Origin of the sequence: Streptomyces endophyticus, from assembly GCF_035798155.1 — a bacterium.
GTDB classification, from domain to species: Bacteria; Actinomycetota; Actinomycetes; order Streptomycetales; family Streptomycetaceae; genus Streptomyces; species Streptomyces endophyticus.
Window position 1 is genome coordinate 1 of the sequence record NZ_JAOZYC010000131.1, and the last position, 89,277, is coordinate 89,277.

The 89,277-nt window shown below is 71.6% G+C and carries 78 protein-coding genes and 2 pseudogenes; 36 read left to right on the forward strand and 44 right to left on the reverse strand.

Annotated features, from left to right (window positions below):
* The 5 genes from OKJ99_RS22480 to OKJ99_RS22500 all read right to left on the reverse strand — a co-directional run.
* Positions 1-378, reverse strand: a 378-nt coding sequence (locus OKJ99_RS22480) for an AfsR/SARP family transcriptional regulator (protein ID WP_456115195.1), incomplete at its 3' end; no start/stop codon positions are given.
* Between the two features lie 9 nt (positions 379-387).
* Positions 388-1,827, reverse strand: a complete 1,440-nt coding sequence (locus OKJ99_RS22485) for an MFS transporter (RefSeq protein WP_326019072.1) — start codon at positions 1,825-1,827, stop codon at positions 388-390.
* Positions 1,824-3,044 (reverse strand): M20 metallopeptidase family protein, encoded by a 1,221-nt coding sequence (locus OKJ99_RS22490; protein ID WP_326019074.1) that lies wholly within the window; start codon positions 3,042-3,044, stop codon positions 1,824-1,826. The genes OKJ99_RS22485 and OKJ99_RS22490 overlap by 4 nt, the downstream gene beginning before the upstream one ends.
* Positions 3,045-3,110: 66 nt before the next feature.
* The gene (locus tag OKJ99_RS22495; protein ID WP_326019076.1) at positions 3,111-4,310 is read right to left on the reverse strand and encodes an acyl-CoA dehydrogenase family protein; all 1,200 of its coding nucleotides are present in this window, start codon (positions 4,308-4,310) and stop codon (positions 3,111-3,113) included.
* Between the two features lie 12 nt (positions 4,311-4,322).
* Positions 4,323-5,873: an acyl-CoA synthetase gene (locus tag OKJ99_RS22500; RefSeq protein ID WP_326019078.1), complete on the reverse strand. Its 1,551-nt coding sequence runs from the start codon at positions 5,871-5,873 to the stop codon at positions 4,323-4,325.
* Positions 5,874-6,017: 144 nt separating this feature from the next.
* On the opposite strand from OKJ99_RS22500, the gene OKJ99_RS22505 reads away from it, so the two are divergent.
* Positions 6,018-6,641 carry a TetR/AcrR family transcriptional regulator gene (locus OKJ99_RS22505; RefSeq protein WP_326019080.1) on the forward strand — a complete coding sequence of 208 codons (624 nt, stop codon included), beginning with the start codon at positions 6,018-6,020 and terminating at the stop codon, positions 6,639-6,641.
* Positions 6,642-6,657: 16 nt separating this feature from the next.
* Here OKJ99_RS22505 and OKJ99_RS22510 read toward each other — a convergent pair whose 3' ends face one another.
* Genes OKJ99_RS22510 through glgA form a run of 3 tightly spaced genes read right to left on the reverse strand, consistent with a single transcriptional unit; the run spans position 6,658 to position 9,474 of the window.
* Positions 6,658-7,032 (reverse strand): hypothetical protein, encoded by a 375-nt coding sequence (locus OKJ99_RS22510; RefSeq protein WP_326019082.1) that lies wholly within the window; start codon positions 7,030-7,032, stop codon positions 6,658-6,660.
* Positions 7,033-7,081: 49 nt separating this feature from the next.
* Positions 7,082-8,299 carry a glucose-1-phosphate adenylyltransferase gene (gene glgC / locus OKJ99_RS22515; protein WP_326019084.1) on the reverse strand — a complete coding sequence of 406 codons (1,218 nt, stop codon included), beginning with the start codon at positions 8,297-8,299 and terminating at the stop codon, positions 7,082-7,084.
* Positions 8,300-8,316: 17 nt separating this feature from the next.
* Positions 8,317-9,474 carry a glycogen synthase gene (gene glgA / locus OKJ99_RS22520; RefSeq protein ID WP_326019210.1) on the reverse strand — a complete coding sequence of 386 codons (1,158 nt, stop codon included), beginning with the start codon at positions 9,472-9,474 and terminating at the stop codon, positions 8,317-8,319.
* 301 nt (positions 9,475-9,775) lie between these two features.
* Between glgA and OKJ99_RS22525 the strand changes: the two genes are divergently transcribed.
* Positions 9,776-10,783, forward strand: coding sequence for a DMT family transporter (locus tag OKJ99_RS22525; protein ID WP_326019086.1), 1,008 nt, complete (start codon positions 9,776-9,778; stop codon positions 10,781-10,783).
* Positions 10,784-10,825: 42 nt separating this feature from the next.
* Here OKJ99_RS22525 and OKJ99_RS22530 read toward each other — a convergent pair whose 3' ends face one another.
* Both OKJ99_RS22530 and OKJ99_RS22535 read right to left on the reverse strand, forming a co-directional pair.
* Positions 10,826-11,938 carry a transglycosylase family protein gene (locus OKJ99_RS22530; RefSeq protein WP_326019087.1) on the reverse strand — a complete coding sequence of 371 codons (1,113 nt, stop codon included), beginning with the start codon at positions 11,936-11,938 and terminating at the stop codon, positions 10,826-10,828.
* Positions 11,939-12,036: 98 nt separating this feature from the next.
* Positions 12,037-13,008 (reverse strand): acetylxylan esterase, encoded by a 972-nt coding sequence (locus OKJ99_RS22535; protein WP_326019089.1) that lies wholly within the window; start codon positions 13,006-13,008, stop codon positions 12,037-12,039.
* A 146-nt stretch (positions 13,009-13,154) separates the two neighbouring features.
* Here OKJ99_RS22535 and gndA point away from each other — a divergent pair, with 146 nt between their 5' ends.
* Positions 13,155-14,594 (forward strand): NADP-dependent phosphogluconate dehydrogenase, encoded by a 1,440-nt coding sequence (gene gndA, locus OKJ99_RS22540; protein ID WP_326019091.1) that lies wholly within the window; start codon positions 13,155-13,157, stop codon positions 14,592-14,594.
* 6 nt (positions 14,595-14,600) lie between these two features.
* On the opposite strand, the gene OKJ99_RS22545 is transcribed toward gndA, so the two are convergent.
* The 6 genes and pseudogenes from OKJ99_RS22545 to OKJ99_RS22570 all read right to left on the reverse strand — a co-directional run bounded on the left by OKJ99_RS22545 (position 14,601) and on the right by OKJ99_RS22570 (position 17,563).
* Complete coding sequence (locus OKJ99_RS22545) at positions 14,601-14,810, reverse strand: hypothetical protein (protein WP_326019093.1); 210 nt, start codon at positions 14,808-14,810, stop codon at positions 14,601-14,603.
* Between the two features lie 91 nt (positions 14,811-14,901).
* Entirely contained in the window at positions 14,902-15,339 is a 438-nt protein-coding gene (locus OKJ99_RS22550; protein WP_326019095.1) for a nitroreductase family deazaflavin-dependent oxidoreductase, read from the reverse strand.
* A gap of 54 nt (positions 15,340-15,393) precedes the next feature.
* Positions 15,394-16,044 (reverse strand): aspartate/glutamate racemase family protein, encoded by a 651-nt coding sequence (locus OKJ99_RS22555; protein ID WP_326019097.1) that lies wholly within the window; start codon positions 16,042-16,044, stop codon positions 15,394-15,396.
* Between the two features lie 44 nt (positions 16,045-16,088).
* Positions 16,089-16,433: a GNAT family N-acetyltransferase gene (locus tag OKJ99_RS22560; protein ID WP_326019098.1), complete on the reverse strand. Its 345-nt coding sequence runs from the start codon at positions 16,431-16,433 to the stop codon at positions 16,089-16,091.
* A gap of 68 nt (positions 16,434-16,501) precedes the next feature.
* Positions 16,502-16,603: pseudogene (locus OKJ99_RS22565) on the reverse strand (aspartate 1-decarboxylase); the annotation flags it as partial.
* A gap of 27 nt (positions 16,604-16,630) precedes the next feature.
* A complete protein-coding gene (locus OKJ99_RS22570) occupies positions 16,631-17,563 on the reverse strand; it encodes a LysR substrate-binding domain-containing protein (protein ID WP_326019100.1) in 933 nt (310 codons plus the stop codon).
* A gap of 132 nt (positions 17,564-17,695) precedes the next feature.
* Here OKJ99_RS22570 and OKJ99_RS22575 point away from each other — a divergent pair, with 132 nt between their 5' ends.
* The 4 genes from OKJ99_RS22575 to OKJ99_RS22590 all read left to right on the forward strand — a co-directional run bounded on the left by OKJ99_RS22575 (position 17,696) and on the right by OKJ99_RS22590 (position 22,405).
* Positions 17,696-18,295, forward strand: coding sequence for a hypothetical protein (locus OKJ99_RS22575; RefSeq protein WP_326019102.1), 600 nt, complete (start codon positions 17,696-17,698; stop codon positions 18,293-18,295).
* A 10-nt stretch (positions 18,296-18,305) separates the two neighbouring features.
* Complete coding sequence (locus tag OKJ99_RS22580) at positions 18,306-19,697, forward strand: MFS transporter (protein WP_326019104.1); 1,392 nt, start codon at positions 18,306-18,308, stop codon at positions 19,695-19,697.
* 209 nt (positions 19,698-19,906) lie between these two features.
* Positions 19,907-21,142: a hypothetical protein gene (locus tag OKJ99_RS22585; protein WP_326019106.1), complete on the forward strand. Its 1,236-nt coding sequence runs from the start codon at positions 19,907-19,909 to the stop codon at positions 21,140-21,142.
* A gap of 69 nt (positions 21,143-21,211) precedes the next feature.
* Complete coding sequence (locus tag OKJ99_RS22590; protein ID WP_326019108.1) at positions 21,212-22,405, forward strand: FAD-dependent monooxygenase; 1,194 nt, start codon at positions 21,212-21,214, stop codon at positions 22,403-22,405.
* Between the two features lie 232 nt (positions 22,406-22,637).
* Here the strand turns inward: OKJ99_RS22590 and OKJ99_RS22595 are convergent, their stop codons facing one another.
* Together OKJ99_RS22595 and OKJ99_RS22600 are read right to left on the reverse strand one after the other, a co-directional pair.
* Positions 22,638-25,400, reverse strand: coding sequence for a helix-turn-helix transcriptional regulator (locus OKJ99_RS22595; protein ID WP_326019110.1), 2,763 nt, complete (start codon positions 25,398-25,400; stop codon positions 22,638-22,640).
* Positions 25,401-25,511: 111 nt separating this feature from the next.
* The gene (locus OKJ99_RS22600) at positions 25,512-27,401 is read right to left on the reverse strand and encodes an ABC transporter ATP-binding protein (RefSeq protein ID WP_326019112.1); all 1,890 of its coding nucleotides are present in this window, start codon (positions 27,399-27,401) and stop codon (positions 25,512-25,514) included.
* A 156-nt stretch (positions 27,402-27,557) separates the two neighbouring features.
* On the opposite strand from OKJ99_RS22600, the gene OKJ99_RS22605 reads away from it, so the two are divergent.
* A complete protein-coding gene (locus tag OKJ99_RS22605; protein ID WP_326019114.1) occupies positions 27,558-29,840 on the forward strand; it encodes a glycoside hydrolase family 3 N-terminal domain-containing protein in 2,283 nt (760 codons plus the stop codon).
* Positions 29,841-29,854: 14 nt separating this feature from the next.
* A complete protein-coding gene (locus tag OKJ99_RS22610; protein ID WP_326019116.1) occupies positions 29,855-30,634 on the forward strand; it encodes a crotonase/enoyl-CoA hydratase family protein in 780 nt (259 codons plus the stop codon).
* A gap of 18 nt (positions 30,635-30,652) precedes the next feature.
* Here the strand turns inward: OKJ99_RS22610 and OKJ99_RS22615 are convergent, their stop codons facing one another.
* Positions 30,653-31,522: a GNAT family N-acetyltransferase gene (locus tag OKJ99_RS22615; RefSeq protein ID WP_326019118.1), complete on the reverse strand. Its 870-nt coding sequence runs from the start codon at positions 31,520-31,522 to the stop codon at positions 30,653-30,655.
* A 136-nt stretch (positions 31,523-31,658) separates the two neighbouring features.
* On the opposite strand from OKJ99_RS22615, the pseudogene OKJ99_RS22620 reads away from it, so the two are divergent.
* Positions 31,659-32,481, forward strand: a pseudogene (locus OKJ99_RS22620) (SAM-dependent methyltransferase).
* 134 nt (positions 32,482-32,615) lie between these two features.
* Positions 32,616-32,792 (forward strand): hypothetical protein, encoded by a 177-nt coding sequence (locus OKJ99_RS22625; protein ID WP_326019120.1) that lies wholly within the window; start codon positions 32,616-32,618, stop codon positions 32,790-32,792.
* Between the two features lie 224 nt (positions 32,793-33,016).
* Here the strand turns inward: OKJ99_RS22625 and OKJ99_RS22630 are convergent, their stop codons facing one another.
* Both OKJ99_RS22630 and OKJ99_RS22635 read right to left on the reverse strand, forming a co-directional pair.
* Positions 33,017-33,700 carry a hypothetical protein gene (locus OKJ99_RS22630; protein ID WP_326019122.1) on the reverse strand — a complete coding sequence of 228 codons (684 nt, stop codon included), beginning with the start codon at positions 33,698-33,700 and terminating at the stop codon, positions 33,017-33,019.
* Positions 33,701-33,820: 120 nt separating this feature from the next.
* Positions 33,821-34,141, reverse strand: coding sequence for a hypothetical protein (locus tag OKJ99_RS22635; protein ID WP_326019124.1), 321 nt, complete (start codon positions 34,139-34,141; stop codon positions 33,821-33,823).
* Between the two features lie 711 nt (positions 34,142-34,852).
* On the opposite strand from OKJ99_RS22635, the gene OKJ99_RS22640 reads away from it, so the two are divergent.
* Positions 34,853-35,254: a DUF5958 family protein gene (locus OKJ99_RS22640; protein WP_326019126.1), complete on the forward strand. Its 402-nt coding sequence runs from the start codon at positions 34,853-34,855 to the stop codon at positions 35,252-35,254.
* A 428-nt stretch (positions 35,255-35,682) separates the two neighbouring features.
* Here OKJ99_RS22640 and OKJ99_RS22645 read toward each other — a convergent pair whose 3' ends face one another.
* Entirely contained in the window at positions 35,683-36,594 is a 912-nt protein-coding gene (locus tag OKJ99_RS22645) for a YceI family protein (RefSeq protein WP_326019127.1), read from the reverse strand.
* Positions 36,595-36,873: 279 nt separating this feature from the next.
* On the opposite strand from OKJ99_RS22645, the gene OKJ99_RS22650 reads away from it, so the two are divergent.
* The 5 genes from OKJ99_RS22650 (at position 36,874) to OKJ99_RS22670 (ending at position 42,613) form a co-directional block, all read left to right on the forward strand.
* A complete protein-coding gene (locus OKJ99_RS22650) occupies positions 36,874-38,091 on the forward strand; it encodes a hypothetical protein (protein ID WP_326019129.1) in 1,218 nt (405 codons plus the stop codon).
* Positions 38,088-39,257: a hypothetical protein gene (locus tag OKJ99_RS22655; protein WP_326019131.1), complete on the forward strand. Its 1,170-nt coding sequence runs from the start codon at positions 38,088-38,090 to the stop codon at positions 39,255-39,257. The genes OKJ99_RS22650 and OKJ99_RS22655 overlap by 4 nt, the downstream gene beginning before the upstream one ends.
* A 137-nt stretch (positions 39,258-39,394) precedes the next feature.
* Positions 39,395-40,546: an ROK family protein gene (locus OKJ99_RS22660; protein WP_326019133.1), complete on the forward strand. Its 1,152-nt coding sequence runs from the start codon at positions 39,395-39,397 to the stop codon at positions 40,544-40,546.
* A 25-nt stretch (positions 40,547-40,571) separates the two neighbouring features.
* Positions 40,572-41,588 carry a Gfo/Idh/MocA family protein gene (locus OKJ99_RS22665; protein WP_326019135.1) on the forward strand — a complete coding sequence of 339 codons (1,017 nt, stop codon included), beginning with the start codon at positions 40,572-40,574 and terminating at the stop codon, positions 41,586-41,588.
* A complete protein-coding gene (locus OKJ99_RS22670; RefSeq protein WP_326019137.1) occupies positions 41,585-42,613 on the forward strand; it encodes a Gfo/Idh/MocA family protein in 1,029 nt (342 codons plus the stop codon). The genes OKJ99_RS22665 and OKJ99_RS22670 overlap by 4 nt, the downstream gene beginning before the upstream one ends.
* Here the strand turns inward: OKJ99_RS22670 and OKJ99_RS22675 are convergent.
* Complete coding sequence (locus OKJ99_RS22675) at positions 42,610-43,218, reverse strand: TetR/AcrR family transcriptional regulator (protein WP_326019139.1); 609 nt, start codon at positions 43,216-43,218, stop codon at positions 42,610-42,612. The two genes, OKJ99_RS22670 and OKJ99_RS22675, sit on opposite strands and share 4 nt — an antisense overlap.
* Positions 43,219-43,325: 107 nt before the next feature.
* Between OKJ99_RS22675 and OKJ99_RS22680 the strand changes: the two genes are divergently transcribed.
* Positions 43,326-44,270 (forward strand): alpha/beta fold hydrolase, encoded by a 945-nt coding sequence (locus OKJ99_RS22680; RefSeq protein WP_326019141.1) that lies wholly within the window; start codon positions 43,326-43,328, stop codon positions 44,268-44,270.
* An 8-nt stretch (positions 44,271-44,278) separates the two neighbouring features.
* Here OKJ99_RS22680 and OKJ99_RS22685 read toward each other — a convergent pair whose 3' ends face one another.
* On the reverse strand, positions 44,279-45,349 hold the full coding sequence (locus OKJ99_RS22685; RefSeq protein WP_326019143.1) for an isopenicillin N synthase family dioxygenase: 1,071 nt from the start codon (positions 45,347-45,349) through the stop codon (positions 44,279-44,281).
* A gap of 342 nt (positions 45,350-45,691) precedes the next feature.
* On the opposite strand from OKJ99_RS22685, the gene OKJ99_RS22690 reads away from it, so the two are divergent.
* Positions 45,692-46,783 (forward strand): mechanosensitive ion channel family protein, encoded by a 1,092-nt coding sequence (locus OKJ99_RS22690; protein WP_326019145.1) that lies wholly within the window; start codon positions 45,692-45,694, stop codon positions 46,781-46,783.
* A gap of 6 nt (positions 46,784-46,789) precedes the next feature.
* Here OKJ99_RS22690 and OKJ99_RS22695 read toward each other — a convergent pair whose 3' ends face one another.
* The gene (locus OKJ99_RS22695; RefSeq protein ID WP_326019147.1) at positions 46,790-47,683 is read right to left on the reverse strand and encodes an aminoglycoside phosphotransferase family protein; all 894 of its coding nucleotides are present in this window, start codon (positions 47,681-47,683) and stop codon (positions 46,790-46,792) included.
* Positions 47,684-47,804: 121 nt separating this feature from the next.
* Positions 47,805-49,910: a phosphocholine-specific phospholipase C gene (locus OKJ99_RS22700; protein WP_326019149.1), complete on the reverse strand. Its 2,106-nt coding sequence runs from the start codon at positions 49,908-49,910 to the stop codon at positions 47,805-47,807.
* A 168-nt stretch (positions 49,911-50,078) separates the two neighbouring features.
* Here OKJ99_RS22700 and OKJ99_RS22705 point away from each other — a divergent pair, with 168 nt between their 5' ends.
* Together OKJ99_RS22705 and OKJ99_RS22710 are read left to right on the forward strand one after the other, a co-directional pair.
* Positions 50,079-50,828, forward strand: a complete 750-nt coding sequence (locus tag OKJ99_RS22705) for a DeoR/GlpR family DNA-binding transcription regulator (RefSeq protein WP_326019151.1) — start codon at positions 50,079-50,081, stop codon at positions 50,826-50,828.
* On the forward strand, positions 50,825-52,168 hold the full coding sequence (locus OKJ99_RS22710; protein WP_326019153.1) for a 6-phospho-beta-glucosidase: 1,344 nt from the start codon (positions 50,825-50,827) through the stop codon (positions 52,166-52,168). The genes OKJ99_RS22705 and OKJ99_RS22710 overlap by 4 nt, the downstream gene beginning before the upstream one ends.
* Here OKJ99_RS22710 and OKJ99_RS22715 read toward each other — a convergent pair.
* The 7 genes from OKJ99_RS22715 to OKJ99_RS22745 form a co-directional block, all read right to left on the reverse strand.
* On the reverse strand, positions 52,156-53,544 hold the full coding sequence (locus OKJ99_RS22715) for an amino acid permease (RefSeq protein ID WP_407700745.1): 1,389 nt from the start codon (positions 53,542-53,544) through the stop codon (positions 52,156-52,158). The two genes, OKJ99_RS22710 and OKJ99_RS22715, sit on opposite strands and share 13 nt — an antisense overlap.
* 128 nt (positions 53,545-53,672) lie before the next feature.
* On the reverse strand, positions 53,673-54,674 hold the full coding sequence (locus OKJ99_RS22720; RefSeq protein WP_326019158.1) for a proline racemase family protein: 1,002 nt from the start codon (positions 54,672-54,674) through the stop codon (positions 53,673-53,675).
* Positions 54,674-55,621, reverse strand: a complete 948-nt coding sequence (locus tag OKJ99_RS22725; RefSeq protein ID WP_326019160.1) for a dihydrodipicolinate synthase family protein — start codon at positions 55,619-55,621, stop codon at positions 54,674-54,676. The genes OKJ99_RS22720 and OKJ99_RS22725 overlap by 1 nt, the downstream gene beginning before the upstream one ends.
* A complete protein-coding gene (locus OKJ99_RS22730; RefSeq protein WP_326019162.1) occupies positions 55,618-57,111 on the reverse strand; it encodes an FAD/NAD(P)-binding oxidoreductase in 1,494 nt (497 codons plus the stop codon). Before OKJ99_RS22730 ends, OKJ99_RS22725 begins: the two co-directional genes overlap by 4 nt.
* A gap of 79 nt (positions 57,112-57,190) precedes the next feature.
* On the reverse strand, positions 57,191-57,508 hold the full coding sequence (locus OKJ99_RS22735; protein ID WP_326019164.1) for a (2Fe-2S)-binding protein: 318 nt from the start codon (positions 57,506-57,508) through the stop codon (positions 57,191-57,193).
* Positions 57,505-58,698, reverse strand: a complete 1,194-nt coding sequence (locus OKJ99_RS22740; protein ID WP_326019166.1) for an NAD(P)/FAD-dependent oxidoreductase — start codon at positions 58,696-58,698, stop codon at positions 57,505-57,507. Before OKJ99_RS22740 ends, OKJ99_RS22735 begins: the two co-directional genes overlap by 4 nt.
* 103 nt (positions 58,699-58,801) lie before the next feature.
* Positions 58,802-59,422: a helix-turn-helix domain-containing protein gene (locus OKJ99_RS22745; protein WP_326019167.1), complete on the reverse strand. Its 621-nt coding sequence runs from the start codon at positions 59,420-59,422 to the stop codon at positions 58,802-58,804.
* A 160-nt stretch (positions 59,423-59,582) separates the two neighbouring features.
* Between OKJ99_RS22745 and OKJ99_RS22750 the strand changes: the two genes are divergently transcribed.
* The 4 genes from OKJ99_RS22750 to OKJ99_RS22765 all read left to right on the forward strand — a co-directional run bounded on the left by OKJ99_RS22750 (position 59,583) and on the right by OKJ99_RS22765 (position 64,818).
* Positions 59,583-61,502: a glycoside hydrolase family 127 protein gene (locus OKJ99_RS22750; protein ID WP_326019169.1), complete on the forward strand. Its 1,920-nt coding sequence runs from the start codon at positions 59,583-59,585 to the stop codon at positions 61,500-61,502.
* 97 nt (positions 61,503-61,599) lie between these two features.
* Positions 61,600-61,800, forward strand: a complete 201-nt coding sequence (locus OKJ99_RS22755) for an ABC transporter ATP-binding protein (protein ID WP_407700744.1) — start codon at positions 61,600-61,602, stop codon at positions 61,798-61,800.
* A complete protein-coding gene (locus OKJ99_RS22760) occupies positions 61,797-63,239 on the forward strand; it encodes an aminopeptidase P family protein (protein WP_326019171.1) in 1,443 nt (480 codons plus the stop codon). The genes OKJ99_RS22755 and OKJ99_RS22760 overlap by 4 nt, the downstream gene beginning before the upstream one ends.
* 163 nt (positions 63,240-63,402) lie before the next feature.
* Positions 63,403-64,818: an MFS transporter gene (locus OKJ99_RS22765; RefSeq protein WP_326019173.1), complete on the forward strand. Its 1,416-nt coding sequence runs from the start codon at positions 63,403-63,405 to the stop codon at positions 64,816-64,818.
* 59 nt (positions 64,819-64,877) lie between these two features.
* Here the strand turns inward: OKJ99_RS22765 and OKJ99_RS22770 are convergent, their stop codons facing one another.
* Together OKJ99_RS22770 and OKJ99_RS22775 are read right to left on the reverse strand one after the other, a co-directional pair.
* Positions 64,878-66,437, reverse strand: a complete 1,560-nt coding sequence (locus OKJ99_RS22770) for a serine/threonine-protein kinase (RefSeq protein WP_326019175.1) — start codon at positions 66,435-66,437, stop codon at positions 64,878-64,880.
* A 155-nt stretch (positions 66,438-66,592) separates the two neighbouring features.
* Positions 66,593-67,186 (reverse strand): PAS domain-containing protein, encoded by a 594-nt coding sequence (locus OKJ99_RS22775; protein WP_326019212.1) that lies wholly within the window; start codon positions 67,184-67,186, stop codon positions 66,593-66,595.
* Positions 67,187-67,427: 241 nt separating this feature from the next.
* Here OKJ99_RS22775 and OKJ99_RS22780 point away from each other — a divergent pair, with 241 nt between their 5' ends.
* Positions 67,428-70,616, forward strand: coding sequence for a cytochrome P450 (locus OKJ99_RS22780; RefSeq protein ID WP_326019177.1), 3,189 nt, complete (start codon positions 67,428-67,430; stop codon positions 70,614-70,616).
* A gap of 28 nt (positions 70,617-70,644) precedes the next feature.
* On the opposite strand, the gene OKJ99_RS22785 is transcribed toward OKJ99_RS22780, so the two are convergent.
* The 3 genes from OKJ99_RS22785 to OKJ99_RS22795 are packed head-to-tail and all read right to left on the reverse strand — an operon-like array spanning position 70,645 to position 73,440.
* Positions 70,645-71,703: an ABC transporter substrate-binding protein gene (locus OKJ99_RS22785; protein ID WP_326019214.1), complete on the reverse strand. Its 1,059-nt coding sequence runs from the start codon at positions 71,701-71,703 to the stop codon at positions 70,645-70,647.
* Positions 71,704-71,750: 47 nt separating this feature from the next.
* On the reverse strand, positions 71,751-72,614 hold the full coding sequence (locus OKJ99_RS22790) for an ABC transporter permease (RefSeq protein WP_326019178.1): 864 nt from the start codon (positions 72,612-72,614) through the stop codon (positions 71,751-71,753).
* Positions 72,604-73,440: an ABC transporter ATP-binding protein gene (locus OKJ99_RS22795; protein WP_326019180.1), complete on the reverse strand. Its 837-nt coding sequence runs from the start codon at positions 73,438-73,440 to the stop codon at positions 72,604-72,606. The genes OKJ99_RS22790 and OKJ99_RS22795 overlap by 11 nt, the downstream gene beginning before the upstream one ends.
* 222 nt (positions 73,441-73,662) lie before the next feature.
* On the opposite strand from OKJ99_RS22795, the gene OKJ99_RS22800 reads away from it, so the two are divergent.
* A complete protein-coding gene (locus tag OKJ99_RS22800) occupies positions 73,663-75,297 on the forward strand; it encodes a sensor histidine kinase (RefSeq protein WP_326019215.1) in 1,635 nt (544 codons plus the stop codon).
* On the forward strand, positions 75,294-75,992 hold the full coding sequence (locus tag OKJ99_RS22805) for a response regulator (RefSeq protein ID WP_326019182.1): 699 nt from the start codon (positions 75,294-75,296) through the stop codon (positions 75,990-75,992). Before OKJ99_RS22800 ends, OKJ99_RS22805 begins: the two co-directional genes overlap by 4 nt.
* Positions 75,993-75,994: 2 nt before the next feature.
* Here the strand turns inward: OKJ99_RS22805 and OKJ99_RS22810 are convergent, their stop codons facing one another.
* Together OKJ99_RS22810 and OKJ99_RS22815 are read right to left on the reverse strand one after the other, a co-directional pair.
* A complete protein-coding gene (locus tag OKJ99_RS22810; protein WP_326019184.1) occupies positions 75,995-76,906 on the reverse strand; it encodes an SDR family oxidoreductase in 912 nt (303 codons plus the stop codon).
* Positions 76,903-77,547 carry a TetR/AcrR family transcriptional regulator gene (locus tag OKJ99_RS22815; RefSeq protein WP_326019186.1) on the reverse strand — a complete coding sequence of 215 codons (645 nt, stop codon included), beginning with the start codon at positions 77,545-77,547 and terminating at the stop codon, positions 76,903-76,905. Before OKJ99_RS22815 ends, OKJ99_RS22810 begins: the two co-directional genes overlap by 4 nt.
* Positions 77,548-77,656: 109 nt before the next feature.
* Between OKJ99_RS22815 and OKJ99_RS22820 the strand changes: the two genes are divergently transcribed.
* Positions 77,657-78,508 (forward strand): DUF3626 domain-containing protein, encoded by an 852-nt coding sequence (locus OKJ99_RS22820; protein ID WP_326019188.1) that lies wholly within the window; start codon positions 77,657-77,659, stop codon positions 78,506-78,508.
* Between the two features lie 92 nt (positions 78,509-78,600).
* Here OKJ99_RS22820 and OKJ99_RS22825 read toward each other — a convergent pair whose 3' ends face one another.
* The gene (locus tag OKJ99_RS22825; RefSeq protein ID WP_326019190.1) at positions 78,601-79,215 is read right to left on the reverse strand and encodes a TetR family transcriptional regulator C-terminal domain-containing protein; all 615 of its coding nucleotides are present in this window, start codon (positions 79,213-79,215) and stop codon (positions 78,601-78,603) included.
* A 143-nt stretch (positions 79,216-79,358) separates the two neighbouring features.
* Between OKJ99_RS22825 and OKJ99_RS22830 the strand changes: the two genes are divergently transcribed.
* The 7 genes from OKJ99_RS22830 (at position 79,359) to OKJ99_RS22860 (ending at position 87,205) form a co-directional block, all read left to right on the forward strand.
* The gene (locus OKJ99_RS22830) at positions 79,359-80,762 is read left to right on the forward strand and encodes a purine-cytosine permease family protein (RefSeq protein WP_326019192.1); all 1,404 of its coding nucleotides are present in this window, start codon (positions 79,359-79,361) and stop codon (positions 80,760-80,762) included.
* A gap of 54 nt (positions 80,763-80,816) precedes the next feature.
* A complete protein-coding gene (locus OKJ99_RS22835) occupies positions 80,817-82,508 on the forward strand; it encodes an amidohydrolase (protein WP_326019194.1) in 1,692 nt (563 codons plus the stop codon).
* A gap of 206 nt (positions 82,509-82,714) precedes the next feature.
* Positions 82,715-83,347, forward strand: a complete 633-nt coding sequence (locus OKJ99_RS22840) for a hypothetical protein (RefSeq protein ID WP_326019196.1) — start codon at positions 82,715-82,717, stop codon at positions 83,345-83,347.
* Positions 83,344-84,675: a copper resistance CopC/CopD family protein gene (locus OKJ99_RS22845; RefSeq protein WP_326019198.1), complete on the forward strand. Its 1,332-nt coding sequence runs from the start codon at positions 83,344-83,346 to the stop codon at positions 84,673-84,675. Before OKJ99_RS22840 ends, OKJ99_RS22845 begins: the two co-directional genes overlap by 4 nt.
* Before the next feature lie 66 nt (positions 84,676-84,741).
* Positions 84,742-85,839 carry a cupredoxin domain-containing protein gene (locus OKJ99_RS22850; RefSeq protein ID WP_326019200.1) on the forward strand — a complete coding sequence of 366 codons (1,098 nt, stop codon included), beginning with the start codon at positions 84,742-84,744 and terminating at the stop codon, positions 85,837-85,839.
* Between the two features lie 143 nt (positions 85,840-85,982).
* A complete protein-coding gene (locus tag OKJ99_RS22855; RefSeq protein ID WP_326019202.1) occupies positions 85,983-86,507 on the forward strand; it encodes a hypothetical protein in 525 nt (174 codons plus the stop codon).
* Positions 86,495-87,205, forward strand: coding sequence for a cupredoxin domain-containing protein (locus tag OKJ99_RS22860; RefSeq protein WP_326019203.1), 711 nt, complete (start codon positions 86,495-86,497; stop codon positions 87,203-87,205). Before OKJ99_RS22855 ends, OKJ99_RS22860 begins: the two co-directional genes overlap by 13 nt.
* Here OKJ99_RS22860 and thiD read toward each other — a convergent pair whose 3' ends face one another.
* From thiD to OKJ99_RS22875, 3 genes are all read right to left on the reverse strand, one after another.
* On the reverse strand, positions 87,206-88,027 hold the full coding sequence (thiD, locus tag OKJ99_RS22865; protein ID WP_326019205.1) for a bifunctional hydroxymethylpyrimidine kinase/phosphomethylpyrimidine kinase: 822 nt from the start codon (positions 88,025-88,027) through the stop codon (positions 87,206-87,208).
* Entirely contained in the window at positions 88,024-88,758 is a 735-nt protein-coding gene (gene thiE, locus OKJ99_RS22870; protein ID WP_326019206.1) for a thiamine phosphate synthase, read from the reverse strand. Before thiE ends, thiD begins: the two co-directional genes overlap by 4 nt.
* On the reverse strand, positions 88,755-89,277 hold a 523-nt coding region (locus OKJ99_RS22875; protein ID WP_326019208.1), incomplete at its 5' end, for a hydroxyethylthiazole kinase. The genes thiE and OKJ99_RS22875, both read right to left, overlap by 4 nt.

Consider the following 89,277-nt stretch of genomic DNA (forward strand, 5'->3'; position numbering starts at 1 on the left):
CAGGGCGCGCCCGGCCTCGGCCGCGGCCAGCGCCCCTGCGTGGTCCCCGGCCCCGGCCCGCTCCGCGCACACGGCGGCGTACCGCAGCAGCGCGGAGCTGTCGACCTGGTCCTCGGTGAGGCCGAGCCGGTAGCCGGTCGGCGTGCTCGCGATGACGTCGGCGCCCAGCTGGGCCCGCGCCCGCGCGACGAGTACCTGCACCGCCTTGCCCGGGCGCTGCGGCAGGTCCTCCGGCCACAGCCCGGCCACGAGCCGCTCCGTGCTGCATCCGGTGCGCGGCTCGCTCGCGAGGAGGGCGAGCAGGCCGCGCAGCCGGGGCGCGGTCACCTCCTGCCCGCGGTGGGCGACGCGGGGCAGCAGGGTCAGGTCGGGGCTCATCCGTGCAGGTTAGCCAAGGGCGTGCTGCGCGTCGGCAGGGGCGGGGCTCGTGGGCCGGGGCCGGCGGGCGAGCAGTTGGGCGCCCACCGCCAGCACGCAGAGCACGGCGGCGATCGCCCAGATGGACACGTATGCGGTGAGCGTCGGGGTGCCCGTGCCCGCCAGGACCAAGGAACCGAGGACGACGCCGAACACGGCACCGCCGACGCTGCCGCCGAGTGTCTTGAAGTTGTTGTACACGGCGGTGGCACTCGCCGTACGGTCCGCCGCGCTGCTCTCCACGATCACGGTGGGCAGTCCGCCGAGCGCGAGGCCGACGCCGAAGCCCACCAGGGCGTTGGCGACGGTGAACGGGACCAGGCCCGTGTGCAGCGCGATCAGCCCGCCGTATCCGCAGGTGAGCAGCGTGAACGCGAGCAGGAGGAGGCGACGGTAGCCGATGCGTCCCGCGAGGTTCGCGCACAGAGAGGAGCCGAGGAACGCCATGAGGTGCGGAATGACGCCGCACAGGCTGATCTGCCAGGCCGCGAGGCCGAACCCGTAGCCCGCCTCGTCGGGCGACGTGGCCATGAAGCTGACCGCCACGGTCTGTCCGCCCAGCAGGACGGCACCGAGCACGAACCCGGAGGCGTAGTAGGGGGCGCTCGCCCGGCGGCCGAGGGCGCGCACGTCCACCAGGGCATCGGGGCTGCGGAGTTGGAGGCGGGTCCACATGTACAGCAGGGCCACCGCCAGGGCGAGACCGCCGAGTGTGGGCGCCGACGCCCAGCCCCAGGTGGAGCCGCGGGAGACCGTGCCGAGCAGCAGGACCAGGGCCACGGCCAGCAGGGCCGCCCCCGGCCAGTCCATCCGGCCGCTCGCCCGGGTGCGGGACTCGGGGATCGCCATGAACGACAGCGCGACGCACGCGACGGCCAGCGCGGCGAGGGCGAACAGGGTGGGGCGCAGTTCGCCGAGAAGCGCGAGCAGGGGGCCGGCCAGCGCGTGCCCGAGGACGGAGCCGAGGGTGAGCGCGCCGACCAGGAGGCCGACCGCCCGGCGTCCGCCGTCGACGCTGAGCCGGTCGCGCACCAGGCCGATCTCCAGCGGCAGCAGCGCGGCGAGCGGGCCCATCAGGGCGCGGCCGAGCAGCAGCACGGCGAGGTTGGGCGCGCAGGCCACGAGCAGGGTGCCGACGGCGATCGTGCCGAGCGCGATCCGGATCATGCGGCGGTGTCCGTACAGGTCGCCGAGGCGGCCGAGGGCCGGGACGCTGACGGCCGCGGCCAGATACTGCACCGAGGTGATCCACTGGGCCTGTCCCGTGCCGATGCCCTGCCAGTGCTGGATCTCGGGGACCAGGGGCACTGCGGCGCCCTGGAGGAAGCCGCTGATCAGCTCGAAGGCGATGAGCAGGCCGACCACGGCGCGCACATCGCCGCGCGCCGGGGGTGCGGTGGGCGCGCTCATGCGGCGGTTCCCCGTGCGAGGCGGCCCTCGGCGAGCGCAGCGAGCAGCGCGGCCTGGCGCGGCAGCACGCGGTCGTCGAAGACGGCGCGCGGCGAGTGGTTCACGGCCGCGCTCGCCGGGTCGGCGCCCTCGGGGGCGGCGCCGACGAGCAGCATCGCGCCGGGCACGCGCTGGAGGACGAAGGCGAAGTCCTCCGAGCCGTTGGCCGGCTTGGGCGACTCGTGGACCTGCTCGGCGCCGAACAGCTCGCGGGCGGTGTCGAGCGCGAAGGCGGTCTCGTCTGGCTCGTTGACGGTGACCGGGTACTGCACGGTGTACGTCACCTCGGCCTCGATGCCGTGCGCCTCCGCGATGCCGCGCACCAGTCGGGGCAGGCCCTCGACGAGGCGGGCGTGGACCGGCTCGGAGTAGCTGCGCACGGTGGCCTCGAACGTCGCGGTGTCGGGGATGACGTTCTGCTTCGTGCCCGCGTGGAAGGTGCCGACGGTGACGACGGCCGGGTCGAAGATGTCGAAGCGGCGGGTCACCCAGGTCTGGATCGCGGTGACGATCTCGCAGGCCACGGGTATCGGGTCCTTGGCGCCGTGCGGGGTCGAGCCGTGGCCGCCCCGGCCGCGCACGGTGACGCTCAGCACGTCGGAGGCGGAGGTGACGGTGCCGGCCCGGCTGGAGACCATGCCGCCGGGCAGCCGGTCGGCGGCGACGTGCAGCGCGTACGCCGCGTCGAGGGGTTTTCCGGCCGCGTCCAGGAGCCCTTCGTCGATCATCACGCGGGCGCCGCCGAAGCCCTCCTCGCCGGGCTGGAACATGAACACGACGTCACCGTTGAGGTGTTCGCGGCGTTCGGCCAACAGCCGTGCGGCGCCGACGAGTCCGGCGGTGTGCAGGTCGTGGCCGCAGGCGTGCATCGCTCCTGGCAGTTCGGAGGCGTAGTCGACGCCACTGTTCTCGGTGATGGGCAGGGCGTCCATGTCACCGCGCAGCAGGACCGCGCCGCCGGGCCTGCCGCCGCGCAGGACGGCGGTGACCGAGCTGAGGTCCTTGCCGGTGGTGATCTCCAGGGGCAGTCCGTCGAGGGCGGCGAGGACCTTTTCCTGGGTGCGGGGAAGGTGGAGGCCGATCTCGGGTTCGCGATGCAGGTCCCGGCGCAGCGCGACGAGTTCGGGGTGCAGGTCGTGGGCGCGCTCGGGGTACGAGGGTGCGGTGGTGTGCGGCATGCGGAAGAAACCTCCTGGTGGGGAGAGCACAGCGGAACGTTCGGTGGCGCCGTGGTGCCGCGCCCGTCAGCCCGGCATCAGCAGTTGCCGGGCGATCCCGTTCTTCTGGATCTCGGACGAGCCGGTGAGCACGCGGAACATGCGCAGCTTGCGGAAGATGGACTCGACCTCGGCGCCGCGCACGAGGCCCGCCTTGCCGTGGATCTGCACGGCCTCGTCGGCGATCCGGAAGGCGTTCTCGGCGACGAACAGCTTGCACATAAAGGCTTCCGTGCGCGGTTCCCTGCCCTCGTCGAGGTCGGCGAGCGCGTCGTACGTCATGCTGCGGGCCGCGTAGTACGAGGTGGCCATGTCGGCGAGCTTGTGCTGGATCGACTGGAGCGCGCCGAGCGGTGCGCCGAAGACCTGCCGGGTGCGGGCGAAGTCGACGGTGAGGGCGAGGGCGCGGCGGGCCTGGCCGAGGACGGTCGGGCAGTGCAGCAGCCGGTTGGTGGTGACGCGGCCGAGGCCGATGCGCAGTCCGTCGCCGACCTTTCCGAGCAACTGCCCTGCTTCCACACGGCAGTTGTCGAGCACGATGTCGCTCTCGATGTGCTCGCCGGACATCGGTGTCTCGCCGGGCAGCACCGTGCAGCCGGGGGAATCGAGGTCGACGAGGAACGCGGAGAACACCGGCTTGGCGTCCTCGGGCGCGTCCGGCTCGGGCGCCATCCGCGCGATGAGCACGGAGAAGTCGGCGAACGGCCCGGCGGAGGAGAACACCTTGTGTCCGGTGATCCGCCAGCCGTCCCCTTCGGGTGTGGCGAGGGTGCTCATGGCGCGTACGTCGGACCCGGCTTCGGTCTCGGTGAGCGAGAAGCAGCAGGCCCGCTCGCCACGGATGACCGGCTTCAGATACGTCTCGATCTGGTGGTCGGTGGCGTACTGGAGGATCGGCCCGGCGCGCAGCGGGCCGCCCATGTCGCCGAGGACGCTGTGCTGGAGGATCCGTCCGGAGGCGCCCACCTCCTCCTTCAGGGCGGCGAGTTCGGTGTACGTGAGGTCCTGGCCGCCGTGCTCCTTCGGCAGGTGGATGCCGTAGAAGCCGAGTTCGCGGCTGCGCCGCCAGACGGGTTCGAGCTGGGCGCGGGTGCAGCCGCTCTCCGGCGCGAGGCCCAACCCGGTCTCGTAGTCGGCGAGTTCGCCGTCGAGGAACTCGCGAAGGCGACCGACCAGGTCCTGGAGCCGCGGGTTGTCGTCGTACGTGGGGGTGAGGGTGAAGGTCATGGCGGTCTCCTGTCAGAGGACGCGGCGCTCGGCGCCGGTCCAGTGGCGCGCGCGGACGGCGCGGCGGTCGATCTTCCCGTTGCGGTTGACGGGCAGCGCGTCCACGAACTCCACGGACCGCGGCTTCTTCACGCGGGCGAGGCGTTCGGCGCAGAAGCCGACGATCTCGTCCTCGTCGACCTCGGCGCCGGGCCTGCGCACGACGACCGCCTTGACGGCCTCGCCCCACTTCTCGTCGGGGACTCCGACGACGCAGGCTTCCGCGAGCGCGGGGTGGGCGTACAGGACGGCCTCGACCTCGCTGCAGTACACGTTGTAGCCACCGGAGATGATCATGTCTTTCTTGCGGTCGACGATGAACAGGTAGCCGTCCTCGCGCAGATGGCCGAGGTCACCGGTGTGCACCCAGCCGTCCTTGAACGTCTCGGCGGACAGCTCGGGTTCGTGCCAGTACGCGGTGACGCAGTCCGGGCCGCGGGCGATCACCTCGCCGATGCTCCCGGCGGGCAGGGCGGTGCCCGCCTCGTCGACCACGCGTATCTCCGTGTCGAACACCGGCCGGCCGCAGGAGAGCAGCAGGTCGGGGTCGGTGGTGGTGCCGGCGAGGACGTCCTCGCGGGTGAGCACGGTGATGCCGCTGGTCGTCTCGACCTGCCCGTAGCCCTGCATGACGATCGGCCCGAACGCCGCGACGGCCTCGCGCAGCCGCTGCGGTGAGACGGGTGCGCCGCCGACGTGCAGGGAACGGAGGCTCGTCAGGTCGGCGGTGGCGGTCTTGGGGTGGGCGAGCAGCATCCCGAGCATGGTCGGGACCAGGAACGTCGCGGAGATCCGCTCGGCCTCGACGGTGGCGAGGAACAACTCGGCGTCCCAGCGCGGCAGGACGACGACGGTGGCGCCGGAGGCGAGCAGGGCGAGCAGCGGCATGCCGGGCGCGTGCGTGATGGGCCCTGCGGCGAGGTAGCACTCGGGCGCCGAGGGCGTGGAGTCCGAACTCATCATCCGTTTGCGCATGTTGGCGAGCCGGTTGCCGTGGGTCTGCACGGCGGCCTTCAGCTTTCCGGTGGAGCCGGAGGTGAAGTTGAGGACGGCGGCGTCGTGCTGGTCGACCTCGACGGCGACGACCTCCTCGCTTCCTTCGGCGAGCAACTCCCCGTAACCGAGCGCCTCTTGATTCCCGTAATCGACGAGAAGGCAGTCCACCGACGCGCGCTCCAGGGCGGCGCGGGCGGCTGCGATGCGCTCGCCGTCCACGAACAGGACGCGCACGTCGGCGTCGTCGAGGATGTGCGCGACCTCGTCGACGGAGAGCCGCGGACTGATCGGCACCCGCACGAGGCCGCTCTTGGACAGGGTCATCTCGGTCTCGACGGCCTGCGCGCAGTTGCCCGCGTACGTCGCGACCGCCTGTCCCGGGGCGAGTCCGCGCCCGATGAGCGCGGAGGCCAGGCGATTGGTGACCCGCTCCAGCTCCCCGTAGGTCAGCCGGCGTTCCCCGCAGATCAGGGCCTCGCGCTGCGGCCAGAAGGTACTGCTTCGAGTGATGTACGTGCCCAGGTTCAACGGACTGCTCCCACGCTCGACGGCTCAAATCATCATGGCGGCCAATAGTGGACAGAGTGTCTACAAACCTTCGGGGTGTCAATGATCCGGTGTACGCTTCCGGCACCGATCAGGGACCGACCTGGGACGCGAGAGGAGCCGGACATGCCGCCGGAAGCGGGCGATCGCCGAGTACGCCGCACCCGACGCCTGTTGCGCGACGCGCTGGTGTCGCTGTCCCTGGAGCGGGGCTACGCGACCGTGACCGTGGAGGACATCACGGAACGGGCCGACCTCGGCCGGGCCACCTTCTACAAGCACTACACGGACAAGGACGACCTGCTCGACCGCGTGGTGACCGACCTGCTCGACGAGTTGCAGGACCGACTGCGCCCGCTCGTCCAGGCCTCCGAGGTGGGCTTCACCGGCAAACCGGCGCTGGAGATCTTCCGGCACGCCGACGACGAGCGCGACGCCTACCGGATGATCCTGCGCGGCGAGGGCGACGGCCGGGCGCTGCGCCAGTTCACCCGGGCGCAGACGGAGGCGACGGCCGAGGTCTTCCGGGCACGCGCCGAGCACGAGGGCGTCACGCCCCGCATCAGCGTCGACGTCCTGGCCCGCGCCTGGGTCGGCGAACAACTCGCCGTACTGAGCTGGTGGTTGGAGGAGGACCCGCGCCCGATGCCGCCGGAGGATGCCACGCGCATGCTGCTCGACCTGTCACTGCGCGGCCGCTACTGGGCCAACGGCTTCGAGGGCGAACCACCGGTGCCGGACCCCGCGTGAGCGGGCCGGACCCGCTCTACGACTCCATACGGCGCCGCACGAAGACGGCGGCCGGCACGGCGCCGACCGTGCCCAGAGCGAGCCAGAACACCAGCCTGCCCACCGGCCCGTTGACCGTCCGCAGTTCCCCGTCGTCGTGCCGGCAGAACGAATCCGGCGGGAAGTAGCGCGAGACCGGGGTGCCGGCGCCATGACAAGGCGAGGTCTCCGGGAACAGGAACGGCTGCGCACGCTGCGAGAGCCACCAGCCGACGATCACCGTCAGCCACCCGGCGGCCAGGAACAACCACAGTAGCCAGGCCGGGACGTCCAAGCGGCGCCCGAGCACCCACAGGCCCAGCGACGGCCAGACGAACACACCGAGCAGCGCGGGCCACAACACCAGCAGCATGCGCCCAGTAGAGCACCCGTTCGCCGGCACGCCCAGCCCTGCCCGCCTCTCAGTGCACCGACTGCCCCTTCCCCAGCGCGATCACGCCCGCCTTCGACACGGTGTACAGCTCCGCGTCCCGGCTCGGGTTGACGCCGATGGTCGCGCCGACCGGGACCTCGACGTTCTTGTCGAGGACGGCGCCGCGCACCACCGCTCCCCTGCCGACCCGTACGTTGTCGTGCAGGACCGAGCCCTGGACGACCGCGCCGTCCTCGACCACGACGCCCGGTGAGAGCACGGAGCGGGTGACCTGGCCGCGGATGACGCAGCCGGGGCTGACGATCGACTCGGCCGCGATGCCGCCCGCGCAGAACTTGGCCGGCGGCAGCTGGCCCGGGTGCGTGTAGATCGGCCAGCGCCGGTTGTCGAGGTTGAAGACCGGGGTGTCCGAGATGAGGTCCATGTGGGCCTCGTAGTAGGCGTCGAGGGAGCCGACGTCGCGCCAGTAGCCGTGGTCGCGGTCCGTCTCCCCCGGCACGTGGTTGCCGTCGAAGTCGTAGAGCTGGGCGACGCCGCGCTCGGTGAGCATCGGCACGATCGAACCGCCCATGTCGTGCGCCGAGTCGGCGTCCTCGGCGTCGGTCTGGAGCGCGTCGACGAGGACCTTGGTGGTGAACAGGTAGTTGCCCATCGAAGCGAACACCTGGTTCGGGGTGCCGGGCAGCGGCGGCGGGTCGGTGGGCTTCTCCAGGAAGGCGTCGATGCGCGTGCCGTCGCGGGCCGGGGTGATGACCCCGAAGGACGAGGCCTCCTTGCGCGGCACCCGGATGCCCGCCACCGTGACGCCCGCGCCCGACTCGATGTGCTGGGCGAGCATCTGCCGCGGGTCCATCCGGTACACGTGGTCGGCGCCGAACACCGCGATGTAGTCGGGCTGTTCGTCGTGGACCAGGTTGAGGGACTGCAGGATCGCGTCGGCGCTGCCCGAGTACCAGCGCGGGCCGAGCCGCTGCTGGGCCGGGACCGGGGTGACGTAGTTGCCGAGCAGGCTCGACATCCGCCAGGTGGTCGTGACGTGCCGGTCCAGCGAGTGCGACTTGTACTGCGTCAGGACGCAGATGCGCAGGATGTCGCCGTTGACGAGGTTGGACAGGGCGAAGTCGACCAGGCGGTAGGTACCGCCGAAGGTCACCGCGGGCTTCGCCCGGTCCGCGGTGAGCGGCATCAGCCGCTTGCCCTCCCCACCTGCAAGTACGATCCCGAGCACCGAAGGTCCGCCGCGCATCCCAACCCCCCTGTGATTCACGTGCCGTTGAGGATCTCCTCGTACACGTCGACCGTGCGCCGGGCGATCGCGTCCCAGCCGAACTCCGCCGCCGCCCGCTCACGGCCCGCCTCGCCCATCGCCCGCGCCGCCCCGGGATCGGCGACGACCCGGTTCAGGGCCTCCGCGAGTCCCGCCTCGAAGCCCTCCGGGTCCGCGGCCGCGTACGGGACGAGCAGCCCCGTCTCGCCGTCCGCGACGACCTCGGGGATGCCGCCGACCTGTGAGGCGACGACCGCGGTGCCGCAGGCCATCGCCTCCAGGTTGACGATGCCGAGCGGTTCGTACACGGAGGGGCACACGAACACCGAGGCGTGCGTGAGCAGTTGGATGACCTCCGTGCGCGGCAGCATGGACGGGATCCAGCGCACCCCGTCGCGCGACGCCTTCAACTCGTCGACCAGCTCCCGGAATTCACGACCGATCTCCGGGGTGTCGGGCGCGCCCGCGCACAGGACGACCTGCACGTCCTTCGTCAACTGCTTCGCCGCGCGCAGCAGATGGGGCACGCCCTTCTGCCGCGTGATGCGGCCGACGAAGAGGATGTAGGGCCGCTGCGGGTCGATGTCGTAGCGGCGCAGCACGTCCGTGCCGGCGTCGGCGTGGTAGAGCGAGACGTCGATGCCGTTGTGCACGACGCGGACCTTCTTCGGCTCCAGGGCCGGATAGCAGGCGAGGATGTCCTTGCGCATCGCGTGCGACACGGCGATCACGCCGTCGGCGGCCTCGATCGCGGTCCGCTCCGCCCACGCCGACAGCGCGTAGCCGCCGCCGAGCTGCTCGGCCTTCCAGGGGCGCAGCGGCTCCAGGGAGTGGGCGGTCATCACGTGCGGAATCCCGAGGTGCAGCGCCGCCAGGTGCCCGGCCAGGTTCGTGTACCAGGTGTGGGAGTGGGCGATCTCGCGGCCTTCCAGGGCCGCGGCGATGGCCAGGTCCACGGAGAGCGTGCGCAGCGCGTCGTTCGCCCCGTCGAGCGCGGGCCAGGCCCGGTGCCGGCGCACGCCGTCGGCCGTTCCCTCGCCCCACGTGTGCACCTCGAGGTCGACGAGGGGGCGCAGCTCGCGCGCGAGGAACTCCACGTGCACTCCGGCACCGCCGTAGACATCCGGCGGGTACTCCCTGGTCAGCAGTCCCACACGCACGCGCGACTCCCGTGGTCGTCGATCGGCGACACTCGCTCTGGATCGCTGTGTTCGAAAGCGCACCTCATGGTCACCCATGGAGGGGCCCGTGCGGAAGAGCGCGGACGGCAACTGGGCCCGAGTCTCCCGCCGGTCCCTGGGGCACCCGCCCTGGGGATGAATCAGGATGCGGCCTACTCCAACGGGAGTAGGACCCAATGCGTGCTCAGGTCGGACGACACGGAGGGGCGAAAAGAGCCATCGTGGAGGGTATGAGAAGCGATCGTGCGCCACGCCGCACCCCCAGGGGCGCCACATGAGCGACCTGGTGCTTTCCGTGCTGCTCTCGCTCGTCTCCGCCGTCGCGTACGCGGGCGGGGCGATCGTGCAGGAGCGCGTGGCCGCGTCGTCGCCCAAGGCGGCGTACGCCCCGCTGCGCCGGCCCGCGTGGTGGGGCGCCGGCTGCCTGAACGGGCTGGGCGCGCTGCTGCACGTCGCGGCGCTCGCCTTCGGCCCGCTCAGCGTCGTACAGCCGCTGGGCGCCCTCACGATCGTGCTCGCGCTGCCGATGTCGGCGCTCCTCGTGGGCCGCAGGGCCGGGGCGACGGCCTGGCGCGGCGCGATCATGGCGACGGTCGGGCTCGCGGGGCTGCTCTCGCTGACCGGGTCCACGACCGAGCAGTCGCTGGACGGGGCGCAGCGCCTGGTCGTCGGTCTGATCACGGCGGGCGGCGTGCTGGCCCTGATGTCGACGGCCCGCGTGGCGCACCGGCACCCCGTGGTGCGCGCGGTGCTGCTCGCGGTGGCGGCCGGTGGCGCGTTCGGCATGGCGTCGGTGTTCACGAAGTCCGTGACCGAGAACTGGACCGGGCAGCCGCTGGAACAGCTCGCCACGCTCCTGTCGATCGCGGGCCTGGCCGTGACCGGGATGCTGCTGTCGCAGGCCTCCTACCGGGGCGCCGGGCTCGCCGCGCCCCTGGCGACCGCGACGGTCGTGAACCCGGTGGTCGCTGCCACGATCGGCATCACCATGTTCGGCGAATCGTTCCGGTACGGCACGATCGGCACGATGCTCGCGCTCGGCTGCGGCGTCGTGGCGGCGGGCGGCCTGATCCTGCTGACGACGGAGCGCATCGGGCGCGGCCGCCGGGCGGCCACGGTCGCGGGCGCCTCGGTCGTCGCGCACGGGGTGTCACCGGCGATCCCGCCGGTGGTGCCGGACAGCCCGGCCGGGCTCGACTCCGTGCCGCTGCCGCCGCGCGCGCCGAAGTCCCGGCAGGAGCCGCCGTGCGGGGGCTGGACGGCCGAGGACATCCGATCCTGACCCGAGGCCTCTGGGGCGTCTTTCGAGACACGCCCCAGCCGCTCAGATTCTGACGCCGCGGGCCCGCAGATACGCCAGCGGGTCCACGTCACTGCCGAAACCGGGCCCCGTCCGCACCTCGAAGTGCAGATGCGGGCCCGTGCTGTTGCCCGTGGAGCCGGAGCGGGCGATGCGCTGGCCCGCCACCACGCGCTGACCGCTCTTCACGCTCAGCGCCGACAGGTGTCCGTACTGGCTGTACTTTCCGTCAGCATGCCGGATCACCACTTCGTAGCCGTACGAGCCGCCCCAGCCGGCCGAGACGACGTGCCCGGCGGCGACGGCCTTCACGGACGTCCCGGTGGGCACCGCGAAGTCGACGCCCGTGTGGTACCCCTTCGACCAGGAGGATCCGGCGGCGCGGTAGGGGGTGCCGAGGGACGCGGCGACGGGGGCGGCGACGTGGTGCGTGGTGGCCTTCGCCGTGTCGGACTTCTTGGTGGCGGGCTTCTCGGCGGCGGGCTTCTCGGCGGCGGGCTTCGGGGCCTTCTTCGCGGGCTGCGCCTGCGTCTTGCCCTTCCCCGGCATCGCGAGGCGCTGCCCGGGGGTGATCAGGTCGGGGTCGGCGCCGATCGTGGCGCGGTTCGCCGCGTACAGTGCCCGCCAACCGCCCTTCACGGACCGCTCGGCGGCGATGCCGGAGAGGCTGTCCCCGCTGATGACGCGGTACATCTGGGCGCGTCCCGCCCGGGACTGCGGTGTCGCCTGCGGCCGCACGTCCGGCGTCGAGGTCGAGGTCGCGCGGGTGAGGCCCGCGCGCTGCGAGCACACCGGCCAGGCGCCGGGCCCCTGCCCCTTGAGCACCTTCTCCGCCACGGCGATCTGTTGGTCCCTGTCGGCGAGGTCGGCGCGCGGCGCGTAGGCGGTGCCGCCGTACGCGGCCCAGGTGGAGCGGGTGAACTGGAGCCCGCCGAAGAACCCGTTGCCGGTGTTGATGCTCCAGTTCCCGGAGGACTCGCACGCGGCGACCTTGTTCCACGTGTGCACGTCCGCGGCCTGTGCCGTGCCCGCGCCGATGATCGGGATGGCCATGCCCACGCCGCCCACGGTCACGCTGAGCGATGCCCGGTTCACCCGGCTCGGCTGATATCGCCGGTGCCGGCCGCGTAACGCCATGAATGCCCCCTCAGCCACAAGCAAGCCACACGTAGAAGCGGCAAATTAGCCGCTCCTCCGTAGGTGGACAAGAGTGCCCTGAGCCACTTTGGCGGGATTCAGACCCTCAAGTGACCAGGAATCCAACGAAGTTGCGCGGCCTGCTGGAAGGGGCCGCCGCCCTCGTGGTCGTTGAACGCGTACACCTCGATCGACTTCTCGGTGCCCGCCCAGTGGTTGTACGCGCCGAAGACCGTGGACGGCGGGCAGGTCAGGTCCTCCAGGGCGGCGGAGAACAGGGTCGGTGCCGTGGCGCGCGCCGCGAAGTTGATGCCGTCGAAGTAGGAGAGCGTGCGGAAGGCGCGCTCGTCCTCGCCGATGTGCGCCTTGAGGTAGAGGGCGATCTCGCGGTACGGGTGACGCTCGGTGAGCGTGGCCGCGCGCCGGAAGTCGCACAGGAACGGCACGTCAGGGGCGGCCGCCTTCAGGTCGGGCACGAGTCCTGCCACGGCGATCGTGATGCCGCCGCCCTGGCTGCCGCCGGTGACGGCGACCCGCGAGGCGTCCACGAGCGGGTGCGAGCGGGCCGCGTCGACGGCGCGCACGGCGTCCGTGTAGACGCGGCGGTAGTAGTACTCGTGCGGGTCCTGGATGCCGCGCGTCATGAAGCCCGGCTGCGACGGCGTGGAGCCGACCGGGTCGGGGGTGTCGCCGACGCTGCCGCCGCTGCCCTGCCCGCGCGTGTCCATCACGAAGTGCGCGAACCCGGCGGCCGCCCACTGCAGGTGGCTGTGCGGGAGGCCGCGGCCGCCGCCGTAGCCGATGTACTGGACGACGGCCGGAAGCGGCTCGTTCGTGCCTGCCGGAAGGACCAGCCAGCCCTTCACGGGATGCCCGCCGAAGCCCGCGTACGTAACGTCGAAGATGTCCACCGCCGTGTACGGGACGTCGACGGGCTCGAAGCGTGCGTCCAGATCGTGCTCCCTGGCCTCGGCCAGGGTCTTCTCCCAGAAGGTGTCGAAGTCGTCGGGGGCCGTCAACTCCGGCTGGTAAGTGCGCAACGCATCGAGTGACAGGTCGAAATGAGGCACGCACGGCTCCAAATTCGTAGAGAGTCCACGGTGTAGAGAATTCACGGTGGGGTCGGATCGCCAACCTAACCCGCCCCCCACCAGGAATGAACAAGATCTTTCATCTTCCGCATGCACAAGCAACAGAAGCGACAGGAGCGGCAGGCATGAGCGCTACAGCCCAGATCGGTGTCACAGGGCTCGCTGTGATGGGGCGCAATCTCGCCCGGAACTTCGCCCGCAACGGCTACACGGTCGCCCTCCACAACCGCACGGCGTCCCGCACGCACGCGCTGGTCTCGGAGTTCGGCGAGGAGGGCATCTTCGTGCCGACCGAGACGGCCGAGGAGTTCGTGGCCGCGCTCGAACGGCCGCGGCGCCTGGTCATCATGGTGAAGGCGGGCGACCCGACCGACGCGGTGATCAAGGAGTTCGCGCCCCTCATGGAGCCGGGCGACATGATCATCGATGGCGGCAACGCGCACTTCGCGGACACCCGGCGCCGCGAGAAGGAACTGCGCGAGCAGGGCATCCACTTCGTCGGCACGGGCGTCTCCGGCGGCGAGGAGGGCGCGCTGCACGGGCCGAGCATCATGCCCGGCGGCAGCGTCGAGTCGTACGCCTCGCTCGGCCCCATGCTGGAGAAGATCTCCGCCAAGGCGAAGGACGGCGCGCCCTGCGTGACGCACGTCGGCCCCGACGGGGCGGGCCACTTCGTGAAGATGGTGCACAACGGCATCGAGTACGCCGACATGCAACTCATCGGCGAGGCCTACCAGTTGCTGCGTGACGTGGCCGGGTACTCCCCCGCGCGGATCGCCGACATCTTCCGCAGGTGGAACACGGGCCGCCTCGACTCCTACCTGATCGAGATCACGGCCGAGGTCCTCTCGCACGTCGACGCGGCGACCGGGAAGCCCTTCGTGGACGTCGTCCAGGACCAGGCCGAGCAGAAGGGCACAGGACGCTGGACGGTGCAGATCGCGCTCGACCTGGGTGTGCCGGTGTCCGGCATCGCGGAGGCGGTGTTCGCGCGCTCCCTGTCCGGGCACGCGGAACTGCGCACCGCCTCACACGAGTTGGCGGGCCCCACGGCCGTCACGCTGGGCGAGTCGGAGGCCGCGGCCTTCGCGGACCGCGTCGAACAGGCCCTGTACGCCTCGAAGATCGTGTCGTACACCCAGGGCTTCCACGAGATCTCCGCGGGCAGCGAGACGTACGACTGGAACATCGACTCGGGCGCGGTGGCCCGGATCTGGCGCGGCGGCTGCATCATCCGCGCCGCGTTCCTCGACCGGATCACGGCGGCGTACGAGGCCGAGCCCGACCTGGTCTCGCTCCTGTCCGACAAGGGCTTCGCCGACGAGATCGCCGCGGCGCAGGACGACTGGCGCTCCGTCCTGGTCGCGGCGACCACGCAGGGTGTGCCCACGCCGGGCTTCGCGGCCGCGCTGGCCTACTACGACGCGCTGCGCGCCGAGCGCCTGCCGGCCGCGCTCACGCAGGGCCAGCGGGACTTCTTCGGCGCGCACACGTACCGCAGGGTCGACCGGGAGGGCTCGTTCCACACGCTGTGGGGCGGTGACCGCTCCGAGGTCGACGCGTAACGGCCGCTACGCGGGTGAGGGCTCGGGCTCCGGCGGGTGCGGATCGGGGTCCGGGTCCGGCAGCGGCGGCGTCGGGGACGGCGAGGGCCGCGGCGTGGGCTCGGGCACCGGCGTCGGGAACGGGTCCGGAATCGGGCCGGGGTCCGGCCGGTCCGGCCCGGGTCCTGGTCCGGGCGTGGGGGTCGGCGGGACGGGGTCGGGGAACGGCTGGGTCATCGTTGGTTCCTCCAACGGTTCGGAGGGGACCTTTCCACTGTCTCCCGGCTCGCGTGCCCACGCCCGCCGAGTCCACGCCTGCGGCCGGGTCTCAGCCGTCGGTGCGGCGCAGCCGTACGACGGGAATGTCGCGGCTCGTCTTCTTCTGGTACTCCGCGTACGGCGGGAACAGCTCCACCAGGGAGTCCCACACCCGCGCCTTGTCCTGCGGCGACAGGGTCTCGGCGCGGGCCGTGAACCGCTCGGTCCCCACGCGCAGCCGGACCTCCGGATTGGCCTGAAGGTTCAGGTACCACAGCGGGTGCTGGTCCGAGCCGCCGTACGAGGCCACGATCAGCTGGTCGTCACCGTCCGTGCCGTAGATCAGGACGGTGCGCCGCCACTGGCCGCTCTTGCGGCCCTCGTAGTCGAGGAGCAGGCACGGCGCGCCCTGCATGGTGGTGCCCTTGGTGCCGCCGGACTCCTCGTAGGTGCGGGCCTGCTCGGCGACCCAGCCGCTGGGGCTGACGACGACGTCGGTGTCGGTCATGTTCGGTCCCTCCTGGTTCCGGGGGTCCGGTGGCTCCGGACAACTCCCTTCAACCTAAGCCGTCTTGCCGCTCGCGCATTCCGAGGCGGCGGCATCCAGCCCGAGGCGCGGGCTGGAGAGCACGGGCAGGGTGGTGCGGGCCCGCTCGGCGGCGTCGGTCAGGGAGGCCTGGGCGAGGACGACGACATCGGCGTCGGTGATGCCGTCGACGGCCTCGGCGACGAGCGCGAGATATCCGTCCCGGTCACCCGCGAGGAAGCGGTCCCAGGCGCCCTCGACGAACACGGTCCGCACGTCCACCGCGCGCCCGGCCCGCGCGGCCTCCTCCTCGACCAGGTCGAGGGTCGGCCCGAAGGTGCTGCGCACTGTGGCGACCACGGCGATCTGCTCCCCCTCGGCGACCGCCCGCGCGGCCATCGGCCGGTCCACGCGCAGCACGAGCACACCGGCGTCCGCGGCGAGGCCCTCCGCGACGGCGCCGAGCGTGGAGCACGTGCACAGCACGGCGTCCGCACCGTCGGCGACGGCTGCCGCAAGCAGCGTACGAACCTCGTCGGTGACGGCCTCGGGCCCTTCGACGCCGGCCCGCACGAGCAGCTCCTCGCGTACGACGTGACGCAGTTCCAGGCCCGGGTGGTCGGCGTCGCGCAGGGCGTCGAAGACCGGCACGTGGACGAGCGAGGTGTGCACGAGCGTCAGGTTCATGGCCGGCACCCTACGCGCGGATGATCACCGCGCGTAGGGGTGTCTCACCACTTGTCGGGGTCGGCCTCGAGGGCTGCCTTCGCGGCGAGCAGCAGGTCGGTGGAGGCCTCGGGGGCCTCGCCCGGGTGTCGCTCGGCCCACCGGACGACGAACGGGCACAGCGGCGCCACGGCCACCGACTCGGCCGCGGCGATGCCGTACAGCTCGCGGGCGAGCGAGCCCGCGATCCCCTTGCCCTCGTGCTGCGGCTCCACGACGGTGTGCACCGCGACGAGCGCCCGCGTGGGTTCTTCCAGTACGAAGTACTGGATGTGGCCGACGACTTCGCCGCCCGAGCGGGCGCGCAGCAGCCCGTGCTCGCGGTCGTCGCGGATCTCGATGTCGCTCATGGACTTCTCCTGCCTCGTGGGCCGACCGGGTCTCAGCCCGCGGGTACCGCGTGCGGGCCGCGTGTCACCTCGGCGTCCTCGATCTGACGGTAACCGATGACGATCACGAGGTCGCCCGGGTGCACGAGGTGGGCGGCCGCCCCGTTGATCCCGATGACACCGGAGCCGTCCTGCGGGTCAAGGGCTGGTGAGCGAGTTTACAGCGGTGCGGTCGGCTGCCCGGCGGGCACGAGGCCCGAGGCCGATGCCTTGATCAGGTCGAGGGCCTGGGCCACCACCGGGTGCCGCGCCCCGCCCTTGCGGGTGGCGGCGAGGATGCGGCGGGCGGGGGCGGGTTCGCCGGAGAGGGGGATGCGGGCCACGGGCCATTCGGTGTCGATGCGGGCGAGGCGCGGCACCAGGATGACGCCCAGGCCGTGCGCCACCATCGCCGTGCCGGTGTCCCACTCGTCGGACTGGTGGCCCATGTCGGGCATGAACCCGGCGGCCATGCACGCCGTGACCAGCAGGTCGTGGTACGTGGTGCCCGGTGTGCCCACGATCCACGTCTCGCGGGCCGCGTCCGCGAGGACCACTCTCTTGCGTGCCGCCAGCGGATGGTCGGCCGGGACGACCAGGTCGAGCGGGTCGTCGAGGAGCGGCTGCTGTTCGAAGCGCTCGTCGGTCAGCGGCGGCGAGTCGGCCGTCACGACGACGAGGCCGAGGTCCGCCTCGCCCGTGAGCAGCAGCTCGAAGCAGCGCGCCGGCTCCGCCTCCACCAGGCGGACCCCGAGCTGCGGATGCCGCTCGCGCAGGGTCGCGGCGGTGGACGGCAGCAGGCGCGTGGCGGCCGTGGAGAAGCCGCAGAGTGTGAACGATCCGGTCTGCACGTCGGCCATCGCGGCGAGGTCGCTGCGCGCCCGCTCCCACTGCGCGTCCAGGACGGCCGCGTGGTGCAGCAGCGTACGAGCGGCGGCGGTCAGCTTGACGCCCCGGCCCGCGGGCTCCAGGAGCACCGCGCCGACCTGCTCGGCCAGCTGGCGCAGTTGATAGGAGACCGTCGACGGCTTGAGCCCCGTGGCCTCGGCGGCCGCGGTCACGCCTCCGTGCGCCTCGACCATCTGCAGCACCTTGAGCTTGGGATCGATCATTCGACCATCTTGCACGGTCACATGCAAGATCGTGTAATTGTGTCGATGAGTGAGGGGTGGCACTCTTCCCGGGTGTTGTCCAAGAGTCCTTCCCTGCGCCGGAATCGGGTCGTCCCGACGGGAATGCGCGCCATGTTCGTCATGGTCACGGCCGTCCGCTTTCTCTCCTGGGCCACGGCGAGCCTGTTCCTCGCGGTCGTTCCCGCCGTCCTGGCCATCTCGGGGCAGAGCGATCCGGCCGTCGTCATCGGTGTGCCGCTGTCCGTGCTCGTCTGCTCGGCGCTCGCGCAGCCGCTCGCCGCCGAACTCGGCGGCCGCTGCGCGCAGTTCGCCGGCCTCACCGCACTGCTGGTGAGCCTGTCCGTGCTGTCGCTGACGGCGGGAACGTCGACCTGGGCGACTCCGGTCGCCGCCGTGTTCGCCGGATTCGGCCATGGACTCGGCCGCGCGGGAGCGAGCGCCGCCGTCGGCGTGCGCACACCTTCCGCCGCCTACCTGGGCCTCGGTCTGCCGGCCCTCACCACGGCGCTGCTCGCGCCCGCGAGCTCCCCGGCGACCGCGACGGCCCTGGTGGCCTCGGCGCTCGCGCTGCTCGTCTTCCCGGCGACCGGCGCCGTCCTGGAGGTCGGCCGCACCGCACGCCGGCCCGGGCAGCACCTCCCCCACCCCATTCACTGGATCGACCCGAAGCCCCTGTGCGGGCGTCCCACCCGCAGTACCCCGCAATTCTGAGGAGTAGTACGTGCCAGCCGCGCACACCGTTTCCGAGCTTCCCGACACCCACGCGGGCCGGGCCCAGGAAACATTGGTCACCGACCCCAAGGTGACCAGGAGGGCCGTAGGCGCCGCAGCCATCGGAAACATCACCGAGTGGTTCGACTTCGGCGTCTTCGCCAATCTGACGCCGGTGCTCACCGCGGTGTTCTTCACCGGCGCGAGTCAGACCGTCGGCACGATCGGAACCCTCGGCCTGTTCGCGGTCGCCTTCCTGGTGCGCCCGATCGGCGGCATGTTCTTCGGCCCGCTCGGCGACCGGATCGGCCGCACCAAGGTGCTGTCGATCACGGTCATCATGATGGCCATCGGCACGTTCGTGATCGCCTTCATCCCCGGCTACGAGACGTGGGGCCCCGCCGCCCCGCTGCTGATGCTGCTCGCCCGCCTCGTGCAGGGCTTCTCGACCGGCGGCGAGTACGGCGGCGCGATGACGTTCATCGCCGAGTACGCCCCCGACAAGAAGCGCGGATTCCTCGGCAGCTGGCTGGAGTTCGGCACGCTGACGGGGTATCTCCTCGGCGGCGTCGCCGGTCTGGTCATCCAGCTGCCGGGCGTCATGTCCCACGAGGACCTGCTGTCCTGGGGCTGGCGCATCCCGTTCCTGATCTCCGGACCGATCGGCATCATCGGGCTCTACCTCCGCCTGAAGCTGGAGGACACCCCCGCGTTCAAGGCCGCCGTGGCCGAGCAGCAGGGCCGTGAGGGCAACCAGACCCTCAAGGAGATCCGCCGGGTCTTCACCGACCACTGGCGTCCGATGCTGATCTGCATGGGCCTGGTGCTCGTCTTCAACGTCACCAACTACATGCTCACGACGTACATGCTGGAGTACATCGACAAGTTCGCCCCGTCGGTGAGCGCCACCTGGGCGCAGCTCCTGGAGATCTCGGTCCTCGCCATCGGCATGGTGCTCATCACCTTCGTCGGCCGGCTCTCGGACCGCATCGGGCGCAAGCCGGTGCTGTACTTCGGCTGCGGCGCGCTGATCGTGCTCGGCGTTCCCTCCGTGCTGCTGATCCAGCAGAACACCCTGATGTCGGTCTTCCTCGGCCTGGGCCTGATGTCGCTGATGCTGCTCTGCTTCAACAGCACCATCCCGTCCACGCTCCCGGCGCTGTTCCCGACGGACATCCGCTACGGCGGTCTGTCGATCGCGTTCAACCTCTCTGTCTCGCTGTTCGGCGGCACGACCGCCGTCGTCAACGCCCTTCTGGTGCAGGCCACCGGCGACGTCAACGTGCCCGGCTACTACCTGATGGCGGCGGGCGCGATCGGCGCCGTGGCCGCCTACTTCGCGGCGGAGTCCGCGGGTCGGCCGCTGCCGGGTTCGGCGCCGGCGGTGGAGGCCCGCGCCTGAGACACGTCGTCACCCTGGGCCCCGGTCACATCTGTTGAGTCTTGTGTGACCGGGGTTTTGACGTTGTCCGGATGATGTCGCGGGGCTGTCACAGCGGCACAATTGCGCGCACCTACGTGCCTACGGTGTCGGTGCAGTGGACAGCGATCCCCCCACTCCCCCACACACAGAAACGGACAGTAGTGACTCGGCACACCACCTCTCGCCGCATGATCCTTGGCGTCACCGGCTCCGCCTTCCTCGCCGCCGCGTGCTCACCGTCGTCGAAGGATGCCAAGCCGTCCGGCGCGAAGGCCTCGCCGTCGAAGTCGGCCTCGGAGTCCGTCGAGGGCAAGGCCGCCGCGGGCAAGACCCCGAGCGGCGCGCCCGACGGCGCTCTCGGCGTGAACTTCAACGAGGACCCCGCGGGCCTCGGCGCCGCCCAACTGCAGGCACTCTCGGCCACCTGGGTACGCGGCTTCGTCCCCGTGACGCCGGGCGATCTCGACGGGGACGTCACGCAGCAGCGCGCCGTCAAGGCGCTCCTGACCGCGCACGGTGACGGCCGCAGGACGATCCTCTCGCTCAAGTTCCCCTATTCGCTGGGGCCCACGAAGGGCCCGCTCCCCGCGCCGGGCAGCGCCCAGTTGAAGGACCTGCTGGCCCTCGTGGACCGGGTGCTGGCCGCCGTGATCGGCAAGGTCGACATCCTCACGATCGGCAACGAGCCGTTCCTGGAGACACTGAACGAAGAGCGCGACAACACCCTGAACGTGTTCTACGAGAACCTGGCCCGCCACGTCATCGACTACCGCAAGCGGCACGGCGGCGCGAACTCCGGGACCAGCCTCTACATGGGCGCGCTCAACAACCTCGACGACCCGGCGGCCCGCACGCCCGCCACCGAGCGGTGGCTGCGGTTCGTCCACAAGACGCCCGAGCTCGCCGGCGTCGACATCCACCCGCACGTCACGTCGCTGCAGAGCGCCGCCAAGTACATCAACTACGTGGTGCCCACCCTGCGTCCGGACCAGAAGTTCCTCGCTACGGAGTTCTCCCTGGTGCAGTTCTGGAAGGGCCACATGCACGACCCGGTGTCCCCGACGTTCGCCAAGCGCTACAACGTGGACCCGGGCCGGAAGGTCTGGCAGGTGGTCGGGGACGCCATCGCGCAGCCGTTCCCGCAGGAGAAGTGGAACGACTTCATCTCCATGACCCAGTGGCTCGACACCCACAGGAACTACCTCACCGCACAGATGAAGGCGTTCCGCGACACCGGGAAACTGGCGGTGTCGACCTACGGAGGCATGCAGATCGCATCGATGGCCTCGGAGTGGGGCGCCGACAAGACGCCGTGGATCCTCAACCCCCTGTACGCCAACCGGACCGTGCGGCCGGGCGAGGACGGCACCCTCGGCCGCAGCGTCTGGTTCGACCAGTTCAAGGCCTTGCAGCAGAACACCTGACCGCCGGCCGCCCCGACGCGCCATGCTGAAGCCCGGCCGACGCACGCCACGCAGTCCGGGGAGACACCAGTGCGCGACAACCAGCAGTCAGGACCGCGGATCGCCATCGTGGGCGGCGGCATCGGAGGCATGGCGGCCGCCGCCTTCCTCCATCGCGCGGGGCTGGCCGTGACCGTCCACGAGCAGGCGTCCGCGCTCACCGAGGTCGGCGCGGGCCTGCTGCTCGCGCCCAACGCGGTGCGGCCGCTGCGCGCGCTGGGCGTGGCGGAATCCGCGCTGCGCCGGGCCGTCCCCCTCGACTGGGGCTGGGAGTTCAGGCGCTGGCAGGACGGCACCGTGCTGTCCGCGGAGCGTCTCGACGGGGTGTGCGAGCGCCTCTACGGGGAGCGCACGTACACCACGCACCGGGCCCATCTGCTCGACGCGCTCAGGTCGGCGGTGCCGGACGGGGCGGTGCGGCTCGGCGCGCGCTGCACGGCCGTCGAGCCGCACGCCGACGGGGTGCGTCTCGCCTTCGCCGACGGCACCCGCACGGATGCGGACCTGGTGATCGGCGCGGACGGCATGCACTCCCTCGTCCGCGAGACGGTCGCCGAGCCGGAGCGCCCCCGCTTCTCGGGCCTGTGCGCCTTCCGCACGGTGGTCCCCGCCGCGGCGGCCCCCGCCTTCGCCCTGCGCCGCGCGCAGACACTGTGGCTCGGCCCGGACCACCATCTCGTGCACTACCCGATCTCCTGCGGCGCGGCGGTCAACGTGGTCGCGTTCGCCCCGTCGACGGACGAGACGGCGGAGTCGTGGAGCGCGACGGCCACGGTCGAGGAATTCCACGCGGAGTTCGCCGGCTGGGACGACCGGGTGACCGCGCTCATCAACTCCGGCTCCGTTCCCGGCCGTTGGGCCCTCTACGACCGCCCGCCGCTGCCCTCGTGGACCAGCGGCCGCATGACCCTGCTCGGCGACGCGGCGCATCCCATGTTCCCGTTCTACGGCCAGGGCGCCGCGCAGGCGCTGGAGGACGCGGCGGTGCTGGCCCGCTGCCTCGCCACCAATGCTGACGACCCGGTCGGGGCCCTTGCCCGCTACGCGTCGGAGCGCATTCCACGCACCACCCGCCTCCAACAGGTGAGCCACGCCCGCGCCGAGGCCAACCATCTCCCGGACGGCCCGGCGCAGCGGGCCCGGGACGCGGCGCTCGGGGACGCGGATCCGTTGCTGCGCAGTGGGTGGATCTATGGGTACGACGCGTCGGCAGCCGCGGGGTGACCTGCGGCGTTTCCCCGTCTACACCGATCGTCGTAGGCCCCTGGCCCCCGATCCCAGGGTTTTCCCCGTGGCCCAGGGGTCCGGCCGGGTCCATCGTGGAGACACGAAAGCACACGGGGGCTTTCGACACGGGGGACCCGACGGGGGAACAACGGGGAACCCACGGGGGACACGGGGGACGGGGGGTGCCCGGTGCGGGCACCCCCACTGTCTGTGCGCGGCCCAGAGGGGATCACGGGTGTGCCGACTCACTGAGCAGGCGCACGAGTTGGGTCCGCCGGTGCACCCCGTCCAGCTTTCGGTAGATGTTGCCGAGGTGGAACTCGACCGTCTTGACGCTGAGGAAGAGCTGTTCCGCCGCTTCGTGGTTGGTGACACCGCGGCCGACCGCCAGGGCCACGCGGAGTTCTTGCGGGGTCAGGCCGTCCAGCGGAGTGGGGCCCGCGTCGACGCGGTCGCCACCCGCGGCGTGGAGTTCGGCGGCGGCGCGGCCCGCCCAGCCGGCCGCGCCGAGGCGCTCGAACGTGGTGAGGGCGCGCTGCAGCCGGCGCCGGGCCTCGCTGCGGCGGCCGAGGCGGCGCAGCAGCTCACCGCACGCGAAGTCGGTGCGGCCCCGCTCGAAGGGGGCCTGGATGTCGGCGAGTTCGGCGAGGGCCCGGTCCATGTGCCGCTCGACGTAGGCCGGTTCGAGCATGCCCCGGCAGCGGGCGGCCGCCGCGGCGGTGATGGGACGCCTGCCGCGGCCCGCCTCGTGGTCCAGGACCCGCAGCACCTCGTACGCCTCGTCGGTGCGGTGCAGATGGACGTAGGCCTCGGCGAGGTCGGCGGCCCAGGAGAGGTAGAGGCCGTCGCCGCGGCCGTTGGCGAGGGAGAAGGCGCGCACCTCTTCCAGGTGGGCTGCCGCTTCTTCGTAGTGCCCCAGGCCGAGTTCGAGGAGGCCGAGGGCGCCACGCGCGCGTGCCGCGTCCATGGGGAGTTCGGCGGCCGCGGCCAGGGAGCGGCACTGCGCCTCGTGGCTGCGGCAGTCCCCTTCACGCCCCAGAACCGCTTCCGTTCGGGCCTGGGCCGCCAGCGCGCGGCACACCTCGATGACGCGTCCCGTGTCCTCGCCGAGGCGGGCGGATTCGTCGGCGTGGGCGAGCGAGGCGTTCCACTCCCCGCGCCAGAACTCGACGACGGAGAGTGTGCCGAGGAGGTGGGCGAGGAGGCCAACTGTGCTGGACGAGCGGGCCGCGTGCACCGCGCGGTCGAGGAGCGCGTGGCCCAGGTCCAGTTCCTCCGTGGCCAGATAGCAGAGTCCGCCGACACCCTGGACCGGGTACGGGAAGGACAGGTCCGGTGCGGCCAGGGGCTTTTCGAGGTCGTGGAGCAGGGCGCGACCGTCCTCCGCGTTGCCGCCCAGGAGTTCGACCAGCGCGTGCAGGAGGCGTACCGGCAGGGCGGCCGCCGCGTCGCCGAAGGCGTCGGCGAGCTGCATCGACTCGGCGGAGGTGGCGCGGGCCGCCGTGAGGTCCCCGATGGCGAGTTCGGTGAGGGTGATGCCGCCGAGCATGACGGCGGCGAGCGCGGGGTCGACGCGGCGGGCCTCGTCGACGGCGGAGCGCAGCTGCTCGCGCGCGCGGGCGGGCCTGCCGCGCTGGATGTCCACGTAGCAGCGCAGTTGACGCAGGTCGAGGCGGGTGCGTTCGTGTGCGGCGTGGTCGAGTGCGCGGTCCAGGAGGTCGGCGGCCTCGTCCAGGGAGCCGGCGGCCTGGGCGGCGCGGGCGGCGGCGAGCAGGCGGCGCGCCTTGCCCTCGTCGTCGGGGGTGAAGCGGGCGGCGTGGGCGAACAGGCGTGCGGCGAGCGGGAAGGTGAGACTGGCGGGACCGCCGGACGCCGCCTTCGCGAGCGCGGCGGCGACCTCCTCGTCCGGGTCGGCGCCCGATTCGGACAGGTGCCAGGCGTAGCGTTCGAGCGCGGCGGGGGCGCGGGCGCCCTGCAGGGCCCGGGCGACGGTGCGGTGGGCGCGCCAGCGGCGGACGGCGGACGCGCCGTGGTAGACGCCGGAGCGGACGAGCGGGTGGCGGAAGACGTACGCGCCCTCTTCGACCGTCATCAGGCCGGCCCGCTCGGCCGGTTCCAGGTCGGCGTAGGTCAACTCGTGGGCGCGCAGCACCCGTTCGGTCCCGGCGAGCGGGCGGGGGCCGAGGACCGCGAGCAGCAGCATGGCGTCGCGGGTGGGGTCGGGCAGCCGGGTGATGGCGCTGTGGAAGGTGCGGGCGAGGATGTCGCCGATGGGCAGCGGGGCGCCGCTGTCGGGGCGGTGGCCGCCGTGGGCGAGCAGGGCGGGGAGCTCGACGAGGGCGAGCGGGTTGCCGCGGGCCTCGGACAGGAGCCACTGGATGTCGTGCGGCGGCAGCGGCTCGGCGGCCTCCTCGACGACGAGTTCGCGCGCCGCCCCGGCGTCGAGCCCCTGGAGGCTGAGGGACTCCACGGGCGCGAGACGGGACGCGGTCTCGTCGTTGTCGCGGGTGGCGAAGAGGGCGACCACGCCCTCGCGGCCCAGGCGGCGGGTCGCGAAGGCGAGGGCGTCAAGGGAGTACGGGTCGAGCCACTGGGCGTCGTCGACGACGACGAGGACCGGCCCGGACTCGCTGATCGCGCCCAGCAGGCTGAGCGTTCCCGCGGCGACCGCGAACCGGTCCTGCGCGACGGCGGGGCCGAGGGCGAGCGCGCCGGTGAGGGCGGCCGCCTGCCGTTCGGGGATCCGGTCGAGGTGGTCGGTGACCGGCCGGAACAGGTCCGCGAGCCCCACGTACGGCAGTTCGCACTCCGCCTCGATGCCCTGCGTGTGCAGCCGCGTGAGGTCCCGGGCGACGGACTCGGCGTAACCGAGCAGACTGGTCTTCCCGATGCCCGCCTCGCCACGGACGACCAGGGCGGCGCTGTGCCCGGTGCGCGCGCCGTCGACGAGGTCCGCGAGGCGCGCGCATTCCGCTGTGCGACCTACCAGCATGCGATCAGGGTAACCCGGGGTCACGTTGCGGTGGGAGTGGTCAACTGGCCGTTGCCGCGCCCGACTTGATGGTTTCGCGGCGCCGCGCCTCAATCGCCGGCGGGGCTTGGATTACGCCGCCTCCACGACACCTTCCGCCCCGAACTGGGTCCGGTACAGCTCCGCGTAGCGGCCGTCGCTCACCACCAGTTCCTCATGCGTGCCGCGCTCCACCACTTGTCCCTCCTCCACCACGAGGATCAGATCGGCGGAGCGGATCGTCGACAGGCGGTGGGCGATGACCACGGCCGTGCGGCCCTCCAGCGCCTCGGCGAGCGCCTCCTGCACGGCCGCCTCGGAGGTGTTGTCGAGGTGGGCGGTGGCCTCGTCGAGGATGACGACGCGCTGGCGGGCGAGGAGCAGCCGGGCGATGGTCATGCGCTGGCGCTCGCCGCCGGAGAGCCGGTAGCCGCGTTCGCCGACGACCGTGTCCAGGCCGTCCGGCAGGTCGCGGACGAGCGCGTCGAGGCGGGCGCGGGTCAGCACGTCCCACAGGTCGGCCTCGCTCGCTTCGGGGCGGGCGAGCAGCAGGTTCGCGCGGATGCTTTCGTGGAAGAGGTGCCCGTCCTGCGTGACCATCCCGAGCGTGGCGCGCAGCGAGACCGCGCTGGTGTCGCGGACGTCGAGGCCGCCGATGCGGACGGCCCCGCCATCGGTGTCGTAGAGCCGCGGCAGCAGCGACGCGATGGTCGACTTGCCGGCTCCGGACGAGCCGACGAGTGCCACCGTCTGGCCGGGTTCGGCGCGGAAGGAGACTCCGTGCAGCACCTCGGCGCCGCCGCGCGTGTCGAGGGAGGCGACCTCTTCGAGGGAGGCGAGGGACACCTTGTCGGCGGACGGGTAGCCGAAGCGCACGTCGTCGAACTCGACGGCGACCGGGCCGTCCGGGATCGCGCGGGCGTCGGGCTTCTCGTCGATGAGCGGCTTGAGGTCGAGCACCTCGAAGACCCGCTCGAAGCTGACGAGCGCGCTCATGACCTCGACGCGGGCGCCGGCGAGCGAGGTGAGCGGTGCGTACAGGCGGGTCAGCAGCAGCGCCAGGGAGACGACCGCGCCCGCCTTCAGGGTGCCGGTCAGCGCGAAGTAGCCGCCGAGGCCGTACACGAGGGCGAGCGCGAGGGCGGAGACGAGGGTGAGCGCGGTGATGAACGCCGACTGCGCCATGGCGGTGCGGACGCCGATGTCGCGCACGCGCCGCGCGCGTTCCGCGAACTCGGCCGACTCGTCGCCGGGCCGCCCGAACAGCTTGATCAGCGTGGCGCCCGGCGCGGAGAACCGCTCGGTCATCCGAGTCCCCATGGCCGCGTTGTGCGCGGCGGCCTCGCGTTGCAGACGGGCCATGCGGGAGCCCATGCGGCGGGCGGGGAGCACGAAGACCGGCAGGAGGACGAGGGCGAGCAGCGTGATCTGCCAGGACAGCGTCAGCATGACGGCCAGGGTCAGGATCAGCGTGACCACGTTCCCGACCACACCCGACAGCGTGTTGCTGAAGGCGCGCTGCGCGCCGATCACGTCGTTGTTGAGGCGGCTGACCAGGGCTCCGGTGCGGGTCCTGGTGAAGAAGGCGACGGGCATGCGTTGTACGTGGTCGAAGACGGCCGTCCGCAGGTCGAGGATGAGGCTTTCGCCGAGGTTCGCCGAGAGCCAGCGGGCCAGCAGCCCGATGCCCGCCTCCGCGAGCGCGATGACGGCGATGAGGACGGCGAGGCGGATGACGTGGCCCTCGTCGTGACCGCCCACGATCGCGTTGACGACCGAGCCCGCGAGCATCGGTGTCGCCACGGCGAGCAGCGCGGTCAGGATGCTCAGGAACACGAACTGGGCGATGCGGCGCCGGTGCGGCCGGGCGAAGACGGCGATCCTGCGAAGGGTCGCGCGGGCGAAGGGACGGCCCTTGGGCCCGCCGTCCTGGGCGTTCATGACGCTGTGCAGCTGCGTCCAGGCTGTGGTCTCCATGCTCATGCCGATGACGTTATGACCTCAACCAATCTTGAGGTCAAGAGCTGGGCGACATCCCGGCCACACCTCTTGACCCTTGAGTAACCGGAACGTAACTTCGCTTCAATTCTTGTGCCCACCACACAAGTTGTGGGCCTCGACCTATCGGGAAGCGAACACATGCCGCAGCTGCACAGGCGTACCCTGCTGTCCGCGATCGGCGTCACCGCCGCCGCGAGTGCCGTCGTGACCAGCCCGGCCAGTGGCGCGACCGCCGCGGCCGCCGCGACCGAGGGAAAGCGGAAGCTGTACGAGCCCAAGGTCCAGAGTCTTCTCGCGCGTATGACTCTCGAAGAGAAGCTGGGCCAGCTCCAGCAGCTCCCCTGGTCCTACGACCTCAATCCGGGCTCCGGCACGACGAAGGCGGTCGAGGACGCGGCGCGGGCCGGGCGGGTCGGCTCCGTGTTCAGCATCTTCGGCGCGAAGACCACCAACGAGTTGCAGCGCCTCGCCGTCGAGGAGTCCCGGCTCGGCATCCCGCTGCTGCTCGGGCTCGACGTCATCCACGGCTTCTGGACCAACTTCCCGATCCCGCTCGCCCAGGCCTCCAGCTTCGACCCGGACGTGGCCCGCTCGGACGCCGAGGTGTCCGCCAAGGAGGCCCGCTCCAACGGCGTGCACTGGACGTTCGCGCCGATGATGGACGTCACGCACGAGCCGCGCTGGGGCCGCATCGCCGAGGGCAACGGCGAGGACCCGTATCTGACCGCCCAGTTGGCGGCAGCCAAGGTGAAGGGCTACCAGGGCTCCGGATACGGCTCGAAGGACACCGTCGCGGCGTGCGCGAAGCACTTCGTGGCGTACGGCGGCGCCGAGGGCGGCCGCGACTACAACACGGTCGACGTGTCCGAGTCCCGCCTGCGCAACCTCTATCTCCCGCCGTTCAAGGCGGCGTTGGACGCGGGCGTCGCCACGGTGATGGCCTCCTTCAACACCATCAGCGGCGTCCCCGCGCACGGCAACGCGCACACCCTCACCGACATCCTCAAGAAGGAGTGGGGGTTCGAGGGTCTGGTCGTCAGCGACTACACGGGCGTTCAGGAGCTGATCGCGCACGGCTTCGCCGAGGACGGCGCGGACGCGGCCAGGCTCGCCCTCAACGCCGGCGTCGACATGGAGATGACCAGCACCCACCTCCTCACCAACGGCAAGAAGCTGGTGCGCGCCGGGAAGATCCAGGAGCGGCGGATCGACGACGCGGTGGCCCGCGTGCTCCGCCTCAAGTACGAACTCGGCCTGTTCGACGACCCGTACGTGGAGGAGTCGAAGGCGATCAACGAGCCCTCGGCGGACGCCCGCAAGGCGGCGCGCACCGCGGCGGCCCGCTCGATGGTGCTGCTGAAGAACGAGCAGGACACGCTCCCGCTGAAGAAGTCGGCCGCGTCCCTCGCCGTCGTCGGCCCGTTCGGCGACTCCTCGGATCTGCTGGGTACGTGGGTGGTGCCCGCGTCGGCCGAGAAGTTCCCCGCGGTGAAGGTGCTCGACGCGGTGAAGAAGGCGGCGCCGGACGCCAAGGTCAGCTACGCGCGCGGCGTCGACCCGGAGGGCAAGGAAACCGGCGGCATCGCCGACGCGGTGGCCGCCGCCAAGGCGGCGGACGTCACGATCGTGGTCGTCGGCGAGCCCTCGTCGATGAGCGGCGAGGCCGCGGCCCGCAGCGACATCTCGCTGCCGGGCGCGCAGGAGAAGCTGATCGCGGCGATCGCGGAGACGGGCAAGCCGTTCGTGGTGGTCCTGGTCGGCGGCCGGCCGTTCACCGTCGGCGACTGGCTGGACAGCGCCCCGGCCGTCCTTGAGGCCTGGCACCCCGGTATCGAGGCGGGCAACGCGATCGCGGACGTCCTGTTCGCCGCGGTCAACCCCGGCGGCAAGCTGCCAGTCTCCTTCCCGCGCACGACCGGCCAGATCCCGATCCACTACAACCACGAGTCGACGGGCCGCCCGTACGACAAGGACAACAAGTACACGTCGAAGTACCTGGACCTGCCGCCGACCCCGCAGTTCCCCTTCGGGTACGGCCTCAGCTACACGACGTTCGCCTTCGCCGCGCCGAAGCTGAGCCGCTCCTCGATCCCGGCGGGCGCCCTGCGCAAGGGCGACACCTTCGAGGTGTCGGTCGAGGTCCGCAACACCGGCTCGCGCTCCGGCGACGAGGTCGCGCAACTGTACGTACGCGATGTGGCCGCCTCGCTGACCCAACCGGTGCGCAGGCTGCGCGGGTTCAAGCGGGTCGCGCTGGACGCGGGCGCGTCGACGACCGTCCGGTTCCAGCTCGGCGCGGAGGACCTCGGCTTCTGGACGAACGACTCCAGCGGCGAATTCCGGGTCGAGGAGGGCACGTTCGAGCTGTACGTGGGGAACAGCTCGACGGCGGATGCCAAGCTGAAGCTCACCGTCACCTGACCCCGGAGGTCCTCATGCAGGTCCGCGTCGAACGCGCAGGCCACGTCACCACGGTCGTCCTGTCCCGCCCCGAGGCCCGCAACGCGGTCGACGGGCCGACGGCGGTCCAACTGGCCGACGCCTTCCGCGCGTTCGAGGCGGACGACGGGGCGCGGGTCGCCGTGCTGTGGGGCGAGGGCGGCACGTTCTGCGCGGGGGCCGACCTCAAGGCGATCGGTACGGAGCGCGGGAACCGGGTGGCGGAGGACGGGGAAGGTCCGATGGGCCCGACCCGGCTGCGCCTGACCAAGCCCGTCATCGCGGCGGTGGCCGGTCACGCGGTGGCGGGCGGCCTCGAACTCGCCCTCTGGTGCGATCTGCGGGTCGTGGAGGAGGACGCGGTGTTCGGTGTCTTCTGCCGCCGCTGGGGCGTGCCGCTGATCGACGGCGGCACGGTCCGGCTCCCCCGCCTGATCGGCGAGAGCCGTGCGAGCGACCTGATCCTGACCGGCCGCCCCGTCCCGGCGCAGGAGGCGTACGAGATCGGACTCGCGAACCGCCTCGTGCCGCCCGGTGGCTCGCGCGCGGCGGCCGAGACGCTCGCCGCGCGGATCGCCGCCTTCCCGCAGGACTGCCTGCGCAGCGACCGGGCGTCCCTGCGGGAGCAGCACGGCGAGGACGAGGCGACGGCGATGGGCACCGAACTCCGTTATGGCATGGGCGTGTTGGGCGGGGCACTCGAAGGGGCGGGCCGGTTCGCGGCGGGGGCGGGGCGACACGGAACGTTCGAGGAGCGCGGGCCGGAACGCGACTGAACCGGAGCCGCGCGCCTCTCACCCGAGTTCAAGCGTCGTCACTCCGAAGACTCGTTCCTCGGCGAACGCCCGCACTGGACCGGTGTACATCCGGGCCGTCTCGAACCCCGGTTCAAGACCCCGCCCCTCCGCGAGGGCGACGGCCGCCCGGTTCGAGGCCGGAACGTCGAGGCCGACCGGCCTCCCCGCCGGAGCGAGCGCGTCGAACAGGACACGCGCGTCGTCCGGCGTGTCCGCGAACAGCGGCCCGATCCGCGGCATGTCCCGCCCCTCGCGCAGCACCCCGTACCCGGTGACGCGCCCGCCGACGACGCGGGCGCGGACCACGTGCCCCTCCGTGGTCAGCCAGGATTCGAGGAAGCGGGGCCGGTCCGCCGGGTAGCAGGCGCTGTCGTACGCGAGGAGGGGCGCGAGGAGGGGCGCGAGGTCACCGTCGACCGGCACGACGCCGTCGGCGGGCGCGGCCGTGCCGCCGGCCGCGATCCCGGTGAACCGGATGGTGCGGTGGGCGAGTTCGAAGCCGGACTTGCGGTAGTTGCCCTGCTGGGCGACGACGCCGTCGAGCCCGACGGTGCGCCCGCCTGCGTGCGTGAGCCCGGCCTTCCAGGTGGCGATGCCGTGACCGCGGCCGCGCAGATCGGGACGCACGAGGTAGCACCCCAGGAAGGCATAGTCGTCCCCGTAGTTGACGACGGAGACGGCGGACACCGGCTCACCGTCGATCCGGCCGAGGAAGAACCCGTCCGGGTCCTGGGCGAAGAAGCTGACCCCGTCCGCGAGGCCGGGATTCCAGCCCTCGTCGGCGGCCCACCCACGGATCACCGGCCAATCGTCCAGCGTGGCCCGGGAGATGTCGAGGCGTGCGGGACGCCGGGGGACGTCACTCATGCGCGATGCTCCTGTCTCAGATCCCATTCCGCCCCGCCATCCTCTCCCATTGCGGCCACACACTTCGCACACGTACGGCAGGATGTTCGTGCAGGCGCTCTCACATGCCCGGACGACAAGGGAGTTGCAGCCACCCATGCCCTCGACGCCCGACACATCCCCCACCCCACCGCGCATCGACACCAGCAGGCCGCACCCGGCGCGGGTGTACGACTGGTACCTCGGCGGCAAGGACAACTACCCGGTGGACGAGGAGCTCGGCCGGCAGATCACCACGCTGGAGCCGACGGCCAAGTACGCGGCGCGGCACAACCGTTGGTTCATGCACCGCGCGACCCGGATGCTCGCCGCGCGCCGGCGTCACCCAGTTCCTCGACATCGGCACCGGCATCCCGACCGAGCCGAACCTGCACCGCATCGCCCAACTCGCGGCGCCCGAGGCAAGCGTCGTGTACGTCGACAACGACCCGATCGTGCTGCGGCACGCGGAGGCGCTGCTGCAGGGCACGCCGGAGGGGATCACCCGCTACGTCCAGGCCGACGCCCGCGAACCGGACCGGATCCTCGAACTGGCCCGGGAGATTCTGGACTTCGAGCGCCCGATAGCGGTGTCGTTGATCGCACTCCTGCACTTCATCCCCGACGACCAGGGCGCGTACGACATCGTTCGCACCTTCGTGGACGCCCTGCCCACAGGCAGCTACTTGGTCCTGTCCCATGTGGCCTCGGACTACGACCCGTCGCGCACGCAGCAGGCGATCGACATGTACGCGGCCGGCGGGGTCACGCTCGCGCCGCGCACGCACGAGGAGATGACGAAGTTCTTCACAGGGACCGGACTCGAACTCGTGGACCCCGGCGTGGTCTGGCTCCCCGACTGGCACCCGGAGTTGGCCGTCGACGAGGACCGGGACGGATCGCCGGTACCGATGTACGGGGCGGTGGGCCGCAAGAACTGAAGTGACCTGAGCGACCAGGCCACTTGAGAGTGACAGGACTCACCACGCCCATGGGCATGACGAAGCTCACACATGGCGATAGCCACGTGACGGACCGCAGCGAATAGGCGTGCGGATCCCCTACGCTCTTTCACATGTCCGCCATACGAGTCCCACGCACCGTACGGTCCGCCGACGTGGTCAACGAGCAGATTCGTGACCTGTGGGCGCGCACGGGTGGGCACCTGAACCCCGAGGACCGCGCCGAGTACGAGTCGCTGGTCACGGAGTGGGCGTCCGCGATCGGCAGTGGGGTCGCGCAGCGCGCGTGACCCCACCCCGCGGCCGCCCCCGCAGTCAGGACCGCCAGTCAGGACTGCGGACGAGAGCCGTGATTCGCCGCGTGCTTGCGGCGCGCCTTCTTCTTCCGACGACGCTTCGAGGACATGGGACCTCCCAGGTCAGGAATGGGACATTTCGCCCATTAGCCTTCCATGGAGGGCATCCGGCCGCGAACGGACGCGCGGACGGACTCCTACCCCAGGTGAACACCTTGCTACGGAGTGTGGTGAACATCCGGCGGCAGGTCGGCGGACACGGCGGCGTCCTCCGGGTAGGTGGCCTGGTGGGCCGCCGTACGGATGTGCAGCGCCGCCTGGCGCTCCTGGCGGGACCGGCCGCGATGCACCTCGGCGGTTGACGCGTCATCCTGAGCGAGGTGTTCGTGATGCCGGGCCACCATGTCGTGTGCGTCGGCCAACCTGGCGGCGGCGGTGAGGTACCGCGCGTGAAGTTGCTGCACGTAGATGTCCAGGTTGGCCTGCCGCGACATGTCGGCGCTGTCGAGCAACCGGCCCGAAGTGGCGATCTCTTGCTGAGTCGCCCAGTCCTCGCGGGCCTTGTGGGCCACCGCACGAGCTACGTTGGCGTCGGCGCGCGCCATCCGGTCCTCACTGGCCGCGAGCAGCGCCCGCGCCCTGTCGCTCGCCTCCTGAGAACGCTGCAGCGCGCTGGGGGCCTCCTCGCCGGCAAGGCGGGCCCGACGGTCCTCACGCCCCTCCCGAGCGTTCAGATCCCGCTCCCGCTCGTCGGCACCGACCTCCCGCTCATCCGCGACGGCCTCCCGCACGTCGGCGTCCGCCTCCCGCTCATCGGCCTGCCGGTCACGCTCGGTGCCGGCGTCCGCCCACGGGCCGATGACATCGCTGAAGGTTGAACTATCTGGAGGGTCGGTTCCCACATAGCCAGTATTCAGCCGTCGCGCTCTGTTATCAAGGCGCACGTCGGCCTGGACCGCCGCAACGAGGTGCTTGGCGTAGGCGGCATGCCGTCGAGATCGACGGGCGACCACCTGCACTGCTCAGGCTCCGACATGCGCTGTAAGACAGGACGTCATCACACCTGCTGGCGTGGTGATCTCTGCCAGGAACGTGAGCCGCGTACCGGGGTAGTTTTCCTGGCAGACAGTGAGTGGCGCGCCTGTGTCGAGTTCTGTGACATCGACGAAGGCCGTGCACTGGTAGGCCGGCACGTCGAAGCCCTTGTATTCGGCGCTCCCTGTGGCCCAATTCGTGCTGGAGAGCGTCAAGCATCCGCCGCTCTCGATGATGTCGGCGTTGTCAACGTAGACGCGGGCGAGGGGGGCGGGGCCGCAGAGGGTGTCGATGGTCGGCGAGTACATGGGTGATCCCAGCGCACAGACTTGCGCCCGAGGCTCACATGCGGCGGGGCCAGTGGGCTGCTTGTACCGGATGTGTATGCAGGCAGGTTCAGCGAGTGGGCCGGCAGGACTGGGTTGCAGTGCCTCGGTAGAGGTAGCACGGGGTGGGTGTGCCTCGGCCTTGGCAGTGTGCGTTCGCGTCGCCGTCACAGTAACCGCCGGCGCGGATGTGACCGTGGGTGTTTCGGCCCTCGCAGCTATCGCTCGTCTCCCGCCCGGATGAGTAATGAGGGTATAGCCGGAGCCAAGGACGATCAGACCGAGTAGGGCGGCGAGCGCCACGGACTTCCACCGGCGCTGTCGGTCCTGCGAGGGGATGATCGGCAGGTTGTTCAGAGTGTCGCTGTTGTGGAACCGCTCCAAATCCTCGTCCGGGCGCGGTGGCCGTTGCGGGCTCGGCTCGTCCATAGCCCCCCCCTCAGCTGCGAAGCCGACAGGCTAAAAGCTGCCTGCCCTACAGAAGAGCGGTATGTCTGAAGTTGCCGACGCTTGTTCGCCTGGCCGCTTACACGGACCGGAGTCGATCGAGTCCGTCCCTGGGGAGCACCAGCTCGTAGTAGCCACCCGTCAAGAGTCCGAGAGTCTTGGCACTTGGCACTCCAGCGCTCCTTCGTGATCTGGTTCGATGACTTTGCGAAGTAGGCAGCCAAGTGTGTTGTGGAAGGGGGCGGGATGGACGAACGCGCCGTCATGCTGAACGAGTTGGCGCAAGGCATCCGTCGCCTTTCTCAGGGAGTCGGCTGGTTCGAGGGCCTCGCCGACAACGAGCAGTTCCAGGTCCTGCGCGACCTGGCCGGATTTTGTATCCAAGCCCGCGCAACCAGCGACGACGGGCTGGAGAGCATCCGCAGAGCAGGTATCCGGCCCACCCACACTCCGGCCGTGCTGATCACGCGTGGACGCCTCACCGAGCAACTGGCAAAAATCATCAACCTTCCGCAGGACGAGCGGGTCAAGTCATTCCGGCTGCTGGTCGCACTTCTTGGCGTCGCCGATGACCGGCGGCGGCTCCGGACATGCACTGGCGGGTGCGGGCATGCCTGGCACCAGTTGAGGACCGAAGCCGACACTTAAACGACTACCGCGTGGTCATCGGCATCGTGCGGAATCTCGATGATCGTGCGATGGCCGCGAGCTGTGGTCGTGCCCACTTCTGTGGTGGCGGGGCGCCATTGTGCCCTTGCCGGAGGAGCTTCAGCCACGGGAAGCATTTGGTCTCGGTGCCGCACAGATTCGGCGTGATGGCGCTGCCGCCGCACGAGCACGGATCCTCTGCACCGCGGCACATTCGCCGCAACACGGCCGAGGGCGGACGGTCATCGGCCGCTGGTGCGAGGAGCCTCAAAGATCTCCCCAGGTTCTCCCCGACGTCCAGATGTGCACCGCGCCGCCAGGCTTGCCGTCCGATGGAGTGGGTGACGCGAGTGACGCGACGCCTTCCGGCGTCGCGTCACTCGCGAAAACGCACCACCCGCGCGGGAAGGAACCCGCAGGCCATCCCCCTACTCCGGCGGCGTCGGCGTGTCCGCGCTGCGGTACATGGCCTGGAGGTCCATTTCGAGCTTGACCGTGGGGCCGACGACCGCGATGCCCTTGGCGAGCATGGTGCGCCAGTTCAACGTGTAGTCCTCGCGGTGCAGTTCCGCCGTGGCGAGCGCGGCGCAGCGCAGTTCCTCGGCGTAGCCGCCGTTGACGACGCCGAGGTAGCCGGTCTCGAGGTCGACCGTGCGGCTCACGCCGTGCATCGTGAGGGCGCCCTGGACGGTCCACTTGGAGCCGCCCCGGTAGATGAAACGGTCCGAGCTGAAGTGGACGTACGGGTAGTTCTCGACATCCAGGAAGTCGGCGGAACGCAGGTGGTTGTCGCGGGTGTTGTTGCCCGTGGTGATCGACGCGGCGTCGATGCGGACCTCGACGCGCGAGTCCGCCATGTCGGGCGCGATCTGGATGCCGCCCTCGAAGCGCGTGAAGCGGCCGTGGACGTGGGCCATGCCGACGTGCTTGGCGATGAAGCGGATCGCGGTGTGCGGCGGGTCGAACATCCAGGTGCCGGGCTGCGGCAGTTCCGGCGAGCGGCCCACGTGCAGCTGGATGCCGGTGAGCGGCAGCGTCTCGCCCTCGACGACCTCGACCGTCTGCTGGAACGGCTCCAGGCCCTCGGCCGCGATCAGGACGCTGTAGCGGCCGGGCTGCAGCGTGACGAAGATGAGGCCGAAGGGGTCGGTCGTGGCCTTCACCGAGACGCGCCCGCTCTGCGATTGAGTCACCGTCACCTCGGCGCCCGGCATGGGCTGACCGAACGGGTCGGTCACCTCACAGTGCACACCACCCGCGCCCGGGGGCACGGAGTGGGCTGGCCCGCCCCCTCGCCCTGCCGAACCGGCGCCCTTACGGCGAAACAATGCGAGGGGCATGAGGGGCCTTTCTTGGACATCTGTACGAGCGCGCCCACCTTGCCATGCGCCCCGACTGCCCAAATGGGACGGAGTCCCGTATTCCGGCAGGCAGGAACCCGCCAATTCACAAGACCCACACCTTTCCGACGCCACCCGCCCCCTGGACGTCACCCTTCTCCCCTCGCCCCCCGTGCGTGTTCACAGGTTCTCCAAAAGGCGTTGACGGCACAGGAAGCGCTCTGGCAAGGTCACGAACCCGGCGCCACCCCCACGTGGGACCGAGGAGATCCCCACCCGATGAAGTCAAGGCACACCTCCGCCCACAGGGCCGCGCCACGCGACTCCGCCCTGCGGCGATTCGCCGAGACACACTGGGCCAGGGAGCCGGTGGTCGTCCCCGACGCCCCGGCGCTGGGCCTCGACCCGGCCGACGCCCACGCGATCCTCCGCACGGCGGCCGAGCACTCCGATTCCCCACCCCTGCACCTGGCCACGGCCGACGGCATCCTGTGCGAGCCGGGACCGCTCCTGCCCGGCCCCGCCGACCGGAGTCTCGGCGGGTACATCGCGCGCCTCGCCTCCGCGCCCTCACTCGGCGGCGACGGCTGGCTGCTGACCGCCTCCGACCCGCTCTGCCGGGACTTCCCGGCATGGTCGCGGGTACGGGACGCCCTGGCCGGGCTCTGGCGGTACGTCGGGTGGCCCGCGGTCCCGGTGGCCGCCGAGCTGGCCGTCGGCGACCGGCACCGCGCCGTCACCGAGTCGGGCGACCCCGGCGCCGCGTCGCTCACCTGGGTCATCGACGGCGAGCTGAGCGTGCTGGTACGCCCCGAACACACCGGAACCGAGTACGAACTTCGGGCCAGGGCGGGTGACTTGGTGCACTGGCCCGCCGGGAGCCGACACCTCGATCACCGTACGGGACCGTGCACGACACTCCGGGTGAGCGTGCCCGCCCGGACGGCCTCGGCCCTGCCGCTGGTCACGGAGGCCGTCCACGGGCTGACGCGAAGATGCGCCCCACACACGGACACCCCTGTCGCACTCCCCCATCCGCTGCCCGCGAGGGCCGACGGACGGTTGGCGCTGCCCGCTCAACTCGCCGACTCCGCACGCCTGTTCACGGACACTCTCGCCGATCCGGACGTCGAGCGGGCCCTGCTCGCGCGCTGGGCCGGGCTGCGCTCCGCGGCAGGGCTGAATCCGGCGCCCGCGCCTTGCCCCGCCGTGCCCCTCACCTCCCGACACCGATTACGACGTGTCACCGAGGTCATCCGGGTCGCCACCGGTCCGGATGACGCGCTGTGGGCGGCGAACGGGCATGTGTGGCCAGTACAGGGCCGCGCGGCCGACCGCGTGCTCACCGGCCTGCGCACGACACACCAGGACACCACCGTGGCCGACCTGGCCCGCTCATCGGGCCTGTCCGACCGCTCTCCTCACCTGCACGGCCTGCTCCGCGAACTGTGCCGTTCACGGGCCGTCGCGGTCACCCCACCGGAGCCGCGCCCGTGACGGCGGGCGCCGCCACCCCGATCGACGTCCTCCGCCCCGTCGACGGGTCCGTCGACTGGCGCCGCCTCGCGGAGGACCACTGGGACCGCCGCCCCGCGCTGCTCCGCCCGGTCCGCGCCCCTGGCCCCGCCGCCCCCTTCGACCCCCACGAGGTCTTCGAGGGCGCCGTCGCCGCCGCGCACCACGCCACGGCGGATGCCGACGGACGGGTGCGGTTCACGCTGGGGCCGCGCCGCCTCACCGACCCCGGCGATCTGCTGCCCCGGCCGGAGGACGGCTCGTTCGCCGCCTACGACCGTCGGCTGAAACGGCAGTTGGGCGAGACACCCTTCGCCCTCGTCGTCCGGGAACTGCACGCGGGGCACCATCCGCTGTGGGCCCGGGAGCGGGCCTTCCTCACCGGCCTCTGGGACGAGGTCGGCCGGTCCCTGACGCCCATCGGCACGGCGCTGTGCCACGGCACGTCCGCGCCGCCACGCCCCCTGCCCTCCCGCCACCGCGCAGCAACGTTCCTCTACGTCCTCCACGGCCGCCACCGAATCCGCCTCACAGGGCCGGGGAACCGGCTCTGGGCGGCCACGGCGGTCCCCGGCGACCTGCTCTACTGGCCCGCCGACCACGAGCACACCGTGGCCGCACCCCGCTCCCCCGCCACGACCGTGCACATCACCGTTCCGCGCACACCCTCGCCGCTCATCGGCCATTCCCCCTCGCACGGGACGTGGGGCGCCGTCGACACCCTCGTACCGGACGGTGAGCCGCCCGACGACCTGCCCGGCACGCTGCCTCCGGCCCTCGCGGCGGCGCTCGACCACCTCCGCCGGGAGACCCGCCGCGCGCCGCTCCACCGGCGGCTGGCCCACGAGGTGTTGCGGCATGCCACGGACGGCGGCCTTCGCCCGGTGCCGGCGCCCACACGGCCCGGCTACTTCACCGACGACGACGCGGTGCGGGCCACGGAACGCGTGGTGTGGATGCCCGCCGGCGGACACCGTCTCGTCGCGGCGTGCGGACACGTCACGCGGACCGGCCTCACGGCGCGCGAACTGGGCGCCCTGATCGGCCGCTTGAACGGTGGCGAACCGCTGCCGGTGAGCGAACTCACGCCGTCCGCACGCCGGTTGCTGGCGCGGCTGTCCGCGTTCCGCGCCGTGGAACGCCTGTAGGGCCCCGCCCCCGGTCCAAGTCCCGCCGCGATACGCAGGACTTCTGCGAAATTATCGTACGGGTGGGGTTCCTTGGGCTCCGGCCTTGTGCAACAGTCCTGCACAACTGGACCGACGACGCGGCGGAGGCACAGCCCATGGCCGGGCGCGACCGGGCTCGCGGGCACGATCTCGCGGCCCTTCGTGGGCTCAACACCGCTGTGGTGCTACGGGCGTTGCGCCAGGAGAGCCCGCAGACGGTCGGCCGGCTCACCGGCTCTACCGGTCTGTCCCGACCCACCGTGGAGGCCCTGGTCGAGGAGCTGGCCGCACGGGGCTGGATCGCGGAGACGACCACGCCGCCCGCCGTACGTTCCCCGGGGCGGCCCGCGCGCCGCTTCCGGTTCCGCGCCGAGGCCGGGCACGTCGTCGGCGTCGACATCGGCCTCAAGAAGCTGGTGCTGCTCCTCGCCCGCCTCGACGGCGCCATCGTCGCGCGGCACCGCGAGGAGTTCCCCGCGGACCTGACCGGCGCGGAGCGCATCGAGCTGCTGCGCACCCGGCTGCGCGCCTTCCTCGCCGATCAGCGGCTCGGCCCGCACGACGTGTGGTCCGTCGGCATCGGTGTGCCGGGCATGGTCGACGACACCGGCCGGATCCGCTCGGTGATCGTCCCGGACTGGACCGACCTGGACCTGGCGGCCCGGCTCAGGGGTGAACTCCCCTGCCCGGTACTCGTCGAGAACGACGTGAACCTCGCGACGCTCGCCGAACACTGGCAGGGCGCCGCCGCACTCGCCGACGACGTGGCGTGCGTGCTCGTCGGACGGCGCATCTCGTGCGGCGTGATGATCGGCGGGCGGCTGCACCGGGGGCGCCGCGGCGGAGCGGGCGAGCTGGGCATCCTGCCGCAGCTCGGCCTGAACGCTGCCGGGGACGCACTCGGCTGGGACGGCGCGCCGCTGCCCGGCGAGTCGGAGACCGACGCGCTCGCGCGGGCCGTGCGCGCCGAGGACCCGAAGGCGCTCGCCGTCCTGGACCGCTACCTCGCCGGGGTCGCGCCCGGCATCGCCGCGCTCGTCCTCGCCCTCGACCCCGAACTCCTCGTCCTGTCCGGCGCGTTGGCCCCCGTCGGCGACCCACTGGGCCCCCTGCTCGCCGCGCACCTCTCCCCCTTGACCCTCCACGTCCCCCGCATCGCGGTCAGCACGCTGGGCCGCGAGGGCGTGGCCCTCGGCGCGGTGCGCCGCGCCCTTGACGAGGTGGACAGCCACCTCCTGGACGGGGCGGGTCCTTCGCGCCGCAGCTGAACACCCGCTCTCCGAAAGGAGCTTCATGCCACCCCTCGATGTGGGCCTGATCGGCGCCGGCGGTATCGCCCGTGCCCATCTGCCCGCCTGGACCGCCCTGGGCGCGCGCGTCACGATCCTGTCCACCGACGGTCGCGCGGAACAACTGGCCGCCAAATACGCCGAGTTCGGCGTGACAGCGGTGCAGAGCCTTGCCGAACTGCTCGACCGGAGCACCGTCGTCGACGTGTGCACCCCTACGTACACGCACCGGCAGCTCGTCCTCGGCGCGATCACCGCGGGCAGGCACGTGGTGTGCGAGAAGCCGCTCTCGCTCGATGTCGCCGAGGCCCGGGAGATGGCGGACGCGGCGCGGGCGGCCGGGGTGCTGCTGTTTCCCGCTCACGTGGTGCGGTACTTCCCCGCGTACGCGGCGCTCGCCGGCGCGGTGGCGAAGGGGGAGATCGGGGATCCGGCGGTGCTGCGGTTCACGCGGTCCGGGTGTTTTCCCGTGTGGGCGCCGTGGTTCTCCGACCCCGCGCTGTCGGGCGGCATCCTCGTCGACCAGATGATCCACGACCTGGACTTCGCGCGTCTGCTCGCCGGAGACGTCGTGCGGGTGCACGCGCAGGTGCGCGGCAAGCAGGACGCGGGCGCGGTCGCAGGGGACGTGGCGACCGGGACCGCGGTGCTCACGCACGCCTCCGGCGCGGTCAGTCATGTGCTCGGTGTGTGGGGGCTGCCGGACCTGCCGTTCCGGACGACGTTCCGGATCGCGGGGCCAGGCGGGATCCTGGAGCACGATTCGACCGCCCACCGCGGCTTCCGGGTGCTGGCGCAGGGGACGCGTCCGCGCGGTGAGGGAATTCCGGGCAGCCCGATGACGGAGAGCCCGTATCTGACGGAGCTGCGGGAGTTCGCGGCGGCCGTCCAGGGCGGTCCTGCGCCCCGCGTGACGGCGCACGACGGCGTCGAGGCCGTGCGGATCGCGTGCGCCGCCGCCGAGTCCGCGCGTACGGGCGCGCCCGTCGAACTCAAGGTGACCGAGGAGGCCGGGCTGTGAAGGGCGTACAGGACGTGAAGGTGGGTGTGCTGTCGTTCGCGCATGTGCACGCGGGCGGATTCGCGCGGCAGCTCGACGCGATGGACGGGGTGGAGGTGCTCGCGGCCGACCCCGACACGGATCTCGCGGCGCCGGGCGAGGTCCGGGGCAAGGACTTCGCGTCGCGGATCGGCGTCAACTACGTCGACACGTATGAGGAGTTGTTCGCTTGGGGGCCCGACAAGGTCGTGGTCTGCTCGGAGAACGTGCGGCACCGGGAGCTGGTCGAGCGTGCGGCCGCGCACGGCGTCGACGTGCTGTGCGAGAAGCCGCTCGCCACGACGCCCGAGGACGGCGCGGCGATGGTCGAGGCGTGCCGCGCCGCGGGCGTGCGGCTCGCGGTGGCGCACCCGGTGCGGTTCAGCCCGGCCTATCTCGCGGTGCGCGAGGCGGTGCGGGCGGGCACGACGGGTGAGGTGCTCACGGTGGCGGGCGCCAACAACGGCTATATGCCGGGGGCCAGGAGCCGTTGGTTCACCGATCCCGAACTCTCCGGCGGCGGCGCCGTCATGGACCACACCGTGCACGTCGCGGACCTCCTCGACGACCTCTTCGAGGCCTCCCCCGCGCTCACCGTCTACGCGCAGACCAACAACCTGCTGTACGAGGGCCGGGCCGCGGTCGAGACGGCGGGCCTGCTCACCGTGACGTACGCGAACGGGGCCGTCCTCACGCTCGACTGCAGCTGGAGCCAGCCGGGGCACCATCCGGCGTGGGGCGGGCTCTCTATGCAGGTCGTCGGCGAGCGGGCGGTGTTGGAGATGGACGCCTTCGACCAGAAGGTGCACGGCTTCAGCGAGACGGCGCGGGCAGCCGTGGAACTTCCGTACGGCGTCGACCTGGACGCGCTGATGCTGCGGTCCTTCCTGTTCGGAGAGGGCCCCGTGGAGGTGACCGACGGCGCGGCCGGGCTGCGCGCGGTGCGGATCGTGGCGGCGGCGTACGAGTCGGCACGGACAGGGAAGACGGTGCCGGTGGCCGGCTAGGGCGCGCCGTTCGGGTCGGGCCGGGCGTTCAAGGCGTGCGACAGCGCGCCCATGCTGATGTCGACGACCGTGCGCAGCTGCTTCCGGCTCGCCCCGGACCTGCTCAGCACGGCCAATGACTGGTTCACCGCCGCGAGATGAACCGCGAAGTCGTCGGCATCGTTCCCGGCCAGCCCCGCGGCGTTCAGGGCGGTCCGCAGTCGCGCGCACTGGGCGCCCAGGGCTTCGGTGGCACGTGCGGCGATGGTGGCGCTGAGCACCGGTGACGCCATCGCGGTCTGGGCGACCAGGCATCCATCGGGTACGTCGGGGTCGGCGATGCGCTCCAGGGTGACCTCGAAGAACGCCCGTACCGCCTGGAGCGGTTCCTCGGGCGCACGGGAAAGCGCCTGGTCGTACCTGGTTCCGTACCGCGCGGCGTAGCGGTCAAGGCAGCGCAGGTAGAGCGCGTCCTTGTCGCCGAACGAGGAGTAGAGGGAACTGCGGTTCAGTCCGGTCGTCCTGGACAGGTCGTCGACCGACGTGGCGGCGTGTCCGGCCCGCCAGAACTGGACCATTGCCGCGTCGAGCACGACGCCCACGTCGAACTGCTTCTTCCCGGCCATCACGCACGCACCTCGTTCTCGGACTTCTCTGACTTCTCCGACCAGCCGTTGTGGCGCTGCCCATCCTATCTTGAACTATTCAGTTCAAGATGCCTTAGGCTCGTGGAATGACCGACGACACCATGACCTCGAACCGCTCCCGCGACCGGAACCCGTTCCCCGGGCTGCCGCTGCACGACCTTGCGGGCTTCACTCACCACTGGGTCGACGCGGCGGGAATCCGCCTTCACGCCGTGGAAGGCGGGCGGTCGGCCGGTCCCACCGTCGTGCTGCTCGCCGGGTTCCCGCAGACCTGGTGGGCCTGGCGAAAGGTGATGCCGGGACTTGCCGAGCGCTTCCGCGTGATCGCGATCGATCTGCCGGGGCAGGGCCACTCCGACCGCCCTCACGGGGCCTACGACACCCACACCGTCGCTTCGCACGTCCAGGCCGCACTCGACGCGCTCGACGTGCCGACGTACTGGCTCGTCGCCCACGACATCGGGGCCTGGGTGGCCTTCTCGCTCGCCCTCATGCACGAAGAGCGCCTGCACGGCGTCGCCCTGCTCGACGCCGGCATTCCCGGAGTCACCCTCCCGGACTCGATCCCGACCGATCCCGAGCGGGCCTGGAAGACCTGGCACTTCGCGTTCCACCTGGTGGCCGAGCTGCCCGAGACCCTCCTCACCGGCCGCGAGCGCGAGTACGTCGACTGGTTCCTGAAGGCCAAGACGCTCCTCCCTGACACCTTCGACGACGCGGAGATCGACCACTACGCCGCCGCCATCGCGACCGAGGGCGGGCTCCGGGCATCTCTCGCCTACTACCGCGACGCGACGGAGTCGGCGCGCAGGAATCATGAAGCTCTCGGGCGGGGAAACCTGACCGTCCCGGTCCTGGGAATCTCCAGTTCCCATGGCTCGATCCCCGACATGGCCGCCTCGATCGGCCCGTGGGCGGAGAACGCGACCAGGGCCCTCATCCCACAGGCCGGGCACTTCATCCCCGACGAGCAGCCCGAGGCAACGGTGGACGCGCTGACCGCGTTCATCGATCCCGAGCGCGTCGGGTAGTTCGCCGGTCAGCCGCGGGGCTCCCGGCCGACGGCGGCCAACACCCGGGCCGCCTCACGGACCGCCGCCGTGTTCGCCTTGCCCTGCCGGGACCCCGCCAGTTTGGCCTTGATGTGGTCGCGGACGGTGATCGGCTCGTAGGCGAGGCCGGCATCGGCGTCGAGGTGGCTGGGCAGCGTGGCGATGACCGCGTCGATGTTGCCGTCGTGGAAGTACGCCACCGAGCGGCGCCGTTTGATGGTGCCGTCGACGATCGGCGGCTTGACCCGGTGCAGGGTCGACATCCAGCGGTCGTTGGTCAGGCGGGCGGTCAGATCGCCGAGGTTGACCAGCAGGCCGCCCTCGACCGGGGACACGTCGTGCCAGACGCCATCGATGTCGAGCACCTGAAGGCCGGCGACGCGGTCCGCCCACAACACCGTGACCAGACCGAAGTCGGTGTGCTCACCCATCCCGGTCAGGTCGCCTTCGAGGGTCACGGTGCCTTCGGGGAGCGCGTAGTTGTTCATGCGCAGGACGTCGACGGAGTGGTCGGTGAGCGCCTCGAAGTGGCCGGGTTCCAGGCCGAGGGCGTCACCGAAGGCCCGGGTCAGGATGCGGGCGACGCGGCCCGCGTGGGCGAAGTAGGCCTGCACGCGCGGCTCGAAGGTGTCGAGTTCGGCGGGCCAGACGTTGCGGCCGTAGTCGTCCTCGGAGAGGCCCAGGCCGGGGAAGGAACGGGCCTCGGTGCCGACGTTGAACGCCTCGAAGAAGTCGTTCATGCGGGACGCCGACTCGACTCCGAGGCTGAGGCTGAGCGACTCGCTCTTGGGCGGGCTGTAGCCGCGGTTGGCACCGGTGACCCGGTAGGCGTTCTTGCGCTCGGGCGGCAGCGCGAAGAAGTCGTCGACGGCGCCGGCCAATCCGTCGAGCACCGCGTCCGGGACGCCGTGCCCGAGGATCTGCACGAAGCCCACGCGGGTGCAGGCGTCGTCGAGGGCGCGGGCCACGCGGGCCAGGTCCTCGCCCGAACCCCCGTCCACGTAAGGGCCGATGTCGACGACGGGGACCTCGAACGGGGGCGTGGTCGGTTCGGGCACGGGCGTCTCCCTTGGTGAGGGCTTCGGCGAGGCGGTCGCCGATATCGTCGGCGCGGGTATTTTCCGCGCACGGTCACTGCCGTTTCGTCAGCGTAACGCTCCGGGCTCCGCCCAACAGCCCGGCCGGATCCGGTCACATGGGCCCATCACATGGATTTCCGCACACTTGAGGTCCCCACCCTCTCCACACTTCGGGCACGTACGGCAGGATGTCCGCAGAGCGCCGCGACCGCGACACCGGTCGGGGCGCCGCCTCCGGCCCCGAGCAAGCAGGTTCCACGTGACGAAACATCACATACCCGTCCCCATCGCAGCGTTCGGCCCCCGTACGGGAGGTGCCCGATGAGCCGCGGCGTCGAACTCCACGACCTGATCCTCGCCGGAGTCGCCCTCGTCGGCGGCCTGCTGGCGGGGCTGCTGCTGCGCACCCTGCTGCGCTGGCTCGGCGTGCGCGCCGGGCAGACGCGCTGGGCCGGGGACGACGTGCTCGTCGACGCGCTGCGCACGCTGGTGCCGTGGGCGGCGGTCGCGGCGGGCGCCGCGGTGGCCTCCGAGGTGCTGCCGCTCACCCCGCGTACGGGGCGGAATGTGAACATGGCGCTCACGGCGCTGCTCATCGTCGTGGCGACGCTGACGGCGGCGCGGGTGATCACCGGCCTCGTGCGGGCGGTCGCGCAGTCCCGTGCGGCCGTGGCGGGTTCGGCGACCATCTTCGTGAACATCACGCGGGTCGTGGTGCTCGCGATGGGCTTCCTGGTCGTTCTGCAGACCCTTGGGATCTCCATCGCGCCGCTGCTCACCGCGCTGGGCGTGGGCGGCCTGGCCGTGGCGCTCGCCCTCCAGGACACGCTCGCCAACCTGTTCGCGGGCGTGCACATCCTGGCCTCCAAGACCGTGCAGCCCGGCGACTACATCCGGCTGAGCAGCGGCGAGGAGGGCTATGTCGTCGACATCAACTGGCGCAACACGGTGGTGCGCCAGCTCTCCAACAACCTCGTGATCATCCCGAACACGCAGCTGTCGGGCACGAACATGACCAACTTCAGCCGGCCGGAGCAGGAGATGACCCTCACCGTGCTCGCCGGTGTCGGCTACGACGTCGACCTCGAAGAGGTCGAGCGAGTGACGGTCGACGTCGTCACCGAGGTGATGAAGGAGGTCGAGGGCGCCATGCCCGAGCACGAGCCGCTCGTGCGCTTCCACACCTTCGGCGACTCCCGGATCAGCTTCAACGTCATCCTGGGCGTCGGCGAGTTCAGCGACCAGTACCGGATCAAGCACGAGTTCATCAAGCGGCTGCACGCGCGCTTCCGCGCGGAGGGCATCCGCATCCCGTCGCCGGCGCGGACGGTGGCGCTGACGACCGGCAGCCCGTCGGTCGTCATCCCGCATCAGCGCGACGCGCAGGAAGCACCGCTCGCGCCGCCCGTCTAGGACCTGTCAGCCGTGGTCGGTGGAGTCGAGGATCTCTCCGACCACGCGGGACGCCGTCCGCACCATGAACGGGTTCACATCCCGGTAGTACGCCAGCTCGTGCACCGCGATGGTCAGCGCCCAGCCACGCCCGCGCGCCCACGCGTCGTCGTCGACCGCCGCGGCCTCCCGGAAGATCCGCCGCTCCGCCCCGCCCAGGACGTACCAGGCGGTGATCAGGTCGACGGCCGGGTCCCCCGTGCCCATGCACCCGAAGTCGATGACCGCGCCGAGCCGCCCGCCGGACACCAGGAGGTTGCCGGGCTGAAGGTCCCCGTGCAGCCACACGTCGCGGCCCGCGCCCGGGGTGCGTACCGCCCCGTCCCACACGGCGAGCGCGGCCGCGGAGTCGAGCGTCCCGTCCAGACGGTGGATCACCTCGCGGGTCCCGTCGGCCCGTTCGGCGAGCGGCCGCCCGCGGAACGACTCCGGTGCCCCGGCGGTGTCGATCGCGCGCATCGCCGTGACGAAGCCCGCCAGATCCTCGGCCAGCGCCCCGGGCCGGTCGAGCCGCCCCACGGCGGGGTTCTCGCCGGGCAGCCAGCGGTGCACCGCCCACGGCCACGGGAAGCCGTGCCCCGGCTCCCCCTCGGCCACCTGCTCCGGCACGGGCACCGGCAGCCGGGCCGCCAGATACGGCATCCACTGCCGCGCGCCCGCCAGCTCGGGCACGACACCGGGCAGGCGCGGCAGCCGGACCACCCACTCCTCGCCGAGCCGGTACAGAACGTTCTGCGTGCCGTGCGAGTCGACGTACTTCAGGGGCAGGTCCGCCCACCGCGGGAACTGCTCGTCGACGAGCGCGCGGACGAGGTCCTCGTCGATGTCCGGCTCGTCCTGGTGCAGCTTGCGAACGCCCATGGTCACCTTTCGCGGGAACGGCCCTTTGGCCGGGCCGAGCGTAGTCACGTACGCCCGCGCCCGGCGATCGCTTTTCCCACGCGTCACGAGTCACCCGTCATGTGTCACGCATCCCCCGGTGTCACCCGGAGACCGAGGGCCGCCCGTTCTCGATGTGGCCCATCAGGCGCCGCGCGAAGTCGGGCTCGTCCTCGCAGCGCACCACCAGGTCGTACCAGCCGTGGGTCTTCGCGGCGGGGTGCGTCACGGTGGTGCTGTCGCCGGGCGCGACGCGGACCTGGCGGGTCAGGGCGGCGGCGTCGGCCGCGCGGACGTAGGCCCGCGGGCGGACGGTGAACACCTTGGCCCCGGTGCCGTGGTTGGCCAGCGTGATGCGCACCTCGCGGGTCTTGGCGCGCACGCTCGACGTGACCTCGGCGGTGGACGCGGCGAGTCCGGCGAACTCGCGGCGGAAGCCGTTGGGCCCGGTGACGGTGAACCGGTAGCGGTCCTTGGCCGGTGTCACGCTCAGGGCGCGGGTGCCGGAGACGTCCCGGTGCTGCGGCACGTCGAACTCGCCCTCGTACGGGTAGAGCGCGAAGTGGGCGCTGGAGGCGCCGGTGTTGGAGAGGGTGACCTCGACGCGGCCGTCGTAGAGCCGTGCGTACGCGTCGGTCTGGTACGGCAGCGGGCGCGCGGGCCGGGTGCCGGGCTCCTGCACGGGCATCTTCTGGTCGGCCGGCGGGGTCGGCCTCCAGCGGGCGGCGGCCGGTGGCACCGGGCCCGGACTCTGCACGGCGGGCTGCTTCTCGGCGGTGTCGAAGTCGAACGCCGAGGTCAGGTCGCCGCATATCCGGCGGCGCCACGGCGTGATGTTGGGGTCCTCGATGCCGGTCCACTTCTCCAGGAAGCGGTTGACAGAGGTGTGGTCGAACAGCTCGGAGCACACGTGACCGCCCACCGACCAGGGCGAGACGACCAGCATCGGCACGCGCATGCCGAGCCCGGTGGGCTGCCCCTGCCACCACTCGTCGGTCTCGTCCGGCTCGGGCACGGGCGGCGGGACGTGGTCGAAGAAGCCGTCGTTCTCGTCGTAGTTGATGAGCACGACGGTCTTGCGCCACACGTCGGGGTGCGAGGCCAGCGCGTCGAGCACCTTGTAGGGGACGCTGGCGCTCGCGGCGGGCACGGAGACGCTGGGGTGCTCGGAGTCGACCGCGGAGGGCACCAGGTAGGAGACCGCGGGCAGCTTCCCGGCGGCGACGTCGGCGGCGAAGCGCTCGGCCAGGGTGCCGGTGGGCACGCGGCGCAGGGCGCGCTCGAACAGGCTGCGCTCGGCCTTGGTGAGCGCGGCGACGCCCTCCTCCAGGAGCCCGAGCAGCCGCTCCCGCTCGGCCGTGTCATCGGCGTCCCTCACGAGGGCGTAGAACGACTCCATGTACGTGTGCCCGCCGGTCTTCGCCAGCGCCTTGCGGGCGACCGACTTGAAGGTGGCGTAGAACTCGATCTGGTTGTCGGTGAAGTTCTCCCACTCGGTGTACGTCTGCCAGCTGCGGCCGTCCTTCTCCAGGAGTTCGGCGAAGGTGGGCCAGTCGTAGCCCTTGTGGGTGCCCTCGGCGTAGGCGTCGTTGCCGATGGCGCGCCCGCCGCCCGGCTCGTCACCGGAGTTGCCGCTCCACAGGTAGTTCCGGTTGGGGCTGGTGGAGCTGTGCATGGAGGAGTGGTAGGCGTCGCAGATGGTGAAGGTGTCGGCGAGCTCGTACTGCAGCGGGATGTCGGAGCGGTCGTAATACGCCATGGTCGCCGCGGTCTTGGCGGAGACCCACTGGTTCATCCAGCCGTTGTTCCAGGCCTTGTGGCCGCCGTTCCAGTCGTGGTTGAGGGCGTCGATGTACTGCAGGTCGTGCTGCTGTGCCTCGGCGGCCGCGCGCACGGAGAACGGCAGGACTCTCTTCAGGCCGTCCGGCTGCTCGAACACGGGTTTGCCGTCGGCGAGTTGGACCGCGTTGGGGTCGCCGAAGCCGCGGACGCCGCGCAGCATGCCGAAGTAGTGGTCGAAGGACCGGTTCTCCTGCATGAGGATCACCACGTGCTCGATGGCGTCGAGCCCGCCGGACGGCGGCTCGGCGGCCAGTGCCTGCTGCAAGGAGGGCGGGAGCAGGGAACCGGCGGCCGCGGCGCCGACGGCGCCCGCACCGAGGGCAAGCGCACGGCGCCGGGACACGTGCCTTGAGAGGGGATCGGTCATGTCGGCGACTCCTGGGTTCGATGGCGGGGCGGACGGTACGCAGGGACGCTACGAGTGCAGACGGTACGGATGGTGAGCACCGGATGAACTCACGTCGGCACCACACAATCAAGCTCTGGACAAATGTGAGCATGGAATTGCTTGAATTTGACGAGTAGTGTGCGCCGCATGCTGGCAGAGCGACGACACCACCTGATCCTGCGTGCGCTGCGCTCCGGTGGGCCCGCGTCCGTCGCCGAGCTCGCCGAGCAGCTCACCGTGAGCCCGGCGACCATCCGCCGCGACCTGGTGAAACTGGAGGAGGACGGCCTCCTCACCCGCGTGCACGGCGGCGCCGTCATGGAGGAGGGCGACCAGCCCTTCTCCGAGGTCGCCCAGGTGCGCGTCCCCGAGAAGGACACCATCGCCGAGCACGCGGCGTCCCTGATAGCGGAGGGACAGTCCGTCCTCCTCGACATCGGGACCACCGCGTACCGCCTGGCCCGCCAGCTCCACGGCCGCCGACTCACCGTCATCACCAGCAACTTGGTGGTGTACGAGGAGCTGGCCGACGACACCGGCATCGACCTGGTGCTGCTCGGCGGCATGGTGCGCCGCGAGTACCGCTCCCTGGTCGGCTTCCTCACCGAGGACAACCTGCGCCAGCTGCACGCCGACTGGCTGTTCCTCGGCACCAGCGGCGTCCGCCCGAACGGGCAGGTGATGGACACCACCGTGGTGGAGGTTCCCGTGAAGCGAGCCATGATCGCGGCCGCCGACCGCACGGTGCTCCTCGCCGACTCCTCCAAGTTCCCCGGCACCGGCATGGCCAAGGTGTGCGGCCCCGACTCCCTCGACGTTCTCGTGACCAACTCCTCCGCGCCGGCGCCGACATGTGCCGCGCTCACGGAGGCCGGCGTGAAAGTAGTGCACGTATGAAACTGACGATTCTCGGCGGCGGCGGATTCCGGGTGCCCCTCGTGTACGGGGCCCTGCTCGCCGACCACGCGGAGGGCCGCGTCACCGAGGTCGCCCTCTACGACCTCGACGGGCAGCGGCTCGACGCGATCTCCCGGGTCCTCGCCGAGCAGGCCGAAGGGGTGCCGGACGCGCCGGAGGTCACCGTCACCACCGACCTCGACGAGGCGGTGCGCGGCACGGACTTCGTGTTCTCGGCGATCCGGGTGGGCGGCCTCGAAGGGCGTGCGGCGGACGAGCGGATCGCGCTCGCCGAGGACGTGCTCGGCCAGGAGACGGTCGGCGCGGGCGGCCTCGCGTACGGCCTGCGGACGCTCCCGGTGGTCGAGGAGATCGCACGCCGCGTCGCCCAACTCGCCCCGGACGCCTGGTTCATCAACTTCACCAACCCGGCGGGCCTGGTCACGGAGGCCCTCTCGACACACCTGGGCGACCGGGTCATCGGCATCTGCGACTCCCCCGTCGGCCTCGGCAAGCGCGTGGCCCGCGCACTCGGCGCCGACCCCCAGAACGCGTGGGTCGACTACGTGGGCCTCAACCACCTGGGCTGGCTGCGCGGGTTGAAGGTCAACGGCCGCGACGAGCTCCCCCGCCTCCTCGCCGACGACACCCTCCTCGGCTCCTTCGAGGAGGGCAAGCTGTTCGGCACGGAGTGGCTGCGCGAACTCGGCTCGATCCCCAACGAGTACCTGCACTACTACTACTTCAACCGCGAGGCGGTCCACGCCTACCAGGAGGCCGAGGCCACGCGCGGCGCGTTCCTGCACGTCCAGCAGTCCCGCTTCTACGACCGGATGCGCGACCCGGCGGCCCCGCCGCTCAAGACGTGGGACGCGACGCGGGCCGAGCGCGAGGCCACGTACATGGCGGAGAACCGGGAGGCGGCGGGCGCCGGCGAGCGCGACGAGGCCTCCCTCACCGAGTCCGGCGGCTACGAGAAGGTGGCCCTCGACCTGATGCGGGCCATCGCCCGTGACGAGCGCACCACGCTGATCCTCAACGTCCGCAACCGCACGACCCTTTCGGCTCTCGACGCGGATGCCGTGATCGAGGTGCCGTGCCTGGTCGACGCCAACGGGGCGCACCCCGTCGCCGTCGACCCGCTGCCCGGCCACGCCACGGGCCTCGTGACGTCGGTGAAGGCGGTCGAGCGGGAGATCCTCGCCGCCGCCCGCTCCGGCTCGCGGGCGACGGCGGTGAAGGCGTTCGCGCTGCATCCGCTGGTGGACTCGGCGAACGTGGCGCGCCACCTGGTGGATGAGTACCGGCAGGCACACCCGGGCCTCGCCTACTTGCGCTGATCCTCCCGGTGCTCGACCGAGTTCCGGTACCCGTACGCCGCGTAGACACCGACCCCGATGAGCATCCACACCGCGAACCGGACCCAGGTCACCCAGTCCAGGTTGCTGATCAGCCACACGGAGAACGCGACACCGATCGCCGGAACCCAGGGCACCAGCGGCGTACGGAAGGTGCGCGGCAGATCGGGCCGCGTCTTGCGCAGCACCACCACGGCGATCGCGACCACGATGAACGCCACCAGGATGCCGATGTTGGTGAGGTCTGCGGCCTCCCGGATGGGCAGGAACCCGGCGATCAGCGCGGACCCGATCCCGACCGGCCAGATCACCCGCGTGGGCACGTGCCTGCGCGGGTGGTTGCGCGCGAAGTAGCGCGGCAGCAGCCCGTCGCGGCTCATCGAGTACCAGACCCGGGACACCGCCAGCATGTTGGCGAACGCCGACGTGGTGATGCCGATGACGGCACCCACGGCCACGACGAGCCCGAGCCCGCCGAGCCCAACTGCCCCCAGGGCACTGGAGAACGGACTGGCCACATCAATGTCCCGATAGTTCTGCATCCCCAACAGCACGACACACACCGCGAGATAGATGAACGCGGCGATGCCGAGCGAGACGAGGATGGCCTTCGGCAGCACCTTCTTCGCCTCGGCGCTCTCCTCGGCGGCGGCGCTCATGGCGTCGTACCCGTAGACGGCGAAGAACGCGGTGGCTGCTCCGGTGAACGCGCCACCCACCCCATAGGGCAGGAACGGCGTGTAATTCCCGGCCTTGATGTGAAAAGCCCCGGCGACTACCACGAGCGCGACGATCCCCAGCTTCACCACAACAAGGATGGTCTCGAACCGCGCCGACTCCTTCGTCCCACGGGACAACACAAAGGCAAGCAACAGACACAACAGCAGAGCGAACAGATCAACACGATGCCCGGACCCGGTGCCGGGCGCGCCCAGCATCCAGGTCGGCACATCAATGCCCACATGCTCAAGGATGTACGAGAAGTACCCGGACACCGCGATGGCGACCACGGCCACGATCGCGGTGTATTCGAGCAGCAGGTCCCAGCCGATCGCCCAGCCGACGAACTCGCCGAGCGCGGCGTACGAATAGGTGTAGGCGGAGCCCGCCTTCGGGATGGTGCCGGTGAACTCGGCGTAGCAGAGGGCGGCCGCGCCGCTGGCCACGATGGCGATGAGGAACGAGAGCATCACGCCGGGCCCGGCGTCCTCGTTGGCCACGACGCCGGCCAGCGAGAAGACTCCCGCGCCGACGAGGCCGCCGAGGCTGAGGGCGACCAACTGCCAGAGCCCCATGGTGCGTTGCAGGCCTCCGCTGGTCACCTCCTCGGAGTCGTCGACGGGCTTGAGTCGGAAGATGCCGGCGCGGGAGAGGAGTCTGCCGTCGGGCCCGGCCGGGTCGCGGGGTGGATTCGTTGTCGTACGGGACACGGTGACTACTCCTGAGGGGTCTGCGGAGGCCGTGCTGCGCCTGCTGGTCCGTCGCTTCAGAGCACGAAGCCGTGCGGGAACGGGTCGCGCGGGTCGAGGAGGTAGTTGGCCGTGCCGGTGATCCAGGCCCGACCGGAGAACTCCGGTACGACGGCGTCCAGTTGACCGACCTTCGCAGCGCCGACGAGCCGTCCGGTGAACCGGGTCCCGATGAACGACTCGTTCACGAACTCGGTGTGCAGCGGGAGTTCGCCGCGCGCGTGCAGCTGCGCCATCCGGGCCGAGGTGCCGGTGCCGCACGGCGAGCGGTCGAACCAGCCGGGCTGGATCGCCATGGCGTTGCGCGAGTGCCGGGCGGTGGAGTCGGGGGCGAGGAACTGCACGTGCTTGCAGCCGCCGATGACCGGGTCGAGCGGATGCCGCGGCCGGTTGTGCTCGTTGATGGCGTCGGAGATGGCGAGCCCGGCCTTGAGGATGTCGTCCTTGCGGGCCCGGTCGAAGGGCAGCCCGAGCTGATCAAGCTCAGTGATCGCGTAGAAGTTCCCCCCGTACGCCATGTCGTAGCGCACCTCGCCGTAGCCGGGCACCTTCACGGTGGCGTCCAACTCCAGCGCGAAGGAATCCACATTCCGCAAAGTCACCTGCTCGGCGACCCCCTCCCGAACAGCCACCCGAGCCTCGACGAGCCCGGCGGGAGTATCGAGCCTGACGACGGTCTCCGGCTCACTCACCTCCACCATCCCGGTCTCCACGAGCACGGTGGCGACACCGATGGTGCCGTGCCCGCACATCGGCAGGAAGCCGCTGACCTCGACGTACAGGACACCCCAGTCCGCGTCGGGACGGGTCGGGGGTTGGAGCACGGCGCCACTCATCGCGGCGTGGCCACGCGGTTCATCAACGAGGAACCGGCGAAGCTCATCAAGGTGTTCCAAGGCATACGTACGCCGCTCGGCCATGGTGTCACCGGGGATGGGCCCCACGCCGCCGGTGACGACGCGGGTCGGCATGCCCTCGGTGTGGGAGTCGACGGCACTCAGTGTGCGGACGGACCGCATTACGCCTCCCGGTTGTCGAGCGAGGCGATCGCGCGGGCCATGTCGGCCTCGACCTGCTCGCGCATCCCGAGCAGCAGCGCGCCACGCGGCGGCCGGCAGGGCCCGCCGAACCGCCCGACCTGTTCCATCCCCAACTTGATGGCCTGTACGAACTCGGTGCGCGAGTCCCAGCGGAAGGCGGCGACCAGCGGCTCGTACAGCGCCCGCGCCTCCTCCACCTTGCCCGCGAGCGCCAGGTCGTACAGGCGGGCGGACTCAGCAGGAAACACATTCGGGAACCCGGCGAACCACCCGGTGGCCCCCATCAACAGACTCTCAAGCACCACATCATCGGCACCACTGATGATCTCAAGCCCCGGCGCCTTCTCCTTGATCTCCAGCACCCGCCGCACATCACCGGAGAACTCCTTCACGGCGACGATGTTGTCGATCTGCGCGATCTCACCGAGCAACTCCGGCGTGAGATCGACCTTCGTATCAAACGGATTGTTGTACACCATCACAGGCAGCCCGACAGAGGCCACCGCCTCGAAGTGGTCAATGACGTCACGGGAGTTGGCGCGGTACAGGGTGGGCGGCAGACACAGCACACCGTCGGCCCCGTCCTCGGCCGCGACCTCGGCCCAGTGCCTGGCCTGATGCGAGCCGACCCCGTGCACCCCCACCACGACGACGCCATCGCCACCGACCGCCTCGATGGCGGTCCGGGCCACCCTCCTTCGCTCCTCATCCGTAAGGGAGGAGTACTCACCGAGGGACCCGTTCGGACCGACACCGCGGCAGCCGTTGTCGATGAGCCAGCGACAGTGCTCGGCGTACCGGTCGTAGTCGACGGCGAGCCCGGCTGGCGCGGAGGCGTCCTCGTAGTAGGGCAGGGCGGTGGCGACGACGACACCACCAAGACCGATGGAGCCCTTCTTCTTCTGCTGCTGCTTGCTGTCAGTCATGAACTGCTCTCCTCTGTACGGGAGTTGCTGTCGGACGTAGCAGTGGTTCCGGAACCGGCGGCCAGATCACCGAGCCGAATCGGCCGGGCGATGGGCCGCCGATGCTCACTGGCCGGAGGCAGGCCTTCGATGTGGAGGTCTCCTGCCGGCCCCTGCAGCCGCGCGCCGATCTCGGCGACGGTGGGCCCGCACATCCGGGCCTGGCACGGCCCGAGTCCGGCGCGGGTGGCGAGCTTGGCGGCGCGCGGGGCCGCGGTGGACTCGTTGGTGGCGGCGCGACACACGGTGGCGTAGTCCGTCTCCTCGCACCGACACACCACGGTCTCGGGCCGCAGCCAACTCGTCCAGCCCGTCCCGATGGGGTGTGCACGGGCCAGCCGGGCGGCGAAGGCACGCCCCTGGTCACGACTGGTCCGCAGCCGACGCACGGAGGCGATGTTCCGGTCACCTCTCGCGGCCAGCCACCCGGCGAGCGCACCTTCCACGCGGGCGGCAGGCGCGCCCGCGACGCCGGTGATCTCCCCGGCCGCGTACACGTCGGGGCAGGTGGTCCGCTGGTCACCGTCGACCTCGACGAACTCCCCGGCCGAGGTGGCACGCAGCGCACACCCGGCAGCGAGCGGCAACTCCAACTGCGGACTGAACCCATGCGAAACGCACACCGCATCGACCGCCACTGTGCGCTCACTGCCGCGCACCACCGACCAGTCAGCACGCAGCCGAGCGACGACGACCTCCTCGACACACCCGTCACCACGCGCCTCGACGACAGTACGTCCAGTGCGGTACGGAACCCGGTGCCGCGCCAACAGCCCGCCGTACTCAGCCAGTTCGGCCGCCTTCCCACCTTGCGCGGCGAGCTCCCAGGGACGCCGCCCCCAGCCCCGGGCGAGGGTGCCCGAGGTGTTGGCCTCCAGCACCTCACGCACCCGCGACCCGGCCTCGATCAGCGACGCGGCCACCGGCAGCAGGAACGGCCCGCTCCCCGCCACGACCACCTGGTCGCCGACCACCACCCGCTCCCCCTTCGCCAGCGCCTGCGCCGCGCCCGCCGTGTACACGCCGGGCAACTCCCAGCCGGGGAAGGGCAGTACGCGGTCGTGGGCGCCCACCGCGAGCACCAGCGCGTCGGGGTCGAGGGTGTGCCGGTCCCGGCCGCCCCCGTCGACCGGACCACGCAGCACGTGCACGCGCGGTGGCCCCGGCTCCGCCGGATCGGGGCGCTCCAGGGCCCACACGGCGGTCTCGGACCACCAGGCGCAGCGCGGGTGGGCGAGGACCCGGCGGCGGCGTGCGTCGAAGGCGCGCCAGCCGTGGTGGAGGTGCTGTGGCCGGGCGGCGGCGTAGGCCTCGGGGAGCATCCGGTGGTACTGGCCGCCGGGCTGCTCGGCCTCGTCGATCAGGGTGACCCGCGCGCCCGCGCCGAGCGCGGCGTCGGCGGCGGCGAGCCCTGCGGGCCCGGCGCCCACGACCACTACGTGGCGTGTCATGTGGCCTCCGTGGGGGTGGGGTTGGGTGCGTCGGTTTGGGGACTGTGGCGTGAGACTTCGATGTGGCCGTAGTTCTGCGTCACAGTTCCGAGCCGCCGCCCCCGCGTGCCTGCGTACGCACCTCGTCCCCGTCCCGGGCCCGCCTGCGGCACGCCCGTACGTCGCGCTCGGGGCCGACCGTGACCAGGCAGTCGAAGCAGGCGCCGATGCCGCAGAAGACGCCGCGGGGCGCGCCGGAGCGGCCGCTCCGCCAGGCGCGGCGGCCGGAGGCGAGGAGGATGCCCGCGATGGACTGGCCCTCGATTCCGGAGACGGGCTCGCCGTCGACGGTGATCGTCAGCGGCGTCTCGCGCCGCTCGACGGCGTCCGTGGCCGCCGGTATGCGTCGTGGGCTCATGCCGCCCTGCCTTTCTGCGTGCGTCCCAGGACGGCCGGCCGGTCCACTCGGAACGGCGTCGCGTCGATCTCGGTCGGCCGGCCCAGGAGCAGGTCCCGCACGAGGCGTGCGGTGCCCACGGACAGGCCGATGCCCGCGCCTTCGTGGCCGCCCGCGTGCCACAGCCCGGCGAGGCGCGGGTCGGGCCCGATGACGGGCAGGTGGTCGGGTACGTAGGGTCGGAAACCGCCGTAGGCGCGCATCACCGGCACGTCCGCGAGGGCCGGGAAGAGGCGCAGCGCCTTGGCCGCGATCGCGGACAGCGCCTCGACGCTGAGCCGGTCGTCGAAGCCGACGCGGCGGCGGGAGGAGCCGATGAGCACGCTGCCCGCGCGCGTGGATTCGACGACGGCGGAGGTCTGGAGGTCCTCGGCGCTGCTGCCGACGGCGCCCACGTAGTCGGCGTCGTACACCTTGTGGAAGACGGTGGGTGGGAGGGGTGTGGTGACGAGGACGTCGCCGCGGCGGGGACGTACGTCGATGGGGGCGCCGAGGCGGGTGGACAGTTCGCCTGCCCAGGGTCCTGCGGCGTTGATGAAGATGTCGGCCTCGATGAGGTCGCCGTCGGATGTGCGGACGGCGGTGAGGCGGTCGGAGCGGGTGACCGCGCCGTGCACCTCGCAGTGGGTGCGCAGGGTCGCGCCGGCCCGGAGTGCGTCGGCGAGGAGGGCGGCGGCCGCGCCGGCGGGCTGGACCTGGGCGTCCTCTGGGTAGTGGATCGCCGCCGTGTGGTCGCGGGTGACGTACGGCTCGGCGGCGGCGAGGGCGGCGGCGTCCAAGGTCTCCGCCCGTACGCCGACCGCGCGTTGGGACTCGGCGAACTTGGCGAGTTCGCGGGCGCCGTCGTCGGTGGTGGCGACGACGATGCCGCCCTTGGGGTCCCATTCCGTCAAGTCGTCCATGCCTGGCGCTTGTTCGGACATCTCGGCGACGATCTGCGGCCACAGGCGCCGCGACAATTGCGCCAACTCGAGTTCGGGGCCCGGGCCTTTGTCGGATACGAGGATGTTGCCCTCGCCGTGCGCGGTGGTCGCGGCGGCCGGGCGGCCGCGGTCGACGACCGTGGTGGCGCAGCCCGCGCGGGCCAACTCCCGCGCACAGGCGGATCCGACGATTCCGGCCCCAAGAATGACCGCCCGCGTTCCATACATCGAACCGCCTCCGTTCGCTTCATCGAACAGCTCGGAGGCTAGGACGGCCTTTCAGGGGGTGTCAACGGGGCCGCAGCGAGTGATCAAAATTTGCGTGCAGCACTCAGCCACTCTCGGGCTCGGAGGCGCCCGGCTTCGGGTGCGGGATCCCCAAGTGCGCGTGCTCGTGCGGCCGGTACTGGAGCAGCAGTACCGAGTGCACGTCGCCGTCGAGGGCGGTGTAGGAGTGCGGGAGCGTGGCGTCGAAGCCCACGTAGTCGCCGGGGCCGAGCTCCACCTCGTCGCCGTCCACGCGGACATGGAGCCGGCCGGTCTGCACGATGGTGTGCTCGGTGCCGACATGGCCGAGCGAATCCTGCCTGCTATCGGCCCGCACCACCTGGTCGTACACCTCGAAGACCAGGTCACCGAACTCCATCCGGCGCAGCGGCCGCAGGTCGACGCCCTCACCGCTGAGCACCTCGACCTCCTTGGCGCGCACGACGGTCAGGCCGCCCGGCGCACGCGTCTCGAGGAGGTCGGAGACCGGCACCTCCAGGGCGCGCGAGAGGCTGAACACCGTCTCGATGGTGGGGTTTCCGGTGCCGGACTCGAGCTGGGAGAGCGTCGCCTTGCCGATCTTGGAGCGCCGCGAGAGCTCCGAGATCGACAGGCCGCGCTGTGTCCTCGCGCGGCGGAGATTGGCCGCCACCATGTCGCGGACCGACTCCTGAGGAACGTCCATAGCCTCTCCCTGACTCCCTTGACAGCGTTCGCTTTGACGAACACTATGCCGCACAACGCGTTTACTGACCCGAACGGTTTCTCGTTCGTTTCCCGTTTTCCGCGTTTTCGATGCTTTCGACGCAACAGCACCCAAGTACACGGAACTTGGAGGACTGATCGTGCTGCATCCCTCTGAACGTCTCCGGCCACTCTCCGGCTCGCGGGTCGCGATCCTCGGCGGCCTCCTCGCCGACTGGCAGCGCCGCAACCGCGAGGCGACTCTGCCGCACACGGTGGAGCAGCTCCGCGCGGCGGGCAATGTGGACAACCTCCGCAGGCTTCTGCCGGGCGAGAGTGGGGCCCTCGCGTTCCGCGGGCGGTATCCGTTTCTCGACACCGATGTCTACAAGACGTTGGAAGGGCTTGTATACGAACTTGCGCCGCCCATTGGGGAGTTGAGTGGCCGTCTGCGGGAGTTTTACGAGGAGATCGTCGCGCTCCTCCAGCGGGTCCAGGCTCCCGACGGGTATCTCAACTCCTATTACCAGGACCCCGATCAGGCCAAGGAACCCTGGTCCGACCTCGCCTGGGGGCACGAGCTCTACACCTTCGGCCATCTCACGCAGGCCGCGATCGCCGCTCACCGGCGGCTCGGCGATCGGCGGCTGCTCGATGTCGTCGTGCGCTTCGCCGATCTCGTAGTGAAACGTTTCGGGCCGGGTGGCGAGGAGGCCGTCTGCGGGCACCCCGAGGTCGAGATGGCCCTGGTGGAGCTGTACCGGGAGACCGGCGACGACGCCTATCTCGTGCAGGCCCGGCTGTTCGTCGACCGGCGCGGGCAGGGGCGGCGCAGCGGGCTGCGGCACAGCGTCTTCCCACCCTCGTACTTCCAGGACCAGGTGCCGCTGCGCGAACTGCCGTCGGTGACCGGGCACGCGGTGCGCATGGCGTATCTCGCGGCGGGCGCGGCGGACGTGGCGATGGAGACCGGCGACGCGGAGCTGTTCGACGTGTTGCGCCGGCTGTGGGGCGACATGGCCGCCACGAAGCTGTACGTGACCGGGGGCCTCGGCAGCCGGCATTCCGACGAAGCGGTGGGCGACCGCTACGAGTTGCCCTCCGAGCGGTCCTACAGCGAGACCTGCGCCGCGATCGCCACCATGCAATGGGGCTGGCGGATGTTCCTGGCCACCGGGGACGCCCCGTACCTCGACACCTTCGAGACGGTCCTCTACAACGCGTTCGCGGTGGGCCCCTCCGCCGACGGCCGCGCCTTCTTCTACGACAACCCCCTGCAACGCCGCACCGACCACGAGCAGCGCAGCGGCGCCGAGGCCGAAGGGGAGCTGCTGCGCAGACCCTGGTTCGGGTGCCCGTGCTGTCCGCCCAACATCGTGCGGTGGATGTCCCAGCTAGGTGAGCATCTCGCGGCCGAGCGCGCCGACGAGTTGGTGGTCGCGGGGTACGCCACGGCGCGGCTCGACGGGCATGAGCTGGCCGTCGACATGGCGACCGGGTATCCGTGGGACGGCGAGGTGCGGGTGACCGTCCGGGAGGCGCCGGAGCGGCCCTACGCCCTCACCCTGCGCGTTCCCGGCTGGGCCGACGCGGGCGAGGTGCGGCTCACCGTGTGCGGGGAGGTCTCGGACCCCGAGGCGGCGGACGGCTGGGTGAGCATCCGGCGTGTCTGGCGGGCCGGGGACGAGCTGGTGCTGCGGCTCCCGATGCCCGTGCGTGCCCACGGTTCCCACCCCTACCTGGACGCGACCCGCGGCGCCGTCGCCGTCGCTCGCGGCCCCCTCGTCTACTGCGTCGAGCAGCAGGACTGCGGCGTCGCCATCGACGACGTGACACTCGATGTGGCCCAGGTCGCGGCCGCCCGTCCCCGTACGGACTCGGACTTCGCGGGCGCCGTCGTCCTCGACGCGGAAGCGGGCGTCTCACCACCGGCGTCCGCCGAGCTGTACCCCGTGCTGACTCGCACCGACACGTCCCGTGCGGCCACCCCCACCGCGACCACCGGACTCACCCTCGTCCCCTACTTCCTGTGGGGCAACCGCGAGGCGGCTCCCATGCGGGTCTGGATCCGGCGCGTCTGAAGGACCCCTGGCCCCCTTCCCTCACACCGCATGCCCGCTCTTCTCCAGCTCCTCCAACTCCCTGGGCACACGCCTGTTCATCGCCCACGATCTCGCCGTGGTCCGCCGGATCGCCCACCGCGTGGCGGTGATGCACCAGGGACGTATCGTCGAGTCCGGCCGCGCCGCGGATGTGTTCGACCGGCCGCGGGACGCGTACACCCGCACCTTGCTCGGGGCGATCCCGCGCATCAACCCGGAGTGGGACCGCCGTCGGCGTGCCGCTCCCCGGAATTTCCAAGGAGTGGAGTCGGCATGACCGAGACTACCCCCGCCACGTCCGTGCCCAGGTCGAGCACCCCGGATCCCCGGATGCCGCGCCTGGCCGAACTGCCGGACTTCACCGCGTACATGGGTCAGGGCTGGGACGAGGCCGACCGTACGCCGCCGACCGTGCCGGGTGCCGCCGAGGCGGCCGCCGTGCACCGGGCGCGGCTCAGTGCGGAGTTCGCCGGGCGGCCGCTCGTGGTCGCCGCCGGGCGGGCCCCGGTGCGCAGCAATGACACCGCGTACGACTTCCGGCCCGACAGCGACTTCTACTGGCTGACCGGGTGCGCGGTCGAGGGTGCCGTGCTGGTGCTGCGTCCCGCGCCCGGCGGGCACGACGCGGTGCTGTATCTGCCGCCGCCGGCCCGCCCCGGCGAGACCGGGTTCTTCGCGGACGCGGCGCACGGTGAACTGTGGGTGGGCCCGGCCCCCGGCCTGGACGACTGGCGCGAGGCACTGCGTGTGGACACGGCGCCGCTGGGCGCCCTGGACGAGGCGCTGACCGCGTGCGCACAGCAGGGGCCGCTGCTCACCGGTCGGCTGGATCCGGAGTCGGCCCGCCGCCATGGCGTCGCGGTCTCCCCCGACCTCGGCCGCACGCTCTCCGAGCTGCGCATGGTCAAGGACGCGTGGGAGGTCGGCCAGCTGCGCGAGGCCGTGGACCGTACGGTCGAGGGCTTCGCGGCGGTGGTCCGCGAGTTCCCGGCGGCCGTGCGCGGCGGCGGCGAGCGCTGGCTGCAGGGCACCTTCGACCGCCATGCCCGCACGTACGGCAACGGTCCCGGCTACGCCACCATCGTGGGCAGCGGCCGCAACGCCGCGACCCTGCACTGGGTGCGCTGCGACGGGCCCGTGGCCGAGGACGCGGCGGTACTCCTGGACATGGGTGTCGAGACGCGCAGCTACTACACGGCCGACGTCACCCGCACCTTCCCGGCGTCCGGCCGCTTCAGCTCCGCCCAGCGTTCCGTGCACGACCTGGTGGAGCGGGCGCACCGGGCCGGGCTCGACGCCGTGGGCCCGGGGCGGGAGTGGGCCGACTTCCACACGGCGTCGATGGAGGTCGTGGCGCGCGGCCTGGACGACTGGGGGCTGCTGCCCGTCTCCGTCGACGAGGCGCTCTCCCCCAAGGGCCAGCACCACCGCCGCTATCTGGTGTGCGGCATCGGCCACCACCTCGGCCTCGACGTGCACGACTGCGCCCGCGCCGACTACTCCGCGTACCAGGGCGCCCGTATGGCCCCCGGCATGGTGCTCACGGTCGAGCCGGGCCTGTACTTCCACGCCCATGACACGACCGTGCCGCCGGAGCTGCGCGGCATCGGGGCGCGCATCGAGGACGACATCCTGGTGACCGAGGCCGGTTCGGAGGTGCTGTCGGCCGAACTGCCGCTGGACGCGGCCGGGTTGGAGCGGTGGATGGCTGCGTAGGCGGACCGCCTCTCCCTTATGTGTCTCATATATCGAACACTCATTACCGGTAAGTGAGACACATGGAAGGGTTGTGATCCTCGTACCGTCCGATCGGTACGAGGGTCGCCGGCGTCGAGCGCCGGTGGACGCACACCGCAACGCCCCTGGGATTGACCCGAAGATGTCCGCTTCTGCCACCGGCCCGGCACCTGCCAAGTCCGCCGCGCCGTCACCCGCCTCCGGCCCGAATCCGGCCGCGCCGGTCAACCCGCGCTCGCGGGTCCTGATCGCCAGCCTCATCGGGACGACGATCGAGTTCTACGACTTCTACGTCTACGCGACCGCCGCCGTACTCGTCTTTCCCGCGCTGTTCTTCCCGAGCAGCGACCCGACCACCGCGCTCCTGTCGTCGTTCGCCGTGTTCGGCGCGGCGATGGTGGCCCGGCCCATCGGTGCGGCCTTCTTCGGGCACCTCGGTGACCGGCTCGGCCGCAAGAAGACGCTGGTCGTCTCGCTGCTCACGATGGGCATCGCCACCTTCCTGATCGGCGTGCTGCCCACGTACGGGTCGATCGGCTGGGTCGCCACCGCGTTCCTCGTGTTGATGCGGCTCGCGCAGGGCTTCGCGCTCGGCGGCGAGTGGAGCGGCGCGGCGCTGGTCGCCACGGAGAACGCACCTCCGGGCAAGCGGGCGCTGTGGGGCACGTTCCCGCAGCTGGGCGCGCCGCTCGGGTTCATCATCGGCAACGGCCTGTTCCTGGTGATCGCCGCCCTGCTGCCGTCCGCGGCGGGCGCCGACCCCTCGCAGCCGTCGCAGGCGTTCCTGTCGTGGGGCTGGCGGATCCCGTTCCTGTTCTCGGCCGTGATGGTCGCGATCGGCCTGTGGGTGCGGATGCGCCTGGTCGAGGCGGAGGTCTTCACCAAGACGCAGGAGACCAAGCAGGTCCGCAAGCTGCCGCTGGCGACCGTGTTCCAGCACCACTGGAAGCAGTTGATCCTCGGCACCTTCGCGATGCTGGCGACGTACGTGCTCTTCTACCTGATGACGACGTTCTCGCTGAGCTACGGCCGCACCGCCACGGACGCCGCCGTGCCCGGGCTCGGGTACAGCTACACCACCTTCGTGCTGATGCTGATCTTCGGCGTGGTCTTCTTCGCCGCGTTCACGCTCATCTCGGGGCCGCTGGCGGACAAGTTCGGCCGCCGCAAGACGCTGGCCTGGATCACCGCGGGCATCTTCGTGTTCGGCCTGGTGTGGGTGCCCCTGATCGGGCTCGGCACGCTCGGTGTGGTGCTGTGGCTGGTCCTCGGCTTCACGCTGATGGGCCTCACCTTCGGCCCGATGGGGGCGCTGCTCCCGGAGATGTTCCCGACGTCCGTGCGCTACACCGGCTCCGGCATCTCGTACAACGTCAGCTCCGTGCTCGGCGCGGCCGTCGCCCCGTTCATCGCGGTGGCGCTGTGGGATGCGGGAGACGGCTCTCCGTGGCTGGTCGGTGTCTACCTGTCGGCGATGGCCGTCCTCACCTTCGTCGCGCTGCTGTGCAGCAAGGAGACGAAGGACGTGCAGCTGGAGGCGGGCGAGAGCCCGGCGTAACCACCGACTGCGCAAGAAGCCCGGGCCGCCCTTTCACGGGCGGCCCGGGCTTTCGCGTGTCACACCCTGCCGGGGTCGAACGTCTGCAACAGGACGCGCAGTACCTGCCGGTTCGTGGTGGCGGCGAAGGCGTCCGCGGGCGTCGTCCAGCGCAACGAGAAGCCGCGCTCGCCGCCGAGGCGGAAGCCGCGCCCGAAGGTGCGCACGCGCCGGTCCCCGCTGCCGGCCAGCCACTCCATGTCGGCGGCGCGGAAGCCCTGGTAGCTCGTGGCGCGGATGTCCCCGACGCGTCGGTACACGGTGCGCTGCCGCAGCCCGGGTTCCACGTCGTCGCGCCAGACCGCGACCGGGTCCCGGTCGACGCGCTCGGTGTAGGTGACGGCGAGGTGGCGGGCGTCCCCGCTCGCCCCGAAGTCGACGCGGTAGGCGCCGTCCGGCGCGCGGGTGATGCCCTGGCGCCGCCAGTCCGTCGGCAGGGCGAGGGAGAAGCCCTCGGGCGCGTCATAGCGGCGGAAGCCGGCCGGCAGGGCGGTCGCCGTGCCGGACGGGGCGGAGGTGGTGGGGCGCGCGGAGGGAGCGCGGCCCGTATCTTCGCCTCCCGAAGCGCCCCCCGGCGAGGCGGAGCCCGAGGAGCCGGCTCCGGGCGACTGGTGGGTGACGGCCAGGACGGCGACCGTCACGGTGACGACGGCCAGGGTGGTGCCCACCGCCATGGCCCGCCCGCCCCACTCCCGGCCCGCCTTGCGGGCCGCCGCGTACGCGCCGCGCAGCCGGGGCCGCGGCGGCAGTGCGGCGACCGCGTCCGGGTCCTCGTCCAGGACCCGGGTGAGGACCTCGCGCACCACGCCTCGGGGCAGCCGCTCCCGGGAGTCCTTGCGCAGCAGCCCCTCCACGGCCCGGGTCAGCGAACCGGCCCGCTGCGGGGCGTCCAGCGGCAGCCGGTCCACGCTCCGCAGCGTGGACTCGGACCTGCCCCGGTCGCGGTAGGGCGGCCGCCCCTCGACCATGCGGTACAGCAGCGCGCCGAGCGCCCACAGGTCGGACGCGGGCCCGATGCGTTCGTCGCGGGCCTGTTCCGGGGCGGCGTATGCGGGGGCGGTCAGCCTCGGGGCCAGGGTGGCGCCGGCGAGGCCGAACCCGGTGAGCACGATGCCGCCCTGGTCGTGCACGAACACCTGGCCGGGGCCGAGTTCGCCGTGGGTGATGCCCTGCGCGTGCGCGGCGTCCAGTACGTCGAGCAGTTCGAGGCCGATGCGGGCCGCCCGCATGTAGGTGACCGGGCCCTCCACGTCGAGGAGTTCGCCCAGCGGCAAGCCGTCGATCCGCTCGGTCACGGTCCACAGCGTCCCGGCCTCCGTGACCGCGTCGACCACGGTGGCGACCCGGCCCGGCCGCAGCCGCCGGACGGCCTCGGCGGTGCGCAGGACGCGCGCGGTGATCCGGCGGGCGGCGTGCCGGTCCGTGCCGTCCGGGAGCAGGATCTGTGTGAGCAGCCGGGGCCGCTCGGCCTCCAGGTCCTCGCCGCTCCAGCAGACCTGGTTCGTCTCCCGATGGACGACCTCCAGGAGCCGGTACCGCCCGGCGACCGTGCCTGCGGCGGACCCGCACCCCTCGACCATGCTCGTCCCTCCGTTGCGCCTGCGGCTGGCAGCTTGCTGAGGGATACGAGGGGTGGGGGCGGGTCCGTTCAGCGGGACCCGAGGAAGGAGAGGTGTGCTCGGGAAAATGTCGCAGTCATACGTGTAACTGCGACATTTTCCTGAACAGGTGCCACCTACGTCGCGAGCCTCGGCGGCCACTCCCCCGCCACCAGCACGCCCTCCGCGTACGCGCGGGCGACCAATTCCGTGCGGTTCGACGCGCCCCAGCGGCGCGACAGTTGGCGCAGGTGGTAGGTGACGCCGTCCGTCGTCAGGCCGGTCTCGCGGGCCGCGCGGGCCGTCGTGGCGCCGGCGGCGAGCAGGGCCAGGATCCGCGCCTCCTGCGGGTGCGGCGGCGCGGCGGCGGACGGCGGGCGGTCGGACGCGGCCGTCGCGTCGAACACCCGTACCGTCACCAGCAGATCGGGCACGCGGTGCGCGGTCTCGCTCACCGTGTCGACGATCAACTCGCCCCGGCGCCGCGCCCCGTTGCCGCCGATCCAGGCCACCGCCACCGTGTAGCGCGAGCGGCGGCGCGCCTTCAGCGCCTGCGCGATCCGGTCGACCTGTGCCTCGTCGACCGGCACGAACAGGTCGAGGATCGCGCGCCCCTTCAGGCGGCCCGCGGTGGTGCCCCACTCCAGGGCGAACGCGGCGTTCACCAGCCGTACGTCGCCGTAGGGATCGCACACCGCGACCGGCATCGGGATCCGGTCGAACAGCACCATCGCGCGGTTGCGCCACACCACCGCGTCCCCGGTGTCCACCGGCTCCTCGCCTCCCGCCGTCCGTACGTGTCGTCCCTGCCACGGACGGCGCCCGCGCACAAGTCCGATACACCGTCAGCCACTACACAATCATGTAGTGGAGAGGTGCTGACCGGCAGGGGGAGCGGATCAAGCTGGGAAGCGCAGTTCCCCCCACTCCGCGACAGCAGGTTCCCCCCTCCGCGAAAGGCACCGCCCCACCATGCCGGACTCCGCGCCCGTCCCCTCCCCCACACCCGACGACAGCGCCTACGCCGCCGCCGGGGTTCCCGTCGTCGACGTCACCACCACCGGTCTCGGCCCCGGACCGTTGCAGCAGATCATGGGCCTGATGCGGGAGCACGGTCCGCAGCTGGTGCGGCGGGTGCACGGGCGGGACGCCCTGTTCGTCTCCGACCTCGACCTCGTCACCGAGCTCGCCGACGAGTCCCGGTTCGCCAAGAGCATCGGGCCCGCGCTGCGCAACGTCCGCGAGTTCGCCGCCGACGGCCTGTTCACCGCCTACAACGACGAACCGAACTGGGCGCGCGCCCACGACATCCTGATGCCGGCCTTCGCGCTCGGCTCCATGCGTACGTACCACCCGGTGATGTACAAGGTCGCGCGCCGCCTCGTCGAGTCCTGGGACCTGGCCGCCGGCGACGGCAGCCCGGTCGACGTGCCCGGTGACATGACCCGGATGACGCTCGACACCATCGGGCTCGCCGGTTTCGGCTACGACTTCGCCTCCTTCGAGAGCAGCGAGCCGCACCCGTTCGTCGAGGCGATGGTGCGCTGCCTGGAGTGGAGCATGAAGCGCCTGGCGCGAGTGCCCGGCGGCGACTACGAGGCCGCGGACGCGGCGTTCCGCGCCGACGCCGACTACCTCGCCCAGGTCGTCGACGACGTGATCAGCGCGCGCGTCGAGAGCGGCGAGCGGCACACCGACGACCTGCTCGGCCTGATGCTGACGGCGCAGCACCCGCGCGACGGCTCCACGTTGGACACCGCCAACATCCGCAACCAGGTCATCACGTTCCTGATCGCCGGGCACGAGACGACGTCGGGCGCGATGTCCTTCGCCATGTACTACCTCGCCAAGAACCCGGCCGTCCTCGATCTCGTACGCCGCGAGGTGGACGCCCTGTGGGGTGACACCACGGACCCGGAGCCCGACTTCGACGAGGTCGGCCGGCTCACGTACACCCGCCAGGTCCTCAACGAGGCGCTGCGCCTGTGGCCCACGGCCGCCGCGTTCAGCCGGGAGGCCCGCGAGGACACCCTGCTCGGCGGCCGCATTCCGCTGCGCGCCGGGCAGGGTGTGACCGTGCTCGCGCCGATGCTGCACCGCGAGCCGGTGTGGGGCGACAACCCGGAGCGCTTCGACCCCAACCGGTTCACGCCGGAGGCGGAGGCGGCGCGCTCCCCGCACGCGTTCAAGCCCTTCGGCACCGGTGAACGCGCCTGCATCGGGCGGCAGTTCGCACTGCACGAGGCGACGATGCTGCTCGCGATGCTCGTGCACCGCTACCGGCTCGTCGACCACGCCGACTACGAGCTGTCGGTGAAGGAAACCCTCACCCTGAAGCCGGACGGCTTCACCCTCACGCTCGCCCCGCGCACCCCGGCCGACCGCCTGCACACTCCCCTACCCGGCGCCACCACCAAGCCCGAAACGGACCTGGTGGCCGACACACTTCCGGCCCGGGTACTCCCCGGCACCCGCGCCCTGTTCCTGCACGGCAGCAACTACGGCACCTGCACGGGCCTCGCCGCCCAACTCGCCGACGAGGCGACCGCGTTCGGCTGCGAGACGGAGGTCGCCCCGCTGGACGCGTACGCGGAGGGCCTTCCCACCGACCGTCCCGTGGTGATCGTCGCCGCGTCCTACAACGGCCGGCCCACCGACGACGCCGCGCGGTTCGCCGCCCGGCTCCTCGACGCCAGCACACCGACCGAGGGTGTGACGTACGCCGTGCTCGGCGTCGGCGACCGCAACTGGGCCGCCACCTACCAGCACTTCCCCACCCGCATCGACGAGCGCCTGGCCGAGCTCGGCGCCGAGCGGCTGGCCGAGCGGGCCGCCGCCGACGCCTCCGGCGACCTGGGCGGCACCGTCCGCACGTTCACCGCGGACCTGCGCACCGCGCTCCTTGAGCGGTACGGGGACCCGGAGGCCACCGCCACCGCCACCGACACACCCACGGCGCCTTACGAGATCCGTGAGATCACCGGCGGACCGCTGGACGCCGCGTCGGCCCGGCACGGGCTCACCGCACTGACGGTCACCGAGACGCGGGACCTGACGGCGCCCGGCCACCCCCGCGTCAAGCGGTTCGTGCGGCTCGCGCTGCCCGATGGTGTGTCGTACCGGACCGGCGACCACCTTGCCGTCCTGCCCGCGCACGAGGACGGGCTCGTCGACCGCGCGCTGAAGGTCCTCGACCTCGACCCCGACGCGCTGCTCGACATCCGTGACGCCCGTCCGCGCCGCGACGCCCTGCCGCTCGACCGGCCCGTGACGGTGCGCGAACTGCTCACGTTCCACGTCGAGTTGCAGCACCGTCCTGGCCCGGACGAGGTGGCCGCGCTCGCCGCCGCCAACCCCTGCCCGCCGGAGGCCGCCGCACTGCGGGAGCTGTCCGCCGACGACCCGCGCACCTTCCTGGAACTGGTCGAGGACCACCCGGCACTGCGCGACGCGCTCGGCTGGGACCTGCTCCTCGGCCTGCTGCCGCCGCTGCGCCCGCGCCACTACTCCATCTCCTCCACCTCGGCCGAACTCCCCGGCCACGTAGACCTGATGGTGTCCGTGCTCGACGCGCCCGCCGCCTCCGGCAACGGCCGCTACCGGGGCACGGGCTCGCACCACCTGGCCGGGATCCGCCCCGGCGACACCGTCCTCGGCCGTGTCCAGCCGTGCCGAGACGCCTTCCGCATCGGCCCTGACGCCCCCGAGCCGGTCATCATGATCGCCGCGGGGACGGGCCTCGCCCCGTTCCGCGGAGTCGTCGCCGAACGAGCCGCACTGGACACCCAACTGCCGCCCGCACTCCTCTACTTCGGCTGCGACCACCCCGAGCGGGACTTCATGCACGCCGACGAACTCCGCGCCGCCGACGCCACGGGCGCGGTCTCGCTGCGCCCCGTCTTCAGCGACGCCCCGGTCGAAGGACACGCCTTCGTCCAGCACCGCATCGCCGCCGAGTCCGCCGAGATCGGCCGCCTCCTCGACGCCGGGGCGCGGGTGTACGTGTGCGGGGACGGCGCCCGCATGGCACCCGGCGTACGCGCCGCGTTCCGTGCGCTGCACCGCGAACGCACCCCGGGTGCCGACGAGGCCGCGGCCGAGCGGTGGCTCACCGAGCTGATGGCGGAGGGGCGGTACGTAGAGGACGTGTACGGGGGCTGACCGTTCACGTCCCCACAGGGGCGGCCGCTCAGTTGGCCTTGTCGGTGAATTCGGTCGTGTACGTCTTCTTCAGGTCGATGGTGGCGTTCTTCAGGTTCGGGTTGAAGGACTTCAGGACCCGCTGCACGGTGGCGGGTCCGTCGGCCGGCATCCGGCCGTCCTGGGTGAACATGGGCAGCGTGCTGTCGATGGCCTGGGCGTACAGGCCTTCACCGCCCTGCGCGTAGTCGCTGGGCATCTTGGCCGCGATCTCCTTGGCGCTGTGCGCGGACATCCACTTGAGGGTGCGCACGAACACCTTGGCGAGCTTTTGAACGGTGTCCTTGTGCCCGTTCACCCAGTCGGTGTTCATGTACAGGCTGGAGGACGGGTACAGGCCGCCCAGCGCCTTCTTGGAGCCCTCCGGGGTCCGCATGTCGACCACGGCCTTGCCCAGCTTCTTGTCCAGGATCTGGGCGACGGTCGGGTCGGTGGTCATGCCGCCGTCGATCGAGCCCTTCTTCAGGGCGGAGATGAACGTCTGCCCTGCGCCCACGGCGACGTTGGTGAACTTGTCGGTGGAGACACCGTCGTGGACACCGAGGTACTTGGTGAGGAAGTCGGTGGACGAGCCGAGCCCTGTGACACCGAGCTTCTTCCCCGCGAAGTCCTTGGGCGACTTGAGGCCGCCGGCCGCCTTGTTGGAGACGACCTCGACCTCGCCCGGTGTTCTGGCGAGCTGGACGACGGACTCGACCTGCTTGCCCTTGGTCTGCAGGTCCAGGGTGTGGTCGTAGAAGCCGACGACGCCCTGCACGTTCCCGGCGACGAGGGAGGTGGTGGCGTCGATGCCTGCGGGCTCGCTCAGGAGCTCGATGTTGAGGCCCTCGTCCTTGAAGTAGCCGAGGCGCTGGGCCAGCATCGCGGGCAGGTAGATGACCTTGTCGATGCCACCCACCATGATCTTGACCTTGCCGCCCTTGCCGCCTCCCCCGGCGCCGTCCGCGGCCTTGGAGGAGACCTCGTCGGCGCAGCCGCTGAGGGCGGCCAGCGCGGCGATGACCGCGGTGGCGGCGGTGAGTTTGGTGGTGAGAGTGCGACGGGACATGTGACGGGACACGTACGGCTCCTGACTGGTGAAGCGGTGAGGGAGGGTCAGCGGGCGTCGTTACTGGCCGGCTTCCAGCGGAAGAGCCGGTTCTCCAGGAAGGTGAGCAGGCCCTCGGCGAGCAGCGCGACGACGGCGAGGATGACCATGGCCGCGTAGACGCCCGCGGAGTTGAAGGTGCCCTGGGAGGCGGAGACGAGCAGGCCGATGCCCTTGGTGGCGCCGATGTACTCGCCGACGATGGCGCCGATGAGGGCGAAGCCGAAGCTGACGTGGAGGCTGGTGAAGATCCACGAGGTGGCGGCGGGGATGACGACCTGGAAGGTGACCTGGCGGTCGCGGGCGCCGAGGATGCGGGCGTGGTCGATGATGTGCCGGTCGACCTCGCGGGCCCCCTGGAAGGCGTTGAAGAAGACGGGGAAGAAGACGAGGACGACGGCGGAGGCCACCTTGGAGGCCGGGCCGAGGCCGAACCAGATGAGGAAGATCGGGGCGAGGACGATGCGCGGCAGCGCGTTGAGGACCTTGATGTAGGGGCCCATGACGTCGGCGAGGAAGCGGACGCGGCCGAGCGCGATGCCCAGGACGACGCCGCCGATGACACCGATGACCCAGCCGAGCAACGCCTCGTAGAGCGTGTACCAGATCTGTTCGAGCAGCGATCCCTGCGGAGTGCCGTGCAGGGCCCACTGCTGGATCTGGTCCCAGATCTTCGAGGGCATGGAGAAGTTGAACGGGTCGATGATGCCGGCCCGCGAGAACCACTCCCAGACACCCAGGACGAGGACGAGCAGCGCGGCCCGCGACAGGAGGACGATGCCGCGGCGCCTGCGCGCGGCCCGGGCGCGCTCTTCGGTACGTCCGGTCCTGGTGACCGGGGCGGCGGGGGCGGTGGTCGTGTCAGGCGGCATGCTGGGCGCCCCTTTCGCGGGTGATGCGGACCTCTTCGCCCAGGGAGGACCAGATCTCGCGGTAGATCTCGACGAAGCGCGGCTCCAGGCGGATCGACTCGACGCGGCGGGGCCGCGGGAGGTCGATGGTGAAGATCTCCTTGACGGTGGCCGGGCCCGCGGTCATGACGACGACCTGGTCGGCGAGGGCGATGGACTCCTCCAGGTCGTGCGTGACGAAGACGACCGAGGAGCCGGTGCCGGCCCACAGCTCCATCAGCTCGTCCGACATCAGGGCGCGGGTCTGTACGTCGAGGGCGGAGAAGGGTTCGTCCATGAGCAGGATGGACGGGTCGTTGACGAAGGTGGAGGCGAGGGCGACGCGCTTGCGCTGGCCGCCCGACAGCTGGTGCGGGTAGCGGTCCTCGAAGGAGCTCAGGCCGACGCGGGCCAGCCATTCGCGGGCCCTGTCCTTGGCCTCCGGCTTCGGTACACCGCGGAATCGGGGCCCCGCCATGACGTTCGACAGGACGGTGCGCCAGGGGAAGACGGCGTCCTGCTGGAAGACGAAGCCGACCCGCTCGTCGATGCCCCGCACCGGCGAGCCCGACAGCATGACCTCGCCCTCGGTCGGCTCCTCCAGGCCGCTGACCAGGGTGAGGGTGGTGGACTTCCCGCAGCCGGTGGGGCCGACGACGGCGACGAACTCGCCCTGCTCGACGGTCAGGTCGAGGTCGTGGACCGCGGTGTGCAGGGCGCCGGACGGGGTGCTGAAGGCCTTGCGAACACCGCGCAGTTCAATGGCCGGACTCGATGGGCTGCTCGTTGAGTTGGGCACGCTTGTCATGCCGCGGAACGTTAGGAACGGCGCCGCGGGCCGGGAAGTATTGGCCCGCAACCACCAGTTGTGCCTGATGCGCGCGATTCTGCTCATTGTGCCGACGGCTCGCGCAGGAGCTGCCGCCCGGGGCCTTCCCCGGCGAAAACACCTGCGGTTACGGTGCGTTCGCCCCGCGAAACGTCCGATCACGCGGGAGAGTTCCCGAAAGCAGGTGTCATCGTGGCCCGCATGCGCATCGGCTGGCCCCGGCAGGTGTTCGCCCAGGTACTGATCGCGCAGCTCCTCATCACCACGGGCGTCCTGCTGTTGCTGACGGGGCTCTTCCTGCAGCCGCTGCGCACACAGCTGGACGACCAGGCCGAGCACCAGGCCCTGGCCATCGCGCAGACCACGACGGCCGACCCGGCCATCGCCTCCGGCCTGTTGACGAGCGCCCCCGACCCACGGGGCCCTGTGCAGCGGCAGGCCGAGCGCACCCGTCGGGCCACCGGCGCGCTGTACGTCGTGGTGATGGATCTGCGCGGGATCCGCTGGTCGCACACCAACGTGCGCAAGGTGGGCCACCATGTGTCCACCGATCCGTCCCTCGCGCTGCACGGGCATGTGGTGCTGCAGATCGACCGCGGCACGCTGGGCACGTCGGCGCGCGCGAAGGTGCCGCTGCGCGACCGCTCCGGCGAGATGATCGGCGCGGTGTCCGTGGGGATCGCGTACTCCGGTGTGCAGGAGCACCTCATGGCCGCCCTGCCGGGGCTGCTGCGCTACGCGGGCACGGCGCTCGCGGCCGGTGCCTGCGCCGCGCTCCTGGTGGCCCGCATCCTGCGCAAGCGCACCCATGGTGTCTCGGTCGGTGACATCTCCGCCCTGCTGTCGGAGCGGGAGGCGATGCTGCACGCCGTACGGGAAGGTGTCATCGCCCTGGACGAGCACGAGCGGGTGCGGCTCGTGAACGACGAGGCGGCCCGGCTGCTCGCGCTCCAGGACGCGGCGGAGGGCCGCAACCTCAAGGACGTGCTGCCGCCCGGCCGTTCCCGCGATGTCATCACCGGGCAGGTCACCGGCCGTGATCTGCTGACCGTCCGGGAGAACAGGGTGCTGATCGCCAACCGGATGCCGACGCCCGACGGCGGCTCGGTGGTCACTCTCCGGGACCGTACCGAGCTCGAACTCCTGGGCCGCGAACTCGACTCCATCAAGGGCCTGTTGGACGCGCTGCGGGCCCAGGACCACGAGCACGCCAACCGCCTGCACACCGTCCTCGGCTATCTCGACCTCGACATGCCGCAGCGGGCACGCGGCTACGTCGCCGGCCTCACGCGCGCCCGGCGTGCCTTCGCCGAGGAGGTCGCGGAGCGCATCCGGATCCCGATGGTCTCGGCCCTGCTGGCCGGGAAGTCGGCGATCGCCTCGGAACGCGGCGTGACACTACGCCTGTCCGACCGCACCCACCTCCCCTCGGGGCTGATCGAGGCGCGGGACATCGTGACCGTCCTCGGCAACCTGATCGACAACGCGCTCGACGTGGTCGGCGGCGCGCGCTCGGCCCGCCCGGCCGTCGAGGTGGAGGCCTTCGTGGAGGCCGACACGGTGGTGCTCCGTGTCAGCGACAACGGGCCCGGTGTGCCGGTCGACCTGCGCGACACCATCTTCCGGGAGGGCTGGAGTACGAAGGAGTCCCCCGCCCACCGCGGCCGCGGCCTCGGACTCGCCATGGTCCGCAGCCTCGCCGAGCGCTACGGCGGCACCGCCCGCATCGCCGCGCGGGCCGGCGGCGGCGCCGTGTTCACGGTCGTCTTCCCCGACATCGTGTCGAGGGCCGCGTCACGCCTGCCCGCACTCCAACACCCAGGAGAAACCCCGTGATTGACGTTCTGGTGGTCGACGACGACTTCCATGTCGCGGAGATCAATGCCGCCTATGTGGAGAAGGTGGCGGGCTTCCATGTCGTGGGGACGGCCCACACCGCTCTACAGACCCTGCGGACGCTGGAGGACCGGCACGTCGACCTGCTGCTGCTCGACCACTACCTGCCCGACCGCACCGGCCTCGACCTCGTACGCGGCCTGCGGCAGCGCGGTGTGCGCAGCGACGTCATCATGGTCACGGCCGCGCAGGACGTCGATGTCATCGAGGCGGCGCTGCGCTACGGCGTGCTGAACTACCTCGTCAAACCGTTCACGTTCGAGGGGCTGCGCTCCCGCCTCGCTGGCTACGCCGAGCTGCGGCGCACCCTGCGGGACGCCGGCGGGGCGACGACGCCGGGCCAGCGGCAGATCGACCGCATCTTCGGGGCGGTGCACGCACCGTCGAGCGGCTCCTCGCCCGCGCCGCCCAAGGGCTGGTCCGGCCCCACGCTGGACCTGATCCGCGAGGTCATCGAGGCCGCCGAGGCACCACTGTCCGCCCACGACGTGGCCTCCCGCACGGGCATCAGCCGCTCGACGGCCCAGCGCTACCTGCGCTACCTCCAGGACAAGGGAGTGGTCCAACTGTCGCTGCGCTACGGGGACGCGGGACGCCCCGAGCATCGGTACGCGTGCGCGCCCGGCGGGCGCTAGCCTTACAGCGGGTCTCCGAGCGCCCCGTACTCCTCTTCCAGCGCTTCGGCCCAATGGGCGGGCCAGTCCGGTTGTGTGCCGTCGGCGTCGGTGAACCCGTATTCCTTGTACAGGCCCCAAGTGGCCAACGCCCGCCCGGACTTGTCCATGATGTTGGGGTCGGCGGCCAGCGCGGCGACCGCCCTCCCCAGGTAGGTCGGGGTTTCGGAGCGGGCGAAATTCGGGTCCTTGGCCGCGCCGTCGCGCCAGTTGGCCTCGGTGACGCCGAAGCCCTCCAGCATGGCCTCCGAGCGCAGGAAGCCGGGGGTGATCGCCACGGCCGCGATGCCGTGCGCCTTGAGTTCGGCGGCCTGGGCGACCGCAAGCCGGATCACCGCCGCCTTGGCGAGATCGTAGAAGAACGAGCCTCGATAGCGGGCGGTGTTGCCGTCGGTGACCTCCACCACCAGACCGCTGCCGCGGGCGACGATCAGTGGGAGCGCGAACCGGCTGGTGATCACATGAGTCTCCACCGCCTGCCGGAGCAGCCGGAGGCCAGTGTCAAGGTCCTGCTCCCACAGGGGATGCTCCCAGTCGGCCAGTGGGTCTGCACCCCATACGGAGTTGACCAGGATGTCGAGCCGCCCGTCCTGCTCGGCCGCGATCCGGTCGACCAGGGCACGGACCTGGTCCGGCCGACTGTGGTCGGTGCGGACGGGGATGCCGAGGCCGCCGGCGGCAGTGACCTTCTCTACGGTCTCCTCGATGGTCTCCGGTCGGCCCATGTCCGAGCGGCCGGCAGTGCTGCTGCGGCCGGTGACGTACACCGTCGCACCGGCGGCCCCCAGTTCGACGGCAATGCCCCGCCCGCCGCCTCGGGTGCCACCGGCGACCAGAGCCACCTTCCCGGCCAGCGGCCGTGCGTCGTTCGTCATGAATCCTCCAGGTCGTGGCGAGACGGGCGGTGTGGGGACAACAGGTTGTCGAGTTCCTGCCGGAGCCGCTGCCCGAGGGTGCCACGGCGGTCGAGGGCCCACGTCAGGCCCGCACCAGAGGCGATCGCCTGCACGGACGCGGCCAGGGCCGCGGCATCCGTCCCCGTGCGGAGCTCGCCCGCGAGCAGAGCCTCCTTGAGCAGATCCTCGATGGCTCGGCCCTGAGCCCGGTGGATGGACAGGGCATGCCGGCGGAAGTCCGGATCCGTGAGGTCGATGCACAGGAACGCCAGATGGTTGGCGAAGGTCTCCGGCGTGGCCATCGAGGCCATCGGCTCCACGATCAGTTCCGCGAGAGCCTCAAGTGCCCTTTCGTGCCTCTTACGCTCGCGCCCGGGCCGCGCGTGGGCGTCCTTCGCGGACTGCGCGGCGAGTGCCAGGAGCAGCCCGCGCTTGGACCCGAACCGCTGCACCAGCGTGCCGGGCACCAGTCCCACCTCACGCGCCACGACGGCCAGAGTGAGACCCACTGGGCCTACACGACCGATCAAATCGGCCGCCGCCCGCAAGATCACCGAATCCTCGACCCCTCGGGGGCGTCCTGCCATCACGACTCCATCAATTAATAAATGCTCGTTCATTCATAAAAGCGCGCCCGCGGCCGACGGTCAACCACGCGGCCGGGCGGGCGGACGCTCCGAGGAGACAATCCGCGTGCACTGGTCGATCCGCTTGGCGAACACTGTGCGGATGAGCTCCGAAGCCCAACAGACTGCACAGGAACGAGCCCTTGACCATGTCGCCGGACTGGCGTCGGGCCCTCCGCTCGACCCGACACTGCGGGTGACCCTCAACTTCCACCCGGACCGGCTGCTGCGCGGCAAGCCGATCCTGGACGCCATGGCGGATGACGGCGTCTACCGCTCGCAGTTCGTCACGGGGACCAGCAACGGAGGCCTGACGGCGCACCCCGGCGGTGACCGATGGCGCTGGGAGAGCCGGATCTTCGACGGGTCGTACGACGCTGCGCCCACCCACGAGCGCCCGGTGTACGGGGCTTTGAACTTTCGCCGTAGGCCGACCGGCGCAGCGCCACGGTTCGGCTCGGCCCACTTCCGGCTGACCGCCGAAACACTGGCCCGGACCACGTTCTGCTACCCGGACAGCACCCTCGAGCCCACGGACTTCGGCGTCGCGGCCGGCATGGGGCTCATCGAAGTCGCCCTGGCCGACCATCAGGACGTTCTTGACGACTGCATCGAGGCACACGTGCACGGTCCGGTGCAGCTGCGCCGCCACGCAGAGGCACTGGTCCTGGACCCCTGCTTCCGAGGCACGAGCGTCGAGGCCTCGGCCCTGCGCCTGGGCTGCGAGGTGGAGTGGCACCGGGGCTTCCGACTCACGGTCGGGGAACTCCGCCGTCATCCCGCCTATCGCGGCCAGGAGTACGTCGACTTGGGCGCGCGGATCGCCATCGACGGCGCCCTCGACCCCCGCATCGTCGGGGATGCCGCACGTACCGGTCTCTACGACCCCCAGGCGGTCAAGAAGGTGTGGCACTACCTGGCGCGGTTCGGGGCGCCCGCCTCAGCCGGCCGCTGATCATTCAGTGGGTCCGGCGCCGCGGAGAGACGCACCCGCTGGATCGGGCTGCGCCCCCGCCGTGCCCACCAGCCGGCCCTGGACATGCACGGTCAGCCGCCCGCCGGCACCAGCGCCGCCGCCGCATCGCGCGCCGCCGCCAGCGCCCGGGGGCGTTCGGAGCCCGGCTGGCCCAGGACGACGCGGGTGCTCAACCCGTCGAGCAGCGCGAGGAGTTGGGCCGCGCGGCCCGGGACGTCGTCGACGGCGAAGGCGCCCCGGTCCACCCCCTTGGCGAGGATCGCCTCCAGGTCGCGCTGCCAGCCCAGGTCCAACTCCTGCTGCGCGGCGCGCAGTTCGTCGTCGGCGCCGGAGCGCGCCCACAGTTCGACCCAGAGCATCCAGCGCGGGTCGCGGGGACCGGCGGGCAGGTACAGGTCCAGGTAGAGGTCGAGCCGGCGGGCCGGGGTCACCCGGCGGGCCAGGAGCGCCGCCCGTTCCTCGGTGAGCGCGGATTCGCTGTAGCGCAGGGCCTCGACGAGCAGCAGGTTCTTGGAGCGGAAGTAGTAGAGCAGGTGGCCGCCGCTGGTGCCGAGCCGCTTGGCGAGCGAGGCCATGGTCAGGGACGCGAGGCCCTGCTCGGCGACGACGGCCGTCGCCTCCTGGAGCGTACGGGTCCGCAGATCGCCGCCCGTCCGTCCCGGCCGTGCCGCTGTCGACCCCGTCATCCGCGCCTCCCCTCACCACTGTTCGTACTGGTCGCAGCCTACCTCTTGACGTGGGGCGGCACCCCGCCGCATCTTGAATGCCATTCAAGTTTCTTGAACGGCATTCAAGCCGCTCCTTGCGGCGAAAGACGAGAGGCGACGGCATGACGGCACACCAGGTCGCGCAGGACGCGCCCGCGCAGCCACCCCGGGACGAGGTGTTCCAGGTCGAGGAGCACGGCATCGACCCGATCCCGGAGTCCGAGCGGCACGGCGGTGCCCGCGACCTGTTCTGGCTCTGGTTCGGTTCGAACCTGACGTTCACCTACGTCATCAACGGCGCGCTGGCCGTCTCCTTCGGCCTGTCCTTCTGGCAGGCCGTGCTCGCGGTCGTCCTCGGCGGCCTGACGTTCTTCGCCATCAGCGCGGCGGGCATGAGCGGAGTACGGACCGGCACGGCGACACTGGTGATCTCCCGCGCCGCGTTCGGTGTGCGCGGCAACTGGCCCGCGGGCCTGCTGAACTGGATCGTCAGCATCGGCTACACCATCGTGAACACCGTCGTCGGTGTCCTCGCGCTCCAGGCGATCTGCGCCGAACTCGGCTGGCACGGCACGGCCGCCCGCGCCGCGAGCCTCGCCGCCACCCTGGCCCTCACCTTCGCCGTCGCACTGTGGGGCCACGCCACCGTGCAGTGGGCCGAGCGCTGGATGGCGTACGCGCTGACCATCGGGTTCGCGGCGATGCTGGTGTTCCTGCTGCCGGGCACGGACACCGGCGCCACGCCCGCGCCGGGCGGTGCGGCCGCCTGGTCCCTCGCGTTCGTCGTGGTCCTCGCCGGGCCGATCAGCTATGTGCCGATGCCCGCCGACTACACCCGCTATCTGCCGGCGACGACCACGATGCGCGCGCTCACCTGGAACGGGGCGCTCGGCGGGCTCATCTCCTCCGTGGCCCTCGGGGTCGCCGGCGCGGCGGCCGCGACGCAGGCCGACCTCACGGACGCGGTGGCCGGGACGCAGGGGCTGCTGCCGGGCTGGTTCCAGCCGCTGTTCCTCGCCCTGGTGCTCGGCGGCTCGGTCACCAACTCGATCATCACGCTGTACTCGTCCAGCCTCAACCTCCAGGTTCTGGGCATCCCCTGGAGCCGCGCGAAGGCGATCCTGATCAGCGCGGCGGTGACGGCCGCCGGTTCGCTCGCCGCGCTGTTCCTGGTCGACTTCACGGAGTCGCTGCTGTCGTTCCTGTCGCTGCTCGTCATCGTGTTCGCGCCGTGGGGCGGCGTCTTCCTCACCGACATGGTGCTGCGCCGCTGCCGCTACGACGCCGCGTCCCTGCACACCGGGCGCGCGGGCCGCTACTGGTACCGCGCCGGGTACAGCCCCGCCGGTCTCGCCGCCCTGCTCACCGGCATGGTCTTCGCGGCGCTCACCTGCGACAGCGCCCTGTGGCGCGGTCCGCTCGTGGCCCCGCTCGGCGGCATGGACCTCAGCGCCGCCGGCGCCGTCGTCGCGGCCGTCGTGTACGCGGCGCTGGCCCGCGCCAGCGTGCGCCCGCACACCGCGTAGCCACCCACCTCCCCTTCCCCGAGCACCCTTCGTACGAGAAAGAGCCTCACCCTCATGGCACCCGCACAGCACCACACCCCTGCCGACCTCGTCCTGCGCCGCGCCCGCATCCACACCGTCGAACCCGAACTGCCGCACGCCGAGGCGCTCGCCGTGCGCGACGGGCGGATCGTGTGGCTCGGCGACGACGCGGATGCGGACCGCTGGACGGGCCCGGACACCCGGGTCGTCGACGCGGGCGGGCGGCTCGTGCTGCCCGGATTCATCGACGCCCACAACCACGTCCGGCTCGGCTCGGACGACGCCTGCGTCCAACTCTCGGGCGCGGCAAGCCTGTCGGAGATCCACGACCGCATCACCGCCTGGCGCGAGCGCAACCCGGACGCCACCTGGATCGAGGCCGAGGCCTTCGACTACTCGGCGCTGCCGGACGGCCGGATGCCCACGGCCGCCGACCTCGACCCTGTCACCGGCGACATCCCGGCGATGGTCCTGAGCTACGACGTGCACACGGCCTGGCTCAACACGGCGGCCCTGGACCGGCTCGGCGCCCGCGCCGACCGCACGGAGCTCCCCTTCGGCGTCGCGCAGACCGACCCGGAGACGGGCGAACCGACCGGCTTCGTACGGGACTTCGCAGTACGCGGACTGTCCCGCGACGGCCACCGGGCGCTGCGCGATCTCGGTGTGCCGTGGGCGTCCCCCGAGCGGCAGTACGGGCGGCTCGTGAGGTCGCTGGACGACGCGATCCGGTTCGGTATCACCACCGTGGTGGAGCCGCAGAACTCCCTGGACGACCTGGCCCTGTTCGAGCGGGCGAGGGCCGAGGGGCGGCTGCGCTCACGGCTTGTCGCCGCCCTGTTCCACCCGCGCGGCACCTCGGACGCGGACCTCGACGACTTCGCTGCCGCCACGCGCGCGTACTCCGACGAGCGGATGCGGCTCGGCCCGCTCAAGCTCTACATCGACGATGTCGTGGAGCCGCGCACGGCCGCACTCCTCGAACCGTACGCGACCGGCTGCGCGGGTCACCGGGGCGAGACGTTCTACCCGGCCGAGGAGTTCGCCGACCTGCTGACGAAGCTGGACGCGCGCGGCTTCCAGTGCTTCGTGCACGCCACCGGCGACCGGGGCATCCGCACCGTCCTGGACGCCGTCGAGCGGTCCCGCGCCGTCAACGGCCCGCGCGACGCCCGCCACCAGGTCGTGCACGTCGAGTGCCTGGACCCGGCGGACGCACCCCGCTTCGCCGAACTCGGCGTCGTGGCCTGCATGCAGCCCCGGCACTGCGCGCCCGAGATCGCGGGGCCCGGACAGGACTGGGCGGCGAACGTCGGCGCGGGCCGCTGGCACAAGGCGTGGCCGATGCGCACGCTCGACGCGGCCGGCGCGACGCTGGCGTTCTCCAGTGACTGGAACGTCGCGGAGATGGACCCGATGGTCGGCATCTACACGGCCGTCACCCGTAAGCCGCTGGCCGGCGGCCCGGCGTGGATGCCCGAGGAGACGGTCGACGTGGCCACCGCCGTGCACGCCTACACGATGGGTTCGGCGTACGCCAACTTCCTTGAGGACGAGCGGGGTTCGCTGTCCGTGGGCAAGGCCGCGGACTTCACCGTGCTCTCCCGCGACATCCTCCGGGCGGCCCCCGAGGACATCCCGGGCACCGTCGCGGAACTCGTCGTGGTGGCGGGGGACGTGGTCCACGAGGCGGGACAGTCAGGCATATGCAAGAGCGGGCATTAGGTGAAGAATTGATGGGAGCCTTGCTCCCATTCGCCATTTCCCTCTGTACGGCAATGCGTGCATTCCACCGGTGAAGACCTTTCTCACAGTGGACCGGTGCGCAGAAATGAGGCAATGAAACCGCGCATTAACGGACGCGTATCCACCGGGACTCCTGGCATAGATGCACTCCTTGGCATTGCAGGTCCGCCGTCAGGAGGAAATTCATGTCCTTCTTCGCCAGGGCTTCCTGGCCAGGAGACCACCGTGACGAGGTAGTCGCCGGCGCGCTCGCCGCCGCCGTCGTCATCGTCCTCGGCTACGCGTCCGGCATCGGCGCACAGGCCGAACAGACCACGACCGGCTCCGCCCCGCCGACCGTCGAGGCACCCGCCTCCCCGTCCACCCCCAGCAGCCCGGACCCGGCACCGGCCGAAACCCCCGGCGCGGATTCCGGGGGCGACGGGGCCGGGAACCCGGGCGTACTGCCCGTGGGCGGGATTCCTGCCGGCGGCACGGAAGGAACGGGGGAAGCGGCGGGTAACCACGAGCACGACAATTCCAGCGGACTTCCCGATGACTCCGGCCATTCCGGCCACACGTCACCGACGCCCTCATCGCCGCCGCCCTCCACCCCCTCGCCCTCCCCCTCCTCCCCCTCGGCGTCGCCGTCGTGCGCGCCCGGCGAAGTCCGCCTCGTACAACCGCTTTTGAAGGGGGCACTCACCCCTGTGACGGGACTTCTGGAGGGCCTGACCGACGGGGGCGCCAGGGGCGACGGGGCCGCATCCGACGAAAAGGTCACTCCCTGCGTCGGCCTGGCCTCGGATCCGGCCCTGCTCACGGAGTTGACGCCGTGAGAACTCGCTCCCTGTACGTCGCCGTACTCACCCTCGTGGCACTCCTGTTCGCGACCCCCGTCGCCTCCGCACACACCGAACTGGAGTCGTCCTCCCCCAAGAGCGGAGCCCACCTCTCCCAGCTCCCCAAGGAAGTCACGCTCACGTTCAGCGAGCCTGTCGACCTCGCCGACCTCCATGTCACGCTCGGCGGCGACGAGTTGGCACTCACGCAGGACAAGGGCCGCGACACCGTGGCCGTCACCGTCCCCCAGCGCAAGGCCAAGAAGGCCGGTGGCCGTCTCGCCCTGGATTGGCATGTACGCAGCAAGGAGGACGGGCATCCGAGCTCCGGGGCGATCTCCTTCGCCCTGCCCGCACACACCGGCTCGTCCGGCGCCCCGGCAGCGAACGACGACGCCGCGCCCGCCGCCGCCCCGTCCGGTACGGTCCGCACCGCCTGGGCCGTCGCCCGCTGGGTCGGATATCTCGCGCTGGCGCTGTACGTCGGCGGGCTCGCGTTCCTGGCGATGCTGTGGCCCGAGGGCACACGGGAGCGCAGGACCCGGCGCATCCTCGCCTCGTCCTGGGCGGCCGGCCTCGCCGCCACCGTGGCGGCGGCCGGCCTCCAGGGGGCGTACGGCGCGATGGGCTCGATCCGCGACGCGTTCAAGGCCTCCACGTACGTCGACCTGCTGGGCAGCGAGGTCGGCGTCGCGCTGGCCTGCCGGGCCCTGATGTGGGTGCTCGCCGCGGTGGTACTCGCCGCGCTGCTGCAGAACGGCGAGCGCGCCGCGAGGTCGCCGGGCTGGCGGGTCGGTGCGGCCGTCGTCTGCCTGGGGCTGCTGCGCACCACTGGCATGGCCGGGCACAACTCAGAGGGCGGTCACCCGGGTTGGGGAGCCGTCGCCGATCTGGTCCATCTCCTCGGCATCTCGCTGTGGCTGGGCGGGCTCACCCTGCTGCTGGCCGGCGTGCTGCCGCGCCGCCGCCCGCACGAGCTGTCGGCCACCGTGTCCGGATACTCGACGCTCGCCGGGGTGTCCGTCGCGGCCATCGCGGCAGCCGGAGCCGTACTCACCTGGCAGGTCGTCGGCTCCTTCGACGCCCTCTTCTCCACCGGCTACGGACAGCTGCTGCTCGTCAAACTCGCCCTGCTGGCCGGGGTGTTGCTCATCGCCCAACGCAGTCGTGGCTGGGTGCGCACCCGGCTCGACATCGCCGTCCTGCTGCGCGGCGACCGCGCGACCGTACGGCCCTTCGTCTACTCGGTCGCGGCCGAGACGGGGCTCGTCCTCGTCGTACTCGCCGCGACGAGTTTGCTGGTCACCGCCGCTCCCGGCCGCTGACCCGCGCACCACCGACCGCTCTGTTCAGAACCCGATCCGCAAGGATCCGTGAGGAGAAGTTCGTTCATGACTACTGACGTTTCTGACCGCGACACAGAGGTGGGGCAGCGTCCGCCGTCCCGGCGCGGCAATCGTGTCCTGCTCGCGGCCGGGCTCGGCGCCGCCCTGGCATCCGTGGGCTGCCTCGGCCTGCTCCAGGCCGCCAGCGGAGCCTCGGCTCCCGCCGCCACGGCGCCCCAACCGGCCGCCGAGGCACACTCGATGGCCCAGACGCAGGAGCAGCGGCCCGCCGCGGCGAAGGCCGCGGCCGATCACACCATAAAGATCGCGGACATGAAGTTCGCGCAGCCCAAGATGACCGTCAAGGTCGGCGAGACCGTGAAGTGGGTCAACGAGGACACCGCTCCGCACACGGTCACCGCGACGAGCGGCCCCGCGAAGTTCGACTCGGGCACGATGGAGAAGGGCGACAGCTGGTCGCACACCTTCACGAAGCCGGGCACGTACGAGTACTACTGTGCCGTGCACCCCGACATGGTCGCGTCGATCACGGTGGTGGCGGACGACTCCGGTGGTTCAACTGGCGGTTCCGACACGGGTGGTTCGGGCAGCACGGGCGGTTCGGGCAGCACGGGTGGCTCCGGCTCGGGAGGTACGAGCGGCGGCAGTGGCGGAGGTTCCACGGGCGGCTCGACCGGTGGCTCGTCGGGCGGTTCGTCCGGCGGCCACGAGTCCGGCGGCTCCATGGGCGGTGCCAGTGGTGGGTCGAGCGGTGGTTCGAGCGGTGGTGGCGACGACGGTGACGCCGAGCAGTGCCACAACGTTCAGCAGGTCCTCCTGCCCATCCTCCAGCACCTCAACAAGGCCCACCTGGAGGAGTCCCCCGGCCAGCAGGTCCAGGACGCGCTGAAGCTCGACAGCTACATCAAGATGCACACCGTCTGGGTCGAGTCGATCCTCACGCCCACCGTGGAAGGCGGCGGCGCCACCCTCGACGACACGCTCGGCGTCCTGCTCCAGCACGTCAACTCCGCCCACCTGGAGGAGTCCCCGGGCCAGCAGGTGGCGGACATCCTCAACCCCGACGCGTACGTCAAGATGCACACGGTCTGGGCCGAGCACCTTCTCGCTCCGTCGATGAACTACGTCACGACCTCCTGCTGAACCGAGGTCGCGGACGAGGCGCGTGATGGCGGGCCGGCCGAGTCGCAGTCGGCCGGCCCGCCACCGCCGCCATTGTCCCCGCCCGACCCGCCCAATGCCATGCCCCTCCCTCGTGAACCGAGGTACCCGCCATGAGCGCACACATGACTACGCAGACCCTGCCCGTCCCGTCCACCGCCCCACCCGAACCCGGTCCCTCCTGGCTGCCACGCCCCGGCGCGTACGCCGCCGCCGGGGACCGCTGCATCGTCGAAATCAGCACCCGGCTGGGCCCGTTGACCACCCTGCGCCGCCGTGTCACCGCCGACGAGGCGACACTCACCGTCGCACCGTCGCCCGACGACTGCGTGCTGGCCCTCAAGCTCACCGGTGACGCGCTCGGCGGCGACGAGCTCACCTTCGTCGGCACCGCCCTCGAACCGCAGGCGGACGGCTCCCGCTTGCTCGCCCACGGCGACCTGGCCACGGCCGACCCGACCGCTCCCGGCGTCCCCGCGACACTGTCGCTGCGCGTCGTCTCCCGCACCGACGACAGCCTCCTCGTCACCGGAACCGCCCGCGTCCCCTACGGCCACCTGCGCCGCACCACGGGCTTCGCCCTGTCCCGCATCCGCCCCGCAGACCAGCTGCGTCTGCTCGTCGCCGCGGAGTTCACATGCCCCGCCTGATCCACCGCTCCGGACACCTCGCGCTCGCCACCCTGCTCAGCTCCGGCGCCGTCGTGTTCCTGCCCGCGCCGGCCGCCCACGCCGCGGGTCACCAAGTCCTCATGTCGGACTACAAGTTCGGGCCCCGTACGCTCACGATCCCGGTCGGCGACAGTGTCACCTGGGTCAACCAGGACACCGCGCCGCACGACGTCAAAACCACCTCGGGCCCGGCCTCGATCCACTCACCGATGCTCGACAAGGGCGGCACCTGGAGCTACACGTTCACGAAGGCGGGCTCGTACGGCTACGTGTGCACCGTGCACCCCGGGATGACCGGCGGCATCGTCGTGAAAGCCGCAGCACCCGCCACCCGCGCGCCGGCCCCCAGCACCCCTCCCCCGGCAGCCGCCCACACACACGAGCACCCCAGCCCGACACCCACCAAGACGTCCGGTGCGAGCCCCACGCGCAGCGCGACGCCCACACCGTCGGACCACCACAGCAGTGCGGCCGCCGTGCCGTCGGGCCCGGCATCCCCCACTCCGGAAGCGCAGTCGGAGCAGACCCCCGCGACCCAGGCCGTCGGCGCGGCCCGCCCGCTCGACCCGCTGCTGGTCCTGGCCGGGATCGTCGCCGGGTTCGCCGTGCTCTGCCTGCTCCTGGTCGGCTCCCGTGCGTCGGCGGCCTCTGCCCCGCACACCCCCGAAAGGGAGTGATCACACCGCGCGGAACCGCCACCCATGGTCGACAGGACCGATCCCGGCGCCCAGCGCGAACCCCGCCGCGATGGCGCCGGTGACGTACTCCTTGGCCCGTCGCACCGCCTCCGGCACACCGAGCCCCTGGGCGAGCCCGACCGCGACGGCCGAGGCGAGGGTGCAGCCGGTGCCGTGGGTGTGGGCGTTGTTGTGGCGCGGCGAGCGCAGCCAGTGCTCGCTCGCGCCGTCGGTCAGCAGGTCGACGGCCTCGCCGGGCAGGTGCCCGCCCTTGATGAGCACCCAGCGGGGACCGTAGGCGAGAAGGCGCTCGGCGGCGCGCCGCATGTCGGCCTCCGCGGTGGCCGCCTCGACGGCGACGCCGGTGAGTTCGGCGACCTCGTCGAGGTTGGGTGTCACCACGGTCGCCACCGGCAGCAACCGGTCCCGTACGGCGTCGATCGCGTCGTCGGCGAGCAGCCGGTCGCCGTGCTTGGAGACACTGACGGGGTCCACGACGACGGGGGCCTGCGCCTCGGCCAGCAGCTCGGCGACCGTGACGACCATGTCGGGGTCAGCGAGCATGCCGGTCTTGAGCGCCTGCACGCCGATGTCGTCGACGACGCTGCGGTACTGGGCGCGCACGGCGTCCAGCGGGAGACTCCAAGCCCCTTGTACGCCAAGGGAGTTCTGGGCCGTCACGGCGGTGAGCACGCTCATGCCGTGCGCGCCGAGGGCCAGCATGGTCTTGAGGTCGGCCTGGATCCCGGCGCCTCCGCCGGAGTCGGACCCGGCGATGGTCAGCACGCGGGGCGGCGCGACCGCGGGCGGTGTCCCGGTCATGCGGAGACGTCCTTTCGGGCACGGTTATGGGAATGGGTACGGGTACGGGGGTGCGGGCCGTCGGCCCACGCGTCGGCGTAGGTCCGGGCGGCGGCGCGTGGGTCCTCCGCCGCGCAGATGCCGGACACGATGGCGGCTCCGGCCGCGCCCGCGGCCCGCAGGTGCGGCAGGTCGTCGGGGGTGACACCACCGATGGCCACGGCGGGCAGCTCGCTCAGCGCGGCGAGTGCGGCGAAGCCTTCGAGGCCGAGCGGCTCGGGGGCGTCGGCCTTGGTGCGGGTCGCGTGCAGGGCGCCGATGCCGACGTGGTCGACGCGCGCGGCGGACGTCGCGGCGGTGTGCAGCTCGGAGGCGGTGGCGGCGCTCAGGCCCAACACGGCGTCGTCGCCGATGAGTTGGCGTACCGAGGCGGCGGGCAGGTCCGACTGGCCCACGTGGACGCCGGTGACGCGGGCGCCGTGCGCCCGCGCGGCCAGGAACACGTCGACCCGGTCGTTGACGATCAGCGCGACATGCTCGGGGAGGACCTCTGCGACGTCCAGGACGGTCCGCAGGAACTCGCGTCCGCTCGCGTGCTTCTCCCGGATCTGCACGGCGGTGACACCCCCGGCCACGGCCCGCTCGACGGTCTCGGTCACGCTCCGGCCGCGGGCCGCGCACTGGTCCGGGTCGGTGACCAGGTACACCGACAGGTCGACGCCGATGTCCCTGGGGTGCGTACGTGCCGTCATGACACCTCCGCCCGCTTGGCCAGGTCCTCCGGGGTGAGCGCGGCGAGCGCGTCCAGGAATCCGACGGCGAAGCTGCCGGGCCCTGCCGCCGCCCGCGCCGCGGACTCGGCGGCGACGGTGTACGCGGTGGCGGCGGCCACGGTCGTCGCGAACCGGTCCTCGTCCACCGCGGCGAACGCGGCCATCACCGCGCCCAGCGCGCAGCCGCCGCCGGTCACGCGGGTCAGCAGCGCGTCCCCGTTGGCGATGCGGGCGCTGCGCGTGCCGTCGGTGACGTGGTCCACGGGCCCCGACACGGCGACCACGCTGCCCGCCGTGCGCGCGAGCTGCGCTGCCGCGTCCTCGGCGGCGTCGACGCCGTGGGAGGAGTCCACGCCCCGGCCGCCGCCGCCCGCGCCCGCGAGCGCGATGATCTCGGAGGCGTTGCCCCTGATCACCGTCGGGCGCAGCGCGAGCAGGTCGGCGGCGAGCGCCGTGCGCACGGGCAGGGCGCCGATGGCCACCGGGTCGAGCACCCAG

Bases quoted from the DNA above. Each gene is read 5' to 3' on its own strand.
- OKJ99_RS22810 (WP_326019184.1), bottom strand. From the start codon at position 76,906: ATGACGAACGACGCACGGCCGCTGGCCGGGAAGGTGGCTCTGGTCGCC.
- OKJ99_RS22775 (WP_326019212.1), bottom strand. From the start codon at position 67,186: ATGGTGCTGTTCGACCGGATCCCGATGCCGGTCGCGGTGTGCGATCCC.
- OKJ99_RS22770 (WP_326019175.1), bottom strand. From the start codon at position 66,437: ATGGTCGAGGGGTGCGGGTCCGCCGCAGGCACGGTCGCCGGGCGGTAC.
- OKJ99_RS22785 (WP_326019214.1), bottom strand. From the start codon at position 71,703: ATGTCCCGTCGCACTCTCACCACCAAACTCACCGCCGCCACCGCGGTC.
- gndA (WP_326019091.1), top strand. From the start codon at position 13,155: ATGAGCGCTACAGCCCAGATCGGTGTCACAGGGCTCGCTGTGATGGGG.
- OKJ99_RS22860 (WP_326019203.1), top strand. From the start codon at position 86,495: ATGCCCCGCCTGATCCACCGCTCCGGACACCTCGCGCTCGCCACCCTG.
- OKJ99_RS22760 (WP_326019171.1), top strand. From the start codon at position 61,797: ATGACCGAGACTACCCCCGCCACGTCCGTGCCCAGGTCGAGCACCCCG.
- OKJ99_RS22675 (WP_326019139.1), bottom strand. From the start codon at position 43,218: ATGGCCGGGAAGAAGCAGTTCGACGTGGGCGTCGTGCTCGACGCGGCA.
- OKJ99_RS22700 (WP_326019149.1), bottom strand. From the start codon at position 49,910: ATGACCGATCCCCTCTCAAGGCACGTGTCCCGGCGCCGTGCGCTTGCC.
- OKJ99_RS22550 (WP_326019095.1), bottom strand. From the start codon at position 15,339: ATGACCGACACCGACGTCGTCGTCAGCCCCAGCGGCTGGGTCGCCGAG.
- OKJ99_RS22635 (WP_326019124.1), bottom strand. From the start codon at position 34,141: ATGTACTCGCCGACCATCGACACCCTCTGCGGCCCCGCCCCCCTCGCC.
- OKJ99_RS22850 (WP_326019200.1), top strand. From the start codon at position 84,742: ATGACTACTGACGTTTCTGACCGCGACACAGAGGTGGGGCAGCGTCCG.
- OKJ99_RS22605 (WP_326019114.1), top strand. From the start codon at position 27,558: ATGCCGCAGCTGCACAGGCGTACCCTGCTGTCCGCGATCGGCGTCACC.
- OKJ99_RS22800 (WP_326019215.1), top strand. From the start codon at position 73,663: ATGCGCATCGGCTGGCCCCGGCAGGTGTTCGCCCAGGTACTGATCGCG.
- OKJ99_RS22835 (WP_326019194.1), top strand. From the start codon at position 80,817: ATGGCACCCGCACAGCACCACACCCCTGCCGACCTCGTCCTGCGCCGC.
- OKJ99_RS22695 (WP_326019147.1), bottom strand. From the start codon at position 47,683: ATGGGCGTTCGCAAGCTGCACCAGGACGAGCCGGACATCGACGAGGAC.
- OKJ99_RS22615 (WP_326019118.1), bottom strand. From the start codon at position 31,522: ATGAGTGACGTCCCCCGGCGTCCCGCACGCCTCGACATCTCCCGGGCC.
- OKJ99_RS22625 (WP_326019120.1), top strand. From the start codon at position 32,616: ATGTCCGCCATACGAGTCCCACGCACCGTACGGTCCGCCGACGTGGTC.
- OKJ99_RS22790 (WP_326019178.1), bottom strand. From the start codon at position 72,614: ATGCCGCCTGACACGACCACCGCCCCCGCCGCCCCGGTCACCAGGACC.
- OKJ99_RS22560 (WP_326019098.1), bottom strand. From the start codon at position 16,433: ATGAGCGACATCGAGATCCGCGACGACCGCGAGCACGGGCTGCTGCGC.
- glgC (WP_326019084.1), bottom strand. From the start codon at position 8,299: ATGCGCGGCGGACCTTCGGTGCTCGGGATCGTACTTGCAGGTGGGGAG.
- OKJ99_RS22665 (WP_326019135.1), top strand. From the start codon at position 40,572: ATGCCACCCCTCGATGTGGGCCTGATCGGCGCCGGCGGTATCGCCCGT.
- OKJ99_RS22490 (WP_326019074.1), bottom strand. From the start codon at position 3,044: ATGCCGCACACCACCGCACCCTCGTACCCCGAGCGCGCCCACGACCTG.
- OKJ99_RS22600 (WP_326019112.1), bottom strand. From the start codon at position 27,401: ATGAGCATGGAGACCACAGCCTGGACGCAGCTGCACAGCGTCATGAAC.
- OKJ99_RS22510 (WP_326019082.1), bottom strand. From the start codon at position 7,032: ATGCTGCTGGTGTTGTGGCCCGCGCTGCTCGGTGTGTTCGTCTGGCCG.
- OKJ99_RS22820 (WP_326019188.1), top strand. From the start codon at position 77,657: ATGAGCTCCGAAGCCCAACAGACTGCACAGGAACGAGCCCTTGACCAT.
- OKJ99_RS22780 (WP_326019177.1), top strand. From the start codon at position 67,428: ATGCCGGACTCCGCGCCCGTCCCCTCCCCCACACCCGACGACAGCGCC.
- OKJ99_RS22485 (WP_326019072.1), bottom strand. From the start codon at position 1,827: ATGAGCGCGCCCACCGCACCCCCGGCGCGCGGCGATGTGCGCGCCGTG.
- OKJ99_RS22765 (WP_326019173.1), top strand. From the start codon at position 63,403: ATGTCCGCTTCTGCCACCGGCCCGGCACCTGCCAAGTCCGCCGCGCCG.
- OKJ99_RS22555 (WP_326019097.1), bottom strand. From the start codon at position 16,044: ATGAACCTGACGCTCGTGCACACCTCGCTCGTCCACGTGCCGGTCTTC.
- OKJ99_RS22740 (WP_326019166.1), bottom strand. From the start codon at position 58,698: ATGTATGGAACGCGGGCGGTCATTCTTGGGGCCGGAATCGTCGGATCC.
- OKJ99_RS22525 (WP_326019086.1), top strand. From the start codon at position 9,776: ATGAGCGACCTGGTGCTTTCCGTGCTGCTCTCGCTCGTCTCCGCCGTC.
- OKJ99_RS22660 (WP_326019133.1), top strand. From the start codon at position 39,395: ATGGCCGGGCGCGACCGGGCTCGCGGGCACGATCTCGCGGCCCTTCGT.
- OKJ99_RS22815 (WP_326019186.1), bottom strand. From the start codon at position 77,547: ATGAACGAGCATTTATTAATTGATGGAGTCGTGATGGCAGGACGCCCC.
- OKJ99_RS22545 (WP_326019093.1), bottom strand. From the start codon at position 14,810: ATGACCCAGCCGTTCCCCGACCCCGTCCCGCCGACCCCCACGCCCGGA.
- OKJ99_RS22680 (WP_326019141.1), top strand. From the start codon at position 43,326: ATGACCGACGACACCATGACCTCGAACCGCTCCCGCGACCGGAACCCG.
- OKJ99_RS22725 (WP_326019160.1), bottom strand. From the start codon at position 55,621: ATGACTGACAGCAAGCAGCAGCAGAAGAAGAAGGGCTCCATCGGTCTT.
- OKJ99_RS22745 (WP_326019167.1), bottom strand. From the start codon at position 59,422: ATGGACGTTCCTCAGGAGTCGGTCCGCGACATGGTGGCGGCCAATCTC.
- OKJ99_RS22575 (WP_326019102.1), top strand. From the start codon at position 17,696: ATGTTCGTCATGGTCACGGCCGTCCGCTTTCTCTCCTGGGCCACGGCG.
- OKJ99_RS22645 (WP_326019127.1), bottom strand. From the start codon at position 36,594: ATGCCCCTCGCATTGTTTCGCCGTAAGGGCGCCGGTTCGGCAGGGCGA.
- OKJ99_RS22595 (WP_326019110.1), bottom strand. From the start codon at position 25,400: ATGCTGGTAGGTCGCACAGCGGAATGCGCGCGCCTCGCGGACCTCGTC.
- OKJ99_RS22710 (WP_326019153.1), top strand. From the start codon at position 50,825: ATGAAACTGACGATTCTCGGCGGCGGCGGATTCCGGGTGCCCCTCGTG.
- OKJ99_RS22530 (WP_326019087.1), bottom strand. From the start codon at position 11,938: ATGGCGTTACGCGGCCGGCACCGGCGATATCAGCCGAGCCGGGTGAAC.
- OKJ99_RS22650 (WP_326019129.1), top strand. From the start codon at position 36,874: ATGAAGTCAAGGCACACCTCCGCCCACAGGGCCGCGCCACGCGACTCC.
- OKJ99_RS22640 (WP_326019126.1), top strand. From the start codon at position 34,853: ATGGACGAACGCGCCGTCATGCTGAACGAGTTGGCGCAAGGCATCCGT.
- OKJ99_RS22830 (WP_326019192.1), top strand. From the start codon at position 79,359: ATGACGGCACACCAGGTCGCGCAGGACGCGCCCGCGCAGCCACCCCGG.
- thiD (WP_326019205.1), bottom strand. From the start codon at position 88,027: ATGACCGGGACACCGCCCGCGGTCGCGCCGCCCCGCGTGCTGACCATC.
- OKJ99_RS22840 (WP_326019196.1), top strand. From the start codon at position 82,715: ATGTCCTTCTTCGCCAGGGCTTCCTGGCCAGGAGACCACCGTGACGAG.
- OKJ99_RS22690 (WP_326019145.1), top strand. From the start codon at position 45,692: ATGAGCCGCGGCGTCGAACTCCACGACCTGATCCTCGCCGGAGTCGCC.
- OKJ99_RS22795 (WP_326019180.1), bottom strand. From the start codon at position 73,440: ATGACAAGCGTGCCCAACTCAACGAGCAGCCCATCGAGTCCGGCCATT.
- OKJ99_RS22730 (WP_326019162.1), bottom strand. From the start codon at position 57,111: ATGACACGCCACGTAGTGGTCGTGGGCGCCGGGCCCGCAGGGCTCGCC.
- OKJ99_RS22570 (WP_326019100.1), bottom strand. From the start codon at position 17,563: ATGATCGATCCCAAGCTCAAGGTGCTGCAGATGGTCGAGGCGCACGGA.
- OKJ99_RS22585 (WP_326019106.1), top strand. From the start codon at position 19,907: ATGATCCTTGGCGTCACCGGCTCCGCCTTCCTCGCCGCCGCGTGCTCA.
- OKJ99_RS22720 (WP_326019158.1), bottom strand. From the start codon at position 54,674: ATGCGGTCCGTCCGCACACTGAGTGCCGTCGACTCCCACACCGAGGGC.
- OKJ99_RS22610 (WP_326019116.1), top strand. From the start codon at position 29,855: ATGCAGGTCCGCGTCGAACGCGCAGGCCACGTCACCACGGTCGTCCTG.
- OKJ99_RS22495 (WP_326019076.1), bottom strand. From the start codon at position 4,310: ATGACCTTCACCCTCACCCCCACGTACGACGACAACCCGCGGCTCCAG.
- OKJ99_RS22735 (WP_326019164.1), bottom strand. From the start codon at position 57,508: ATGAGCCCACGACGCATACCGGCGGCCACGGACGCCGTCGAGCGGCGC.
- OKJ99_RS22855 (WP_326019202.1), top strand. From the start codon at position 85,983: ATGACTACGCAGACCCTGCCCGTCCCGTCCACCGCCCCACCCGAACCC.
- OKJ99_RS22705 (WP_326019151.1), top strand. From the start codon at position 50,079: ATGCTGGCAGAGCGACGACACCACCTGATCCTGCGTGCGCTGCGCTCC.
- OKJ99_RS22825 (WP_326019190.1), bottom strand. From the start codon at position 79,215: ATGACGGGGTCGACAGCGGCACGGCCGGGACGGACGGGCGGCGATCTG.
- thiE (WP_326019206.1), bottom strand. From the start codon at position 88,758: ATGACGGCACGTACGCACCCCAGGGACATCGGCGTCGACCTGTCGGTG.
- OKJ99_RS22505 (WP_326019080.1), top strand. From the start codon at position 6,018: ATGCCGCCGGAAGCGGGCGATCGCCGAGTACGCCGCACCCGACGCCTG.